Source organism: Pseudarthrobacter sp. MDT1-22, from assembly GCF_054511035.1.
Genome location: NZ_JBTNDK010000017.1, coordinates 1 through 100,692, shown reverse-complemented (window position 1 = coordinate 100,692; position 100,692 = coordinate 1). Strand labels below are relative to the sequence as shown.

Genomic DNA, 100,692 nt, shown 5'->3' with positions numbered 1-100,692 from the left:
AAACGCTACGTCTGCCGCGAAATTCATCCCATCCTCATCAAGATCCAACAAGGCCACGAAACCCTCCAAAACGCCGCTTGACAACCATAGGAGCATCGAAATCCCCTGGATCTCGGGCTCAACCGCCGGTGCGGCCTCCTCAACGGGGGGTGCCGCCGTCGTAATTTCTTCAGTCATCGTCAATCCTTCTTGAGGGTGACCACCGGCAGGTACGCCGTGCGGGTGGTGCCGTCGATCTGTTCGTAGTCCAGGCCATGCCAGGCGTCGCGGTCAAAGGCCGCGCCTTCCTGGAGGGCGTGCGAGAGGAGTGCGCGGATGGAGTTGATGTGCTGTTCCTCCGGCGGGAGCTGTCCCCAGGCCTCGGCCAGGGTGGACGCGCCGGCCACGGCGGCCCGGATGGCCTCGGGACGGGCCTTGCCTGTCCTCGGCGAGCGCACGCGGTCGGAGTCGCTGAAGGCGATGGGGTCGGCCAGCTTGGGCGGGACGGCGAACTCGTCCGGGTCGTAGAGCTTGACCATGGCCAGCGATTCGAACCCGGCGTTGAACAGCTCCGGACCGCGGACCAGGCCAGGCCGTTCGCGTTCATACGGCAGGGTCCTGATGGCCTGCTCGGCTTCGCGCAGGACCTTCCGGAGGCGGACGGACTGGCGGAAGTCGTCGCTCTGGACGTAGGTGTTCAGGCTTTCGCTGAGCTTGCCGTAGATCCGCTGGATCTGGCTGTGCTGGTGGCGGAGCTCGGCCACCAGGTTCTTGAGCGTCTCGCGGTCCTCCGGGGAAAGGTCGTCGGCGAACTGCCGGCTGAGGACCTCACCGATGGCCGACCGGAACCGGAGCTGCTGCTGCGGGTCTTCCAGGAATGCGGTGAAGGAGCGGAAGGTCCTGCCTTCGGGGCTCTGCCGCAGCCGCTTGTCCGCGTCGAGCACCTGCGCCATGGTGGCGCCTTTGCTCAGCGACTCCTCGATGATCTGGTTGCGCAGCTCGCCCACCAGTTCCTCGATGCGGTCGCGCATCTTTTTGTAGTCGGCGGGCAGGCTGGCGGCGAGGTCCAGGATGTTCCCGGCGGCTTCCACCGCTTCGTCGTCGTCCAGCAGGCCGTCAAAGTCGCCGGAGCTGATGTCCTGGATCAGCTGCTGCCGTTCCCCGATCTCGTCCTCAAGGGATTCCAGCCGGGCACTCTGGTCCGGATTGGTCTCATTGGCCAGCTTCTCCACGTCGCCGAGGAGGGTACCCAGCCGCGAACCGTTCAGTGTGGAACGCTCGCTGGAAAGGCTGTCCAGGAAGGCAAGCACGCGGGCGGCCGGCTCGGTCACCTCGTAAACGATCTGCCCCGACTGGTTGCGGCGGGTCAGGAAATGCTTGCGTGTCCACTCGTCCGCATAGTTCCTGCCGGACGACGTGCCGATGGCGGCACCACCCGGCCCGGGCTCCTGGCGCCGGAGCTGTTCAAGGAAGGAGTCGACGTCGGCGTGGAACTCCTCGAGCGGAAGCTGCGGACGCGTGCGGGTAAAGGATGCCTGCAGCACCGCGATCACCCAGGGCGCCGAGCGCGTCAGGGCCCAGGCGGGTCCCTTTGTGAGGAGTTCGAGGTCCCGGAGCCGGGCACTGATCGCGTCAGCGGATGACCTGGCGGAGCGGGGCACGCACTCTCCTTCAGCTGCTGGGGGATGGTTGGGCAGCGCGGATCGCGAAAGCTGCCAACTACAAGGTTAACGCAGGCCCCGCGACCGAATAATCGTTGTACCTTGCTGGCCGCGGGAGCACACTGTTTAGATCACCTGAGAGGAGTTTGTCATGCGTGAAAAAGCTGCACTGATCACCGGCCTGGCGGCTGCGGCTGTCATTCTGGGTGGCGCGACAGTGGCGGTCGCCGCGAGCACCGGGACCAGCGGAGATCAGCCCTTGAGCAAGATCGGGGTCAACGTCGACCGGTCAGTGCCGGTGTCCACCGTCCCGGGGCCTGAGCGGGACGACGATTCCAATCTGGCACCACTTAACACTGCGGACCATGACCAGGCCGCGAACGCCGCATTGGCCAGGGTGGGCCAGGGCAGTGTCATCGAGGTGGAACGGGAAAATGACGGGAACGTCGCGTACGAGGTTGAAGTCAGGCTGGACAACGGTTCCCAGGTTGAGGTGGGGCTCGGCGCCGACTTCGCGGTCCTGAACCAGGCCGCCCCGGAGTTCGACGACGACTGAAGGCAAGCGCGGACAGTGACTTCCGCGACCGCTCCGTGACCTACGTCCCGGTAGCATTGCGATCCCGCATCAACCCGCCGTGACGGCGGGGCAGGTCTGGCTGGGACGCCTCAGCACCCCCTACGCTCATGCTACTGATCTCAACCGAAGCAACGGCGCAGCAGGGGGAACAATGCAGTTCGACTTAAGTGCAGTGGAGACGGCCACCATGGTGTTCATCGGAACCCTGGTGTTTGGCCTGGTCCTGGTGGCCTTCGTCCTGACAGCGGGCTTCCTGGCCCTGGTCATGGTTGGGGTAGGCAAGTTCGCCTGGTTCCTCGCCTCCACGACGCTGCTGACGGTGGTCCACGGGATCAACAGCGGCTGGGACAGGCTGGTCCACCACGCCTCCACCGGATCCCCGGGGGACTTCCAGGGCCAGCCATCCCCTAGCACTGGAAGCTACCCGCGGGTAATGTTGAGAGACAGCTGAAGGGTTCTCCAACCCGGCGGATCCATGGCTTGAACCGGCCATCCCGGTCAGAGGAGATACCCCATGAGCTTCGCCACTGACAGTCCCGCCACGAACCCACCTGCCACCGAAGTTCCTGCCACGGATGCCCCGGACGCCGAAGTCCCCGTCGCCGCGGCCAATATTGGGCCCGAAGCCACCGCGGCGGACGCCCGGGCACTTGCTGAAGCCTCCCGCGAACTCGACTGGGACCGGCCCAGCTTCGCCAAGGGACTCTACCTGGGGAATTTCGACCTCAGCCTCATCCACCCCTGGCCGAAAGCGAACGCCGATGACGTGGTACGCGGTGAGGCCTTCATGGAGCGCCTCACCGCGTACGCCCGCACCATGTCCGGGCGCGTGATCGAACGCGAGGCCCGGATCCCGGACGAGTACCTCCAGGGCCTGGCGGGCCTGGGCGTCTTTGGCATGAAAATCCCGCAGGAGTACGGCGGGCTCGGCCTGTCCCTGGTCTACTACGGCCGGGCCCTGGCGCTGCTCGGCAGTGTCCACCCGAGCATTGGCGCCCTGATCTCCGCGCACCAGTCCATCGGCGTCCCCGAGCCCGTGAAGGTCTTTGGCACGCCGGACCAGAAACGCGAGTACCTGCCGCGCTGCGCCGCCGGCGCCATCACGGCTTTCCTCCTGACGGAACCGGACGTGGGCAGCGATCCCGCCCGGATGGGCAGCACCGCCGTTCCCACGGACGACGGCGGGAGTTACGTCCTGGACGGCGTGAAACTCTGGACCACCAACGGTGTGATCGCCGAGCTGGTGGTGGTGATGGCCGTGGTGCCGGCCCACACCGATAAGGACGGCACCGAACATAAGGGCGGCATCAGCGCCTTTGTGGTGGAAATGGACTCCCCCGGCATCACCGTGGAGAACCGCAACACGTTTATGGGGCTGCGTGGGATCGAAAACGGTGTCACCCGCTTCCACCAGGTGCGGGTGCCTGCGGCAAACAGGCTGGGCCGCGAGGGCCAGGGCCTGAAGATCGCCCTCACCACTCTGAACACGGGCCGGCTTTCCCTGCCGGCGTTGTGCGTCGCGTCCGGCCGCTGGAGCCTGAAGATCGCCCGGGAATGGTCCAACGCCCGCACCCAGTGGGGTCAGCCGGTGGGCAAGCACGAGGCCGTGGGCAAGAAGATCGCCTTTATCGCCGCATCGGCCTTCGCCCTGGACGCCGTCTTCGAACTGTCCGCGGAACTCGCCGACGCCGGGCAGAAGGACGTGCGGATCGAGGCTGCCCTGGCCAAGCTGTGGTCCTCCGAGATCAGCTACCGGATCGCCGACGAACTGGTCCAGATCCGCGGCGGCCGTGGCTTCGAGACGGCGGAGTCCTTGGAAGCCCGCGGAGAACGCGCGGTTCCGGCCGAGCAGCAGCTGCGCGACCTCCGGATCAACCGGATCTTCGAGGGCTCCTCGGAGATCATGAAACTCCTCATCGCCCGGGAAGCCGTGGACGCCCACCTGGCCGCCGCGGGCGACCTTGCGTCCGTGGACGCGAGCCTCCAGGACAAAGCGAGGGCCGCCGTCGGGGCTTCAGGTTTTTATGCCCGCTGGCTGCCCAAACTGGTGGCCGGCGCCGGAATGGACCCCCGGTCCTACAGCGACTTCGGCAGGCTGGCCAAGCAACTGCGCTTTGTGGAACGGTCCTCGCGCCGGCTGGCCCGCCAGACGTTCTACGGCATGGGGCGCTGGCAGGCGAAGCTGGAGTACAAGCAGGCGTTCCTGGGCCGGGTGGTGGATATCGGCGCCGAGCTGTTCGCCATGGCCGCCTGCTGTTCCCGGGCAGAGATGATCCTTCGCACCACGCCCGAACGTGCCGCCAGTGCCTACGAACTTGCAGAGGCATATTGCGAGCAGGCCCGCGTCCGCATTGACGAGTACTTTGACCAGCTGTGGCGGAACACGGACGACGTCGACCACATCCTTTCGCGCAAGGTCCTGGCCGGGGATTACACCTGGCTTGAGGCGGGCGTACTGGATCCGTCGGAGGGCACCGGCCCGTGGATCGCCGATGCCACGCCGGGGGCGTCCACCAAGGAGAACCTGCACCGGAAGTACCGCTAGCAACTCATAAGCATCCTTGTTATCGCTGGTCACCAGTGGTTGAGTTGACCCATGAGCAACCAAACGGACCCAGAGGACAGGCTTCCGCCGACGACGCGGAACGCGAATCTACGGAATGAAACTGCTCGTGATCAATCCTTCGCCAGTGGCGAGCCCACGCGAGCCTTCGAACAGACGCCAGAGTCCTATGCCGAGCCGGGATATGCCCGGGCAGCCCCAGCGCCGATGGCCGACGCTTCGGTGCTGGATCCACGCCTGACGGATCCGCGCCTGACCGACCAGCAGACGGCCGTAGCCAGGGAGAAGGAGCAGTTCGGCGGCATCAAAGTGGGCTCGGCCTTTTTCGGCTGGCTCGCTGCCACCGGCATGGCCGTCCTGCTCACAGCCTTTGTGGCCGCAGCCGGAACCGCGGTAGGCCTGGCGAACAACACCGACGTGAACGAGGCCGTCAACCAGGTGACGACCAACGGCGCCGTCGGGCTGGTGGGCATCATTGTCCTGCTGGTGGTCCTGTTCGTCTCCTACTACTCCGGCGGCTACGTTGCCGGCCGGATGGCCCGGTTCAACGGCGCCCGGCAGGGTTTTATGGTGTGGATCTGGGCGCTTATTGCCGCGGTGGTGATTGCTCTGCTGGGCATCATCGCCGGCCAGCAGTTCAACGTCCTGGCCAACCTGAACAGCTTCCCCCGGATCCCCATCAACGAAGGCGAACTGACGCTCACCAGCATCATTGCCGCCGTTGTGGTGGCCCTGGTCGCGCTGGTGGGTGCCGTGCTCGGCGGCCTGGCGGGCATGCACTTCCACCGCAAGGTGGACCGGGCAGGCTTCACGCCGGACGAAACGTACAACGGGGGCTAGGCGAGCATCACGGCGTCGACGTAGTACCAGCGGCGGTTCTCGCGGACAAAACGGCTGGTTTCGTGGTGGACTCCGCGTTCGCCGTCGTGCCGGAAGTGGGCCTTGAACTCCACGGTCCCCTCAGTATCCAGCGGGCCGCCGCGGCTCGTGGACAGGATGTCCAAGCGGCGCCACTCCATGGCAGGATCCAGCTCCAGATCCGAAGGTGCGGTGTCCGGATACCAGGTTTTCCGGAGATATTCGGCGTTCCGCAGGACAAACGCACTGTAGCGGGAGCGCATCAGCTGCTCCGCCGTGGCGGCTTCGGCCCCGCCATTATGGAACCGTCCGCAGCAGTCCGCGTAGGCCTCGCCGGACAGGCAAACGCACGGGCCGGCGTTGATCGGATTCTCGGGCATGGTGCTCCTGTCGCGGTTGTCCGGACCGCTTTCCGGCGGCATCGTGGGTCCCTTCCGACTATAGGCCGCAGCCGGTGTTGTCATATCCGGTAACAGCTTCGAAACAACCTCGGACGAACCCCGCCCGGGAGCGGCAGGACCGAAAAATAGTCCGTAAGGTGGAGGAGGGCTGTTGCCCGTGGTGATGAGTGCCGGGACGGACTCCGCCGCCGGCAGAGAGGAGAGATGACGTGGGAGATTCAACGACGATCGCTCTCAACCTGACTTTTTTCGGCACGCTCGGCCTGGCGCTCCTGATGTTCCTGGGCCTGTTCCTGCTGGTGGTCATCACCTTGCTGCTTGCCGGCGCCGGGCGGCTGTTTGTGCTGACCGTAATGGCCCTCTTTGGGCGGCTCCCCAAACACGAAACCCTCCCCCTGGTCCGCCTGACCGGGGAGTCCGTGCCGCCGTCGGGCGCCCTCGACGGAACGCACGACGACGGCGCTGCCGCCCCGTCTGCCGGCCAGCCGGCCCGCGCCGGGGTGCTGCGGGCAGCATTGGTGGCACGGGCCGGCGCCCTACGGACGACAACCGGCGCAGCCCTGTCCACGATGTTTGCCCACAGCGCGGCCGCCGTGGCCGCAGTGAGCGCGCCGCGCAGCTGGCGCAAAGCCCTTCAAGACGCCCGCACCTTCCTGAAACCCTCCGAACTCCGGCCCCGCTTCCACCATGCAGTGGAGCATCACCCGCTGCTCACCGCGGCCCGCAAGGAACCCCCGGTGCTCGCCGAGGACTGGGCTGCCGCGGTGGCCGAAGCGGATGCCCGGGCCATGGCGCGCGCCCGGGCGGCCGCCCCCGAAATCAAGATCTCGGTCCGCGATCTTCCCGGTCCCTCCGTTCCCGCGGCGAAGGTGGAAGCGGTGGCTCCGTTGGTGGAGTCAGCGCTGCACCAGGACAACCCTGCGCGGGACAACTCCAACCGCGACCCCAGCCGTGAGAGCGCCGGCCTTGGAGCCGCCCGCTCCTTCACGAAGCCGCCCACCCCCGCGCCCCTGTCCCTGCTGGACACCGGATCGCTGGTGTCGTTGTCCGGCCACGCGAACGTCCTCAAGGCCAAGCTGCCTGCCGACCGGAGCTGAGGACCGTGCGGTTCCCGGGCCGTCACAAACCGTCGCTGCCCCGGCCCGCGTTACCCCGTGCTACGAAAAGCGAAGCACTGTGGCATCTTCCTGCGGGCTGGCCCCGAATTTGTGTAGCGTCGTGACGATCCACAGCAATCCGCGTGGGAAATCGATTGTGAGGAGCCGGGGATGAGCCTCAGCGAACTTCGTGGGTTCGGGCAGTCCGGCACGCCCATCAGCCCGCTCACACTGGGCACCATGAACTTTGGCGAAGGGTCGGGCGGCGCAGCCGGCGGCCTCCAGGCAGGCGGCGCCCCCACCGGCGCGGATGAAAGCATCCGCATCATCCAGACCGGATCGATCTGTACCAGGCGCACCGGCCGGACTACAACACCGACGTGCTCGAGACCATCACCGCCCTGAACGACCTCATCCGGCAGGGAAAGATCCTCTACTACGGCACCTCGGTGTTCACCCCGGCGCAACTCGTGGAGGCCCAGTGGCTGGCCACCACCAACCACCTGATCCCGCCCGTAGCCAACCAGGTCCCCTATTCGATGCTGGTCCGCGGCAACGAACGCGATGTCCTGCCCATTGCGCAGCAGTACGGCCTGGGTGTACTCGCCTACGGTCCGCTGGCCGGGGGCTGGTTGTCCGGCGAGTTCGTCCTCGATGCCGGCAAACCGCCAACCCGAGTCCATTCACTTCCGGGACGCTCCGACATTTCCGGGCCGTCCAGCGAGCGGAAGCTGCTGGCTGCGGACGCGCTGGCCCGGCTGGCCGACAAGCTGGAAATCTCGCTCGTGGAACTGTCCATCGGGTTCGCGCTGAACCACCCGCCGTCAGCAGTGTGATCATCGGCCCGCGCACCGAGGACCATCTCAAGGCCTATCTCAAGGCCGCGGACACCCTCCTGGGGGAGTCCGTGCTGGACGCGATCGACGAACTGGTGCCGCCTGGGACCAACTTCGTGGAGCGCGACGCCGGGGCGATAGTGCCGTCCCTGGAGTACGCGGAACTCCGCCGCCGCTGATCGCGGGGGCGGCCGCAACGCCGTCGTGCGTTTGCGGAAAGCCCTTTCCCTCAATAACTATCTCCGCTAGCGTGGAAACCATGGAATTCAGATACCTCGGAAACAGCGGCCTCAAAGTCTCGGAAATCACGTTCGGCAACTGGCTGACGCACGGCTCACAGGTGGAGAACGACGTCGCCACCCAGTGCGTGCGGGCCGCGCTCGACGCCGGCATCAGCACCTTTGACACGGCGGACGTCTACGCCAACACAGCAGCGGAAACAGTCCTCGGCGAGGCACTGAAGGGCGAACGCCGGGAGTCCCTGGAGATCTTCACCAAGGTCTTCGGCCCCACCGGCCCCAAGGGCAAAAACGATCTGGGCCTGTCCCGCAAGCACATCATGGAGTCGATCAACGGCTCGCTCAGCCGGCTCCAGACGGACTACGTGGACCTCTACCAGGCCCACCGGTACGACTTCGAAACGCCGTTGGAAGAGACCATGCAGGCGTTCGCGGACATTGTCCGCCAAGGCAAGGCGCTGTACATCGGCGTCAGCGAGTGGACCGCGGAGCAGCTCCGCGAGGGCCATGCCCTGTCCAGGCAACTGGGTTTCCAGCTGATCTCCAACCAGCCGCAGTACTCCATGCTGTGGCGCGTCATCGAGGCCGAGGTTGTGCCGGCGTCGGAGGAGCTGGGCGTGTCCCAGATCGTCTGGTCCCCCATGGCGCAGGGTGTGCTGAGCGGAAAGTACCTGCCCGGCCAGCCTGCGCCCGAAGGCAGCCGCGCCACGGATGACAAGGGCGGCGCCAGGATGATCCAGCGCTGGATGCGTGACGACGTCCTCGCCGGTGTCCAGGACCTCAAGCCGATCGCCGCGGAAGCCGGGCTCACCATGCCCCAACTCGCGGTTGCCTGGGTGCTGCAGAACCCGAACGTTGCCTCCGCCATCGTCGGGGCGTCGCGCCCTGAGCAGCTCGCAGACACCGTGGCCGCTGCGGGTGTGACGCTGGAGCCTGAGGTCCTGAAGAAGATCGACGACGCCATCGGCTCACTCGCGGAACGCGATCCGGCGCAGACCAAGTCCCCCGCCACCCGGGAAGCCTAGGAGCAGCCCTCGAAGTCCGTGAGCACCTTGACCTTGTCCGCCGAGGCCGAGCTGGGGTCGAACGTGTAGCCGATCCATTCTCGGGCCAGCCTGCTGGCCAGTTCCACTCCCACAACGCGCTGCCCCATGGCGAGGACCTGGCAGTCATTGGACAGTACGGACCGCTCCACGGACAACGAATCATGGGCCGTCGTGGCGCGGATTCCGTCCACCTTGTTGGCGGCAATCGCCACACCGATTCCTGTCCCGCAGAACAGAATGGCACGGTCGGCACGCCCGTCGCGGATCAGCTCTCCCGCCGCAATACCAACGTACGGGTAGGGCCTGACGAAGTCCGCCGGGGCGTCGCTCCGGTTGACCCCGATGTCGATGATTTCGCTGATCCTCGGGTCGTCCTGCAGGTCGGCCAGGATGCGGTTTTTGTAGTCGACGCCGGCCTCATCGGCGCCCAAGACCAGACGCAGTCCCGGGGTTGCTGGAGTGGGGGTTGCTGGAGTGGGGGTTGCTGGGTCCATGGTCATGAAAGTGCCCTTGCGGTCTGGTTGGATGTGATACGTGATTGACTGGAGCCGGGCTGGCCCGAACCTGCCAGGAAGGGCCCCATGACCGTGAAAATCATGGCGAGGGACGTGGCTCCGGGGTCCGGCGTGCCCAGGCTCTTCTCCGCCAGTGGCCGCGCCCGTCCCTTCAGTGGGCGGAGTGCGGCCGTGGCCTCGGCCGCCGCCACAGCGTCAAGGGCCGCGGAGGCCCAGGCCTGACGCGGTTCTGCACCCTCCTGCACCAGCCGGGTGAAGGCTTCCGTGAACGGCAGGAGCGCATCCACCATTGTCTTGTCGCCCGGTCCGGCCTTCCCCAGGTCAGTGATTCTGGCAGCGAAGGCGCTCATTCCGGCCGCCAGTTCCTCGGCGCCAGGGACCCTGTGGTCCCCCAAGGATTCGCCCAACGCCCGCAGCCCCGCACCCCATAGAACTCCGGAGGTGCCGCCGGCCTTGTCTGCCCAGGCGTCACCGGCGGCGACCAGGACCGAGCCCGCCCCGGCACCTCGGGTACCGGCCGCGGCGCCTGCTGTGGCGGCGGCGTCGATCCCGCGGACCATTCCGCGGCCGTGGTCACCGTCGCCGGCCACGGCATCGAGGTCCCCCAGCCGCGACTCGGCCGCATGCAGCGATTGGCGGGCGGCTTCGAGCGCCGCAACGCACTGGACGGCGTAGGTGCGGGAGTCGGCGTCGGCCTCGAATGGCGCATCGGCCGTCCCGGCGTCGGACGTTTCCTCGCCGGAGGCGTCCCCTGACTGAACGGCGGTAGTTCCTCGGCGGTACGCAGGGGTTTCCGCGGGCGCCGTCCAGAGCGGTTCCAGCTCCGCATCCAGCCAGGTGATGGTGAGGGAGACGCCGGACATGTCGAGGCTGGTGACGAGCTCGCCCACCTCGGGCTTCACCCGCGTGTAGCCGGCGTCCCGCAGGAGCGGGGCCACGGTCAGCCAGAGGACAAAGAGCTCCTCGTGCTTGGTGGACCCCAGCCCATTGAGGATCACCGCGAGCCGGTCGCCGGCGCCGGGCGGGGTTTCGGCCAGCAGCCGGGCCACAAATTCCTGGCCGAGTTCACTTGGCGGACGGCAAATCGGTGTCGAACAGGCCGGGTTCGCCGTGGATTCCCAGGCCGAGGCCCATCTGCTTGTCCGGGAGCGTAAACAGCGGGGCGTCGGCGCCGGGAAACGTGCAGCCGTGGAAAGCGCTGCCGATGGTCCTCGTCAGGCTGTTGGCCTTCCGGCCCAGGCGGACGACGTCGGCCAGGTCAGCGCCCGCCTCAGCTGCAGCGCCCATGATCTTGAAGACCGTGAAGTCACCGGCGATGCCGCGGCGTTTGTCGGATTCCGACGGCGGTGCGCTGGCGATGTCGTCGGTGACCAGGACGTTCTCGACCTGGATCCCTTCGGCGGCGAGGCGTTCGCTGGCCATGCCGAAGTTCATCACGTCCCCGGAGTAGTTGCCGTAGGTGAAGATGACGCCGGCGCCCGAATCCGCGGACTTGGCCACGGCGTAGGCCTGCTGCGCCGAAGGCGACGTGAAGATGTTGCCCACCACGGCGCCGTCGGCCAGTCCGGTGCCGATCAGCCCGGCGAACGCCGGGTAGTGTCCGGAACCGCCGCCGGCGAGGACCGCCACTTTGGGCTTGGCGGGGCGGTGGCGCCGCACGGCGCCGCCGGGGACCTGACGCACCAGCCCGGAATGGATGTCGCAGAATCCGGCCAGGGCCTCTTCTGCGAATTCGGAGGGATTGTTGAAAATCTTGGTCATGGTGGGCTCTCTGACGTGGACTTAGTCTTCTGGGTGGAGCGCTGTTAGTGGATGTGGCTTCCGCCGTTGATGTCGATGGTGGTTCCGGTGAGGTACGCGGATTCCTCGGAGGACAGGAACGTGATGACGGCCGCGATCTCTTCGGTCGTGGCGTTCCGCCCCAGGGGGATGCCGGCGTTGATGGCGGCTTCCTGCTCGTCGGTGCTGCCCACCCGGATGTTGGTATCCACGGCGCCGGGCGTGATGGCGTTCACGGTGACGCCGGTGGCGCCAATTTCGCGGGCCAGCGCCTTGGTCAGGCCCAGGATCGCGGCCTTCGCGGCGGAGTAGGGGACCTTGCCGAACACGCCGCCGCCGCGCTGGGCGGAGACCGAGGACATGTTGACGATCCTGCCCCAGCCGTTCTCGATCATGTCCGGCAGGAACGCCTTGGTCACCAGGTAGGTGCCGGTGGCGTTGACGTCCATCACCTTGTGCCAGAGCTCCAGCGTGGTCTCCAGGAACGGGACCGGGGAGGTGATGCCGGCGATGTTGGCGAGGGCTCCGACCGGGGGCAGGATGCCGGCAATGATCTCCGCCTTGACCGCCGCGTAGGCGGTGTTGACGGAGCTTTCGTTGGCGACGTCGATCTCGTGGCCGAAGGCAGGCACGTTGAACTCATTGCCGATGTCTGCGGCGACTTTTGCGGACTTCTCGCCGTCCAGGTCCAGGATAACCACCGCCCAGCCCTGGCTGGCGTAGCGGCGGGCGGTGGTGATGCCGATGCCGCGGTCCGAGGTTGCCCCGGTGAGGACGGCGGTGCGCTGGATGGTGGTGGTCATGATGCTCCTTGGATGGTGTGTTGTGTCAGATGAGGTCGGTGATGTAGCTGGCAGCCTTGGCGGCGGCCGCGGGGCGTTCGTCGTGCGTGACGTCGCTGGTTTCGAGCTCGAGGGAGAAGTGGCCGGTGTAGCCACTCGCCGCGAGGCCGCTGAGCCCGGCGGCGAAGTCTGCCTGGCCGTTGCCGATGCTGAGGTTGATGTTGCCGGGCACGGCATCGCGGAGGTGGACGTGGGAGATCCGGCCCTCGTGGCGGGAGAGGTACTCCAGCGGATCTTCGCCGGCGGCGACAATATGGCTGAAGTCCATAACAATTCCGACGCCGGTATCCGCCAGCCGCCCGGCCAGCAGTTCCGCGCGTTCCAGGTTCCAGCAGAACCTCAGGAAGTGCAGGGATTCGGTCCAGAGCTCGACACCGAACTCCGCCGCCCGCTGTCCGGCATGGACCAGGTGGGCGGCAATTTGGTCCAGGTCCTCGTCGACGCTCCGAACCGGTTCGTGGCTCAGCGCCCCGCACGGAAGGACCAGCGCCTTCGCCCCGGTGTTGGCGGCGAGCGTGAGCAGCGCCTCGAGGTGCCGTTCGCGGGAAACCTGCTGGCCGTCGTCGAGCACTGCGTTGAGATCGCCGATATCTCCGTTGACGGAACGGACGCGCAGGCCGGAGGCTGCAACTTCCGCCGTCACCGCAGTAACGGCAGCTGCATCCAGGTCGTACGGCACGTGGTCGCATACTCCCGGGAGGGCGCCGAGATCGATTTCGTCGAAGCCCAGGCCGCTGATAGTCCGCAGAGCGGCCGGCAGGTCTTGGTGCCTGAAGCTGATGGAAGAGCAGCCGAGTCGGGAATTGAACATCGTCGTTGATCCTCTGAACGAGTGGGTGGTGATGTGAATCACTGTAGATGATTTCATTGTTGACAGTCAACCTCAAACATTGACTGTTGACATTGATGCATGATGTGGGTCACACTGGCATATCATTTGTTAACAGTCGACAGCGACGGTGCGGAAGCGTTCCTCGCTCTTCGAAAGGGATTCAGCAATGAGCAATGAGGCTCTCAAAATGCGCGGCCACGTGCATGGCACAAAGGACGCAAAGCGCGTCGCAATCGGGTCCGGCGTTGGCGCCGTTATCGAGACGTATGACTTCATCGGCTTCGGCACCGCGGCTGCACTGTACTTCGGCACGGCGTTCTTCCCCACCGGCGATCCGGTGACGGGCACGCTGGCAGCCTTCGCCACCCTCGGCGTCGGCTTCGCCGCCCGCCCCATCGGCGGCATCATCGGCGGGCACCTCGGCGACAAGGTGGGCCGCAAGCCGGTTCTGGTGGCCTCCCTGATCCTGATGGGTGTGGCCACGTTCATCATCGGCCTCCTGCCCACCTACGGCCAGGTGGGCTTACTCGCTCCCGCGCTGCTGGTCTTCGTCCGCATCGTCCAGGGCCTTGCTTTCGGTGCCGAATGGGGCGGCGCCATCCTGATGAGCTACGAGCACGCGCCCTGGAAGTCCAAGGGCAAGTACACCGGCATCGTGCAGGCTGGCTTCCCCGTTGGCCTCCTGCTCGCCAACCTCGTGTTCCTGGTCAGCGTGAACCTCGGCGGCGAACTCGCCTGGCGTGTTCCATTCCTGGCCAGCATCGTCCTGGTTGTGGTGGGCCTGATCATCCGCGCCAAGGTCCCCGAATCTCCGGTCTTTGACGAGGTCAAGGACAGTGGCGCGATCGTGAAGTCCCCGATCATCGAGGTCATCAAGACTGACTGGCGCAGCATCGTCAAGGGCATTGGCCTCCGCATCGCCGAGACCGCCGGCTACGCCGTCTCCATCACCTACATGATTTCCTACCTCCACACCCAGCAGCTCGCTGACAAGACCGAAACTCTCGTCGCCCTCTGCATCGCTTCCTTCATCGGCATCTTCGCCACCATGGCCTGGGCACGGCTTACGGACAGGATCGGCCGCCGGCCACTCTACATCTGGTCCACAGCCTTCGCACTGTTGTTCGGCGTCCCGATGTTCCTCCTGGTCAACACCGGAATGTTCATCGCCATCATCGCCACCGTCGCCATCTCCTACGCCGTTTGCCAGAACTCCCTCGCCGGCGCCCAGGGCGCCTGGTTCCCCGAGCTCTTCCAGGCCAAGACCCGCGCCTCCGGCGCCTCACTGGCCTACCAGATCTCCGCCATGGTCTCTGGATTCACCCCCTTCGTCACCACACTCCTGTTCGTTTCCCTGGGCTGGATGGGCCCCGCCCTCCTCTTCAGCTTCTACGCGGCCATCGGCCTGTGGGCCGCCTTGGTCACCCGGGAGACCTGGGGCAAGCGCGAGCGGCAGCTCGCGGATGAGGCCACCAAAAGCACGCCCCAGTCGGTGAGCGTCTGATGACCGTGACTCACGAACTGCACTCACACGAACTCCCCCAGAAGGAACGCATGATCCAGGAAACGGCTGCGGAACGCCTCGAGCGCGTCGGCGCCGCGGCGTACCGGATCCGGCATCACGCTTTGAACATGGGCGAGGTGCAGGGCCAAGGCTACGTGGGCCAGGCCCTCGGCGCGGCAGACATGCTGGCCACCGTGTACTCCGACCAGCTCCGTTTCCGCGCCGAGGACCCCGAATGGGAGGCCCGGGACCGGTTCCTGCTCTCCACCGGGCACTATGCAATCGGACACTACGCGGCCCTCGCCGAAGCCGGCACCATCCCCGTGACCGAACTCGAAACGTACGGCTCGGACGATTCCCGCCTGCCGATGTCCGGGATGTCCACCTACACCCCCGGCATGGAAATCTCCGGCGGATCCCTGGGCCACGGCCTCCCCATCGCCGTCGGCATGGCCCTGGGCCTGCGCTACCAAGGCTCTTCGGCCAGGATCTATAACTTCCTCTCCGACGGCGAACTCGACGAAGGCTCCACCTGGGAAGCGGCCATGGGCGCCCACCACCACCAGCTCGGCAACCTCACCGCCATGGTGGACATCAACGCCCTCCAGGCCGACGGCAAAACCGACAACGTCCTCCGCACCGAACCCGTCACCGAGAAGTGGGAAGCATTCGGCTGGTACACCCAGCGCATCGACGGCAACAACATCGCCGCGCTGCTCGCAGCGTTCGACAACGCAGCCGCCCAGGCCGCCGCCGTCGGACGTCCCTCCGTGATCCTTTGCGACACGAAGGTGGGCCGCGGCGTCCCGCTGCTGGAGGAGCGCGAAAAGGCGCACTTCATGCGCATCGAAGAACACGAATGGAAGACGTGCCGCGAACAGCTGACCGCCGGCTACGAAGGAAAGGACGCCCTATGAGCGCCGCAGCTGTTTCCACGGGACCCGCACCGAAATTGAAGACGTCGGCAATGATCGCGTCCTTCGCCGACCCCGGCCAGAAAACTGCCTCCGCACCGTTCGGGCATGCGCTCGTCAAAGCCGCGCAGGAGAACGACAAGATTGTCGGCCTCACGGCGGACCTCGGCAAATACACCGACATGCACATCTTCGCCCAGGCGTACCCCGAACGGTTCTTCCAGATGGGCATGGCCGAACAGCTCCTCTTCGGCGCCGCCGCAGGCATGGCCGAAACCGGGCTCATCCCGTTCGCCTCCACCTACTCCGTGTTCGCCGCACGCCGCGCCTACGACTTCCTCTGCCTCGACAGCGCCGAACCCAACCTGAATGTCAACATCGTCGGCGGGCTCCCGGGCCTTACCACCGGCTACGGACCCAGCCATCAGGCCACCGAGGACATGGCCATCTTCCGCGGCATGCCCAACCTAACCATCGTGGACCCCTGCGACTCGATCGACATCGAACAGGCCGTCCCCCAACTCGCCACCAGCGACGGACCCACCTACCTGCGCCTGCTCCGCGGCAACGTGCCCACGGTCCTGGACGAATACGACTACACCTTCGAGCTCGGCAAAGCCAAGGTTTTGCGCGGCGGCAACGACGTTGTCTTCATCTCCTCCGGGCTGATGACCATGCGCGCCCTGCAGGCAGCGAAAGCCCTCGCGGCACACAACGTGGACGTCGCCGTCGTCCACACACCCACCATCAAACCGTTCGACGCCGCCACCGTCCTGGCCGAAATCAACACCGACCGCCTCGCCGTGACGCTGGAAAACCACAGCGTGATCGGAGGCCTCTTCGAAACGGTTGCGTCCGCCATCGTCACCGCCGGACTTGGCAAACGCGTGGTGCCGGTGGCGCTGCCGGACCAGTTCCTCGACGCCGGCGCGCTCCCGACGCTCCACGACCGCTACGGACTCACGGTCCAGAAGATCGTGGCAAAAGTGCTCGCCGAGCTGAAGTAGAAGCGTTTCGCCGGAAGCGCGGGGCCGCACCAGCTGGCGCCGCGCTTCTGGCGTACCATCGACAGTTAACACATCGACTGTAAACAGTTGACGACTGACATTGAGGAAGTACCATGATGGCCGGAGCAACGCTGCTGGGACTGCAAAAGAAGAGCCTTCGCGAGCAGGCCCTCTCGGCACTGCGCGCCGCCATCACCAGCGGCGAGCTGGAACCGGGGCGGCATCTGGTGGAAACCGAGCTGTCGGAAATGCTCCAGATCAGCCGCGGCACGTTGCGGGAAGCGCTGCGCCAACTCGAACAGGAAGGCCTCCTCTCCCCCGGGCCCCGGGGCCGGCTTTCCGTCCGGCACCTGGATGAGAAGGAAATCCGCGACATCTACTCCGTCCGGGCAGCACTTGAATCCCTGGCGGCCCGCACCCTGTGCGAACTCCCGGACCGGGAGCACGTCATCACCTCGCTGCGGGCCGCCATCGAAGCCATGGCCGCCGCAGAGAAGGCCAGCCTGCAGGAACGCATCGAATCGGATCTGGAATTCCATCGGACCCTGTGCCGCCTGACCGGCAACGAAACCCTGCTGCATTCCTGGGAGTCGCTGGAAGGGTCCATCCGCATGTCCATCATGTTCGCGGGCCGGGACAAGGGTGTGAAGAACATGAGCGTGGACCGGCACTACGACATCGTCACCGCCATCGAGACCGGAGACGCCTCGCTGGCCCGGAACACAATCCGCGAGCACATGGACACCGCTGCCGCGAACCTTGTGGCGTAGGGCAGCGGACTTAGAACAGCCCGGGCAGCCTGCCGCTCGCGGCTGTGTATTTTCCGGGAGGGACCGTAGGAGACCGACGCCGTATACTCGGTGCCAGCCATGACCATCCTTCCGTCCTCCCCCGCCAGCGTCCGCATTGATGCGTGGCTGTGGGCGATCCGCGCCTACAAGACACGCTCTGCCGCCACCGCGTCGTGCCGGGCCGGGCACGTGCGGCTGAACGGAAGCCCGGCCAAAGCCTCGGCCACTCTGGTCACGGGCGACACCGTCACCGTGCGGATGTCCGGCTTCGAACGCACCCTCGAAGTCCGCCGCCTGATCGCCAAACGCGTCGGCGCAGAGGTGGCTTCGCACTGCTTCACCGACCACACGCCGCCAAGGCCGGTGGCGCCGGCACTGGGCCTCCCGCAGCGCGACCGTGGCGCGGGACGTCCCACCAAGAAGGACCGCCGCGAGATGGAACGGCTCAAGGGCCCCGCAACCTAGGCCCTCGAGGCCGGCAGCGTCGGTACGTGGAGACTGCTGCGAAACCCTTCATCAATGTTCCCGTCGGGTCAGAGTCCTGCTCCGCGACTGAGCTATCAGAATTGAAACTGTGAACAACATCGTCCTGACCTCCGTCCGACAGCCCGGCGAGGACACAGTCTCGGACCTTTACATCGTTGACGGCGTGGTGACCCGGATCAGTGCCGGCGCCGGGATCCCGGGCGACGCCCGCGTGGTCAGCCTGGACGGGCGCTACGTCATTCCGGGGCTCTGGGACGAGCACGTCCACATGACCCAGTGGGCGCTGCATTCAAGCAGGCTGGACCTGTCCGCCGCCGCATCCGCGCGAGAGGCGGCGGCCGACGTCGGACTTTCTGTTCGCGACGCCGATCCTTCGGTCACCACGGTGGGGGTGGGCTTCCGCGACGCCCTGTGGGCGGACGTCCCCACCCTGGAAATGCTCGACGCCGCCACCGGCAGCCAGGCCACCGCCCTGATCAGCCACGACCTGCATTCTGTCTGGCTGAACAGCGCTGCCGCCCGGCGGTTTGGGGTGGAGGTTGACGCCGGCGGCCTGCTGCGGGAGGAACCTGCTTTTGCGCTGACCCGTGAGCTGGGCCAACTTCCGGACTCAGTGGTGGACGGCTGGGTCCGCGATGCCGCAGAAGCAGCATCCGCCCGGGGCATTGTGGGCGTCGTTGATTTTGAAATGACCTGGAACCGTGACGTCTGGCTGCGCCGCTTTGCCGGTGGATTCAACAGCCTGAGGGTGGACGCCGGTGTCTACCCGGAGGACCTGGAGCGGGCCCGCCACGACGGCATGCGCACGGGCCTGGAGCTCGACGGCGGCAAGGGGCTCCTGCGCGCCGGCCCGCTGAAGGTGCTCGTTGACGGTTCGCTGAACACCCGGACGGCGTTTTGTGTGGATCCCTACCCCGACGGCGGCTACGGGCTGCTGACTGTCAACGTTGATGACTTGTTGTCCCTGCTTAGCCGGGCGCGGGAGTACGGCTTTGTCCCGGCGGTCCATGCGATCGGGGATGGCGCCAACCAGGTGGCGCTGGATGCCTTCGAGCGAGCAGGGATCGGCGGCCGGATTGAACACGCGCAGTTTGTCCGGACGGAGGATTTGGCCCGCTTTGGGCGTCTGGGGGTTACGGCAAGCGTGCAGCCGGTGCATGCACTGGATGACCGCGACGCCGCGGAGGCCAACTGGGGCGGCCGCACGCAGCGGGCGTTTCCGCTGAGGTCGCTGCTCAACGCCGGAGCCACGTTGGCGCTGGGTTCGGACGCGCCGGTTGCGCCGCTGGATCCTTGGGCTGCGATGTCCGCGGCCAGCACCCGGTCCCGGCAGGACACCCGCGGGCCGTGGCATCCCCAGGAATGCATCAGCCGACGGCAGGCACTTGCCGCTTCAGCTAGGGGCCGGAGCCGGCTCCGGGCCGGGGACCCGGCGGACCTGGTGGTGCTCGACGCCGATCCGCTGGCCTCGCCGGACCCGGAATTCGCCGCCATGCCGGTTGCGGCAACGCTGGTGGCCGGCCGCTTCACGTACGACGGCGGCCTGGCTTAGTTCCGCACCTTGGCCTGCACGAGATTCGCGAACGGCAGCCGGCCATGCTCCGCAATAAAGGCTGCGTGATACGCGGCCTCGGCTTGGTTTACTTCTTCGGCGGGCACCTCTTTCCACGCCATGATGAGTTCATCCGTGTGGATCAGCTGCCAGATGAGGCGGCCGTCCCAATGCCCCGGCGGCCTGCCCCGCCCAAAATCCAGGAACTCCTTGATCTGATTCCGAAGGCCGCGGTTGCCCTTGCTTCCCGGCCCGGCTTTGCCAAGGTAGAGAATGTCGGCGCCGTCCACCCATTCCGCCCATATGGCGTCCGCCGGCAGAGTGGGATTCTTTTTCTTGAAGGTCCCGGCGGTGCTGATCTTCAGGAAGTGCGGCTCGAACTCATTCGGCCGAAGAACGGCGAACACCCCGGTGCCCTGCGGAACCCTGATGATCTCAAGGCTGTCGAAGCTCCGGAAGCCGGCAAAGCCGTCGGACTTGAGCGTTTTCCTGTTCATCATCATGACGTTACCCGGCCAGGCGCCGGTCCGGAGCAAACTTGCACTGCGCACCCATACGCCCAAAAGCGTAGAGTGGGTTAAGACGCCTGTTTCTGGACGCCGTGCTGCTGAGGGAGAGATCGTGACGATTGACTGGGACGAAAAAAAGGCCCTGCTACAGGAACCAAACATCGCGGCGGTAACGCAGCTCTGCGATGAACTGATGGAAAAGAAGCCAGGGTCCGTCGTCCCCTACATCGACCCCGTGCACGACGAGGACGAATGCCGGATCGTCAGCCTCCACGTCAGTCCGGGCAAGGGCACCGAATCCGGCTTCGTCTCCCATTTCAACGACGACGAAGCCGCCCGCCGCGCCACCCAGATTTACGAACTTGCCGAGCTTGATCCGCGCTATGTGATGCCGTGGAACGCGTACCCGTGGGTGCGGGATCCGGAGCTTCCGTCGGCGCTGAACGTCCAGGAGAAGACTGACGGCCTGCGGCCCTTTCGGCAGTTCCTGAAGATCAACCGCCGTGTCTCCGCAGTCATCGCCCACGGCACGGACGCTTCCACGTTCCTCACCCTCTTCGAGAAGACCTACCATTCTTCCCTGAAGAACAGCGGCATCAAGATCTACAAGGCCAGCGCGCTCGGCGGGCGGGCCTTTGCTGTTTCCGAAGCAAAACAGGAGGATCTCCTCGCCAAAAGCGTGGACGTCTACAAGGACGCCATGCAGCGGGCAGGCATCCAGCACCTCTAACCAACGCACGACGGCGGCAGTCACCGCGGGTGCCTCAGCCTTCCAGCAGCCTCCGCCGGTGTTTCAGCTCCTTCACCCACGCCCTGGTGACCATGCCCGGGAACGGCGAGCCGCCGTCGTCGTTCTTCTCCGGACCTCCGAGCCCGGCGAACGCGGTACCTGCCTCCAGGTCGGCGATCAGCGGACCTGACGCCTTCAGGGCGAGCTCCATCACCTGGGCTGCCGTGCGGTCACTCAGTCCCAGGTCCTTGGCCCAGCCAAGAAAGTGCCGGCGCGAGATCCCGCTCCGCTTCCCGTTCAGCGTCAGCGCAAGGGTCTTGTCCCCGTAGACCACGGTGGAGGGAATGTCGTAGACAGGGGCGATGGTCCACTCGCCATGCGGCTGCTGGACCATGGAAACGTTCTTGGCGTGCAGGTCGCCGTTGCCGCTCAGCCAGGCAAACGCCCCCTGGACCGCCAGGTTCCTGAGGGCCGGGAGCGGCGCCGAGCAATAGTCTGCCAATGCGTGGCAGACCTGGCCATAAGCCACGTTGTACTTGTCTGCCGGGTAGAGCTTCAGCACCTGGGCGCCGTCCTCCACCGACAGCCGCTGGACGTCGTCGGCTCCGCCGCCGGGGATGGGCACCCTGTCGAAACGTTCAACCAGAAGCCCGGGCCGGCCCGCGATGTCCCGGATCAGCTGGACCCGGCTCAGCGGAATCCGCAATTTGGCCGCGTACCGGAACATCACCAGCTCGTTTTCCACCACATGCGGGAACTCGGGCGCGTTGAGTTTGAGGATGAAGCGTTTGCCCGCGCTGGCCACGGGCAGTGAGATCATCCCGGCAGAGAGTTTGTCCTGCACGCCCGCCAGCGCAACCGGGTCGATCAGGTCCGGATCGCCCAGGAGGTGGTCGAAGTCCACCGGCAGCTTGGGGTCCAGCTGGACAGCATGCTCGTCGGGATCCAGCGGCTCTCCGTGCCCCACGATCTGGACGTCGCCCACCGAGTTGCCGCCGGCCGCGATGAGCAGCGACAGGTCATCGTCCGCGCTGGTCTTGATGGACCGCCGCAGGGCGTTGAGCCGGCGGCCCTCCGGCAGCAGCCCGGTGAAATAGGGCGGTGCAGCCCCCGCCGAGGACAGCACCGGTTCGGCGGTGAGCGGCAGGGAACTGGCGACGGCGGGTCCCCCGGACGCGAGGTACGCCGGCAGATAGCTGAACCGGGTGCCGCCGTCGTGCCGTTCGAGCCGGGCAGCCAGCACCCCGGCCTTGTAGATGTCGGCGACGCGGTGCTTCATGGGTTTGTTTCTTGGGCCTTGCCGTGGCCGGCAAGGGCGCGGGCGGCGCGGCTGGCCCGGGCGGCTAGCCGGAGCTCCAGGCCCAGGGTTTCCAGCACGGCGGTGAGTGAGTCCAGCTGGATGCTGGGCTTGCCCTGCTCAACGAAGCGGACAAAGCGCTCGGAGACCCCGGCCATGTCGGCGAGATCCTGCTGCGTGAGGCCTAAAGCTGCCCGGCGCGTCCGGACTTCACCTGCGAGCCGGTCCCCGAATGCATTCGCCATGGGCATCTCCAATAGGTACGATCGTGCCGTTCTAGCTGTGTTCTGATTCTAGACCGGCAACTCGCTCCAGCATAGAGAAAAATCGGAACGAACGTACCGTGCCTATAATCACGAGGGAACCTTCCCCTGCTCCGACGACGTGGACTTTACGGTGTCGGCGGAAGTGCCTGGTTTAGCGCCGTCGGATCCACCGCTGGCGCTTCCCCCGCCAGCCGCGGGGCCGGCGGAACCCATCGGTCGAGGGTCGCCTCCAGGGCGGCGGGGTCGACGGGTTTGGTGAGGTAGTCGTCCATGCCGGCAGCGAGGCACCGCTCACGGTCTTCGTCCAGGGCGCCTGCCGTCATAGCAATGATGGGCAGATGCCCCGTCACCTCCCCCTTGCGGATGGTCCTGGTGGCCTCAATACCGTCCATCACCGGCATGTGGCAGTCCATGAGCACGGCCGCGTAGGAGACGGCTGCAATGGCCGAGACGGCTTCCGCCCCGTCGGGCACAACGTCAACCAGGTAGCCCAGTCTTTTCACCATCTCCCGGGCAACGAGCTGGTTCACCTCGTTGTCCTCCACTACCAGTACGCGTCCCCGGGAAGGGATGCTCTGCTTCTCCGGCACACCACGGGCCGAAAGCCGTTCGGCCACCTGCGTTCCTCCCCTCAGCCGCAGAAGACGGTCGTAGAGTTCAGAACTGCGCACCGGTTTCATCAACCATTCACGGACACCCGCAGCTGCCAGCTCAGCCGGATCCATCTGCGGCGTTGACGTCAGCATAATCAGGGAGGTAGGAGCCAGAACTCCGTCGGCGCTGATGGCCCGCGCCAGCTCCAGCCCGGCCATCTCCGGCATGCACATATCCAGTACGACGACGTCGAAGGGCCGTCCGGCGAAGGCCGCATCCCGGCACCGGTCCAGGGCAGCGCGCGCATCGCCGACGGTGTCCGGGTCCATGTTCCACGTCCTGAGCTGGGACTCCAGCACCAGCCTGTTGGTCGCGTTGTCATCCACAACCAGGACCCTGACTCCGGTCAGCCGCCGCGAGATCGCCAGCCCCAAACCGCTCCCGCCGTACCGGCGCGTGGTGGAGGAATCGGCCTGGGAAAAGGACTCGAACAGGCGCAGATGATCTTCTGGCTCAACTCCGATCCCGGTGTCACGGACTTCAAACCGCACCGCAGGCCCACGGGGATGAAGGTCAACGGGCTGCACGCGAACGGACACTTCCCCGGTCGGCGTGAACTTTACGGCGTTGGAGGCAAGATTGAGCAGGACCTGCCGGATGCGTCCGACGTCTCCGGACAGCCGCGCCGGCACCTCCGGGCGGCAGTAGGCGATGAGTTCCAGTCCTTTGGCGCGGGCGGACTCGCTCACCAGGCCCGCCACCTCCTCCACCAGAAGCCGCGGATCAAAGGCTGCGATGTCCAGATCGACCTTCCCGGCCTCCAGCTTGGACAGATCCAAGATGTCGTTGATCAGGGCCAGCAGCACCTCGCCCGCGCCCCTCACCCCTTCGGCATACCGGCGCTGCGTCTCATCCAGCGGGGTCTCCAGCAACAAAGCGGTCAGGCCGATGACGCCGTTCATCGGTGTCCGGATCTCATGGCTCATCGTCGCCAGGAATTCGGACTTCAACCGGCTCGATTCAAGCGCCGCCTCCCGCGCAGCCAGGAGCTCTGCCGCTGCGAGCCGTTGTCCGGTGACGTCGCGGACAATCTGCGCCATCCCGCGCACGCCCCCGCCTTCGGCCCGGATGGGTGAAATAGTCACGGAAACGGGGACCGTCGTCCCGTCTTTGCGCACGCGCTCCGCCTCGAAACTCCGCGCTACACCGCGCTCCCGGACATCAGCGAGCAACGCCTCCTCGCTCAGGCGGAGATGATCCGGAATCAGGAACTGGACGTCCCGGCCTGCCACCTCGTCCGCACCATACCCGTACAGCCGTTCGGCGCCCTGATTCCAGCTGGTGATCACACCCTCCGGGGTGATGCCGATGATCGCGTCGACAGAGGAACTAACGATCGCGCCGAGACCCTCCAGCTCTGCGATGGCGTCACGGGCCCGGTCCTGTGCACGCCGGCGGGCCGTGATATCACGGAAGCTCCAGACCCGGCCGACAATGTCATCCCCCACCCGTTGGGGCCGGGAGTAGCGCTCAAACGTCCGGCCATCACGGAATTCCAGCACATCCAGGCTCTCCGCTCCCGGATCGGCATACAGCTCTTGGACCTTGCGCATGAAGCTGCCCGGATCGGAGAGCTGGTCCAGGACGAAACCGATCAGTTTGCCGTCGTCATGGGAATCCAGCAGATCCGCCGGGATGCCCCACAACGCGGCGAACCGTTCATTGGAACCGGCAATCCTCCCGTCGGCAGTCACCACCAGGATGCCGTCGGCGGTGGATTCCAGGGTGGCGCCGAGCAGCGAAAGGGCATCCCGCAGCTCGCTGTCGGTGCGGCGGCGTTCGCTCACGTCCCGGACGGAGGCGACGATGTCCGCGCCCGGACCGTCCCCGAGAGCGGCGGCGCTGATTTCGATGGGGAACTCGGTCCCGTCGCGGTGCACGCCGAACAGGCCCAGGCCGGTCCCCATCCGGAGTATCCGCTGCCCGGAGGCGAAATCATCACTGGTGCCGGCAAACTGGCCTTCGAACTGCTGGGGCAGGAGCATCCCGTAATGCCTGTCCAGCAACTCGTCCCGCCGGTAACCAAAGAGCTGTTCCGTCTGGTTATTGACGAAGACAATAGAACCGTCCGCACCGACCCTTAGCAGTGCATCCGGCGCCGCCTAGACCAGCTCCTGGTAGAAATCCGCATGATCGTTTCCCTTGACTGCCTGTTCCATTTCAGCCCCCAACAAACGTCGACGGCCTTCGCCGCCGCGCACCCGGTCGGCCGGACGGGCCTCCCCACACACAGCTTATCCGCCAGCCCCGGATGCGCCCTAGAGGCTGGACAGCGACGTCGCTCCCGCGGCCCCTGATCCTGGAGTCAGCCTGCGCCGTGAAACCCCGTCCCGTGCCCGATTGACAGCCCGTGTGACCCGTGCCATATTTTAAGCATGAACCTGTCAGACAGCCGGATAGCAGGACAGCCTGCGGAATCCCCCGGCGAGCAGTCCCTCCGAGCCCAGCCCTTGGCCCGGCTCAGCGCTGCCGAAGCGGTGTTCAACGCCATCCGCGCCGACATCGAGTCCGGCAGGGCGGCCGTGGGCGGCAAGCTCAGCTCCGAAGCCACCCTCGCCCAGCAGTACGGGGTCAGCCGCTCCGTCATCCGCGAGGCCCTCCGTTCCTGCACCGCCCTGGGCCTCACCGTCACCAAAACCGGCAAGGGCACCTTCGTGGTGGCCGACAAGGTGGCCAATGACCTAACGCTGGGCCAATACTCCGCCCGGGACCTCACCGAAGCCCGGCCGCACATCGAGGTACCCGCCGCCGGACTCGCCGCCCAGCGCCGCACCGACGAACAGCTGGAAACGCTCCGGCACATCGTGGACGCCATGACCGCGGAAACAGACCCCGAATCCTGGGTTTCCCTGGACTCCAGCTTCCACGCCGCCATCGCCCGCGCCAGCCGCAACAGGGTGTTCGCCAGCGTGGTCGGGGACATCCGGGGCGCCCTGGCGCACCAGTCCGAAACGCTCAACATGGTGGCGGACCGCCAGCACGCCTCGGACGTGGAACACCAGCGGATCCTCGCCGCCATCGAGGCCGGCTCCGCGGACGAAGCCAGCGCCGCCATGGCCGCGCACCTGCACGCCGTGGGCGTCGCGCTCGATTCCATCCTCAACCAGTAACCGCCACCCAAGGACCCCATGCCAGCCCCTGCCATTCCCGCTGCCCTGCCGGCTCCCTTCGACGCAATGGACGGCCAGTTATCCAGCGGTCTCCCGCAGCACGCCGCCCTGGCCGTGGCCACCCGCGACCGCCTGGTGGAGAGCATCCACTACGGCTCGGTCATCGCCACCGCGCCGGACGGCTCCACCCTGGCAGCGGCCGGCGATCCGCTGGCCCCCTTCTACCCGCGCTCCTCGCTCAAGCCGCTGCAGGCCGTGGCCCAGGTCCGTGCCGGCCTGGACCTCCCGGCCGGCCTCCTGGCGCTGACCGCGGCCAGCCACTCCGGCGCCGCCAGGCACCGCGACGGGGCCCTGCGCATCCTTGAACTCCACGGCCTGGCCCCCAGCGACCTGGAGAACAGCACCGACCTCCCGTACGGCGCCACCGAGCGCGAGGAATGGCTGCGTTCCGGCGGGCACGCCACCCGGCTCACGCAGAACTGCTCCGGCAAGCACGCCGCCATGGCCGCCACCTGCGTCATCAACGGCTGGCCGGTCAAGGGCTACCTGGACCCGTCCCATCCGCTGCAGCAGCTGATCGCCAGCACCGTCACCGAGCTGACCGGCGAGGCGCCGCTGGCCCTCAGCACGGACGGCTGCGGCACCCCGCTCTTCGCCCTGACCCTCCGGGGCATGGCCCGCGCATTCGGGCGCATCGCCGCCGCCAGCAACAGCGCCGCCGGCAACACCGCCAACAGCACCTCCGACGGCGGCGGGCACGCGCCACTGACCGCGGAAGCCGCCGTCGGCCTGGCCATGCAGCAGCACCCCGACATGGTGGCCGGTGAGCGCCGGGACGTCACCGAACTGATGCGCCTGTCCCCCGGCATAGTGGCGAAGGACGGCTTTGAAGGCGTGCAGCTGGTGGGCCTGCCGGACGGCCGCGCCATCGCGGTAAAGATCTCCGACGGCGGCGACCGCGCCAGGATGCCCGTCACCGTCCGCATGCTGGAGGCGCTCGGCGTGGACACCGCGCCGCTCGCAGGGATCGGCACCGCGCCCGTCCTGGGCGGCGGCCATCGGGTCGGCCTGCTGCAGGCCACCGATTTCCTGTCCACGCCCGTCAACGAAGCCCTGTGAGGACCCCCATGACCACTGCCAACAAGGCCACCACGTCAGCCGCCGGCACCAACGCGGCCGGCACCTCGGCCGCAACCCGCTCCGAGCATGACCTGCTGGGCGACCGTGACCTCCCCGCCGCAGCCTACTGGGGTGTCCACACGCTCCGCGCCGTGGAAAACTTCCCCATCACCGGGCAGCCGCTGTCCTCCAACATGCACCTGGTCCGGGGACTGGCCGCCGTGAAGCTTGCCGCCGCCCGCACCAACCGCGAACTGGGACTGCTGGACGCCGAACGCGGCCAGGCGATCGAGCAGGCGTGCACCGACGTGATGAACGGCCAGCTCAGCGACCAGTTTGTGGTGGACGTGATCCAGGGCGGCGCCGGGACGTCGTCGAACATGAACGCGAACGAGGTCATCGCCAACCGCGCCCTCGAAATCCTCGGCCACCCCAAAGGCGAATACGCCCGCCTGCACCCCAACGACCACGTCAACCTCAGCCAGTCCACCAACGACGTCTACCCCACCGCCGTGAAACTGGGCACCATCTTCGCCGGCCGGGAACTGCTGGACGCACTGGCCGAACTCGAAGAGGCCTTCGCCGCCAAAGCACTGGAATTCCGCACCGTGGTGAAGATGGGCCGCACCCAGCTGCAGGACGCCGTCCCCATGACGCTGGGCCAGGAGTTCGGCACCTACGCCATCACCATCGGCGAGGACCGGCTGCGCCTGGCCGAGGCGGAGCTGCTCATCCACGAAATCAACCTCGGCGCCACCGCCATCGGCACTGGCCTGAACGCCCCCGCCGGCTATGCCGAGGCAGCCTGCCGGCACCTGGCCGAGGTCACCGGCCTCCCCCTGGTCACCGCCGTCGACCTCATCGAAGCCACCCAGGACGTGGGCGCCTTCGTGCACCTCTCCGGCGTGCTCAAGCGCGTGGCCGTGAAACTCTCCAAGATCTGCAACGACCTCCGCCTGCTCTCCTCCGGCCCGCGCGCCGGCTTCGGCGAGATCAATTTGCCGGCCGTCCAGTCCGGCTCCTCCATCATGCCCGGCAAGATCAACCCGGTAATCCCCGAAGTGGTCAGCCAGGTGGCCTACGAGGTCATCGGCAACGACGTCACCATCACCATGGCCGCCGAAGCCGGGCAGCTCCAACTCAACGCCTTCGAACCCATCATCGTCCACAGCCTCCACAAGAGCATCTCCCACCTGGAAGCCGCCTGCCGCACGCTCACGGCACGCTGCGTCCGGGACATCACCGCCAACACCGAACACCTCCGCATCACCGTGGAACAGTCAATCGGCCTGGTCACAGCCCTCAACCCCCACCTCGGCTACACCACCGCCACCGCCATCGCCCAGGAGGCTCTCGCCACCGGCAAGGGTGTGGCCGAACTCGTGCTCGAGCATGGCCTGCTCACCGCCGCCCAGCTCCAGGAACTCCTCAGTCCTGAGCGCCTGGCGAATCTCAGCAAATAGTCCCTACCCGCCCGCCCAACCACCCCCAAAGGACACCGCATGACAACTCCCCAACAGGACACTGCCCAAAAGCAGGTCGTCACGGACCACACGGTGCCGCCCCAGGCGCACGCCTCTGAATCGGCGCTGCATGCCGAGGATAAGGGCTACCACAAGAACCTCAAGCCGCGGCAGATCCAGATGATCGCCATCGGCGGCGCGATCGGCACCGGCCTGTTCCTCGGCGCCGGCGGCCGCCTCAACGCCGCCGGCCCGTCACTGGTCATCGCCTACGCCGTCTGCGGCTTCTTCGCGTTCCTTATCCTGCGGGCGCTGGGCGAACTGGTCCTGCACCGCCCGTCGTCGGGCTCGTTCGTCTCCTACGCCCGCGAATTCTTCGGCGAGAAAGCCGCGTTCGTCTCCGGCTGGTTCTACTGGATCAACTGGGCCACCACCACCATCGTGGACATCACCGCCGCCGCACTCTACATGAACTTCTTCGGCAACTACATCCCCTGGATGGCCGAAGTACCGCAGTGGGCCTGGGCCCTCATCGCCCTGGTAGTGGTGCTCTGCCTGAACCTCGTCTCCGTAAAGGTGTTCGGCGAGATGGAATTCTGGTTCGCCCTGATCAAGGTCGCCGCACTGGTGGTCTTCCTCGTGGTGGGCTCCTACTTCGTCATCTTCGGCACCCCCGTGGACGGCCAGCCCGTGGGCCTCAGCCTCCTCTCGGACAACGGCGGTATCTTCCCCAACGGCCTGCTCCCCATGATCATCCTGATGCAAGGCGTCCTGTTCGCCTACGCCTCCATTGAACTCGTGGGCACCGCCGCCGGCGAGACCGAAAACCCGGAAAAGATCATGCCCAAGGCCATCAACTCCGTAGTCTTCCGGATCGCGGTCTTCTACGTCGGCTCCGTCATCCTCCTCGCCCTCCTGCTGCCCTATACGTCCTACGAAAAGGGCGTCAGCCCGTTCGTGACATTCTTCGGCTCCATCGGCATCCAGGGCGTGGACGTCATCATGAACCTGGTGGTCCTCACCGCCGCGCTCTCCTCCCTCAACGCCGGCCTATACTCCACCGGCCGCATACTCCGCTCCATGTCCGTGAACGGTTCCGCCCCGAAGTTCGCGGGCCGCATGAACAAGGCCGGCGTCCCCTACGGCGGCATCGCCATCACCGCCGGAGTGTCCCTCCTCGGCGTCCCGCTGAACTACCTCGTCCCCGCGCAGGCCTTCGAAATCGTGCTGAACGTCGCGTCCGTGGGCATCGTCATGACCTGGGCAACCATTGTGCTCTGCCAGATCCAGCTCCAACGCTGGGCGAACAAAGGCTGGCTCAAACGCCCCTCCTTCCGGATGTTCGGCGCCCCGTACACCGGCTACCTCTCACTGCTCTTCCTCGTCAGCGTCCTGGTGATGGTCTTCATCGACTCACCCCTCACCATGCTCGTCACCGCCATCGCCTCCGCACTCATGGTCGTCGGCTGGTACGCCTGCCGCCAACGAATCCGTGAAATCGCCGAAACCCGCGAAGGCTTCACAGGCACCGCCCCCGTCATCGCCAACCCGCCCGCGGAGTCCTTCAAGAAGTAACGCCCTGCCGGCCAGCTGGCCGTGACGTCCGACGGCGGCACCTGGGTTCTGTTTCCACGGAACCCGGGTGCCGCCGCCGTCGTCACTTCCGCAGTCCTCTTGACGCCTGACAGGCGCAGGTCTAACGTCGGCCGCATCCTGCTGTTTCAACGTCGAACCCAGTTAAGGAGCATCAGTATCATGCCGGAATTCATGGACGTTCATCGCAACATGGTCGGAATCACCCAGGAAGCTTTGCAAGCAGCCCACGACGCCGATCTCGCCATTCAAAGCGACGAGAGCGTTGACTTCAAATCTGCCTGGGCAGATCCCGAGTCAGGTTTGGTTTACTGCCTGTCCGAGGCCCCCTCAGAGGAAGCTGTACGGCGTATCCACGAGCGCGCGGGCCACCCCGCCGACGAGGTCCACCCCGTTCCGATCAAGGTCTGATCAGGCAGCAGAGTCCGACGGCGGCACCTGGGTTCTGTGGACACGGAACCCAGGTGCCGCCGTCGTACTTTTTGTAATGCAACGCTCCCGCAACCCTTCGCCGAGGGCTGATCGCCTATGCTCAGCAGAGCGCCTCACAGCGCCTTTTGCAGTTCGACGACGAAGCTCAATGACCCGTTCAATGACGAACCACCCGGGAGACACGGCATGACCAACTGGCGCATCAGGGATTTCCATTCAGCAGACCTGGACGGGATCCTGCACCTCTGGGAGTCGCTCAAGGCCACTGATGTGGAGCCCGTCTATGCCCTCTCCGAGGTGCTGGCATCCTGCGAGAAAGACCACGCGGTGGTGGCGGTGCAGGGCGATCAGGTGGTGGGCGCCGCCGTCGGACGCGCCGCGCATGACCAGGGCTGGATCGTCTTCCTGGCCACTCTCCCTGAATATCGCGGGCGCGGGATCGGCACGTCACTGCTCGCCGCCGTCGAAAACCGCATGGCCCCGCATGGGCTCAACAAGCTCTCCGCGCTGATGCCGGAAGCGGAGACCCGGGTGGAGGCGTTCCTCAGCCGCGGCTTCGCGCTCAAGAAGAACCTGCGTTATTTCGAGCGGACCATCCCCGTCCAGCGTCAGGAGCTCGGCGCGTTGGGCCAGTTGGGCGGCCGGATCCTAGCCCGGGACTTGTGGGAGAACGTGGCCGGCATGCGCAAGGAAAAGGAACTCCTGGAGCGCCGGCTGGTCCTGCCCCTCGCGGAGGCCGACCTCGCCGATGAATACGGTGTGGTGCCGCCGCGTGCCGTGGTGCTGTTCGGTCCTCCCGGCACCGGCAAGACCACGTTTGCGAAGGCCATCGCGTCCCGGCTCGAGTGGCCGTTCGTGGAGGTTTTCCCGTCCCGTCTGGCCTCAGATCCCAAGGGCCTCGCCGGCGCCCTGCGCGAAACATTCCTCGAGATCGCGGAGCTGGAGCACTGCGTGGTGTTCATCGACGAGGTGGAAGAGATCGCCTCCCAGCGCTCGGGTGAACCGCCGTCGCCCCTGCAGGGCGTCACCAACGAGCTCCTGAAGATCATCCCGGCGTTCCGCGAACAGCCCGGCCGCCTGCTGGTTTGCGCCACGAACTTCATCCGCGCGCTGGACACCGCCTTCCTGCGCCACGGCCGGTTCGACTACGTCATCCCCATCGGCCTCCCGGACCGCCAGGCCCGCGAAGCCATGTGGCAGCGCTTCATCCCGGCCGCCGTGGTGGACGATGTGGATGTGGAGCTCCTGGTGGAACGGACCGAGGGCTTCTCCCCAGCGGACATTGAGTACGCCGCCCGCAGCGCCTCCCAGCGCGCGCTGGAAAAGGCAGTGTACGACGACGGCGGCGCGGCTTCCGCGGGCAGCGTTTCAGTCCGCGAGGCGGTCCGGAAGGGGCCTTGCACCGAGGACTACCTCGACGCGATCGGCGATACCCGGACCACCGTGAGCCAGGAGGTCCACGAGCAGTTCCTCGAGGACATCGACGCACTGGGGCGGGTCTAGACCCAATGCCATTTACTTTGTGATTTTGGGTGTTTTTTTGAGTGGCCAGTTGGACATGATGTCAGCGGAGTTTTCCACATAGGGACTCACCCGCGCGGTCTTTGTCAGACCCTGCTGGGATGCTTTGAGTATGGGTAGCAGAGCAGCTGTGGCGACGGCGGAGGCCCTTGCGGTGTCTTTCGCAGGGCTGGCTGTTGTGATCAGTGAAGCTGCCGAAGCCTCCGGTCCCTGGGAGGCTGATCCGTTGCGCCGGGTGGTGGGTGGTTTCCTGGACGGGCTGGCCGAGATCTCGCGGTTGGACGCGAAAAGTGCCGCCCTGAAGGCCTGGCTGGCTGCCGGTTACGGCGCCGCTGCCGAGGCCCTGGCGGGTCCGGCCGAGTCGCCGCAGGACCACACAGGTCAGGAGATGGCTGTCGTCGCTGAGGTCGCTTGCGCCCTGACGGTGAGTGAACGCAGTGCCGGTGCCCTGCTCGCCGAATCCCACGTACTGACCACGGCCTTGCCGCTGACGTTCGCGGCATTGCAGGCCGGGACGATTTCGTGGCAGCACGCCCGGATCATGGTCGCCGAAACCACCAACCTTGACCTCACCGGGGCGCAGGCGTTGGAGGCACATTTCCTGGACCCCTTCGTCGTGAATCCGGCACGTGGCCGCGCCGGTGAGCTCATCCCCGGCCGGTTCCGGCACAAAGCCCGGACCTGGCGGGAGCGGCACCACCCGGTCAGCATCGAAAAGCGCCATACCAGGTGTGCCGCGGACCGACGGGTGGAGTATGCCCCGGACCGGGACGGTATGGCCTGGCTCTCCGCCTACCTGCCCGCGGATCAGGCCGCGGGGATCTGGGACCGTACCACCACCGCCGCCCGCGCCCTCCAAGGCCCCCATGAGGACCGGACCCTCACTCAGCTCCGCGCCGACACCGTTGCCACCTGGCTCCTCGGCGTAAACGCGGACTGCATCAGCGGCGGATCAAGCGGCATCACCGGCGGAACCGATCTCAGCTCTGGCCGGGAATCCGTCGGCGTGGGTGGCGGTATTCCCTCACCGCGGGCGCAGGTGCTGATCACGGTCCCGGTCATGGCGCTGCTCGGCCAGACCGACGAACCCGCCATGCTCGACGGATACGGGCCGATCCCGCCATCCATGGCCCGCCACCTGATCGCCGACGGTGCCGAATCCTTCCACCGCGTCCTGATCGATCCCCGCGACGGCGCACCGCTCGAGATCGGCCGGAACAGCTACCGGCTCACCAAAGCCCAACGCCAATGGCTACGACTACGCGACGGAAAATGCCCCTTCCCAGGCTGCAGCAACCACTCCCTCGACACCGAAGCGGACCACCTCCTCGCCTGGGCCCACGGCGGCACCACCGGCATCCCAAATCTCGGCCAACCCTGCCACAAACACCACAGACTCCGCCACACCACAGCCTGGAAACCCACCACCGCCACAAAGAACGAACCACCCGGCTGGACCTCACCCACCGGACGCCACTACCAAAGCGAACACCCCGACTGGGAACCACCGACCTGGCCACCTGAGATCCTTGAAGTGCTGGGCCACCAAGAACCTGACTCTCCACTATCTGACGACACCCCGCCCGAAGGTCTGCTCCCTGCAGATCGCTCGCCTGCGTGGGCCCAGCTGGGGTCAGCCCTCCAGGAACCGGAACCCTCTCCGGTATGGAGCCGGCCACGGCCCTGGCGGTAATCTTTGACCGGTGTCCGCAAACCCCCTCCGGCATGCCATGGCCCGCATGGGCGGCCGGGATCCGCATGAGAAGCACCGGGCCGCCACCCCGCTGGAACTCTTTTTCGACCTGACCTTTGTCATCGCCTTCGGGGTGGCCGGCAGCCGGTTCGCCACCAGATTGCGGAGGCCCACTTCGGCGCCGGGCTGCTCGGATTCTCCTTCGCGATGTTCGCCGTGATCTGGGCATGGATCAATTTCACGTGGTTCGCCAGCGCCTACGACACCGACGACTGGGTATTCCGGCTGGTCACCATGGTCCAGCTTCTCGGGGTGCTGATCCTGGCCATGGGCATTGAGACGATGTTCCACTCGCTCGTGGAGGGCGATCATGTGGACAACGCCGTGATGGTGGGCGGCTACGTGATCATGCGCCTGGCCTTGGTCTTCCAGTGGCTGCGCGCGGCACGGCAAGATCCGGCACGCCGGCGGACCTGCCAGCGGTACGCCACGTATCTTGGCGTGGTGCAGCTCGGCTGGATCGCGGTGCTCATCATTGAGGCGGACATCCTGACCACGTTCCTCGTGGCTGCGCCCCTGTTCATCCTGGAAATGGCCACACCCTACGCCGCGGAGCGCAGCATGCGGACCCCGTGGCACGCGCACCACATAGCCGAGCGCTACGGGCTACTCGCCATCATCGCCCTTGGCGAATGACTGATCGGGGCGATCGAAACCCTACGCGCCATTGTGGCCCACCATGGCTGGAGCGTCGACCCGGCGATGGTGGGATTCGGCGGAACGGCCCTCGCGTTCAGCATGTGGTGGATCTACTTCATCCTGCCCGCCGGCCCGGCCCTACATCTCCAGCGCCACCGGTCATTCTTCTTCGGCTACGCGCACATGCCCATCTTCGCTGCCATCGCCGCAACTGGCGCCGGGTTGCACGTGGCGGCCTACTATGTCGACCATGAGGCCCACATCAGCGCCGCCGTGGCCGTGGCCAGCATCGCGGTCCCCGTGGCGCTGTTCAAAGTCTCCCTGACCTGGCTCTTCAGCGTCATGATCTGCGTGGACCGGACCGTCATTGCCGTGGCGGCCGGCGTCGTGGCCGCGCTGGCGGGCAGCGTGGGACTTGCCACCGCCGGGGTTTCGGTGCCGATCTGCCTGCTGGTGGTTGTGCTGGCGCTGGGCGTGTCGATTGTCATTGATGAGAAGCGTGGAACCGAACGAATGAACGCCGCCCTGGAGCAGATGAAAGCAGGAGCCTAAGAGGCTCCGTCCGGCCGGCTGTCCGCCGCTTCCGGGGCCTGGACAGGCTCAGCGACGGGAGCGTCTTCGTAGGAGAGGTTCTCGTAGTCCGTGTCGTCTTCGTCGTCGAGCCTGTCGTCCAACTCCTTCAGCAGCCAGGGATTAACCCGTGCAAGGATCTTGCGGACTTCCTCGACGTCGACGGCGGCATACAGCACCGGACGGGCATCCCGGTACTTGGTGACCGGCGCTTTCTCCGGCCACTTCGCGGCCAGAGCCCTGACGCGTTCGGGCAGGGAATTGTGGGCATTGTCCGCGATCTTTACGAGGGCCGCGTCGTGGTCCTCGGCAATGAAATGCATCCCGGCCTGATAGTCATCGGGATTGTCGTGCAGCCTGTTGGTGACGCGTTCAATGATGTCCGCTGCCCGCTCGGAAACGCCCATATCCAGCAGTGCCTGCCGCGTGATGGGAGTGTCCTCGGCAATGTCATGAAGGTAACCGGCAATCCGGATATCGTCGTCGAAATCTGCCAGGGCATCACCTACCGCAATCACATGGTCACGGTAGGGCCGCTTGAGCTTGTCCTTCTGCCGATTGTGGGCCACCTCGGCCAGGACCTTCGCGGTCTCGACAGTGAATCGCGGTTGAGGGATTTGTGCTTCAGTGAATTCGGGTGCCGACATAGCTCCAGCCTACGCGTAGGGCAGCAAGTGGCCTCACGTCGGCGGGGCCGCAAGCCTCCGTTCGCGCGCTGCCTAGGGGCCGGTCCAGACCCACGGTTCCCGCGGGAGGTCCGCCGGGCGGAACTCCGGGAGTGCGTTTTCCAGCGTCCCGGCCGGCAGCCCCAGGGACTGCAGGATGAGGTTCCGCACGTCAGCGGCGGAAACGCCGGTACGGGCGAGATCGGCCAGCGTCACGGCGCCGTCGCGCTTGGCCAGCCGGGCGCCGTCGGAATTCACCACCATCGGCACATGCGTATATTCCGGGACAGGAATATTCAACAGCCACGCAAGATATGCCTGCCTGGGCGTGGACGGCAGCAGGTCATCGCCCCGCACAACCTGGTCGATGCCCTGCGCGGCGTCGTCCACCACGACGGCCAGGTTGTAGGCGGTCACGCCGTCGTTGCGGCGGAGGACAAAATCGTCCACCACGCCGATGAAATCACCGTGCAGCACATCCCGCACTGTGTACTCCGCTACCTCGGCGCGGAGCCGAATGGCAGCTGGCCGGGTGGAGCGTTTGAACTCCAGCTCGGCAGGATCGAGGTCCCGGCACGTGCCCGGATAGGCGCCCTGCGGCGCGTGCGGCGCGGACGGCGCCTCCTGGATTTCGCGGCGCGTGCAGAAGCATTCGTAGGTAAGGCCTGCGGCAGCCAGCCGCCCGATAGCTTCGGCGTAGACGGCGCCGCGGTCCGTCTGGCGCACGACGGCGCCGTCCCACGTCAGGCCCACGGCCTCCAGATCGCGGAGCTGCTCCGCCTCCGCGCCGGCCCGCGCCCGGTCAAGGTCCTCGACGCGCAGCAGGAAGTCGCGGCCGGAGGACCGGGCGAACAGCCAGGCAAGCATCGCGGTGCGGAGGTTTCCTACATGCAGTTCACCGGAAGGGCTGGGGGCAAAGCGGCCGGCAGGGGTCATGGACCAACCCTAGTCCGGGGCAGCACAAGAGCCCCTCAGCTACCGATGACTTCGGGGATCCGACGTCGGTGGCTCAGGGGCTCTTGCCGTGTGTGCAGAATGACCGTGGTGTGAACAAGTGTCAATCAGCGGCGTCCTCCTTGCGGGAGGCGGTGTCCAGTTGCCGGGTGGTGTGCCGGGTTCCTGTAGCCTGCGGGATTCGGCGGTAGCCTCAGCCCTTGTTGCCACAATTTGAGCAGACGCCATACAGTTGGCACAACTAGCAAGCATTTCGTTGGTCAGTCTGACCAATAGGGACCACAAGCTCCGACAGGAACTGATCAGATTGCAGCAATTGGACGCCACGGACAAGCGCATCATCAATGCCCTGGACGAGGACCCGCGCGCCCCCATCATGGTGCTGGCCCAGCGGCTGGGCCTGGCGCGCGGGACCGTCCAGTCGCGCCTGGAGCGGATGACGGCGTCGGGCGCTCTCCGTCCCAACAGCAGCCGGGTGCTCCCCTCCGCCCTGGGCAGGGGTGTGGCCGCGGCCGTCAGCGCCGAACTGGACCAGAGCCACCTCAACGAAGCCATCGCGGCCCTGCGAGAAATCCCCGAGGTCCTCGAATGCCATGCCCCTGCCGGCGACACCGACCTGCTGATCCGCGTGGTGGCCACCAGCCCGGACGACCTCTACCGCGTGTCCGAGGAGATCCGGCTCTGCCCCGGCATTGTCCGGACGTCCACCAGCATGTTCCTGCGGGAAGTCATCCCGTACCGGACCACCGGACTGTTGCAGGACTGAGCTCCGTCTCTCCGGGCCCGCACTCGACCCCGCACGGGGAGCTCTCCCCATCGCACTCGAAGCTGCTGAAGTCCGCAACGGCCGGGCTGGAGTCGGCCTCCAAGCCGGTGCTCGCCAACGCCGACGAGCAGGAGAAGGCCAGCGACGGGGCCGGCTCAGGCGGTGGCTCCGGGAGTAGTGGTAGCGGTTCCGGGAACGGCGTTGCACAGGACCTGACGGACCGGCCGAACGGCATGACCCCCGAAGAACGCCAGGAGTACCTCGGCAGCGAGGAATTCAGGCACTGGGCGCTTGAAAACCCCGAGGCTGCAAAGGCCGCCATGGATGCTGCCGCCGATTCTGGGCTGATCGACAAAAGCTCCGAGGAAGACGCGGATTTCCTCAGCGACTACTGGAACAACCAGGCAATGCTGGACATAGGCATCGACCCTGCCAGCTGGGACACCTCCAAAGGCACCGAACACAACTGGGAGACCATCAAGAAGGTCTACGACTTCTACGGCCAGGCGTACCTCTCCAACCCGGACCTGCAGTGGGCCGGCACGGCCAACATCAACACCAGGGACGCGGGAAAGATCAAGCTCACCATCGTTGCTCCGAGCGGCGAGATCAGTGGGGAAACGGACCGCATCCGATTGAACACCACGAACAAGCGGCCGGACTTCAGCGAGGTCACCTACTTCCTCACCGCTGGCTCTCCTGACGAGTATTTTGAGCTCATCCGGGACGGTGTGGCGCGGTACGGGATCGACGCCGACTCCGCCGAACGCTGGATCGCCGGTGCCCAGCGGGACCCGGAACGAAAGACCGATTTCTCCATCACCTCCGGCACCTCCACGGGCCTGGACGTGAACTACGACCTCCGGTACGACGGCGGCAAGGACACCCAGGTGATCATCGTCCACGTCCGCCCCACGGACTGAGGCAACGCAGGACGGACGCATCTCAAGGGCGCAAGCGCTACAGCGGCGGGCCCGCATTGGACTTGATGTTCTTCATCACCAGCGTGGACGTCAGCCGCTCAACCCCGGGCAGTGACGTGAGTTCGGCGTCGTAGAAGCGCTGGTAGCCGGGCAGGTCCTCGGCGATGACCTTCAACAGGTAGTCCGGGGAGCCGAACAGCCGCTGTGCCTCCACGATGTTGGGATTGTCCGCCACCCGGTTCTCGAAGATCTCCATGGTGGAGCGGTCCACCTGGCGCAAAGTCACAAAGACAATGGCCTCGAAACCCAGCCCGACGGCGGCCGGATCGATGTCCGCCTTGTAGCCGCGGATCACGCCCGATGCCTCCAGATCCCGGAGCCTCCGGTGGCATGGCGCCACCGTGAGCCCGACCTTCGCGGCCAGCGCCGTGGCGGTCATCCGGCCATCTTCTTTGAGGTGGCGCAAAATGTTTCTGTCAATGTGGTCAATCACGCAAATATCTTACCAATTCGGACTCAACCTGGGCGAAAAGGGTAAGCACTTGTGGCCCGAAACTTCATAAGGTTTGTCCTATACCCATCGGACAGGAGCCCGCCATGAATCCCCAGTTGTTTTTCGCCTTTGTGCTGGTGGCTGTCGCCCTCGCCTGCACCCCCGGCGTGGACTGGGCGTACTCCATCACGGCCGGTCTGCGGCAGCGCAGCTTCGTCCCGGCCGTGGCCGGACTCTGCGGCGGCTACCTGCTGCACACACTGCTGATGGTGGCAGGCCTCGCGGCCCTGCTGTCCGGCCTGCCCGGCGTCCTGGGCTGGCTGACCGTGGCCGGCGCGGGCTACCTGCTGTGGCTGGGCATCAGCACCCTCCGCTCCTGGCGCGGGGCCTCCTTCAGTGCGGCAGACGCCGTCGGGAAGCCCGCCAACCAGCTCCGCACATTCCTTCAGGGCATGGGAACCAGCGGCATCAACCCCAAGGGGCTGCTGTTCTATGTGGCGCTGGTGCCGCAGTTCGTCAGCCCGGAGGCTTCCCTCCCGGTCCCCGTCCAGTCCGGCCTGCTGGGCCTGACGTTTGTCCTGCTGGCCGGGGCCGTCTACACCTGCGTGGCGCTGCTGGCCCGCAAACTCCTGCAGTCACGGCCCGGCGCCGCACGGACAGTCACCCTGGCCAGCGGCATCATCATGGTTGCCCTCGGCGTGGCGCTCCTCTCCGAGCAGCTGGTTCCGCTGGTTGCAAGGCTCACGCAGCAAGCCTAGGCTTTGCGCTCCATAAACCATTCCGTGAACTCCGACGCCCGACCGTCCGGTTCGAGGCGGATGACCCACAGGTTGTCGTAGCTGGGATTATCGCCGAGGTAGTCCGTGAAACCCTGCACAAAGGCCAGCCCGCCGTCGGTCCCCAGCCCGCTGTCCGCCCCCAACAGCGTCCACTCAAAGGTCCAGTTCCCGGGGCCGTCCGCCGCCTCCAGCCAGCGGTCCACGATCTGCTCGCGGCCCCGCCAGGCGTCGGCATCATGCGGCCGGGTGGCGTAGACGGCTTCCTCGGTGAACAGCGCCCTGATGTCCTCCGGGTCGTTGGAGGTCCACGCCGCGATGTACTTTTCCATCCAGGACCGCACTGCGTCGCTCATTCCTCCGTTGTACTCCGGGACGGACTGGTCCACAAGGCAAGTCCACAAGGCAACGCCACCAGGCAAGTCCCTAAGGCCGCCATCACCCGGAGCCTATTTCCCGTCCAGGTTTTCCCACTCCTGCTCCCACAGCCGGCGCTCGTCGATGTCCTTGCGGATGACTTCGAACGTTTCCAGCTCCGCCGGCCGGCCGCGGAGCCAGTCCCGCGGGTTGAGGGATTTGCGGCCGTTGTCGAGCACCAGCAGGGCACGGTCGGTGAGGGCGTCGTTGCGGAGCACCACGTCCGTTTTCCGACGGCGGAGCACCTCCTTCAGGGCCTCGTGCGCCTTTGCGTGGGCGCCGAGCCGCCGGAGCGCGCGCCCGCGGAGCAGCAGCAGGGCCGCCGAGAGGTCGTCGGAGTTCAGCAGCCCCTCGGTCCAGATCACCACTTCCTTGTCGCGTCCCAGCGCGAACGCCAGTGCGCAGCGGGCCAAGGCTGAAGGCAACGACGGCGGCAGCCCGGCCACCGTCTGCAGCGCGGCTTCCAGCTGGCCCGTCTCCCGCAGGGAGTGCGACAGGGCCAGGAAGACCGATTCCTGGCTGAACAGCACGGGGACTTCGATGCGCTCGGCAACCTCCACCCGGGTGACCACGCGCGTGAGATAGGTGGCCGCATACTGGTTGGCGTCGTCGTCGTTCCTGATGGACAGGCCGCGCTGGAGGAGTTCGGACGCGCGCAGGTAGCCGCCGTGCTGGTAGGCCAGGAGCCCGGCCATGACGGAGCAGAGCCCCGCCCAGCCCGGATATGCGCGCCCCACGGCGATGAGCCGCTCCGGTTCCCTGCTGGTGAAGATGGCATCGTGGACTGCTTTGGGCGCCTTGCCCGGCATCCGCTTGAGCCTGGGGATCTCGCCGTCCACGGCAATCAGCGCGGCATCCCGGCCACCCAGCACACCATGGATCAGCCCGCCCACACTGCCGGCGAGTTCCCGGACGGGGGTCTGCAGGCGGGCGTTCCCGAACGGCGTCAGGTCACGGGTGTCCCGGTAGATCGGTCCTCTGGTATCCCCCGCGGTCATCTCTCCATGCTACGTGGCGGACCTGCTTGCACGCCCTACGTGGCCGCCGCGACCCAGAGCCCGATCACCCAGGTGCTGGCCGCCAGGCACGCGAGCCCGAACTCGGCCAGCATGCCCAGCCCGGTGGCCTTCAGGGCGGCCCAGCTGGTGGTGGTTGCGGTGCCGAAGTTCCGGGTGCGGAGGAACTCGCTGAGCAGCAGTCCCACGGCGAAACCCACAAAAAGCCCTACCACCGGGATGACGAACATGCCGGCCACACCCGCTGCCAGGCCGATCACCACACTGCGGTTGGGAATGCTGTGCTCCCTGAGCTTCCGTCCGGTCAGCACGGCGCTGGCAGCCATACCGGCCAGCACAAACACCATTCCCACCGCGAAGACCACCCAGCCCGTGGCCCCGGCACCGCCCCAGATGGCCCACGCCAGCAGGCTGAGCCCGATCAGGAAGCTGCCGGGCAGGATGGGGATGATGGTGCCCGCCACCCCCACCAGGATCGCCAGGCCGCACAGGATGCTCACCACGGTTTCGGAGTTCATGAGCCCCAGTTTAGGGCGGCGCAGCGGTGAGCCCGGCAGCTTAACGCCCGACGGCGGCGCGTCCCCTGCGCGGGGAGGCACCGCCGTCGGGCGTTGTGTCAGCGTGTGGCTGCGGAGGTTTACTCGGCTTCCACGGCGGCGGCGACTGCAGCCGTCACTGCCGGGGCAACGCGCGGGTCCAGCGGGCTGGGCACGATGTAGTCCACCGAAAGGTCAGCTTCCGCGAGTTCGGCAATGGCGCGGGCCGCGGCGAGTTTCATGGCGGGCGTGATCCGGCGGGCGCCGGCGTCCAGCGCGCCGCGGAAGATTCCGGGGAAGGCCAGGACGTTGTTGATCTGGTTGGGGAAGTCGCTGCGGCCGGTGGCCACCACGGCGGCGTACTTGGCGGCCACCTCGGGCAGGACTTCGGGGTCCGGGTTGGAAAGGGCAAACACGATGGAGTCGGCGTTCATCAGCTTCAGGTGTGCCTCGTCCAGCTTCGAGGAGGAAACCCCGATGAACACGTCAGCACCAAGCAGCGCTTCGCCTGGGCCGCCCGTGACGCTGCGGGGGTTGCTGCGCTGCGCCATCTGGGACTTCTTGCTCTGCGGGTCGGCGGCAATGTCGGCCCGCTCGCGGTTGATGACACCCTTGGAGTCGAGCAGGACAACATCCGTGATGCCGGCGGCGAGCAGGATTTCGGCGACGGCGATGCCTGCAGCTCCGGCGCCGGAAACCACCACGCGGAGTTCTGCGAGTTCGCGGCCGGTGACCTTGGCGGCGTTCGTCAGGGCGGCGAGGGCCACCACGGCGGTGCCGTGCTGGTCATCATGCATGACCGGGCAGTCCAGCGCCTCGATCAGCTTCTCTTCCAGCTCGAAGCAACGGGGGGCCGAGATGTCCTCAAGGTTGACGGCGCCGAAGCTGGGGCGGAGGCGGACCAGGGTTTCCACGATCTCGTCAACGTCCGTGGTGTTCAGGACCAGGGGAATGGAATCCAGCTCGCCGAAGGTCTTGAACAGGGCGGACTTGCCCTCCATCACGGGCAGTGAGGCGGCGGCGCCGATGTTGCCCAGACCCAGCACTGCGGTACCGTCGCTGACCACAACCACCAGGCGCTGCGCCCAGGTGAGGGTCTTGGCGAGTTCCGGGTTGTTGTGGATGGCGCGGCTGACCTCGGCCACACCGGGGGTGTAGGCGATGGACAGGTCGCGCTTGTTGGACAGCGGGACCGTGCTTGTCACCGAGAGCTTCCCGCCCTGGTGGGCGTCGAAGATCTCGGCTTCGGTCAGGGCAGTGGCTGCTGAATTGTCGGTCGGTGCGATTACGTCAATGGACACGTCGTTGTCTCCTGGGGCTAGCCGTGGGCGCACGGCGCAGAAAGGCTCAAGCACAGGGAGGCTCAAGGTGGAATTCGTTGCTTCTTGGGCCCAGAGGTGGCGGGCCCGGGGTGAAGCCCTTGCAGATGCGGGTTGCCAGCCACTCCGGTCCTGCCATAATAAACAGCGCCCACGCGCCAGAAAGTGCATTCGACGCTCCGAGACCGTGCCAAATCGTTTAATCAGGCCGATTTGTGAGCCACATCACGGCATAAAGACGTATTTATTGGCTTACTGGTCTAGACCAGTTACGCCGATCGGTGGGCCTCACGGGCCCCGGCAGCCACCGGAGCAAGCAAGGTGCAGGCCTTTTTGAGGTCCTCTTCGGCCTCAAAGAGCGAAAGCCGGCGGTTGCGGACGGACTGGACCAGACCAGTGACGATCAGCAGGAGCACGCGGGCCGCTACGGCGTCGTCGGAGGCGGTGGCTACAGCCGATTCGCTCAGGGCATCGATTTCATGCAGGAGTGCCGTGGTGTCCTTGTCCTTGAGGTACACGCAGCGGCTCAGGCACTGCTCGACGGCGGGCTGCATCACCCGCATATGGAAGATCTCCATCACCACGCCGGTGAGGGCGCGGCCACCGAAGCTGGCCGCCGACGTGCGGGCCCTGCCCTGAAGCTCGTCCAGCTGCTGGCGGTAGAGGGACAGCATCATGTGGTTGGCCGTGGGGAAATAGCGGTAGACGGTGCCCAACGGCACGCCGGACTTTTCCGAAATTTCCGCGAGGTCCACGGACTCCAGCCCTTTGCGGGCAAACCCTGCGGCAGACTCAAGGACGCGCGTGTAGCGGAGCCGCTGACGCGGCGTGGAGGGCCGGGCGGCCATGGACGGATGGGCTGAAAGGGTCTCGGGCATCAGGATTCCGGGGTTGTGTTCTTATGGTGCAGCGGCAGGGAGAGTCCCCATCCCGTGTGCCTGCAGTCCGCCTCAACTATACGCGGCACAGGCAAAAGCCGGAATCAGTCCACGCCCTTGATCTTGACCACGAACACAGCGCCCAGCAGGCCGATGACGGCGGCCGTGGTGAACAACGTGACGTACCCTCCCAGGAACTGCAGGGATAGGAAGGCGATCAGCGGGGCGAACACCTGCGGCAGCGAGTTGGCCACGTTGATGACCCCCATGTCCTTGCCCCGGTCGGCAGCCTTCGGGAGCACTTGCGTGAGCAGCGCGAAGTCCACCGCCAGGTAGGCGCCGAATCCGATGCCGAGCACCGCCGCCCCCGCCAAGGCCCCCGGCCACACCGGGAAGAACGCCATGATCAGTCCGGCGATGGCGATCGTGGCGGACGAGCCGATCACAAACGGCTTGCGTTTGCCCACCCGGTCACTCCACGGTCCGGCGAGCACCGCGGTGATCATGACCATCACCGCATAAATTCCCGTGAGGATCAGGACGCCCAGCGCCGGGTCCTCATGCTTGATGACGTCCCGCAGGAAAAAGAGCAGGTAAACGATGGTGAGCTGGTTGCCCACGTTGACCAGGAAGCGGGTGAGCCAGGCCCAGCCAAAGTCAGGGTGGCGGGCCGGGCTGATCCAGAAACCGCGCAGGAATCCGGTCCAGGTGAACGGCGGCCGGGCCTCCCGCGGGAGCGGGGGATCATTCCGGTGGAAGAGATACGGCAGCACGGAGAACAGCAGGGCGGCCGCACACATCGTGTACCCCACCATGAAGTTTCCCGAGACCACCGCGCCGAAAACTGCGCCGAGCAGGATTCCCAGGGTCTGGCCCATGGCTGCCAGCCCGCCTACTCCGCCGCGCTGCAGGACCGGCACGCGGTCCGGGACGGCCGCGGTGATGGCCGCGTAGGCAGCGTTGGCACCGAGCTGGACCAGGCACCAGAAGAGGACCATCAGGGCCACCGCCGTGGCTCCGGACATCGCCAGCAACGCAGCCGTAGCCAGGACGGCGCCGGCCAGGACCCACTGGGCACGCCGGCCGAAGCCTGAGACGGTCCGGTCGGACAGGGCCCCAAACAGCGGGTTGGCCACCAGCGAGACGGCGGCGCCACAGCCCGTCACCAGGGACAGGATGGCTTCCTTGTTGAGGGCGTCAATGCTGATGGCCTGCTGGCCGATGAACACATTGATGGGGCCGAAGAAGGCGGCGTTGATGCCGACGTTGACCAGCACCAGCCCGGTCACCCAGCGCGCGGTGACCTTCTGCGTCGGCTCGGCGAGCGCCGCCGTCGGGCTTTCCGATCCCGCCCCGGGAACCGACGCTGCGCTGGGATCCGGTGCTGCGGGTGTGTTGGACAGGCTCATGCTGCTTCCCCCTGGAACGGTTGGTGATTCTGAAAATCAGACTATCGTGGGCTGCATCGCCCCGCTTGCCTTACGGCGCTTGCCTGGTGTGGCGATGGACAGCGCGCAGCCCCCACGACACTGAACACCTGGAGATCCAATGACCGCATCTGCTGGCAACACCAACAGCCCCGTCAACACCGCCGATCTGTACGATGAGCGCGGCGAGGACCTGGCGTCCGTTTCACTCCAGTTCCAGTCCCTCGGCGGCCGTTCACACTTCAGCGGCCCGGTGCGGACCATCCGCTGCTTCCAGGACAACGCCCTGGTCAAGTCCACCCTGGCCACCCCCGGCAATGGCGCCGTGCTGGTGGTGGACGGCGGCGGTTCGCTGGGCACGGCCCTGATGGGGGACATGATCGCCGAGAGCGCCGTGGCGAACGGCTGGGCCGGCGTCGTAATTAACGGCGCCATCCGCGACCGCGAGGCGATCGCCCAACTGGATCTGGGCGTCAAGGCGCTGGGCAGCAACCCGCGCAAGAGCGCCAAGGCCGGCGCCGGTGAGGTTGACGTGGATGTAGTGCTCGACGGCGTGACCTTCCGTCCCGGCGTCACCGTCTGGTGCGATCCGGACGGCATCCTCGTGGAGCGCTGATTTGGGTCCTCCAGTTCGGGCGGGGGCCCGGGCGGGAGCGGCGGTTCCGGAAGAAATCTCCGGCAGCGGGAATGAAACGCGAACTAACATAGTTACTGAAAGCAACTATCGAGCGTCATCCCTTTTTCTTTCCTGGAGAAGCCATGTCCAAAACAACCGCTGTGCGTGCCGCCGGCGAAACCCTGACACAGCGTCAGATCGTCACCGTGATGGTGGGGCTCATGCTGGGGATGTTCCTGGCATCCCTGGACCAGACCATCGTGTCCACCTCCATCTACACCATCGCCAACGACCTGGACGGGCTGTCCCTCCAGGCGTGGGCCACCACCGCCTACCTCATCACGTCCACGGTCAGCACGCCGCTGTACGGCAAGCTGAGCGATATTTTCGGCCGCCGTCCGCTGTACCTGATCGCCATCGTCATCTTCCTGGTCGGCTCGCTCTACGCCGGCTCAGTGCACTCCATGACCGAGCTGGCCATCGCCCGCGGCGTCCAGGGCCTGGGCGCCGGCGGCCTGCTGGCCCTCGCGCTGACCATCATCGGTGACATCGTGTCCCTCAAGGACCGGGCCAAGTACCAGGGCTACTTTATGTCGGTGTTCGGCATCTCCTCCGTGCTCGGCCCCGTGGTGGGCGGCGCGTTCGCAGGGTCGGCCAACATCCTGGGCTTTGACGGCTGGCGCTGGGTGTTCTTCATCAACCTGCCCATCGGTCTGGCGGCCCTGGCCGTGGTGTTTATGTTCCTGCACCTGCCGGCCAAGCACGTGAAGCAGAAGATCGACTACTTCGGCGCAGCCGCCATCACTCTCGCCATCGTCCCGCTGCTCCTGGTGGCGGAACAGGGCCGCAGCTGGGGCTTTGCGTCGCTGAACTCCTTCCTTTGCTACGGCCTGGGCGCGGTTGGCATCCTCTGGTTCCTGCTGGCCGAAAAACGCGCCGGGGACTACGCCCTGATCCCGCTTCGGCTCTTCCGGAACGCCACTTTTGGCCTGTCCTCGCTGCTGAACTTCATCATCGGCATCGGCATGTTCGGCGCCATCGCCATGCTGCCCATGTACCTGCAGCTGGTCAAGGGGCTCACGCCCACCGAAGCCGGCCTGATGATGATCACCTTCACCCTCGGCATCCTGACCGGTTCCATCACCGCGGGCCGCACCATTTCGGCGTCGGGCACGTACCGGATCTTCCCCATTGTGGGTACTGGCATTCTCACCGTCGCCGCGCTGGTTATGGGACTGTCCCTGGGCGTGGAAACGGGCCTCTGGGTTCCCGGCGTGATCGCCGTGTTCTTCGGCATGGGCCTCGGTTTCTGCATGCAGCCGCTTACGCTGGCCATGCAGGTCTCCGTGCCCCCGAAGGACATGGGTGTAGGCACCTCCTCCGCGGCGTTCTTCCGGTCCATGGGCGGCGCGGTGGGCACGGCCGTGTTCATCTCCATGCTGTTCAGCCTGGCCGCGAGCCGGATCGCCGACACGATGAAGTCAGCCATGTCCAGTGCCGACTACCAGGCCGTGCTGCGCGACCCGGCCGTGGCCGCGGACCCCGCCAACGCCAAGCTGTACGAGTTCTTCCAGAACGGGGCATCGAACGAATCGCTCAATGACACCAGCTGGCTCCATACGGCCAACAGCGTGCTGACCCGCCCCATCACGGAGGGCTTCGCCTACGCGATCGACACCGTGATGCTCACCGCCGCCGTGCTCACCGGGATCGCGTTCCTGATCAGCTTCGCCCTGCCGAACAAGAAGCTGACGGATCCGAAGGTCGCCCCGCGGGGAGACACAGCTGCGGTGGCGGCCCACTAGCTCCCCCGGGTTCCGCGCGGTGAGCGGAGTCCTGTCACGGCAGGCAGTCTTTTGGGCTGCTGCCGATGTCGTTCCGCGGAATCCCGGGCTTTTCCGTGCCGACCGGCCCAAAAGCGTGCCCTGCGTGACGCGCGGGCGCACCGGACCCCTTACGGAGGTGGAAGACGACGACGGCGGCACACCCCGCCGTCGTCGGCTTTCTGTTTCGGAGGGTACAAGTCGCAAGTGGAACGGCGGGCGGTGACGTGCCACACTGTTTAGCGCGTGTGCGCCGGCCATAAGCCGGTCCCGCAGCCGACGACGTCCGCACCGCGTCCACCCCACCCCCAAATCTCAGGGAGCAGCATGCCCACCGCCAAGGAGCAGACCACCGCCAAGATCCCGCAGCGGGTGATCTGGCTGGCACTCGCAGGCGCGGTGGGTGGATTCCTGTTCGGCTTCGACTCCTCCGTGGTGAACGGTGCAGTGGACGCCATCAAGGACGAGTTCGCGCTCTCCGAGGCCGTCACCGGCTTTGCCGTGGCCATCGCCCTGCTGGGCTGCGCGGCAGGCGCCTTCCTCGCCGGCAAAGTCGCCGACCGGTACGGCCGCATCCCCGCTATGAAGCTCGGCGCGCTGCTGTTCCTGGTCAGCGCCATCGGAACCGGCTTCGCGTTCGGCGTCTGGGACCTGATCTTCTGGCGCCTGGTGGGCGGCCTGGGCATCGGCCTGGCCTCGGTGATCGCACCCGCGTATATTTCCGAGATTTCCCCGCGGCAGGTCCGTGGCCGGCTGGCGTCGCTGCAGCAGCTGGCCATCACCACCGGTATCTTCGCCGCACTCCTGTCCGACGCGCTCTTCGCCACCACCGCCGGCGGCGCGGACCAGGCCTTCTGGCTGGGCCTGGAAGCCTGGCGCTGGATGTTCCTCGCCGCGGCGGTTCCTGCCGTGGTCTACGGCTGGATCGCCTACACCCTCCCGGAATCCCCGCGGTTCCTGGTGTTCCAGGGCAAAGAAGACGAAGCCCGCAAGGTGTTCGACTCCATCGCCCCGTCCGAGGACACGGACCGGCACATCCGCGAGATCCAGGACGCCATCGAAGAGGACAAGCTGTCCGGCCAGAAAGGCTCGCTCCGCGGCAAGACCTTCGGCCTGCAGGCAGTGGTCTGGGTGGGCATCGTCCTTTCCGTCCTGCAGCAGTTCGTTGGCATCAACGTGATCTTCTACTACTCCACCACGCTGTGGAAGGCCGTCGGTTTCCAGGAGAAGGACTCGCTCACCATCTCGGTGGCAACCTCCATCACCAACATCCTGGTGACACTCGTGGCCATCGCCCTGGTGGACCGGATCGGCCGCCGCCCCATTCTCCTGGCCGGGTCCATCGGCATGGCGGTCTCACTGGGCACCATGGCCTTGGCGTTCTCGGCCGCGGTCGGTTCAGGCTCCGAGATCTCCCTGCCGGGTGCCTGGGGTCCGGTGGCCCTCATGGCAGCCAACATCTTTGTGGTCAGCTTCGGCGCCTCCTGGGGCCCGCTGGTCTGGGTCCTCCTTGGTGAGATCTTCCCGTCCCGGATCCGTGCCCGCGCCCTGGGCCTGGCCGCCGCCGCGCAATGGGTGGCCAACTTTGCCATCACGCTCAGCTTCCCGGTGATGGCCGCCGCTTCCCTGCCGCTGACCTACGCCATGTACGCGCTGTTCGCGGCGGCGTCGTTCTTCTTTGTGATGTTCAAGGTGCCGGAAACCAACGGCATGTCCCTGGAGCAGGCCGAAACGCTGTTTGTGCCCAAGGGTTCCAAGAAGGCCTAACGCCGGGTCAGAGAGTAAGCTTCATGCCCTCATGGCTGGCGTCAAAGCCGAGCCGCTGGTAGAACCGGTGGGCGGCCGTCCGCGACTTGTGCGTGGTCAGCTGCAGCAGCGTGCAGCCGCGGCGCCTGGATTCCTCGATCGCCCACCCCACCATCAGGTTTCCCAGGCCCTGGCCCCGAAGGCTGCCCGCCACGCGGACCGCCTCAAGCTGCGAGCGCCACGAGCCCTGCCGCGAGATGCCGGGCAGGAAGCTCAACTGGAAGGTGGCCACGACGCGGCCGTCAGCTGCCCCAGCCGGCACGTGCTCGCCCACCACCAGCAAATGGCACGCGTCGGCGTCGATCGCTTCGAAGGCCCGCTCGTAAGGCGCCATGTCGTGGCCCAGTTCTCGGCTGGCGCCGAGGGAATCGTCGGCCAGCAGTGCCACGATGGCGGGCAGGTCCGCGGACACGGCGTGCCGGAGGCGGAAGGTCCCGCCGTCGACGTCGGCGGTCAGCAAGGCGGTCAGGGCGCCGGGGTTCGTGGTCATCTCCCCAGCATTCCACAAGGCTTGCGAACCTCTCCCCCCGAGACCCTCTCTCACTTTCGGTGCCTTAAACGCCAACGCTCTCTCATCCAGGTGAGAGAGCGTTGGCCAAAAACCCGCAGGATCTGCGAGAGGGTTCCGGAAAAACCCGCAGGAAGTGAGAGAGGGTCAGGCCGGGGCCTTCACCCCTTCCGCCTGGCGTTCCTCCACGAGCGTGGACACCGCCGCGAACAGGGGGTGCTCCGGTGCCAGCCCCGTGATCCTGGCTGTGGCGTCGGCAGGCGATGAGGAAGCCAGGATTTGCGCGAGTTCGGTGGCCTCGGCGTCGGCGGGGTCGGTGAATCGCAGGGCCGCGGCGATGGCACCCAGAAGCGCCTCGGGCACGATCCCGCGTTCTGCGAGTTCAGCCGCGGGGCCGATGAACCGTTCGTGCCGGCTGAGCTTGCGCATGGGGGCACGCCCCACCCGGTTCACGGTGTCCGGCAGGTGCGGGTTGGAGAAACGGACCAGGATCTTCTGGACGTAGGCTTCCTGCTCGTCGTTGTTGAAGCCGTGCTTGGCCACAAGGAGTTGCTTGGTTTCCTCCAGGACGGCCCGCACATCTTCCGCAACGTCCTGGTCGGCCATGGCCTCGGAGATCTTTTCCAGCCCGGCCTCAAAGCCGAAGTACGCAGCGGAGGCGTGCCCCGTATTCACGGTGAAGAGCTTCCGCTCGATGTAGGGCGAGAGCTCGTCCACAAACGTTGCGCCCGGGATGACAGGCGCAGCATCGCCAAACGCTGTCCGGTCGATGACCCATTCGTAGAACGTCTCAACGGTCACGTCCAGGCCCTGCCCCGGCGCCTGGTTGGGCACGATCCGGTCCACCGCGGTGTTCGCGAATACCGCCGCGTCGTCCAGGGAGCCGGCGGCGTCGTCCCAGAGGGCGGCGACTTCGGCCCGCAGGATGTCCGTGGCGTTGATGGCGTTCTCACAGGCCATGACCTGCAGCGGCGCCAGCCCGGCAGCCCGCGCCGCGATGCCCTTCGTGATGGCGGGCGCCACAAACTTCAGGATGTGCGGCCCCACGGCGGTGGTGACAATGTCCGCCGTCGCGATTTCCCGCACCAGCGCCGCTTCCTGCGTGCCGGAGTTCAGCGCGCGGAAGTTGTCCACCGTCCGGACGGTGGGGTTCTCCCCCACCTCGTGGACGTTGTAGCTGACTGCTGCCGCGAGCTGGTCGATGAGTGCGTCCGCGACATCCGCGAACACCACCTCATAACCGGCCTGGTGCAGCAGCAGCCCCACAAAGCCGCGGCCGATATTCCCGGCTCCGAAATGTACGGCCTTCACTATGCGTTCACCTTTCCGAACAGCTCCAGGACTTCCTCAACGGACGTGGCCGCTTCCAGCTGGGCCACCTGGGCCTTGTTGGTGAAGACCTTCGCGATGGAGGACAGGATGTGGAGGTGTTCGTTGTTGATGCCGGCCACGCCCACCACGAACTTGACCTGCTTGCCGTTCCAGTCGATGCCGTCCGGGTAGCGGATCACGGACACCGCGGACTTCAGGATGTGGTCCTTGGCGGCGTTGGTGCCGTGCGGGATGGCCAGGAAGCTGCCCATGTAGGTGGACACGGATTCCTCGCGCTCGTGCATGGCCGCAAGGTAGCCCTCGTCCACGGCGCCCCGGGCCAGGAGCAGCTGGCCTGCTTCGTCGATGGCCGCGTCACGGGTGGTGGCTGTGCCGTTAAGGATGACGCTGTCGGCCACGAGGATGTCGGAAGGCACGACGGCGGCCGGTGCTGCACCGCTGTCGGGTGCCGCGTCCACCGGGGCACCGGCGACGTGGGCGCCGTGGCCGGCGGCAGCACCGGCGTCGGGCGTTGCGCCTTCGGTGTTGTGCTCCTTGACCAGCTCCACAATCTCGTCGTACCGCGGGCTGTTCATGAAGTTATCCACCGAGAAGTGCGCGGCGCTGGACGTGACGGGCTTGGCGCGTTCGGTCAGGTCCTGGTGCGTGATCACCACGTCGTAGGTGTCACTGAGGTTGGCGATCGCCGCATTGGTGACCTTGACGTCCGGGAACCCGGCAGCCTTGATCTTGTTCCGCAGCACCGAGGCGCCCATGGCACTGGAGCCCATACCGGCGTCGCACGCGAACACGATGTTCTTGATGGGGCCGGCCAGGACAGCCGTGGCCACCCCAGCACCGGCGCCGGTCAGCACCGAGGAGACGGAGCTCTTTTTGCCCTTCATCGCTTCCATCTTGGACGTGGCGTCGCTGAGGACCACCTCGTCGCTGTGCTTGGTGGTCTTCAGGATCACCGAGGCCACCAGGAAGGAGACCGTCATGGCGAGCACCACCGCGAGGATCACCCCGACGTAGCTGTCACGGGAGGTCTGGGCGAGCACGGCGATGATCGAACCAGGCGCCGCCGGCGCAACGAGGCCGGAGCCGGTGATGGCCAGGGTGGCGATACCGGTCATGCCGCCGGCGATCGCGGCCAGGATCAGCAGCGGGCGCATCAGGACGTACGGGAAGTAGATTTCGTGGATGCCGCCGAAGAAGTGGATGATCGCTGCGCCGGAGGCCGAACCCTTGGCCAAGCCCTTCCCGAAGAACATGTACGCCAGCAGGATGCCCATGCCGGGGCCGGGGTTGGCCTCGAGCAGGAACAGGATGGACTTGCCCTGCTCCAGCGACTGCTGGATGCCCAGCGGGGTCAGCACGCCATGGTTGATGGCGTTGTTCAGGAACAGCACCTTGGCGGGCTCGATGAAAATGCTGGTGAGCGGCAGCAGGCCGTTGTTGACCAGGAACTGCACGACGTTGCCGGCGGCCGTGCTGAAGGCCTGGACCAGCGGCGAGATGCCGTAGAAGCCCAGCATCGCCAGCAGCGCGCCCCAGATACCGGCAGAGAAGTTGTTGACCAGCATCTCGAAGCCGGGGCGGATCTTGCCCTCCCACAGGAGGTCGATCTTCTTCATGGTCCAGCCGCCGAGCGGGCCCATGATCATGGCGCCGATGAACATCGGGATGCCGGCGCCAACAATGACGCCCATGGTGCCGATGGCTCCCACCACGCCGCCTCGGACGTCGTAGACCATCCGGCCGCCGGTGTAGGCGATCAGCAGCGGCAGCAGGTAGGTGATCATGGGGCCAACGAGGCCCACATTGGGCACTCCCTCGGCGCTGGTGCCGAAGCCGCCGAGGGCAGGGACCGGGATCCAGCCCTTCTCAATGAAGAGGGCCGTGATGAGGCCCCACGCAATGAACGCGCCGATGTTGGGCATGATCATGCCGGACAGGAACGTCCCGAACTTCTGGACGTGAACCCGCAGGCTGGTGCGGGGTTTCGCAACTGTCTCTGTTGCCATGTGCTTTCCTAACCGTCATTCCTGCTGCAGCGCAGGATGGGTCCGATACTTACGACGACGTGCTGGTGGAGATTCGGTGAAGCCATTCGAGGAACAGTTTGAGTTCCGAGCTTGAAAGCTGGTCTGAGTGCGAAGCCTGAAGTGCGGCATTCAGGGCAATCGCTGCCACCACTACCGAGGACTTGCCGGAGTCTTCCGGCGCGGCCCCTTCGGCCTGTGCCGCAGACACCGCAAAAATCATGGCGTCCCGGGTCATGGTGGACAGTTCAAGGTTCCGTTCGGCGGCGGGTTCCGCAATCAGCATCAGGGTCACACCCACGTTGGCTGCCAGGATGGACCTGGCTGCTTCGCGCGGCTGGACGTTCAGCTGGCCCGCCGCCGCTGCCTTGTTCAGCATCTCCTCCATGAGCGCCTCGGCATCGGCAACGATGGCGGGGCGGCTTTCCGGGCGGATATTGCCGAACATCACCAGGTACAGTTCCGGCTGCTTGAGCCCGAACTGGACGTGGTTATCCCACATCCGCCGGATGTCTTCCAGCGGATTTCCGGACGGGGCGAAGTCCCTCTCGCCCGCAACATACTCTTCAAAACCTGCGGCGACGACGGCGTCGAAGAGACCTTCCTTGTCACCGAAGTGGTGGTACAGCGTGGGCGCCGTGACCCCTGCCAGCTGCGTGATCTGACGGGTGGAGACGGATGCTCCAGCGGACTTTGCCAGCAATTCGGCCGCTGCACGCAACAGACGCATTTTGGGGGGAAGCTGGCCATCCAAACTCATAGCCGCTACCCTATCACCTATAGCATTGCTATATGAACTGAATCACATACAATTTTTTCAGGCACGTTTCCGCCCTCGCACATAGTGGTCGCGGCGGCCCCGGCATGGCGCCGGGATAAACCTAGGCGGGCCTGGCTACCGGCAGAGAATGAGGACCTTCAGTGCAGACCTTCCCAGGAGTTGGCGTCAGCCCCGGCCGCATCATCGGAACCGTCCGGCAGATGCCCAAACCGATCAGCGAACCCCCTGCAGGCGAGCAGCTGGCCGGCGGTACGTCCGCCGAAGAAGCCACGGCGGGGCTCAAGGCAGCAGCGACCGCCGTCCATGACGAGCTGAAAGCCCGCGCGGAAACGGCCAGCGGCGACGGCAAGGCGGTGCTGGAGGCCACGGCGCTGATGGCCAAGGACACCATGCTCCTGAAGAACGCCGCCAAGCTGATCGCCCGCGGCACCTCGGCGCAGCGAGCCATCTGGGAAGCCGGCGCCTCGGTCTCCGAAATGCTGCACAACCTGGGCGGCTACATGGCCGAACGCGCCACTGACGTCCTTGACGTCCGCGCCCGGATCGTGGCCGAACTCCGGGGCGTACCCGCCCCGGGCATCCCCTCCGCCAGCACGCCGTTCATCCTCGTGGCAGAGGACCTGGCACCGGCCGACACGGCCACGCTGGACCCTGAAAAGGTGCTGGCCCTGGTCACAGCTGGCGGCGGACCGCAGTCCCACACCGCTATCATTGCCCGCTCCCTTGGCCTCCCCGCCGTCGTCGCGGCCGCAGGCGTGGACGAACTGGCCGACGGCACCGAAGTGTTCGTCGACGGCGCCGCAGGCTCCATCACCGTGGACCCGGATGACGCCCAGCGCGCCGCCGCCGAGGCCTGGGCAACCAACGCATCCCTCCTGGCCGTGTTTGAAGGGAACGGCGCGACGGCGGATGGCCACCTGGTGCCGCTCCTCGCCAACGTGGGCGGCGGCAAGGATGCCGTGGCCGCCGCCGGCCTCAACGCGCAGGGCGTCGGGCTGTTCCGCACGGAATTCTGCTTCCTGGAGCGCGACACCGAACCCTCCGTGGAAGAGCAGGCAGCCGCGTACAAGAGCGTGTTTGACGCCTTTCCGGGCAAAAAAGTGGTCCTGCGCACGCTCGATGCCGGTGCCGACAAGCCGCTGCCGTTCCTCACCGACGCCACCGAGCCCAACCCGGCCCTCGGCGTCCGCGGCTACCGTACCGACTTCACCACACCGGGCGTGCTGGAGCGCCAGCTGCAGGCGATCGCCCTCGCGGAGAAGGACTCGGAGGCTGACGTCTGGGTCATGGCCCCGATGATTTCCACCGCGGAGGAAGCCGCCCATTTTGCCTCGATGTGCACCGCCGCCGGGATCACCAACCCGGGCGTCATGGTGGAGGTGCCGTCCGCAGCACTGACCGCCGAATCCATCCTGCGCGAGGTGGGTTTCGCGAGCCTGGGCACCAACGACCTCACGCAGTACGCCATGGCGGCCGACCGCCAGCTGGGCCCGCTGGCCAACCTCAACACCCCGTGGCAGCCTGCCGTGCTGCGCCTCGTGGGATTGACCGTGGAAGGCTCCCGCGCGGAAGGCCACAACAAGCCCGTGGGCGTCTGCGGTGAGGCGGCCGCTGACCCGGCCCTCGCCGTCGTACTTACTGGGCTGGGCGTCACCACGCTGTCCATGACCGCGCGGTCCTTGGCCGCCGTGGCCGCGGTGCTGAAGACCGTTACGCTGGCCGAGGCGCAGCAGCTGGCCAAGCTGGCGCTGTCCGCGCCCAGCGCCACCGAAGCCAAGGCCTGGGTACGGGAAAAACTGCCAGTCCTCGAAGAACTCGGCCTCTGACCGGCCGGTTCGTACCAACCGCCCGCCGCTAGCTACAAAGAAGCACCCACCAGGAGGAACAATGCCCGAACGCATCGCCACCATCGCCAGCCGCTCCGGCCTGCACGCGCGCCCCGCCGCGCTGTTTGCGGAAGCCGCCGGAGACGTGGGAGTTGAGGTCACCATTGCCATGCAGGGCGACCCGGAGGACGACGCGCTGGACGCTTCGAGCATCCTGTCGCTGATGACCCTGGGCGCCGCCAAAGGCGATGTTGTGGTGCTCCGGGCTGAAGGTGACGGCGCCGACGCGGCACTGGATTCGCTGGTCAAGCTCCTGGAAACGGACCTCGACGCCGAATAGGAGCCCAGCTGGTGATCGCGGCGGCCGCTGGTCCCGGGGCGGTGTGCTGGAAAACGTGGCCATGGCCGGAGATTTCCGTCATGCTGCCCTGGGGGGCCTGGGAAGCCAGCCGACGGCACCAGTCGGGCCCGGCCACCGGGTCCCTGCTGCCCCGCAACACCAGCAGCGGCTGGCTGATTCCGCGGATCCTGGCCTCAAGGGGATACTGCATCATCACCGGCAGCTCGGTGAGGTACCAGCGTGGGCCGGCCCGGAAATAGTCCGCGAAGACGATGGCATTCGCCGACGGGCTCTCGCTGAACATGGCGTCGCGGGTCAACGCCAGCGCCTGCCGCGCAACCGACCTGCGGCGGGGGTCCACCACGGGACCCATCAGCACCACGGCGTCCACGAGCTCCGGCTCCTGCAGGGCGAGTTCAACGGCATGCTGGGTTCCCATGGAATGCCCGATCACCACGCAGGACGTCACGCCGGCGGCGGCAAGCGCTGCCCGCACGAAAGCCACATACTCACCCACCGGCACCTGGCGCCGGGGCTTGGGCGCGTCGCCAAACCCTGGGAGGTCAAAGGAGTAGACGTCGGCTGCGAGGGCCAGCTCCCGGTGCAGCCGAGCGAAGTAGCGGTGGGAAACGCCGATGCCGTGGAGCAGGACATACGTCGGTCGCTGCACATCGCCTGCTGGCGCCACGGAGCGGTACAGCCTGCCCGCTAGCCCGCCGGATTCAATGTCCTCGCCATCACTGAGCTTCATCCCGCGAGCTTACCGCCGCCGCCCGGAGGTACAGGGTTAGGCTTCTGGCATGGCACTGATAGCTCCACGCGTCACGGCTGGCCTGCCCGCCGACGACGCCCTGAACCTCGCACGTTCTCTCCGGGACAGCAACGACATCACGGTGTTCGTGGACGGCACGGTCCACCGGCTGACGCCCCAGGCGAGGGACGCCGTCGTGGACCTGCTCGCTCGGCTGGGCCGCGGCGAAGCGGTGACCGTCAGCAGCGTGGAGGAAGTGCTCACCACCTCCCAGGCGGCCGAACTCGCCGGGATTTCCCACACGTACCTGCGCAACATGACCGATCGCGGCGAGATCCCCGTGGAATACCGCGGCACGCACCGCCGGATCAGGCTGGCCGCCATCATGGCCTGGCTGGACCGGCAGAAGAAGCTTGACGGGCCAGAGCAGGCAGAGCAGCCAGAGCAGGCCTAGCCCCGTCGTAAGCTGGCGCAGGGTGGGCGGGTCCCGGGTGTTGAGTCCCGGGTGTTGGATCCCGGCACGCGAGCTAGATCCGCGGGCGGGCCGCCCAGCGCCGCATTTTCAGTGCCGCATGAAGTTCGAGCCGGGGCATCCCCTTCAGCGGGTCCACGCCCAGGAGCTGCCGGATGCGGCCCAGCCGGTTGTAGATGCTGCTGCGGTGCAGGTGGAGTTTGGTGGCCACGTCCTGGACCGATCCGTCGTTATCGTAGATGAGCTCCAGTACGGGGAGCAGCTCATCGTTGCGGTCGTGGTCCTCCAGCATCCGCACATATACGGACCCGGAGTCAGCCCAGGCGCCGGCTCCCCCGCCCGCCGACGCCAGCAGCTGGTAAACACCGGTGGCGCGGCAGTCCACCAGTTCGCCCAGCTGGGGGTCCACAGCCGCCGCCTGAGCCGCCTGCTTGGACTGCCGGTATGCCTCGGCAAGCTCGCGCGGCTTGGCAAAACCCTCACTGATGCCCAGGATGATGCGGTGCACGGGCCGGCCCGAACGTTTGGCCAGCTCCAGCTGGTAGTGGACCAGCACCTGGGCATGGTTTGCCCGGCCCACCGACTCACGGAACAGCACCACCGAATGGGTTTCCGTGCCGGCGCTGAACAGCGCCACGTCCACCCCCACCGTGGCCTGCAGGGCGGCTGAGCGGTGGATCAGCGTGGAAGCAATGGGATCCGGGCCGCCGGCCCAGCCATCGGCGTCGAGCACGGTGACCATCTGCCACGGCCCCTTGCCCTGGATTTCCTTCCGGCCCGCCACGGCGGCCACCGCGTTGGCCTCGCCGGAACAGGCGGCCAGGAACTCGCGTTCGCGGCCCCGCCGGAATTCGGACTCGGCGGTGTTGGAGTCCAGCAGCAGGCCGGAAAGCAGCTCGATCTCCGGGGTCACGTCCGGCAACTGGGAGAGGATCGCCGTCGGACTTTCCTCTGCCGAGTCCTGCTGCACCCAGAGGTAGCCGACGCGGAAACCGCGCACCATCAACGGAACACACACCCGGCCCAGCATCCCCAGGTCCTGGTTGGCGGGAATCGCTACCGGGCGGACCGCCGTGGCGATGCCATGGGAAAGCTGCCAGGCGCTGACATCGGCCGGGACCCGCTTGCTCAACAAAAAGTTCACCCGGACCCGGTCCGCGTGGGACTGGTTGGAGCTGTAAGCCAGCAGCAGGCCGTCCAGGTCCTCCAGCGACAGTCCCCGGCCAAGCTTCTGCGCCACCTGCTCCACGAGTTGTTCCACGTCCTGCTGCATGGGGTAACCCTACTGCTCCGGCGGGCATCCGGGCGAACGAACAGCAGGCGACACCTGACGCCCTCACGCTGAACATTTGTCGACCCACGAGAGCAAAAATTCCCGGAATGACGCTGAGTATGCGTGCCCCGGACCCCGCTTTCCTGTCAGCTGGGTCACAGCCGGATTTATTCTGGAATCACAACCTTCCCCGCAATTTCGGGCCTACGCGGCCTGAGAGTATGGAGCCACAAATGATCATCGGTGTCCCCAAAGAGATCAAGAACAACGAATTCCGCGTCGCCATCACCGCTGCTGGCGTTCACGAGTTCCGCACCCACGGCCACACGGTCCTGGTGGAACGCGGCGCAGGCTTGGGTTCAGGGATCACGGACGAGGAATACGCGATCGCCGGCGCCGAAATCGTTGCCGAGGCCGATGACGTCTGGGCCCGCGCCGACATGGTCATGAAGGTCAAGGAACCCATCAAGGCCGAGTACCACCGCTTCCGCAAGGGCCTGATCCTCTTCACCTACCTCCACCTCGCCGCCGAACCGGAACTCACGCAGGCGCTCATCAACTCCGGCGTCACCGCCATCGCGTACGAGACCGTGCAGGAAGGCCGGACGCTGCCGCTGCTGGCCCCCATGTCCGAGGTTGCCGGCCGACTGTCCGTGCAAGTCGGCGCCACCTCCCTGATGGCACCCGCCGGCGGCAAGGGCGTGTTGCTCGGCGGCGTACCGGGCGTCCGCCCGGCCAAGGTGGTTGTCCTGGGTGCCGGTGTTGCCGGCACCAATGCCGCCGCGATGGCCCTGGGCCTGGGCGCCGACGTCACCATCCTGGACATCAACATCAACCGCCTCCGCGAGCTCGACGCCCAGTACCAGGGCCGACTCAAGACAGTTGCCTCCAACTCCTACGAGATCGAGAAGTCCGTCGTCGACGCCGACCTCGTCATCGGCTCCGTCCTGATCCCCGGCGCCAAGGCCCCCAAGCTGGTCAGCAACGAACTCGTGTCCCGCATGAAGCCCGGCTCCGTGCTCGTGGACATCGCGGTGGACCAGGGTGGCTGCTTCGAGGACACGCACCCCACCACACACCAGGAACCGACGTACAAGGTCCACAACACGATCTTCTACTGCGTTGCCAACATGCCGGGCGCCGTCCCGAACACTTCCACCTACGCGCTGACCAACGTCACCCTGCGCTACGCCGTGGCCCTGGCCAACCTGGGCGTCAAGGCCGCCTTCGACCGCGACCCGGCCCTCGCCGCCGGCCTCAACATCGCCGCCGGCCACGTGGCACACCACTCCGTCTCCGAGGCGCACAACCTGCCCCTCGTGGCGGACTGGCACGAGCTGGTTTCCGCGTAACTCTCCCCATGGTGCGAGAACGACCGCGGGAATCGCTGCGCACTTATCGTCGGAATGGCAGCCATCCAGTAAGCGTGCGTCAAAGCGACGAAGGAGCAGCACGCGTTGGATGACTGCCATTCCGGCGGACTTCGACAGGGTCAGCCGCCGACCGCGCGGAGAGCGTTCACCTGGCCGTGGCCGTTGAAGCCGTTGTAGCCGGCACCCCCCTGGCACACCTGGGGTGCGCCGTTGTCCGTTGCAGGGAACGGGGCGTACACACTCATGTCAGCGGGGCAGTCCATCTTGTCGGCGGTGGTGTTGATCCGCGATGCCACGGTGCCCGGTTTGCTGACTCCGGTGCTGACCACCAGCGCCGCGACACCGGCAACGTGAGGTCCGGCCATCGATGTGCCTTGCAGGTAGCAGTAGCGGGCGGCTCCGTCCGTCACAGTCAACACTTTGGGGCAGGATGCCGCGGCAGCGGACGGCCACGCGGACAGCACGCGGCCGTTAGTGGCGGCCGCCGTCTGCTGCAGGATCGAGTCTCCACCAGGCGCGATCACGCTGACGGCGCCCACACCGTAGCTGGAGTAGAACGACTTGATCAGCTTGTTGCCGTTGGCGCTCACGCCGATCACGCCCGGAACTTCCACCGGAACCACGGCGCAGGCGTTGGTGATGTCGCGCGTGACCGCGGTGGTGTTATCCGGGCTGGTGACATCCTGGGTGGGATGAGCCAGGTCGTCTGACTGATTGCCTGCCGAGGCCACAACTGTGGTGCCGTTTTGCTGGGCAAACTTGATGGCCCGGCGCTCGGCTTCCCAGATGGCCCGCTGGGTGGGGTCATTCTTGCAGTTGAAGAGCCAGGGATCGGCAAAGTAGCTGTTGTTGGTGACCTGGATACCGTTCGATCCTGCCCACATGAAGGCGCAGACCACGGCTTCGGGGTAGAAGAATCCGTCGTCGTCGCCGGCCTTGATCCCGGCAATCTTCACGTTCGGCGCAACGCCCACCATGCCGATGCCGTTGTTCGCGGCTGCGATGGTTCCCGCCGTGTGGGTGCCGTGGCCGTTGTTGTCCATCCACGCCGCCGGGTCCGTGTTGGGGACGCCGCCAACGCAGGAAACGCTCCTGGAGAAATCAACGTTCGGGGCAAGGTCGGGGTGCGTGTGGTCCAGTCCGGTGTCGATGTCGCCCACCACCACCGAGGCGCTGCCGCCATTGATCGCCCGGGCGGCCGGGGCCTGGATCTGGTCCATATCCCACTGGAGTGCGGCCAGGTTGTCATCGCCGGGTGCCGGGGCGCCGGGTGCTATGGCCGCCACAGCCGCACCGGAGTTGTCGTCTTCGACAGCCACGGCGAAGCCTGCTGTGGAAGCGGCCCCCTGAATGGAAGAATCTGCTGCGCGCAGGGCCGCATCAAAGCCGCCGCGGTCCGACTTTACAATGGCCACACCGATCTGCGGATAAGCCTGCACCACCGTGCCGCCGGCGCCCTGCACTGCCGCAAGCGAAGCGCGGGAAACGCCGTTGGCTTTGTACAGGACGATGTAGGTTTGGCTTCCGGCTTGGGCATTTGCCTGCATTACGGTTTGGACAGACTGCCCATTGGCCGACAACGCCGCAGGAGCCGCGGCGGTCGAAAGGCCAATGGCGAGGGCTAGTGCCCCGATTGGCGCCACAAGCTTGGTGAACCTTTGCATGGTGTTGCTCCAATTCTGCCGGCGGGCACCACACGATCGCAGGTGCCGCTGGCAAGAGTCAATCGATCACGACCCTGACGGCTGTTTGCCTCGGATCCTTCCGGGCTACACCTGCCCAACAATTCGGTATCACCCGCAACAGAGACCTTAGTGACTCACCTCACGCAATTTCAACAGCCGGCGGTTCCGTAAGCCCGGGCTGATTCGATAATCTTCAGCACCTCGACGGCGTCTGCCGGGTCTACCGGGAGGGGCAGGTTGGAGGAGGTGCCGCCGTCGTCGATCTTGGCTGCCAGGAGCCGGTAGAACTCGGGGTAGGCACCTCGTTCCGTGGGCAGCGGATCGAGGTGGCCGTCGCGGCCCAGGGCTCCTGCCCATTCCGGTGCCTCAACGCCGTATTCAGTGTCCAGCGGGCTGCCGCCGGCAACGATGTACGGTTCCTGCGGGTCGATCCCGTGCTTGGTGAACGCGCCAGTGGATCCGAGAATGCGGAAGCGCGGGCCCTGCTGGGCGCAAAGCATGTTCATGCTCAGGTGGCTGGTCACCCCCGACTCGTGGTTGAGCACCAGGAAAACGTCATCGTCCACCTTCTCGTGCGGACGCCGCGCCTGCAGTTCCGCGTGGGCCACGGCGGCTGGACCGAACAGCAAAAGCGCCTGGTCGATAAGGTGGGCGCCCAGGTCGAACAGCACGCCGCCGCCGTCCGCCGCCGTGGCGCTGGCTTTCCACGCCTTGGAGATGTCCGGGGACCAGCGCTCGAAGCTGGACTCAAAGCGGGTCACGGCACCCAAGGCTTCGCCGGCCAGCAATTTCCGGACCGTGAGGAAATCGCCGTCCCAGCGCCGGTTCTGGAAGACCGTGAGCACCCGGCCCAGCCGCTGCGCGAGGGCGATCAGCTCCTGCCCCTCGGCACTGCTGACGGCGAACGGCTTGTCGACGACGACGTCGAGCCCGGCCTCCAGGGCGGCCTTCGCCAGCGGGAAGTGAGTGGCCGGCGGGGTCCCCAGCACCACAAGGTCAAGGTCACCGGCGAGCGCAAGGACCGCATCGCCGTCGGGCACTGTTTTGGCGCCGGGACACCGCTGCGTCGCGGCAGCCTGCCGGCCGGCGTCGGACGTGGCGACGACGTCCAGCGAGTAGCGGGGATCCGCCGCGATGAGCGGCGCGTGGAAAACGCTCCCTGAGAGTCCATAGCCGACGACGGCGGTGCGGATAGTGCGTTCAGCTTCAGTCCCGGTCATAAGGGCTAGGCTACCCCGCCAGCACTTGTGAGAGAGCGATCCGGAAAAACCTGCGAAAGGTGAGAGAGCGTCCGGGGGGCGGGAACGACGAAGGCCGGCACTTCCCGGTTCACGGGCTGTGCCGGCCTTCGCCGTATAGCGCTGATTCAGTCAGGAAATGTTACTTCTTGATCCAGCCCAGGGTGGACCAGTCCGGAACCTGGGAGAGGCTCTGGAACAAGGACGGACCGTAGTTGGCCAGGCCGGTGCGGACGAAGGAGATCTGCGGGCCGTTCATCACAACACCCATGGAGAAGTACTTGGCCATGTGCTCCTTTTCAACTTCCATGGCTGCCTTGTTGCGCTCGGCGTTGTCCTCGATGGACGCGAGATCGGCGATCTTCTTGTCCAGTTCGGCGTCGCCCAGGCCGTTTTCGTTGACCTTGGAGTCGTAGTACTGCTTGACGGCATCGGTGGCATCCGGGCCAACGGTGTAGCCGGAGACGCTCATGTCGAAGTCGCGGCCGCCGATGACCTTGCCGAAGTCGGCGGAGGCGCGCTGGTCAATACCAACATCCATGCCGCCGGCCTGGAGCTGCTTCTGCAGGGTCTGGGTGAAGGCGAGGGTGGTGGGGTCGTCACCGAAGTTGCTGATCTTGAAGGCGGCGGGCTTGCCGTCCTTCTCCATGATTCCGGTGGCGTTGGGCGCGTAGCCGGCGTCGGTCAGGACCTTCTTGGCAACGTCCGCGCCGGTTTCCTTCACAGGGTAGTTGTCCTGGTAGTAGTCCGAGAACGGCAGAACCATCATGGAACCGGAGCTGGGCTCTTCCCAGTTCAGGCCATTGAAGCGGACCTTGCGGAGGGCTTCGCGGTCAACAGCGGCGAAGATGGCCTCGCGGACGGCGACGTCGGTGATCTTCTGGGCGTTGATGTTCATGCCACCGGCGAAGAGGCGCTGGCCACGGCGGACCTCGGAGTCCTTGGTGCCCTCAAGCTGCTTGTACAGGGCGATGGTGTTGGCGGACATGGCATCGATCTCGCCATTCTTGAAAGCAGCGATCTGTGCGCTGGTTTCCAGCTGGCGGAAGACGACGCTTTCCAGAACCGGCTTAGTGCCCCACCACTTGTCGTTGGGAACCATGGTGACGGTCTTGGCTGCGGCGTCGTACTGGTCCACCTTGAAGGGGCCAGCCATCCATTCCGGATGCATTTCGCCCACGAAGCCTTCGTTGAAGATCGCAGGCGTGTTCACGGCCGGGTGGATCAGGCCGAAGAAGAGCGAATCCACGGGGTAAACCGGCTGGGTGGTCTTGACGATGATTTCTTTGTCGCTGCTGCCAGCCTCGACGGACTCAACGAATTCATAGGCCCCCGAGCTCACAATGTCGTAGCCGGCATCTGGGCTCTTCAGGATGTTCCAGGTGTTCTGGAAGGCCTTGATGTCGATCGGCGTGCCGTCGTTGTACGTGGCCTTGTCGTTGACCTTGATGGTGACGGTCTGCTTGCCGTCCACAACCTTGCTCTCCACCGACTCGCAGAAGTCCTTGTTCGGCGTTGCCTTGCCGACGAAGTCGACCTTCCAGCAACCGCCGATGCCGCCACTGTTCACGGCCACCGGGTTGATCGGGGCCATCATCGCGGAGTTGTCGGAGCTGTTGCCGTTGTTGGAGAACCCGTTGAAATCCGGCCCGATGCTGCCCAGCGGCAGGGTGACCTTGCCGCCGGGCTCAAGATCAGCGGCCGGCTTCTCGTTGATGCTGATGAGCTTGGCCAGGTCACTGCCCGTTCCCTGCCCCTTGGCGGTTTCCGGTCCGGTGGGTGTTCCGCCACCGCCGCAGGCCGTCAGCGTCAGGGCTGCGGCAATGGCCGCTGCGCCGCCGATCTTGGTCAGATTCCTCATGGTTTTCCCTTCATAGGTGCGGGTGGTGCTTGTGATGGGTCGAAAAAATCAGGGTGCATGGGGTTCCGCCGTTTCGTGGACCACCAGCATGTGCTCGTCCAGTTCACCATCCGGGAAGAAGCAGGCGAACTGCTGATCCGGTGTGGGCACCGGGCCGGCCTCCAGAATCTCCACGGCAGCGGAAGGCTGCACGGCCTCGAGCGGGGGCTCCAGGGTCAGGCAATGCTCCTGTTTCGCAGCGGGAAGCGCCGCGAAGACGGGGCAGCGGGTGGCGAAGTTGCAGCCTTTCGGGGCATCCAACGGAGACGGCAGGTCCCCTTGTAGGATGATCCGCTCCCGAGTGCGTTCGAACTGCGGGTCCGGGACAGGGATCGCGGACAGCAGGGCGCGCGTGTACGGGTGGCGGGGGTTGTCGAAAACCCGGTCCACCTCCCCGATCTCCACGATCTTCCCCAGGTACATCACGGCCACCCGGTTGGAGATGTGGCGGACCACGGACAGATCGTGGGCCACCATGAGGTAGCTGAGCCCCAGCTCCGCGCGGAGCTTGTCCAGGAGGTTGATGACGCCGGCCTGGACCGAGACATCCAGCGCGGACACGGGCTCGTCCAGGACCACCAGCTTGGGATTCACGGCCAGTGCCCGGGCGATGCCCACGCGCTGCCGCTGGCCGCCGGAGAACTGGTTGGGGAACCGGTTGACGTGGTCCGGCTGCAGGCCCACCAGATTCATCAGTTCCATGATGCGTTTCTTGATGGCCCGCTTATCCATGCCGGCGTTCTGGAGCGGCTCGGCCAGGACCTCGTAGACGGTGAAGCGGGGGTCCAGGGCGCCGGTGGGATCCTGGAAAACCATCTGCATTTCCCGGCGCATGGCGCTTTTGGTCTTGGCGTCGGCGGCCTGCTTGTTGCTGATGCCGCCGATGATCACCTCGCCGTCCTGGTCCTTGTGGAACTCCATGATTTCCAGCAGGGTGGTGGTTTTGCCCGAACCGGACTCGCCCACGATGGAGAAGCACTCGCCTTCGCGGATGTCGAAGCTCAGGCCGTCCACGGCCTTCACGGTGCCGATGCGCCGCTTGAGCAGAGCACCCTTGGTCAGCGGAAAGTGTTTGCGGACATCCTTGAGTTCCAGCACGGTTGAGCGGTCCCCGCGGGGGATGAGGTCAAAGCGCGAGACCGGGACCGGCGGGGCGGAAAAGATCTCGTGGACATCCACGTCCCCGCCGAGGGAAGCGGATTTGATGCAGGCCGCCTGGTGGTAACCAGTTCCCGGAACCGGGCTCAAAGCGGGCTCGCCGTCCAGGCAGGCGTCGGTCACCAGCGGGCACCGCGGTGCGAAGGAGCAGCCGGTGGGGGTGTGCAGGAGGTTCGGCGGGATGCCGTCGATGGGGACCAGCGACGATTTCTCCGCGACGTCCACGCGTGGCACCGCCCCGAGCAGGCCCATCGTGTAGGGCATCCGGGGATCGTAGTAGATGTCATCCACGCTGCCGGTTTCCACCGGCTTACCGGCGTACATCACCATGATGTCGTCGGCGATGCCCGCCACCACGCCCAGATCGTGCGTGATCATCACGACGGCGGCGCCCGTTTCCTCCTGCGCCGTATGCAGCACCTCAAGCACCTGGGCCTGGATGGTGACGTCCAGGGCCGTCGTCGGCTCATCCGCGATCAGCACGCGCGGGTTGTTGGCGATGGCGATGGCGATCATCACGCGCTGGCGCATGCCGCCGGAGAACTCGTGCGGAAAAGCCCTGAGCCTGTTCCTGGGGCTGGGAATGCCCACCATTGCCAGGAGTTCGACGGCGCGGGTTTCCTTCGCCGCCTTGCTCATGCCGGGGTTGTGGATGGTGAGGGCCTCGGTGATCTGGGTCCCCACGGTGTACACCGGCGTGAGGGAGGACAGCGGGTCCTGGAACACCATGGCTATGTCGTTGCCGCGGTACGCGCACTTGGCCTTGTCGCTGAGGCCCAGCAGTTCCCTGCCCTTGAGCCTGACCGAGCCGGAGATCTCGGCCGTGGCGGGCAGCAGGCCCATGATGGCCAGCGATGTTACCGATTTGCCGGACCCGGACTCCCCCACGATTCCCAGCGTTTTGCCGGGCATGAGGTCGAAGTTGACGCCCCGGACGGCATGCACAGCCCCGTTTTCGGAGTTGAAGCTGACGTTCAGGTCCCGGACGGACAGGACAGCGTCCGACGGCGAGTGGAGACCGGCGATGTGGAGCCGCTCGGCCGCTGTGGGGGCCGGGTCCGCCGGCTCAAGGAAGGTGCTCATTTGCTCATCTTCTCTGTGCTGTTCTTTTTGGCCCGGCCAACCGAACTGGAGCTCGGGTCGAAGGCGTCACGCAGGCCATCGTTCATCATGGCCAGGGATCCCGTGAGCAGGAACATCACGGTGAGCGGGACCCAGAACATCCACGGGAAGGTCTGGACCTGGGACGTGGCGCCGCCAATCAGCACGCCGAGGCTCACATCCGGCACCTTGATGCCGATGCCGATGAAGGAGAACGCCACTTCGGCGAGAATGGCCCCGGTGACGCCGCGGGTGATGTCCAGGACCAGCAGCGACCCGATGTTGGGGACCAGGTGCCGCCACACGATGCGCCGGGGCGGCACGCCCATGTACTGGGCCGCCTTGACGAAGTCCCGCTGCATCAGCGACATGGACATCGAGCGGATAAGCCGCGCGGTCCCCATCCAGCTGAATACCAGGAGCACGATGATCAGCAGGAGCCAGCTGGGGAGGTTCTTCTTCAGGCCGTCCCCTCCGCCGCTGGTGGCCACTGCCACCACCAGCAGGGCGGGCATCATGATGAGGGCCTCCAGAACGAAGAGCATCACCTTGTCCACTTTGCCGCCGAAATAGGCCATGGTGCAGCCATAGACCGCGGCAACCAGGACGGATACGAGGCCCACAATCAGGCCGATCATGATGGAGATCCTGGTGCCTTCGACAGTCATGGCGTAGAGGTCGATGCCGGCCTGCGACGTGCCCAGGAAGTGGTCGCCGGAAGGCGGCATGCCGATATTGAAGGGGTCGATGGTCTCCTTGTCCCAAGGACTGAAGAACCCGCCGACAAAGGAGAAGATGGTCAGGCCCAGGAAAACCGCCAGCCCGGCGACGGCAGTTTTGTTCCGCATAAAGCGGCGGAAAATGATGGTGGATTTGGCGATCACCACATCGGCATTTTCGAGATGCGCATCCTGCGCCACTGCTGCCGGATCAACGGCATTGAGGTTGGTCATGGCTACTGCACCCTCACTCTCGGGTCAACAAGCGTGGTGGCGAAGTCGGCGAGGATGGCGCCCAGGGCGAAGATGACCGAGCCGTAGGCGAGGGTGGCCGTGGCCGCATTCACATCCTGCAGCGAGATGGCGTCAATGCTCCAGGACCCCACTCCTGGCCAGGCGAAGATCTTCTCGGCGAAGAAGCCACCGGCGAAGATGGCCGGGATAGTGAAGGCGATGCTTTGGGCCACCGGGATGAAGGAAACCCGGAGGGCGTGCCGGGTGATGGCCTGGTTCCGCGTCAGCCCCTTGGCGCGTGCCGTCCGGACGAAGTCCGCATTGACGTTGTCCAGCAGGTACTGGCGCTGCGCGATCTGGTACGAACCCCAGCCGACCAGCGTGATGGCGATCGTCGGAACCGCATAGTGGGCCACCATGTCCACAAACTGCGCCCACCCAGGCTGCATGCCCGGCGTGGAGATGCCCGTCACGAAGAAGATGCGCTCCCCGACGGTTTCGTTGATGTTGATGGCACCGAGCTGCACCAGGAAGTAGGCAATGGGCGCAGGCACGATGTACGCGAGGTAGCTGTAGGAGGTGATCACCCGGTCCTGGAACTTGTACTGCCGGGCCGCCGAGTAGACCCCGAGGGCGACGCCGATGACCAGCGTCAGGACGATGGATGCGAGGAAGAGCCGGGTGGAGATCCAGACGCGGTCCCCGAATTCAGCGTTGATAAAGGCGCCGTTGGGGCTGCGGCCCCAGTCCCAGCGGGTCATGATCCCGGTGAGCCACTCAACGTAGCGCTCCCACGGGCTGAGGTCCGGGTCCAGGCCTTTCAGGCGCATGGAGTTGGCGACCTGCTCGGGTGTGGGCCGGGGAATCCGCTCCTGCTCGAGGAGGGCTGGCTTGAGGGAGCTGACCGCCAGGAAATAGCCGGCTGACGTGGTCAGGAAAATCATAAAGACGTAGGTGATGCCGCGCTTGGCGAGGTACCTGATCATGTGGCAGCTACTTCAGGATCTTTGCCACCAGGACCGCGGACGAACACTCCAAGGGATGCCCCTGGGCCGGCAACGGAGTTCCTGCCTTCACTACATCCACGTTCCAGATCCTTCCGATTTCCCGGCCAGCAACGGGTCTCGCCGCCACCGGGTCCCCACCAGCGTGTGGCCGGCCTCCCGCGACCAGCGCAGAGCAAGTCCGGGTGGACTATGTTGCGGGTCACATTCCAGAGGAAACTACCACAGAGTAGCGTGCGAAATGCGGGCACCTGAGCGGAATCCGCGCGCTCCGTATCAGATTGTTATGAATAATTCAGTGGAATTGATGTGACTGGACGAGCCACTGGATCCAGGCGTACTCTACCGCCCGCGGACCACCCGCGTAACAAGTTCCCGCCAGGAGTCCGTCAGCCGCTCGGGCGCCAGGCCGTGGACGCGGACGGCGTGCAGGAGCCGGTCCGGATCCAGTGTTGCGGCCAGGGACATGGCCATCAGCAGCGGATCCGCATCCATGCCAGCCTCCCGGAGGAGGAGCTCGATGTGGCGCTGCCACAGCTTAACTGCCGGGACCTCGTACCGGCTGCGGGCCGAAGCCTCGGCCGCCCTCGCCAGGTCCCCATGCTCCATCACATACGCGATCCGCTCAGCACCGAAGGCGATCAGCCGCTCCAGGCCCGGCGCGCCCGGCCCCAAGGGCGGCGGGCCGAACATAAAGCGGGCCTGGAAGGCGGCCTCGGAATCGCTCAGCAGCGTCATCATCAGCCCGGCGCGGCTGCCGAATCGGCGGAAGACGGTGCCCTTGCCCACGCCGGCCCGCTCGGCCAGCCTGTCCATGGTCAGGGCGTCCGGGCCACATTCGGCAATCAGCTCCCGCGCCGCGCCCAACAGCCGCTCACGGTTCCGGGCAGCATCACTGCGCTCAGCGGGCGGGCCGGAGAGCGAACCGGGCAGCAGCGGGATAAAGCTCACAGTCCATATCCTAGACCGGGAATAATAATCGGACTACGGTCCGTTTAGACCATGAAGGCACCAAGCCTCCACCTTCCACCGGCCAGCGGCCCAGCCGCGGCCCCACTACAGGAGTCCGTATGTCGAAGAGCACCGTCCTCACCCTTGTTGGCAGCCTCCGCGCCGAATCCACCAACCAGAAGCTCGCCGAAGCCATCCAGCTGAACGCCCCCGACCAGGTTGACGTGGTCATCCACGAAAGCCTGGGCAACATCCCGTTCTACAACGAGGACATCGACGTCGAGGGCCAGGTTCCCGCTGCTGCCGCCGCCCTCCGCGCAGCAGCCAACGACGCCGACACTATTCTCCTGGTGACCCCGGAGCACAACGGCACCGTGCCAGCATCGCTGAAGAACGCCATCGACTGGCTGTCCCGCCCCTTCGGTGCCGGCGCCCTCTCCGGCAAGCCCACCGCCGTCGTCGGTACCGCATTTGGCCAGTTCGGTGGCGTGTGGGCACAGGACGAAGCCCGCAAGGCGGTGGGCATTGCCGGCGCCCAGGTGCTCGAGGACGTCAAGCTCGCCGTCCCGGGCTCCATGGTCCGCTTTGCCGAGCTGCACCCGAAGGACGATGCCGAGGTAGTGGAGCAGATCAAGGGCGTCTTCGACGCACTCGCCGCCGCCCAGCCGGCAGCGTAAGGCAGCCGCACGCAGCAGCGCCAAGCACCCAAATGCCCCGGGCACCGCAAGGTGGCCGGGGCATTTGTTATCGCACCGTGAGCGGAGTGGCGCTCACGCCCGCACGTGTGACCAAGTCTTGTTCCAACCGGTACCTCGCGGGCATTTTCAGGGCTGAGGGACCGCCGTAACGTTTAATGCACGGAATGCATTCGGGGATGGAACGCGGTGCGGACATGGCAGGCAGGCGGAGCGCCGGAAAGCTGATGGCGACGGCGGCAGCACTTACGCTTCCGCTGTGGCTGGGATGCTGCGCCCCCACCTCCAACCCGTCTGCCGGGAGCACCGTCGCGCCCGGCGCAACCACCATTGAACACTCGGACCGCGTCCAGCCGCCCTTGGTTCCGATTCCCCAGCCGCAGGCACCCCCGCCGGTCACCGCCGTACCCGCCGAAACCACCGGCTCGTCCGCCGCTTCGCCCTCCGAGCCCTCGGGCCACGCGTCCGGCGGGGCGCCCCGCACACTGGAACAGGGCCCGGGCAGCGCTCCGGCGTCCGGAACTGCCGCGCCCGGAGCCGCCGCGGCACCCGGTACAACTACTGCCTTGGGAGCAAGCCCCTCGCCGGCCCCCGAGTCCTCGGCCCCGCCCCCGGCCCAGCCGGCCCCTGGCCAGTCCGGCGGATCCCAGACGGTGACCGCCTACTACGTGCTGCTCGACGACGGCGGGGCGGGAGGTGTGCGCTTTGGCTGCAACGACAGCCTGGCCGGCGTCCGCCGCACCGTGGCTGGCTCCACGGAACCGTTGGCCAATGCCATGCGCGCCCTGCTGGACAACACCGCAGAACCCGCCCCCGGCCTGTACAACTCCCTGTCCGGCTCAACCCTCACGTTCCTGTCCGGCACCTTCGACGGCACGGCCGTAACGGTCTACCTGTCCGGCTCGATCAGTCCGGCGGGGGTGTGCGACATCCCGCGCATCGAGGCCCAACTCACGCAGACCGCCGTCGCCTCGGTGGGCGCCATCCGCGCCGAGGTCTACGTCAACGGCGTGAGGCTCGCCGAGGCACTACGCCTCCAGTAGCGCAGCTGATCAACAGATGTTGCCTTATCGGCAACTGCCGGCTGTATCCTGAAGATGTGAGCCACGAAACACTTGATGCCGGCGCAGTGCAGTTACCGGCCGAAGCCATTGATGCCATCGAGCGCGCGGCCACGTCCGCCCACCGCGCCACCCATCCCCATGAGGCGCTGTTTTCGGAGCGCGCAGCCAACATTAAGCAGTCAGCAGTGCGGGACGTTTTCGACATTTCGATGCGCCCCGGACTGGTGTCCCTTGCCGGGGGCAGTCCGTACCTGCAATCCCTTCCGCTTGAGCGGCTGGCCGCCACGGCGGCAAGCATCATCGCCAACGAAGGGCTCACGGCCCTACAGTACGGCGGCGGGCAGGGCACGGAAGAACTGCGCACCCAGATCTGCGAGGTGATGGCGGCAGAAGGAATCCTGGACGCGGTCCCGGAGAATGTGGTGATCACCGCAGGCTCCCAGTCGGCCCAGGATGTGGCCACCAAGGTCTTCTGCAACCCGGGCGACGTGGTGCTGGTCGAGAACCCCACCTACGTGGGTGCCCTCAATACGTTTGAGGCGTACCAGGTGGAGGTGGCCACCGTGGAAATGGACGACGACGGCCTGGTGCCTGAGCTGTTGGAGGCCCGGATCGCCGCCCTCCAGACAGCCGGAAAGAACATTAAGTTCCTCTACACCATCCCCAACTTCAACAACCCCTCAGGAATCACCCTGGCCGGGGAACGCCGCCAGCGGGTTGTTGATATATGCCGGAACGCGAATATTCTCGTGCTGGAAGACAACCCGTATGGGCTCCTCCGGTACAACGGGACACATCTGGCACCGCTCCGCGCGGCCAACCCCGCCGATGTCATCTACATGGGATCGTTCTCCAAGATCTTCGCCCCTGGTCTCCGCATCGGCTGGGCATTGGTCCCGGAGCACCTCCAGCGGCGCTACTACCTGGCATCCGAATCTGTCACGCTGTGCCCTCCGACGCTGAACCAGATGCTGGTGTCCGCCTACCTCAGCGACTATGACTGGAAGGGCCAGATCGAGACCTACCGCGGACTCTACGCCGAACGATGCACGGCGATGCTGGCCGCCCTGGACGAACACATGCCAGCCGGCACCAGCTGGACCAGCCCGGAAGGCGGCTTCTTCGTCTGGGTCACGCTGCCGGCAGGCGTGGATACCTATCCCCTGCTGCAGAAGGCGATCGACGCCGGCGTGGTCTTTATCCCCGGGGCTGCCTTCACACCGTCCGATTCGCCGTCCAATAAGCTGCGGCTGGCGTTCAGCGCGGTGCCGCCCGACGCCATCAAGGAAGGTGTCCGCCGCTTGGCCCCGGTACTGCGCGAAGCCCTGGGAGCGCTGTAACGTTGGCCGGACTGAGTGTGGCCAAGAGTGAAACTGAAAGAGGAGTCCAAAGCATGAGCGGAATTATTGTTGTTGGCGTTGACGGCAGCGGCACCGCCAAGAAGGCCGCCGAATCGGCCCGGGATCTCGCCGCCGCCGTGGGCGCCTCGCTGCACGTCGTCTCAGCCTTCGACAGCGACCGCACTGAGGTCTTCGGCTCTGGCAGCGACCAGTGGATCGTTTCCGACGCCGACGGTGCCGAGCATGTTGCCAAGACAGTGGCCGAGGCCCTGGCCGGTTCCATCAAGGTGACCTACTCGGCAGCCCGCGGCAAGCCTGCCGAAGCGCTCATCAAGGAAGCCGAGCGCCTGGGCGCCAAGATGATCGTGGTGGGCAACCGGCGGATGCGCGGCATTGGCCGGGTCCTGGGAAGCGTGGCCAACAGCGTGGCTCACAACGCCACCTGCGACGTCTATATCGCCAACACCTACGACGCCGACTAACTGCCAACGGGGCCCTTGCTTACTCTTCAGCGCCGCCAACTTGTAGGCCACGACATTCTCCTGGGCCGCCACGGCAACCACATCTGCTCCATGCGGGTGGACCGCGGCAACGGCCGCGTCATTGCGCTGCTGGATGACGGCTCCGTGGACAGCGCCCCCAACCTCATCGCGCCGGGGCTGCTCCTGCCGGAGACCCTGGAGAGCGTGCTGCGCGGCGACTGGAAATTCTTCGCTGCCCTCTCAGGCATTGCCCTGGTTCTGGGCGGCCTGATGTTCGCCACATTGCCTGCCTTGGCTGACGCCATGGCGGGTAATCTCGAGATGGTCGAGATGATGACGGCCTACTCCGCCTACGGCTACTGACGCCAGGCTTCCGCTAGAGGAGCCACCCGCGCAAAAGCCACCACAGGCCGGCCATCACCAGACCGCCGAACAGCGACCCGGCCACCACCTGTGCCAGGGTGTGCGCGCGGAGCACCACCCGGGACCAGCCGACGGCGGGAACAAGCAGGAGTAACGGCAGCCAGGCCGGACCAAGCATCAGAACGGAAATAACTGCCGCCGACGACACCGCCGCCGCGTGGCCGCTGATCTTCCAGAAGGGGCTCACGGCGGCCAGCACAACGATGCCGCCGACGATGGCCACCACCATGACCATCACGCTTCGCGGCGCACCGGCGGCCTGCAGCACCACCAGGCCGGCGGCCACGGACGCCAGTGCCATGAGCAGTACGGGTGCCCGCTGTTTGCGGTTGCTGACATGGTGGTCCGTGACCTTGCCCAGCCTTACGAGCCCCAGGAGCACAACGAGCGGCAGTACGCACACAAACAGCGCAGCCAAGGCTCCATAGCCGATGGTGCCTGGGAATCCGGCCTCGACTACAGGGCTGACCAGCAGCTGAAGCGTCACTACCACCGGTGGTTGGAATACCTCTGTCAGCCATCTGGCGGCCCGGTTCCTGGACTGAATGGCGGTTTGGTTCACGGTGTTGATGTTCTTAGTCCCGGCGACCTAGTCCAGCAGGAGCGCTGGCTCCTCAAGGATCGCGGCGACGTCGGCCATAAAGCGGGCGGACAGGTCCCCGTCCACCACCCGGTGGTCAAAGGAGCCGCCGAGGGTGGTGATCCAGCGCGGGATGACCTCTCCGTCCAGGACCCAGGGCTTCTGCTTGATGGTTCCGAAGGCAACAATGGCCACTTCACCCGGGTTGATGATCGGCGTTCCGGTATCAATGCCAAGCGCACCGATGTTGGTGATGGTGAGCGTTCCGCCCTGCATTTCGGCTGGCTGTGTCTTGCCCGCCCGGGCCGTGGTGGCCAAGTTGTTCAGCGCCAGCGCCAGGTCCTTGAGCGACAGGTCCTGCGCATCCTTGATGTTCGGCACCATCAGCCCGCGCGGGGTGGCTGCAGCGATGCCGAGGTTCATGTAGTGCTTGACCTGGATCTCGGCGGCGTCGGTCCCGTCCACGTTGTCCACCCAGGTGGCGTTGACGCTGGGGTTCCGGGCGGCGGCCCAAATGACGGCCTTGGCCAGGATCAGCAGCGGGGAGACCTTGATTCCCTCAAAGTCGCGTGAAGCCTTCAGCCGCTTGACGAATTCCATGGTGCGGCTGGCATCAACATCAACAAAGATGCTCACGTGCGGCGCGGAGAAAGCCGACTCCACCATCGCCTTGGCCGTCGCCTTGCGGACGCCCTTGACCGGAATCCGTTCAATCCGCTGGTCCTGGGGCTTGCCTGCCTTGCCCCAGAAGCCCTCGGCCTGGTCCAGCTCTGCATCGCGCTGGGACTGGTAGCTGACCAGGTCCTCGCGCGTGACTTCGCCGCGGGAGCCGGTGGCCACCACATCGGCGAGATCGATCCCCAGATCCCGGGCGATCTTGCGGACGGGCGGCTTGGCCAGGACGCGATTCACGAGCCCTGTGATCGTTCCGCCGAGAGTGGGCCGGTTATCGACGGCTTCGGTGATTGCCTGGGTCTCGACAGGTCTGACCGCCAGGTTTTCGGTGACTGAGCTTGTCGAAATCGCCGGGACCGGGGCTGACCCGGCCGGGGCGGCGGGTGCCGCCTTCCGGGGACGGCGCTTGACGGCGTCGGCCTTGGGGCCCGATCCCACCAGCGGACCGCCGGCCAGGGCACTGCCTGAAGTGCCGCCGTCGTCCGCGGGAAGCTTGCCATAGAGGGGCTGGACGGGAGTTTCAGGGGCCGGGACATCGGCCGGCGTCGGGTCACCGGAGACGGCGTCAGAGACGCTGATGATGGCGGTTCCGACGTCGATGGTCACGCCCTCGGGGACCAACAGTTCGGTGACGGTGCCGGCGAAAGGGGACGGCAGCTCAACGAGCGACTTGGCGGTCTCGATCTCGCAAAGGACGTCGTTGATGGCAACTGTGTCCCCCGGCTTGACCTTCCAGGCGACGATTTCCGCCTCGGTAAGGCCTTCGCCAACGTCGGGCAGGTTGAACTTGTTCAGAGTCATGATGTCCTCTTTCGCGGCAAGCGTGAGCGGGAAGCGTGAGCGGGAAAGGTGCCTGCGCCTAGTAGGCCAGGGCGCGGTCCAGCGCCTCGAGGATCCGGTCGATGTCGGGGAGGTAGTCTTCCTCGACCTTGGCCACCGGGTACGGCATGTGGAAGCCGCCCACACGGATCACGGGAGCCTCCAGTGAGAGGAATGCACGTTCGCTGATCCGGGCAGCAATCTCGCCGCCGATGCCGCCGAAGGTCGGTGCCTCATGCGCCACCACGAGCCGGCCTGTCTTCTTGGCGGACGCCGTGACGGTGTCGAAGTCGATCGGCGAAATGGAGCGCAGGTCGATGACCTCGATGCTGTGGCCATCCTCGGCAGCGGCGTCGGCAGCGGCGAGGGCGACCGGCACGAGCGGTCCGTAGGCCACCACGGTGGCGTCCGTGCCCTCGCGGAGCACGTGTGCCTTGAAGGGGTCGGCCGACGCGCCGGGGTTCTGGGTGTCGACCTCGCCCTTGAGCCAGTAGCGACGCTTCGGTTCGAAGACGATCACGGGGTCCTGGCACTCCACGGCCTGCCGGGTCATCCAGTACGCGTCGTGGGCGTTGGACGGTGTGATGATGCGCAGGCCTGCGGTGTGGGCGAACAGCGCCTCCGGTGATTCCGAATGGTGCTCAATGGAGCCGATACCGCCGCCGTAAGGGATCCGCACAACGACGGGAACGGTGAGGTTGCCGTTGCTGCGGGCGTGCATCTTGGCCAGCTGGGTGGTGATCTGGTTGAAACCGGGGAACACAAACCCGTCGAACTGGATCTCGCAGACGGGCAGGTAGCCGCGCAGGGCCAGGCCGATGGCCGTGCCGATGATGCCGGACTCCGCGAGTGGCGTGTCCACCACGCGGTCCGCGCCGAACTCCGCGAGGAGGCCGTCGGTGACGCGGTAGACGCCGCCCAGGGCCCCGATGTCCTCGCCCATAAGCAGGGTCCGCGGGTTGTTGTCCAGAGTTGCGCGCAGGCCCTCGTTAATGGCCTTGGCTATGGTCATGGTGGTCATCAGCGGGCCACTCCTGTCGCTGCATCATCCGGGTCCGGGCTGCCAGGTTCAGCGCTGTTGTGCTCCGGCGTTTCGGCGAAACCTGCACTGTATTCCTCAAACCAGGCCAATTCCTCGGCCACCAGGGGGTGGGCCTCGACATAGGTGTTGGCGAAGGCGGTCCGGATGTCCGGGGTCTCGAGGTCGTAGGTGGTCTTGCGGACGTAGGCGGCGAGTTCGTCGCCGTCGGCCTTGACCTGGTCAAAGAACGCGTCATCGGCCAGCCCTTGGGCACGGAGGTACTTTTCCAGACGGTCAAGCGGATCCTTGGCCCGCCACAGGGTTTCCTCGGCGGATTTCCGGTACTTCGTGGGGTCATCAGCCGTGGTGTGCGCACCGACGCGGTAGGTGAACGCCTCGATCAGCACCGGCCCCTTGCCCTCGCGGGCATGTTCGAGCGCCCACTCGGTCACTGCGTGGACGGCGATCGCATCGTTGCCGTCCACCCGGATTCCCGGGAATCCGTAACCCTTGGCGCGGTTGGATAGCGGAATGCGGGTCTGCACCGAGCTGGGAACGGAGATGGCCCAGTGGTTGTTCTGGCAGAAGAACACCACCGGCGCGTTGTAGGAGGCGGCGAACACCATGGATTCGTGGACATCGCCCTCGGAACTGGCCCCGTCACCGAAGTAGACCATCACCGCGGCCTTGGGCTCGGCCGGCCGGTCCTGCGCCCCATCCGCGGCGACTGCGGCGGCCGCCTTCTGGTCCCGCTGGATCCCCATTGCGTAGCCGACGGCATGCGGCGTCTGCGCGGCGAGGACCAGGGTGTAAAGATGGAAGTTGGTGTCCTTCGGGTTCCAGCCGCCGTTCGAAACCCCGCGGAACTGGCGCAGAAGCTCCGCGAGGTCGACATTGCGTGTCAGCGCCACGCCATGCTCGCGGTAGGTGGGGAAGATGTAGTCCTGCGGCTGGCTGGCCCGCCCGGAGCCGATCTGCGCGGCCTCCTGGCCGGTCAGCGGGACCCACAGCGCCAGCTGGCCCTGGCGCTGGAGTGCGGTTGCCTCCACATCGAAGCGGCGGATCTTGGCCATGTCAGCGTAGAAGCCACGCAGCTTTTCACCGTCCAGCCGATCCGCATACGCGGAGAAGACCGGATCCGTCCCCAAGGTCCCGTCAGGCGCCAGCAGCTGCACCATAGGCTCGGCCGGACTGCCCAGTTGGGCCTCGGCCTCAGCCTCGAGTTGGTCGTCTGCCGCTGTCTCATCGAACTCGGTGGAGGGCAGATGTGTGGCGCCCATACCGTCTCCTTGCTTGCCGCATGCGGATGCATTGCAATGTCGCTGGGATATATGCCGCTAGAGGAATGCATTCCCGTGTTGGCATATATATTGGCTTACTGGTCCTTACTTTATCTTCAGTAGGTGCCGCTCCTGATGCATGTTAAGCGCTAGGAACGTCGTGGCGCCTTTGTATAGTTTGCACAGAGATCGAGGAACCGGCTGTTGGCCTCTGCCTCCCCGATGCTGACCCGCACGCCTTCGCCGCCGAAGGCTCGCACCGAAAGCGCCTGGGTGCCCGCCAGTTCGGCAAATTCCAAGCTGTTTTCGCCCAGGTTCAACCAGACGAAGTTGCCCTCCGCCTCGGGTACGAACCAGCCGAGTTCACGCAGTCCGGAGGCTACGCGGGCTCGTTCGTCCACGATGCTTTGTACCCTTTCTACAACCAGGGGGTAGTTCTGCAGCGACACAATGGCTGCATTTTCAGCGATCTGTGACACGGCGAAGGGCGTGGCCGCCACGCGCAAGTACTGGGTCAGCGCGGGGTTCGAGACGCTGTAGCCCACGCGCAGGCCCGCCAGTCCGTGTGCCTTGGAGAACGTCCGGAGCACCACAACGTTCGGGTATTTGCGGTACATCGCGATGCCGTCCACGGCATCGCTGGCGCGGACGAACTCCTGGTACGCCTCATCAATCACCACCACGACGTCGGACGGGACCGCCTGGATGAACCGCTCCGTTTCGGCAGTGGTCAGGATGGGGCCGGTGGGGTTGTTCGGGGTGCAGAGCAGGATGACTTTGGTGCGGACCGTTACGGCTGCAGCCATGACATCCAGGTCGTGGCGTCCCTCGGCCGTCAGCGGAATGCGGACGCTCTCCGCACCCACAAGGCCCACGCTGATGGGATACGCCTCGAAGGACCGCCACGCATAGATCACCTCGTCCGCTTTGCCGTCGTCGTTCTGGCCGGCGAACGTGGACAGCAGCTGGTTGAGGGCGCCGAGGCTTCCGGCGCCGGTGACCACGTCCTCGGCCGGCACTGCCAGGAATTCGGCGAGCGCCGCACGAAGCTTGCTGCTGAGGGGATCGGGGTAGCGGTTGAAGTCCGTCTGGTTGGAAATTGCCTCCAGCACTGCCGGAAGAGGGGGCAGGGGGTTCTCGTTCGAGGATAGCTTGTAGCTGGCCAGCCCATCCACGGCGACGGGAGGCTTTCCTGCAGCGTACCGGGGTAGCCGGCTAACCACGGGGCGCGGCCGGATTTCGCCAGGCAGGATCTCTGATGAAGTCATGCAAACTAGCCTACTTCGCCTGACCGGCACGGGCCGGGTGGGCGCCCAGTCGGGGCTCAGGGCAGTGTGACAGCATGGGCCTATGCGCTCTTTTATTGTTCGAGTCCTTATCAACGGGCTGGCCCTCTGGATTGCCAGCTGGATACTGCCGGGCCTGGATATCTCAACTTCCGCCGCTACCGAGGCGGTGGCCACCACGGGCGTCACACAGGGCACGGAGACCATCGGCGTCGTTCTCGCGTACCTGTTTATCGGGCTGATCTTCGGCGTGGTGAACGCGTTTGTCCGCCCCCTGGTCAGCTTCCTGTCCTTGCCCATCACCATCCTCACGCTTGGACTGTTCACTATCGTCATCAACGCCGCCATGCTGTACCTGACGTCCTGGCTCAGCAGTTACACGCCGGTGAACTTCACCATCGATTCGTTCTTCTGGACGGCCGTCCTCGCGGCCATCATCATCACCCTCATTTCGCTGGTTGCCGGGCGGCTGACAGGCGCCGGTAGGCGCTGACCGGCGAGCCTGATCTGCTCGGCCGGATTGCCTGGCAGCATCATTTAGCGCTGTGTCGGCTGCGGCGCCGGCACCGGACTATCACGTCGCACCGGCTGGGGTGAAGACGGTTGCGCTGAGGGTTGCGGCGGCTGAGGTGGCGCCTGCGCCATGGGCGTTGGCACCGCCCCAGGGGCCAGCGCGGTCTCGGGAGGCTTCGAACGGGACAGCGCGAAGCGGGTGGCCGTTGCCGTGCCGCCTGCCCCCAGGACGCCGCCAAGAACCGCGGTTGACGCCATCAGACAGGGATCGTCGCTTGCTGCGACGAGCCGCGCGGCTCCCTGGTAGTTGTTGAGATTGTGGCCCGGCCCGATACCGAATTCGCCGCCTTCGGGCGTGGTTACTGGGCTGTTGAGGGTCACCGTAACCCGGTTTCGGGCGTCCGGGTTCGGTGTGCCGTCACTGCCGGGCACCCAATCCTGCCGGTGCTCCAGGTGAAGGGCAGTGACGTCGGCGTCCGGAACAATGCCACCCACGGGAGACCCTGCGGTGAGGACAAATTTCATGTCGTACTCGTTAAGGAATAGATCGTTGGCCGCCAGGTTCATTGCATGGATTCCACCTTGGCTGTAACCCACGGCCACTACGGGTGCCCCCTTTTCCGCGCCGGCTGCCTGCAGGGCCCGTAGCACCGCCGCGTTGATTTCTGCGGAGTTGTGGCCCAGCCCTTCAACGATGCCGGCTTCGTCGAAGGGATTAACGCCGCCCATTTCACCTCCGGCCTGCGTTCCGGGAATGACCACCATGTAGGCCTTCTGTTCCCCGTTATCCACTTCGACGACTTCGATGTAGCCTTCACCGCGTTCATCGATGATCCGTGCCCGTTCCAACAACGCAGCCGGAGAACCGTCGAATTCAATGGGCAGCGTCTCCTTCTTTTCCAACGTGACCGAACGCGGCTGAAGGATTCGGTTTGAACGCCCGGACACACCGGCGAGCAAAGGTACCGCCGCCGCAATATGCCTGCCCGCCGCCATGTCTGCCGCAAGCGCTACCCAAAAGCGCTCCGGGGAGACTGCCAGCAAGGCAGCAATCGCAAGAGGTCCCACGGCGAGTTCCGTGACTTCCCTGTTGGGAACCGGACCCATGCCGAGGTCTACCGCCTGCCGGCCAAGGGTTTCGGAGCTCGTCAGGCCGCCCCCAAGTCCGCGCGAGAATCCCGCCCACGCTTCCGCCGTTTCGTAGTCTCTTTTGCAGTCCCGCACCTGGCTGCTGATTCCCTGCAGCTCCGTCCGAACCGCCTGGACGCTCCATTGGGCCTCCCCGACGTCCATCAGGGCCGCCGTTCCGGTGGGACGCGCTTCATCCTGGTACGGGCACAGGTCTTCCCAGATGCGGCGAACCTCCACTTCCACGGCAGCCAGCTCCCCCGCAGCAGCCTCGAGCTTGTCCGCGCCGCCTACGAGCTCCTCCAACTGAAAACTGATGCCACCAACGCCGCCCCTGATTTCCATGCCTCCGTCCACGGCAGGCCCTGTCAGCTGGATAGGACCGCCGCTGCCGGATGGCGTCACCTCGGCCATCAGTACCGCCCCGCCGGGTTGCCGGCGGACATTCCCACCGCCTGCGCATGGCGTCTCACCGAAGCCAACGCGTCCTCAAGCCGTACCCTGGCCGTTCCAAGAGCCACCTCCTGCAACGCCACCGAGTTCCTGTACGCCCTCCCGGCAGGTGACTGCCAGTCCAAAAGCTGGATCTCGCGAAAGCCGCCGAGGACCTTTTCCACCCTCCCCAAGCAAAGGTCAACCCGGGCCGCCAACTGCTGAACCTCATAACCTCGGGACATGCATGCCGCCATGTCGGCTGCCGTCGCGTCACTGCCCATGCCCGTTCCCCCTCCCGGATACCCGCCCGAACTTCTCGTCAGTCAAGGCCAACTCCTGAACCCCGACGCTACGGAACGCCGCCCCCACGACGGAAGCACCGCCGTCGGCTATGTGGACAAGTCACGCCGCTGTTCACATGCGACGGACCGCTTAAGCGGCAGTGAGGAGTTCATGAAAGAATCAGCACATGCCTGAAACTGCCGCCACAGCTGATACCCGCACGCCCTCCGGACGCCTGGCCCTCGCCGCGTCACCGGACCAGATCGCCCTGGGTCCGCTGGACGGCCGTTACCAGTCCGCCGTTGCGCCCCTCGTTGACTACCTGTCCGAGGCAGCCCTGAACCGTGACCGCGTGGCCGTGGAAGTCGAGTGGCTCATCCACCTGACCAGCAACAATGTCCTTCCCGGCGCAGGCCGGCTCACCGCGGAACAGCAGGAAAAGCTCCGCGCGATCGTCACCGAATTCAACTCCGCCTCGGTGTCCGAGCTCGCCGAAATCGAAGCCGTAACCGTCCATGACGTGAAGGCTGTGGAGTACTACATCGGCCGCCGGCTGCCCGCCATCGGCATCGAGAACCTGACCGCCATGGTCCACTTCGGCTGCACGTCCGAGGACATCAACAACCTCTCCTACGCCCTGGGCGTCAAGGGTGCTGTGGAGGACGTGTGGCTGCCCGCCGCACGCGCCCTCGTTGCCCAGATCAGCAAGATGGCCGAGGACAACCGCGCAGTCCCCATGCTGTCCCGCACGCACGGCCAGCCGGCCACGCCCACCACCCTGGGCAAGGAACTGGCCGTCATCGCGCACCGCCTGACCCGCCAGCTGGACCGGATCGCGGGGACCGAATACCTGGGCAAAATCAACGGCGCCACCGGCACCTATGCAGCCCACGTGGCCTCTGTCCCCGGCGCTGACTGGCAGCAGGTGGCCAAGTCCTTCGTCGAGGGCCTGGGCCTGACCTGGAACCCGCTGACCACCCAGATCGAAAGCCACGACTGGCAGGCCGAGCTCTACGCCGACGTCGCGCGGTTCAACCGGATCCTGCACAACGTCTGCACGGACATGTGGAGCTACATCTCCATCGGCTACTTCGCCCAGGTCCCCGTGGCCGGCGCCACCGGATCCTCCACCATGCCGCACAAGGTCAACCCCATCCGGTTCGAGAACGCCGAAGCGAACCTGGAAATTTCCTCCGGCCTCCTGGACGTGCTGGGCTCCACGCTGGTGACCTCCCGCTGGCAGCGCGACCTCACCGACTCCTCCAGCCAGCGCAACATCGGTGTGGCGTTCGGCCACTCCCTCCTGGCGATCTCCAACGTGGCCAAGGGCCTTGACCGCCTCGATGTTGCCGAAGACGTGCTCGCCGGGGACCTGGACACCAACTGGGAAGTTCTGGGCGAGGCCATCCAGATGGTCATGCGTGCCGAAGCGATCGCCGGCGTCGAAGGCATGGAAAACCCGTACGAGCGCCTCAAGGACCTCACCCGCGGACAGCGTGTGGACGCCGCCCGGATGCAGGAATTTGTCCAGAGCCTGGGCCTCTCCCCCGACGCCGAGTCCCGGCTGCTCGCCCTCACGCCCGGCAAGTACACGGGCATCGCTGACCAGCTGGTGGACCACCTCAAGTAAGCACGCCCGCGGGCACAAGAAGTACGACGGCGGCGCCGGGTCCTTGGAGGGCCCGGCGCCTTTCGGTGGTTGAGCTTGCCGAAACCGGTTGCGGTGGGCGCGCCCGACGTCGGCCCGGCAGGCAGACGCCGGATCTCGCCGCCGGATGCGAAACTGGAGTCATGAAGCTGCTCCTCATCCGCCACGGACAGACCCCCGGCAACGTACTCGGCCAGCTGGACACCGCCCACCCGGGGCCGGGGCTGACCGAGCTGGGAGAACGCCAGGCCGAGGCCATGGCACGGTCCCTGGCCAACGAGCAGATAGGCGCAGTGTACGCATCAACACTTCTGCGGACCCAGATCACGGCCGCCCCGCTGTCCCGGCTCCACGGGCTTGAGCTTGAAGTCCTGGATGGGCTGCACGAGATCGAAGCCGGGGCGCTGGAGAAACTGACCGATCACGAGTCGCACATGCGCTACATGGGGACCGTGTTCGCATGGGCAGCCGGTGACCTGGAGCGCCGGATGCCGGCGGGCCCGGACGGCCACGAATTCTTTGAGCGGTTCGATACCGCGATCAACCGGATTGCCGAGCGCGCGGCCAGCAATGGTGGCTCCGCCGTCGCGGCCGTGGTGAGTCACGGCGCGGCCATCCGCACCTGGACCGGGCTCCGCGCCGCCGGCGCCGACCATGAGTTCGCGGCCCGCCACGTCCTGTCCAACACGGGCATCGTGGCCCTGGAAGGGGACCCCGGCGCCGGTTGGAAGCTGATCCACTGGGACGGGAGCCCGGTGGGCGGCCTCGCTCTCGCGGATCCGACCGCCGAGGACCCTACGGGCGGCGCCGCGTAGCCGCTGGGAAACACTGGACGCCATGTGGCGGGGCGTCCATGATGAAGTCAGGCATGAGGCTTCCCCAGGGGACCACGGCCAGTGGTGCCAGCCCTTGCCGTGGAGGCGCAGTGGAATGTCACGCGAAACCGCACCGGCTGCCCAGGGAGGGGCTGCCGGTCCGTTCGAGGCCAACGATTCATTCTTCGCGGACTACTACGAGCACGTCGCGGCGGAGGACCTCCTGGACTACAGTCCGGAGACCCTGGGCCGGCGGGCTCGGTACCACGCGGAATTAGCGGGCATCCGCGCTCCCGGACAGTCCGTCGTCGGGGTCCTGAATGAAACCGATGCGAGCATCAAGATGGTGGTCGCCAATGACATGCCCCATCTGGTTCACTCGGTGACAGCCGAGCTGACCAGGGAGAGTCCGTCGATCCGGCTGCTGGTGCATCCCACGTTCCGGGTGTGGCGGGACCCTGAAACGCATGCGTTGCTGGACGTCGCGCATGGGCCATCGCGGGCCGGACTGACAGCGGCGAACGCCGGCCACGCGGAAATCCCGGACGTCCGCCCGGACGAGTTGGACGGCATCCAGGACGGGACCACAGAGACTTGGGTGGCCGTGGAAATCGGCAGGCTGCCTGGGGACTCGGGCGCCGAGGAAGTCATCGCGAACCTCCACGGGGTGCTGGCCGATGTTCAGGCAGTCGCCGAAGACCTCCCAACCATCCATGCCCAGGTGACAGCCGCCGTCGGCTCCGTTGACGGATTCCCCAGCGCCACGGTCCCGGCCCCGGATCAGCTCCGGGAACTGCTGCTCTGGCTGGACAACGGCAACTTCGTGTTCCTCGGGTACAGCGAATATGAGCGCACGACGGCGGGCGGCCGGGATGCCCTGCGCGTGCGGGCGGGCGCGGGGCTGGGGCTGCTCCGGGAGGACCGTCCGGAAGGCGGGACTGGTCCCGCCTCCGGCGCACCTCACACAGAGGAGTCCGGGGAGGCAAGCCCCCACAGCCCGCGGGCACTCACGCTCGCCACCTCGGATCTGCGTTCCTCGGTCCCCCGGCCCGCCTACCTGGACGAGATCCGTCTTCGGATCTTCGACGATGGCGGAGCCGCGGCCGGAGAGCGGCGCTTTGTGGGCCTGCTCGCCCCGGGCGCCACAGGCCAGTCCGTACGCCGCATTCCGGTGGTCCGGGACAAGGTCCTGGCCGTGCAGGAACACCTTGGTTTCAAGACTGCCTCGCACCAGGGCAAGGAACTGCTGGCGGTGCTGGAGTCGTTTCCACTCGACGAGCTGTTCCATATGGAACAGCACGATCTGGCCCAGCTGGCCACGGAGATCCTGCGCCTGCAGCAGCGCCGCCAAACGCGGCTTTTCCTGCGGCCGGACAGCATCGGACGCTTCATGTCCGCCCTGGTTTTCCTTCCCCGGCGCCGCTACAACACGGCGGTCCGGCTCAGGATCGAGCAGGAACTCAGGCACGCCTTCAAATCCCCGTCCATCGAGTTCGAGGTCCGGCTGGGCGACTCCCCCATGGCCCGGGTGTTCTTCCGGATCCTGCTGGGCCCCGGGACGCCAGCGCCCGACGTCGACCCCCTGGAGCTGGAGCGGCGTGTAGTGGCGGCAAGCCGCTCGTGGACGGAGGGCCTGGACGAGTCCCTCCGTGACCAATTCACCGCAGAGGAGGCGGCGCGGCTCTCGACACTGTGGCAAGGCTCGTTTCCGCCCGGCTACCGTGCGGACCACGACGCCGAGGACGCGGTCCGCGACATCGCCGCCTTCGAGGAATTCGACCTTGACGGGACGGGCGGGCGGGCGCTGGACGACCCTCTGTTGACTGTCTATGTCCGGCCGGAAGCCACGCGGCCGCCGGCAGAGGACGCGCGGATGCGCCTCTACCTGACCAGCGCCCAGGACCTCTTCCTCTACGACCTCGGGCTGAAGTACCCGCCCGGCATCGATCCCCTGGAAACCAGCATGCTGCTGGCGGATTCGTTCTGCGCGGCCATGCGAGGAGACATCGAGTCGGACGGCTTCGACGCCCTGGTGATCAGGGAGTGGGTCAGCTGGCGCCAGGCCGTGGTCCTCCGCAGCTACGCCAAATACCTGCAGCAGCTGGGCACCCTGAATTCCTATGGCTTCATGGCGGACACCCTGCTGTCCAACACCCGGGCCACGCACGCACTGCTCGCGCTGTTCCACGCCAAATTCGTTCCCGGCATTGACTGGACCCGGCGCCTCCGCGAAACGGCCGCCGCCAGGAAGGAACTGATGGCCGCGATCGAGGAAATCCCCAGCCTCGACGCCGACCGGCTGCTCCGCACGTTCATGAACCTGATCGAGGCCACACTCAGAACCAACTACTTCCTGGACCGGCCCCATGTGAGCTTCAAGCTCAGCCCGGGCGCCATCCCCAACGCACCGTTTCCGAGGCCCAAGTTCGAGATCTGGGTGTACTCGCCGCGCGTGGAAGGGGTTCACCTGCGGTTCGGCATGCTGGCCCGCGGGGGCCTGCGCTGGTCGAACCGCAGCGAGGACTTCCGCACCGAAGTCCTGGGGCTGGTCAAGGCCCAGAACGTCAAGAACTCGGTCATTGTGCCCACCGGGGCCAAGGGCGGCTTCTACGCCAAACGGCTTCCGGATCCTGCGATGGACCGGGCCGCATGGATGGCCGAGGGGCAGGAGAGCTACCGGATCTTCATCAGGGGAATGCTCGATCTCACGGACAACCTGCTTGGTTCCGGAAACGGCGGCTCGGTGGTAGCCCCCAAGAATGTGGTCCGGCACGACGGCGACGATTACTACCTGGTGGTGGCCGCAGACAAGGGGACGGCTGCTTTTTCGGACACCGCCAACGAGGTGGCCCACGCGTACGGCTTCTGGCTCGACGACGCCTTCGCCTCCGGCGGGTCCGTAGGCTACGACCACAAGGAAATGGGCATCACGGCCCGCGGCGTGTGGGCGTCGGTGAAGCAGCACTTCAGCGAGCTGGGCCTGGACACGCAGCAGGAGAATTTCACGGTCGCGGGCATTGGCGACATGAGCGGCGACGTCTTCGGCAACGGGATGCTGCTCTCCCGCCATATCGTGCTAGTGGCGGCCTTCGACCACCGGCACATCTTCCTGGACCCAAACCCCGATCCGGACACCTCCTATGCAGAACGCCGGCGACTTTTCGGGCTGCCCCGGTCCTCCTGGGCCGACTATGACGCCCGGGCCATCAGCGCGGGCGGCGGCGTCTACGCCCGGTCCGCAAAGACCGTCCCAATCAGCGATCCGGTCCGGATCGCGCTGGGCCTCGAAAGTGGCCGGAGCAGCATGGCGCCGCAGGAACTCCTCCAGGCCATCCTTCGCGCCCCGGTGGATCTGATGTACAACGGCGGCATCGGCACGTACATCAAGGCCTCCAGCGAAACCCAGGCCGAGGTGGGAGACAAGGCCAACGACGCCATCCGCATCAATGGACACGAACTGCGGGCCCGGGTCATCGCCGAAGGCGGAAACCTTGGCGTCACCCAGCGGGGCCGGATCGAAGCCGCGCTGCACGGAGTCCTCCTGAACACCGACGCGATCGACAACTCGGCCGGCGTCGACTGTTCCGACCACGAGGTCAACATCAAGATCTTCGTCGATGCGATGATCGCGGCAGGACTGATGCGGCGGGAGGAGCGGACCGGGTTCCTGCATTCGCTCACCGATGAGGTGGCCAGGCTCGTCCTGAAGGACAACACCGAGCAAAACGCGCTCCTCGTGGCCGAGCGGCAGCTCGTGCTGAACTGGAGCCCCGGGTTCGAGCGGACTATGGACTGGCTGGAAACCACGGCCGACCTGGACCGGAACCTCGAAGGGTTGCCGAGCACGGCGGCCCTGCATGCCCGCCTGGAGCACGGGGAAGGACTGACCTCCCCCGAACTGTCCGTGCTGGCCGCCTACGCCAAGATCGAACTGGCCCGGGAACTGAATGTCAGCGACCTCGCCGACGCCCCCTGGTTCCACCAGGCCCTGCGCAGCTATTTCCCCCGCCAGATCGTGGAACGCTTCGGCGCCGAACTGGACAGGCATCCGCTGCGCCGTGAGATCGTGGGAACCGTCATGGCCAACGACATCGTCAGTATCGGCGGAATTACTTTCGCGTTCCGCGCCATCGAGGAAACCACGGCCAGCGCCGCCGCCGTTGCCAGGGCCTTCGTGGTCCTGCGGGAGGCTTACGATCTGGATTCGATAGTCGCGGCCCTGGCCGCACTCCCCCCGGAATTCCCCAGCAAGGAAAGCGCCGGGGTGGCCCTGCACATGCGCAGGCTTTTGGACCGCGCCACCCGCTGGTATGTGACCCATGACCACAGGGACCAGCCGATCTCCGAAGCCCTGGCCCGGATCAAGCCGACGCTCGACTTCCTGCGAACCAAGACCTCGCACTACTTGCGCGGGGCCGATCTTGACCTTGTGGAGGACCGCCTGGCGCACTGGGACAGCGTCGGTCTGCCCGCGGAGCTCGGCAAGCGGGCGTCTGATTTGCTGGAAAGCTTCGGTCTCCTGGACATCTCGCTCATCTCGGAACAAGTCCGGGAGCCCGTCACCGCGATCATCGACGTCCACTACGCAATCTTCGAGCGCATTGGCGTGGTCAGGTTGTTGCTTCGCATAACGGACCTCCCCAGGGCGAACCGCTGGGAAGCCCTTGCCCGGGCGGCGCTGCGCGACGATGCCTATTCGGCCGCCGCCGACATGACCACGTCCGTCATGAAGTCCACTCCGCCACAAGCTCCAGGAGTCGATGCCATGGAACGGATCGTGGCCTGGGAGCGCGGGTACCAGGAGCAGCTGGCCCGGATCAAGGACACGTTTGCTGAAGTGACCAAACCAGGGGACGTGGACATCGCCTCGATCTCCGTCGCCCTGAAGCTGCTGCGAACCCTGGTCCGCCGGTAGCCCGTAGTTCTCCGGACGCTTACGCCAAGGAAACACCACGGTAACCGCGGCTTCGTAGGCTTGATGTGCATAACCCCTCCAGCGAAAGAGGCTCGCGATGCAGACCAACCCACGGCTCAACATCAGGCAGGTCACCTGGGCCAACCCTGTGGGTGCCGATCTGCGCAGGGCCCAGCAGGCGGAACTGGACGCCCGCTTCGGTACCCCTGACCACGAACCGGGGACCCCGCCGTCGGGCGCTGACTGTGCCGTGTTCCTGGTGGCGTACGACAAAGGCTCGGGACAGCCCGTGGGCTGCGGCGGACTCAGGCTGCTGGACAGCGCCACGGCCGAAATCAAGCGGCTCTACGTGCTTCCATATACGCGCGGCTCTGGCGTGGCCAGCTCCATCCTGGCTGCCCTCGAAGCGGAGGCGCACAAGCAGGGCATCACGCGCATCAAGGCCGAAGCAGGCTCAGCGCAGCCGGACGGCCGGAACTTCTACGAGAACTCCGGCTTCGATTCCGTCCCCAACTTTGGCGCTTACGTGGGCGTGGAGCACTCGTACTGCTACGCCAAGTCGATTGACTCGCACAGCGCCGCCCACACCGCCATGGCCTGAGCCAAATCCGGGCGGCGGTCCGTTACACAACAACTGCCAGCACGTAACCTGCGCCGCGGCACGCTAACCTCGCCATATGGAATCCACTGACATCACCTTCCGCACCCGCAAATGGATCCGGCCGGAGGACCTGAACGCCAACGGAACCCTCTTCGGCGGAAGCCTGCTGAAATGGATCGATGAGGAAGCCGCGATCTACGCCATCCTCCAGCTTGGCAACGGCCGTGCGGTCACGAAGTACATCTCGGAGATCAACTTCGTGAGCTCCGCGGTGCAGGGAGACCTGGTGGAAATGGGCCTGACGGCGACGCGCTTCGGACGGACGTCATTGACTATGCGCGCCGAAGTCCGCAACATGATCACGCGCCAAAGCATCCTCACCATCGAAGAGATCGTCTTTGTGAACCTCAGCCCGGCCGGCAAGCCCGAGCCTCACGGCTACACCGAAATCACCTATGAGCGGGACCGGATTCCCACGCATCACCTGACGGAAACCCTCATTCAGGACTGACGACGGCGGGACGGGCCCCGCGCGGGCGGGGCGGGGCGGGTGAGACCCGAGCGGGCGTGCCGGCAGCCGGGATGCCGGCCGTTTGCGATGGATCCCTGGGACGTACGGCATAGGATCGATAGCCGGACCCATTGAAAGGACCCTCTTGGCCAAGCTCTACTTCCGCTACGGCGCCATGAACTCAGGAAAGTCCACCGGGCTCCTGCAGGCCGCTTTCAACTACGAAGAGCGGGGCCAGCGTGTCCTTCTCGCCAAGCCCGACGTGGACACCAAAGGCGATACCGACATTGTGTCCCGGCTGGGCATGACCCGGTCCGTGGACTTCCTGATCTCCGCCACCACGCCCGTCCGTGAGCTCTTCGCCGCCCATGCGGCCGGCGACGACCCCGATGCCCTGCTGGAGCACGTGGATCAGAAGCCGGTGGCCTGCCTGCTGGTGGACGAGGCCCAGTTCCTCACCCCGGACCAGGTGGATGACCTGTTCCGCATCGCCGTCCTGGACAACGTGCCGGTGCTGGCCTACGGCATCAGGACTGACTTCCTGACCCGCGCCTTCCCGGGATCGCGCCGGCTTATGGAGGTCGCCCACACGCTGGAAGAGCTCAAGACCATTTGCCGGTGTGGGCGCAAGGCCATCTTCAACACCCGGCGCGTCGGCAACGAAGTGGTGTTCGACGGCGACCAGGTGGCCATCGACGGCCAGGACGTCTGGTACGAGTCCCTCTGCGGCTCCTGCTATCTCGAGGAGTCCGGCGGCCGCTTGGGCTCGTGAGTTTGCCCCCGCAGCCTGTTCCCACAATCGGAACGGCGGGGCAACGCCGCCGAAACACCCCGCTGTGATCCTTGAGGCATGAAGCCCACTGCAAGGAACCCTGCCGCGGCTGATTTGAGCTGTGAAGTCTGCGGCCTGATGCCGGAACCCACCAAGACCCGCCTGACCTTGGCCAACGTGGCCGTTATGCTCCCGATCGAACTGCTGGTCCACGCCCTCGTGGTGGGAACGCACCTGCCGTATCTTGCCAAGGTGCTGGTCCTCACGCTCACGGCCACCGTGCTGGTGATCTGGGTGGCGGAGCCCTCCGCCGCCCGGATGCTCCGCGGCTGGCTGCACGCGCCGGCGCTCCGGCACCACAGGAAGCTGGGCAGCGCACCGGCGCTGTGGCGGGCACGCACGGTGCTCCAGGACCACCCGGGTTCGCTGCAGAAAATCACCCGGGCGCTGGCCCGCCTGGACACCAACATCCTCAGCATCCACGTCCACCCCGTTGCAGGCGGTGTGCTGGACGAGTTTGTGCTCTCGACGCCGGGGAACCTCAGTGAACGGCACCTGCTGGAGGCACTGCACGACGGCGGCGGCTCAAGTTCGCGGGTCTGGCCCACCACCGCGCTGGCCATGGCGGACGGCCAGACGAAGGCGCTGAGCCTGGCGGCACGAATCGCCGACGCCCCGGACGAGCTTCCGCTGGCAGTCGCCGAGCTGCTTCGTGCCCGCATCCTCACCCCCGCAGAGGCCACCCTGGAAGCGGACGCCGACGGCACCCGCCTGAAGATCCCCACCGCCTGGCACGGCCCCATCACCTTCGCCCGTCCCGGGGAACCCTTCACACCCGCCGAGTCAGCCCGCGCGCACCGGCTCGCCGAGCTCGCCGAAATCCTGGCCCACCGTCCGGCGCCCTCACCCTGCATGTAGGTTCCCCGCCAATGTAGGTAGCGCTATCTGTCGTTATGGGGCCTCAAAACGACAGTTAGCGCTACCTAGTTGGGCCGGTTACATCCGGATGGTGAGCGCGCCGGGCTCAATGGTCATCAGGACGTGCTTGCCGTCGCCTTCGTGGTCGCCGTCGAGCTGATAGTCATCGTTGTGCTCGAGGGTGACCTCTACGGATTTACCCTGGTAGTACTCCACGGACGTGTCCTTGCCGCGGCCCTTGCCGATCATGCCGGCCACCACGGAGAACCACCCGAATTTCCCCCTCGGTGCCAGCACGGCCACGTCCAGCAAGCCGTCATCCATCTTGGCGTCCGGGAAGATCTCCAGTCCGCCCTGGACCTTGCCGCAGTTGCCCACCATCACGCTGCGGACCCCGCGGTGCACCACCGTCTTGCCGTCGAGGACGATGGTGGCCTTCACTGGTTTGCCCGGGAGGTTCCGGATCCCGGCGTCCACGTAGGCCAGCCAGCCCACCTTGTCCTTGAGGTCCTCGTTGGTGTCGGCCATGATGGTGGCGTCGTAGCCCACTCCGGCCATGACCAGGAAGACCTGCTCCTTGTCCGGATCATTGCGGGCGGCCCGGACCACGTCGATCTTCCGCTCCGTGCCCGCCAGGGCCCCGGCCATGGCGCCGTCAAAGTCGGTGACGTCCATGCCCAGGTTCCGGGCCAGGAGGTTTCCGGTGCCGAACGGAAGCAACCCCATGGGCACGTCCCCGCCGGAAAGGACCTCGGCCACACACCGCACGGTGCCGTCGCCGCCGGCGGCAATAACGACGTCGGCCCCTTGCTTGAGTGCCTCCTTCGCCTGGCCGACGCCGGGGTCCTCCTTGGTGGTCTCCAGCCAGATGGGATCTCCCCAGCCGTTCTTCGAGCAATGCTTGGCTGCCAGGGCACGGACGTCGATGTCCACCGGCTTGGCAGGATTGATGATGATGGCCGGGCGCTTGAGGGAAGTGGAGCTGTTGGCTGTCATGGTGTCCTTCGCTGACATGGGAATTGGGCCTTGCGGACAAGCGTACTTCGCTACAGCGCCTTCACCGCGCCCAGCACCTTGGCCAGGGAATCCTTGGCGTCGCCAAAGAGCAGCGAGGTCTGCGGTTCGTACAGGAGCTCGTTCTCAATTCCCGCGAATCCGGGCCGCATGGAGCGTTTCAGGAAGATCACCTGCCGGGCGTCGGCCACCTCCAGGATGGGCATACCGTAGATCGGCGAGCCGGAGGACGTCTTCGCCGCCGGGTTCACCACGTCGTTGGCGCCCACGACCAAAGCGACGTCGGCCATGCGGAACTCGGAGTTGATCTCGCCCATCTCCTTGAGCGATTCGTACGGCACGTTCGCCTCGGCCAGGAGCACGTTCATGTGCCCCGGCATGCGGCCCGCCACGGGATGGATGGCGAAGTCCACCTCGATGCCGCGGGCTTCGAGGGCCAGGGCCAGCTCGGCCGCGGTGTGCTGGCCCTGCGCCACCGCCAGGCCGTAGCCGGGGACAATGATCACGCGCTGCGCGTAGCCCAGGAGCACCGCCACGTCCTCCGCGCTGGAGGACCTGACGGGACGTTCGCTCACGGCGGTGGACCCCGCCGTCGAACCTCCCTTGAAGGCGCCAAACAGGATGCCTGCCACGCTGCGGCCCATCGCGGCCGCCATGGCCCGAGTGAGGATGGTACCGGAGGCGCCCACCAGCGTGCCGGCCACCACCAGCAGCACATTGCCGAGCACCACTCCGGACGCCGCCACGGCCAGGCCGGTGAACGCGTTCAGGAGCGAGATGACGATGGGCACGTCCGCGCCGCCCACCGGCAGCACCAGCAGCGCACCGGCGGCCAAGCCCAGCACCATCAGCAGCACCGCGAGCGCCAGGGAACCGGTCAGGACGACGGCCACGGCGGTGCCCACGGCGGCGAGCAGCACCGCTGCCATCACCACGGGAAGGCCCGGAAAAACGATGGGACGGGTGGTCATGAGCTCCTGGAGTTTGGCGAAGGTGACCCCGGAGCCCGCGAAGGACACGGCCCCCACCAGCAGGGTGAACGCGATGGCGACGCGGACCCAGGGGTCGGCCGTGTGGCTGAGTTCCAGCAGCGCCACCAGGGCTGCGGCGCCGCCGCCCACGCCGTTGAACAGTGCCACAAGCTGCGGCATCTGTGTCATCTGCACGCGCCGGGCGACCGGAGCGGCCACGGCGGACCCCACCGCGATGGCACCGATGATCCAGGGGATGTTGTCCAGCCGGGCGGAAAGGAAGACCGTGACGACGGCGAGCAGCGCACCGAAGGCACCGATCAGGTTGCCGCGCCGGGCAGTCCGGGGCGAGCTGAGGCCGCGAAGGGCAAGAATGAAGAACACCGCGGCGGCGAGGTAAAGGAGCGAGGTCCAGACCGGATCGAGGAGGGTCACTTTGCTTCCTCCCTGCCGGTTGCTTCCTTGAGCGGGGCTTCCTGGCGGACCACGTCTTTCCGGGCACGGAACATGTGCAGCATCCGGTCCGTCACCACAAAGCCGCCCACCAGGTTGGCGGTGGCCAGCACCACGGCGAGCAGCGCCACCGCCAGGATCCACGGGTCCGCCGCCTGGCCGGCCACGATAATGGCGCCAACAAGGATGATGCCGTGGATGGCGTTGGCGCCGGACATCAGAGGCGTGTGCAGGGTGCTGGAGACCTTGGAAACCACTTCGAAGCCCACAAACACCGCCAGCACGGTGACCGTCAGCAGGCTCATGCCGTCCATCAGATTCCCCCCTCGTTCTGGACCCTGTCGATCTGGAGCCCCTCGATCCGGATCCCGTCGTTCCGGACCCGATCGTCCTGGACCCGGGGCGCATGGTCGGGCAGGGCGGGGACAAGAGCCGCCAGTGCCTCTGCCGTGGGCAGGTGCCGCACCGCGCCGTCGTGCGTGAGGCACGCGCCGGCGATCACGTCGTCCTCGAAATCGGGGGCAACGGTGCCGTCCCGGACCATCAGGGCGAGCAGGTTGGCCACGTTCTTGGCATACAGGCGGGACGCGTCCTGCGCCATCGCGGACGGTGCGTCCTTCAGCCCCACCAGCGTGACGTGGCCCTGCCCGTCGGCGGTCGGAACCAGGATGTCCTCGCCGGGAACAGCGCCCTCGACGTTACCGCCGGACTCCGCAGCGAGGTCGACGACGACGGAGCCGGGGCGCATGCCCTGCACCATTTGGCGGCTCACGAGGAGCGGTGCGCGCCTGCCCGGGACGGCCGCCGTCGTAATCAGGACATCCGCCACGGCGACGTGCGGGGCGAGGAGTTTTCGCTGGAGGGCGCCGCGGTCGGCACTGAGTTCGCGGGCGTAGCCACCCGATGCCTCCGCCGTTTCCAGGTCCAGCTTGATGAACGTGCCGCCCATCGACGCAACCTCGTCAGCGGAGGCGGGCCGGATGTCGTTGGCGGAGACCCGGGCCCCCAGCCGTTTCGCGGTGCCGATGGCCTGCAGCCCGGCAACCCCGGCTCCGAGCACCAGCACGCGGGCCGGCGGGACGGTGCCGGCGGCGGTCATGTACAGCGGAAAGAAGCGCGGGAGCCGGATCGCGGCTTCGAGCACGCAGCGGTAGCCAGCCACCAGGGCCTGGGAGCTGAGTGCGTCCATGGACTGGGCGCGCGAGATGCGGGGCACCAGTTCCAGGGCGAAGGCGGTGACGCCGGCCTCCACGAGCGCCTGCACGGTGGCGAGTTCGGACGACGGCGAGGCCAGGCCAACGGTGACGGCGCCCCTCTTCAGGGCTGCCGCCGTCGGGGGTTCCAGCGGGCGGACGTGGACCAGGACGTTCAGTTCGCCGGGATCCAGGTCCTGGACGATGCGGGCGCCGGCGTCGGCGTAATCGTGGTCTGAGTAGCCGGCGGCGGCCCCTGCTCCTGCCTCGATCAGGACGTCCAGGCCAAGTCCCGCCAGCTGCTTGACCGTTTCCGGCGTGGCGGCCACACGCCGCTCACCCTCATGACGTTCCCGCGGTATGCCCAGTTTCAAACCGCCAACTCCCTTACGGACGAGTGCGGCAGTACCTCTGGCGTTGGCTCCCAGCCGTGGTCCGGCTGTTTCAGGGCGGGGCTTCGAGTAGCGGCACTGCTGCACGTGGTTGGCTAGAGTCTATGGCGCTTTGATGGGATGCGGTGGCTATGTTGCTGCGGGTCAACCGGTTGGCTGTCTTTTGGGGCGTGTCTGCGGCTGCCCCGGGCATCGGTCCGAAGCTTGAAACGCCAGCGAGTGTTTGAATATCCACACATCCGACGATGTTGGTATATTCAAACAATGCGCAATGTTGTAATATTCATACACTTGACAGTGTTGCCATAATCAATCATGAGGAGTGGCATGCCCGCCTTCGAAGCCCGCAGCCCCAAGGAATTCGGCGCCGCAGTAAAGCACGTGCGCACTGGACGCGGATTGACGCAGGAACAGCTGGCGGAGGAACTCGGTATCCCCCGCCTGTATCTTGCGAGCCTTGAGTCCGGTACCCCGACCCTATGGGCCACACGCATGTTCCGGACTCTTCGTCGCCTTGGAATCAGGGTGACCATCAGCTACGACGTTCCCGCAGGATCCACTGGTGCCTGACCACTTGGACGTCTATCTCTACGATGATCACATTGGCACGGTAACGCCCACGCGGCGGGACCGGCGGCAGGTGACATTCACGGTGAACCCTTCATTCGCCGGGGCGCCGGGGCTTCTCAGCGAGGGTTTCTCACTCGTCCCGGGGACAACTGTCGACACCCGGCAGGTCTCCAATTTTCTCGGCGGTTACGCCCCCGAAGGAAACCACCGCATCCAGCTTGCACGTAAAGCCCGCATTGATGAGAGTGACCTGTTCGCATTCCTCAAGAAATACGGGCTAACCATGGCCGGGGCCCTCTCCTTCCGAACCGATTCGCCCGGCGACCATGCCCCCGGCGCTTACCGGCCTCTCAACACGCGAGAAGTGATCCGTAAACTCGAAACAGCCCAGCGGGACTTTGACCTGGGAAATGAGCCAGACAGCGGCCGCTCGATGCTCCCGGGGTTCCAACCAAAAGTTCTCCTGGCGAAATTCGCTGATGAGTGGGCCTACCCGGAGAATCGGGCGCATTCGACTCACATTCTTAAGCCGCCGCCACCACACCGCCCTGCAACAATCTTCGATGAATACTACTCCCACGAACTGTCACGACACATGGGTCTGACCAGCTTCCAGAGTGAGCTGGTCACCTACAACCGAGTCACGTTCCTTGCCATCCAGCGATACGACCGCATCGTGGAGGGAGAAGCCGTCCGTCCCATCCATCAGGAGGACGCTGCACAGGCTCTCGGCCTCGACTGGACTGACTCCGCCGTCAAGTTTCAGAATCCCGAGCAGCCCACCTCGCCGCTAAGGCCCACGGCCCGGAAGATCGCGGAACTCTTTGGATCCTTCGGCGACGGGACAGATCTGGAGATTTGGTTGCAACACCTGGTCTACAACGTGATCATCGGCAATCATGACGCGCACGCGAAAAACGCCTCCATAGTTCATGATCCGAAGGGGGATTCACGGATCGCCGACCTCTACGACGCCGTCCCCATTCTGCACATTAACGACGATCCGTCGCGGATCGGTTCACGGAAGATTGGCGACGAGCTGTCGTTGGCGATCGGCGATGAGTTCAACCACCACCGGATCACCCTTGATCATTTCTACGCCGAAGCCGCCAGCTGGGGTGGAATAGGAAAACGACGCACCGAGTCGGTCATTCGCGACACGCTTGCCCGCCTGGCTGTTGCCCTGAACGAAACGCCGGTCATTTCCGGCGGCAGCCCCGCTCTCCGGGACAGGATCGGCTATAACCTCGACCGGATTGAATCCGGAAAGTCGATCGGAAAGCCAAAAAGGCCGATCGCCGCCTGGTCGAAACGCGCCTGACCTTACGGAGGCTACCGCCGGGCGGTCAGGTCCGCCGAGACGAGCTTCGCGGTAGCCACGATTCCCCGGGTCACTGCGGCCAGATACGCTTCCGGGTCCGGCTGGGCTGCTACCGACTGGGCCTGGAGGGACACGTTAACCGCGGCCACCACTTTGGTTGGCCCGTCGTACACGGGAGCGGCAACGGACATCAGCCCGATTTCAAGCTCCTGGTCCAGCAGGCACCAGCCCTGGGCGCGGACGGTTTCCAGCACCACCAGCAGCTCGGGGACAGTGCCCAGCCCGCGCGGCGTCAGCGGTTTAATCTCCGCCGCTTCCAGGTAGTCCTTCAGTCCGGCGGGCGGCAGGGCCGCGAGCAGCACCCTGCCCATGGACGTGGCATAGGCCGGGAACCGCGTGCCGACGGTGATGCCCACGTTCATGATGCGGCGTGTGGTCACCCGGGCGACGTAGGCGATGTCCGTGCCGTCCAGCACCGCCGCAGATGTGGATTCGCCCAGCTTGAGGGACAGTTCCTCCAAGTGGGGCTGGGCCAGCTGCGGCAGGGACAGCCCGCTGAGGTAGGCGTAGCCGAGCTGCAGCACCTTGGCCGTGAGCGCAAACGTTTTGCCGTCGGTCCGTACGTAGTCCAGCTCAACGAGGGTGTGCAGGAAGCGCCGGGCCGTGGCTCTGGTCAGGTCCGTCCGGGCAGCCACCTCGGTGAGGGTCATGACCGGGTGGTCGGTATCAAAGGCGCGGATCACGGCCAGCCCGCGCGCCAGCGACTGCACGTACTGGTCACTCGCCTGCGGGGCGGCCCGTGAGTCTGCGGGTGCATTGGTCATGGTTACCAATCCTATTCGGCGCTTGAGTGCCAGTTCGCGCCCCGTGGGTTAGAGCGCGACGGCGGCGGCTGACTTGAGCGGCACGGGCACCAGTTCCTGGAGTTCCTCGAAGGTGCAGCCGAACGTCTCGCGGACTGTGACGCCGTCGGGCCCGGTGAGGAAGACGGCCTTGTCCGTGTACACGCGGGTCACGCAGCCCACGCCGGTGAGCGGGTACGTGCACGCGTCCACGATCTTCGACGCGCCGTCGCGGGTCAGGAGCGTCATCATCACAAAGACGTCCTTGGCACCCGTGGCGAGGTCCATCGCGCCGCCCACAGCCGGGATGGCGTCCGGGGCGCCGGTGTGCCAGTTGGCGAGGTCGCCCGTGGCCGAGACCTGGAATGCGCCAAGCACGCAGATATCCAGGTGGCCGCCGCGCATGATCGCGAATGAATCCGCGTGGTGGAAGTAGGATGCCCCGGGCAGCTCGGTGACAGGGATCTTGCCGGCGTTGATGAGGTCGCCGTCGATGTCGTCACCCACGGCTTCCGGGCCCATGCCCAGCATGCCGTTCTCCGTGTGGAGCGTGATGTTCTGCTCCGGCTTGAGGTAGTTGGAGACCAGGGTGGGCTGGCCGATGCCCAGGTTCACGAAGGAACCCGGCGCGATGTCGCGGGCCACCAGTTCCGCGAGCTGATCGCGGCCAAGCGGCTTGTCGGACGTCTGAATGCTGGCCTGGCTGTTGGTCTGTGCGCTCATGTTCAGGCCACCTTCACGATGCTGTTGACGTAGATTCCGGGGGTCACAACGTTTTCGGGATCGAGCCCCCCGGTGGGGACGATCTCGGACACCTGGACCACCGTGTGCTTCGCGGCGGCGGCCATGATGGGACCGAAGTTCCGCGCGGTCTTGCGGTACACGAGGTTCCCCACGCCGTCGGCCTTCAGTGCCTTGATCAGCGCGACGTCGGCGAGGATGGGCGTTTCGAAAACCTGGCCGCGGCCGTCAATAATGCGGGTTTCCTTGCCCTCGGCCAGCATGGTGCCGTAGCCGGTGGGCGTGAAGAACCCGCCGATACCGGCACCGGCGGCGCGGATCCGCTCGGCCAGATTGCCTTGCGGCACCAGTTCCAGCTCGATCTCGCCAGCGTGGAACTTGGCGTCGAAGTGCCACGAATCGGACTGCCGCGGGAAGGAGCAGATCATCTTCTTCACCCTGCCTTCCTTGATCAGCAGTGCGAGGCCCTGATCGCCCTGGCCGGCGTTGTTGTTCACCACGGTCAGGTCCTTGGCGCCGCAGTCCATCAGCGCGTCGATCAGTTCGAACGGCTGGCCGGCGTTGCCGAACCCGCCGATCATCACAGTGGAGCCGTCCTTGATGCCGGCAACGGCGTCGGCCACGGTATCTACAAAAGTCAGCATCTCTTAGCCCTTCACTGGTTTTGCCGGCGGGGCGGCGGTGACGTTTTCGAGGACGACGGCGAGGCCCTGGCCCACGCCGATGCAGATGGCGGCGACGCCCCACCGCTCACCGGAGGCCTGCAGGGACC

At 66.1% G+C, this 100,692-nt stretch carries 92 protein-coding genes and 3 pseudogenes; 49 read left to right on the top strand and 46 right to left on the bottom strand.

Annotated features, from left to right (window positions below):
- Nucleotides 1–179: 179 nt before the first annotated feature.
- Nucleotides 180–1,640 carry a DUF3375 family protein gene (locus ACX80M_RS14275; RefSeq protein WP_252599584.1) on the bottom strand — a complete coding sequence of 487 codons (1,461 nt, stop codon included), beginning with the start codon at nt 1,638–1,640 and terminating at the stop codon, nt 180–182.
- A gap of 151 nt (nt 1,641–1,791) precedes the next feature.
- Between ACX80M_RS14275 and ACX80M_RS14270 the strand changes: the two genes are divergently transcribed.
- From ACX80M_RS14270 to ACX80M_RS14255, 4 genes are all read left to right on the top strand, one after another.
- Nucleotides 1,792–2,196, top strand: a complete 405-nt coding sequence (locus ACX80M_RS14270) for a PepSY domain-containing protein (RefSeq protein ID WP_252599585.1) — start codon at nt 1,792–1,794, stop codon at nt 2,194–2,196.
- 172 nt (nt 2,197–2,368) lie between these two features.
- Nucleotides 2,369–2,668 carry a hypothetical protein gene (locus ACX80M_RS14265; RefSeq protein ID WP_252599586.1) on the top strand — a complete coding sequence of 100 codons (300 nt, stop codon included), beginning with the start codon at nt 2,369–2,371 and terminating at the stop codon, nt 2,666–2,668.
- Nucleotides 2,669–2,731: 63 nt separating this feature from the next.
- Nucleotides 2,732–4,762: an acyl-CoA dehydrogenase family protein gene (locus ACX80M_RS14260; protein ID WP_252599587.1), complete on the top strand. Its 2,031-nt coding sequence runs from the start codon at nt 2,732–2,734 to the stop codon at nt 4,760–4,762.
- Between the two features lie 51 nt (nt 4,763–4,813).
- The gene (locus ACX80M_RS14255) at nt 4,814–5,620 is read left to right on the top strand and encodes a M48 family metalloprotease (RefSeq protein ID WP_252611148.1); all 807 of its coding nucleotides are present in this window, start codon (nt 4,814–4,816) and stop codon (nt 5,618–5,620) included.
- Here the strand turns inward: ACX80M_RS14255 and ACX80M_RS14250 are convergent.
- Nucleotides 5,617–6,018 (bottom strand): YchJ family protein, encoded by a 402-nt coding sequence (locus ACX80M_RS14250; protein ID WP_252599589.1) that lies wholly within the window; start codon nt 6,016–6,018, stop codon nt 5,617–5,619. The two genes, ACX80M_RS14255 and ACX80M_RS14250, sit on opposite strands and share 4 nt — an antisense overlap.
- Before the next feature lie 230 nt (nt 6,019–6,248).
- Between ACX80M_RS14250 and ACX80M_RS14245 the strand changes: the two genes are divergently transcribed.
- The 5 genes from ACX80M_RS14245 (at nt 6,249) to ACX80M_RS14225 (ending at nt 9,236) form a co-directional block, all read left to right on the top strand.
- Nucleotides 6,249–7,136, top strand: coding sequence for a hypothetical protein (locus tag ACX80M_RS14245; RefSeq protein WP_459309879.1), 888 nt, complete (start codon nt 6,249–6,251; stop codon nt 7,134–7,136).
- Between the two features lie 171 nt (nt 7,137–7,307).
- On the top strand, nt 7,308–7,541 hold the full coding sequence (locus ACX80M_RS14240) for a hypothetical protein (protein ID WP_459309878.1): 234 nt from the start codon (nt 7,308–7,310) through the stop codon (nt 7,539–7,541).
- Entirely contained in the window at nt 7,517–7,972 is a 456-nt protein-coding gene (locus ACX80M_RS14235; RefSeq protein ID WP_459309877.1) for an aldo/keto reductase, read from the top strand. The genes ACX80M_RS14240 and ACX80M_RS14235 overlap by 25 nt, the downstream gene beginning before the upstream one ends.
- Nucleotides 7,969–8,151: a hypothetical protein gene (locus ACX80M_RS14230; protein ID WP_459309876.1), complete on the top strand. Its 183-nt coding sequence runs from the start codon at nt 7,969–7,971 to the stop codon at nt 8,149–8,151. The genes ACX80M_RS14235 and ACX80M_RS14230 overlap by 4 nt, the downstream gene beginning before the upstream one ends.
- 80 nt (nt 8,152–8,231) lie before the next feature.
- On the top strand, nt 8,232–9,236 hold the full coding sequence (locus ACX80M_RS14225) for an aldo/keto reductase family protein (RefSeq protein WP_252599592.1): 1,005 nt from the start codon (nt 8,232–8,234) through the stop codon (nt 9,234–9,236).
- On the opposite strand, the gene ACX80M_RS14220 is transcribed toward ACX80M_RS14225, so the two are convergent.
- The 4 genes and pseudogenes from ACX80M_RS14220 to ACX80M_RS14205 form a co-directional block, all read right to left on the bottom strand.
- Nucleotides 9,233–9,757: an RpiB/LacA/LacB family sugar-phosphate isomerase gene (locus ACX80M_RS14220; protein WP_459309875.1), complete on the bottom strand. Its 525-nt coding sequence runs from the start codon at nt 9,755–9,757 to the stop codon at nt 9,233–9,235. The two genes, ACX80M_RS14225 and ACX80M_RS14220, sit on opposite strands and share 4 nt — an antisense overlap.
- Nucleotides 9,754–11,533 (bottom strand): annotated as a pseudogene (locus tag ACX80M_RS14215) (dihydroxyacetone kinase family protein). The gene ACX80M_RS14220 and the pseudogene ACX80M_RS14215 overlap by 4 nt, the downstream one beginning before the upstream one ends.
- Nucleotides 11,534–11,577: 44 nt before the next feature.
- A complete protein-coding gene (locus tag ACX80M_RS14210; protein ID WP_252611143.1) occupies nt 11,578–12,354 on the bottom strand; it encodes an SDR family NAD(P)-dependent oxidoreductase in 777 nt (258 codons plus the stop codon).
- Nucleotides 12,355–12,379: 25 nt separating this feature from the next.
- Complete coding sequence (locus ACX80M_RS14205) at nt 12,380–13,204, bottom strand: sugar phosphate isomerase/epimerase family protein (RefSeq protein ID WP_252611141.1); 825 nt, start codon at nt 13,202–13,204, stop codon at nt 12,380–12,382.
- 187 nt (nt 13,205–13,391) lie between these two features.
- Between ACX80M_RS14205 and ACX80M_RS14200 the strand changes: the two genes are divergently transcribed.
- The 6 genes from ACX80M_RS14200 (at nt 13,392) to ACX80M_RS14175 (ending at nt 19,479) form a co-directional block, all read left to right on the top strand.
- Nucleotides 13,392–14,729 carry an MFS transporter gene (locus ACX80M_RS14200; protein ID WP_252611139.1) on the top strand — a complete coding sequence of 446 codons (1,338 nt, stop codon included), beginning with the start codon at nt 13,392–13,394 and terminating at the stop codon, nt 14,727–14,729.
- Between the two features lie 50 nt (nt 14,730–14,779).
- Nucleotides 14,780–15,646: a transketolase gene (locus ACX80M_RS14195; protein WP_252611163.1), complete on the top strand. Its 867-nt coding sequence runs from the start codon at nt 14,780–14,782 to the stop codon at nt 15,644–15,646.
- Complete coding sequence (locus tag ACX80M_RS14190; RefSeq protein ID WP_459309874.1) at nt 15,643–16,650, top strand: transketolase family protein; 1,008 nt, start codon at nt 15,643–15,645, stop codon at nt 16,648–16,650. Before ACX80M_RS14195 ends, ACX80M_RS14190 begins: the two co-directional genes overlap by 4 nt.
- Before the next feature lie 116 nt (nt 16,651–16,766).
- The gene (locus tag ACX80M_RS14185) at nt 16,767–17,420 is read left to right on the top strand and encodes a GntR family transcriptional regulator (RefSeq protein WP_252599698.1); all 654 of its coding nucleotides are present in this window, start codon (nt 16,767–16,769) and stop codon (nt 17,418–17,420) included.
- 99 nt (nt 17,421–17,519) lie between these two features.
- The gene (locus ACX80M_RS14180) at nt 17,520–17,906 is read left to right on the top strand and encodes an RNA-binding S4 domain-containing protein (RefSeq protein ID WP_056342031.1); all 387 of its coding nucleotides are present in this window, start codon (nt 17,520–17,522) and stop codon (nt 17,904–17,906) included.
- A gap of 109 nt (nt 17,907–18,015) precedes the next feature.
- Nucleotides 18,016–19,479, top strand: a complete 1,464-nt coding sequence (locus ACX80M_RS14175; RefSeq protein ID WP_252614929.1) for an amidohydrolase — start codon at nt 18,016–18,018, stop codon at nt 19,477–19,479.
- On the opposite strand, the gene ACX80M_RS14170 is transcribed toward ACX80M_RS14175, so the two are convergent.
- A complete protein-coding gene (locus ACX80M_RS14170; protein WP_252599599.1) occupies nt 19,476–19,982 on the bottom strand; it encodes a hypothetical protein in 507 nt (168 codons plus the stop codon). The genes ACX80M_RS14175 and ACX80M_RS14170 overlap by 4 nt on opposite strands.
- A gap of 118 nt (nt 19,983–20,100) precedes the next feature.
- On the opposite strand from ACX80M_RS14170, the gene ACX80M_RS14165 reads away from it, so the two are divergent.
- Nucleotides 20,101–20,718: a uracil-DNA glycosylase family protein gene (locus ACX80M_RS14165; protein ID WP_056342023.1), complete on the top strand. Its 618-nt coding sequence runs from the start codon at nt 20,101–20,103 to the stop codon at nt 20,716–20,718.
- 34 nt (nt 20,719–20,752) lie between these two features.
- On the opposite strand, the gene ACX80M_RS14160 is transcribed toward ACX80M_RS14165, so the two are convergent.
- The 4 genes and pseudogenes from ACX80M_RS14160 to ACX80M_RS14145 all read right to left on the bottom strand — a co-directional run.
- Nucleotides 20,753–21,997: a type II toxin-antitoxin system HipA family toxin gene (locus tag ACX80M_RS14160; protein WP_459309873.1), complete on the bottom strand. Its 1,245-nt coding sequence runs from the start codon at nt 21,995–21,997 to the stop codon at nt 20,753–20,755.
- Nucleotides 21,994–22,260 (bottom strand): helix-turn-helix transcriptional regulator, encoded by a 267-nt coding sequence (locus ACX80M_RS14155; protein WP_252599601.1) that lies wholly within the window; start codon nt 22,258–22,260, stop codon nt 21,994–21,996. The genes ACX80M_RS14160 and ACX80M_RS14155 overlap by 4 nt, the downstream gene beginning before the upstream one ends.
- 146 nt (nt 22,261–22,406) lie before the next feature.
- Complete coding sequence (locus tag ACX80M_RS14150) at nt 22,407–24,722, bottom strand: response regulator (protein ID WP_459309880.1); 2,316 nt, start codon at nt 24,720–24,722, stop codon at nt 22,407–22,409.
- Nucleotides 24,702–25,025, bottom strand: a pseudogene (locus ACX80M_RS14145) (PAS domain S-box protein); the annotation flags it as partial. The pseudogene ACX80M_RS14145 and the gene ACX80M_RS14150, both read right to left, overlap by 21 nt.
- 285 nt (nt 25,026–25,310) lie before the next feature.
- On the opposite strand from ACX80M_RS14145, the gene ACX80M_RS14140 reads away from it, so the two are divergent.
- The 8 genes and pseudogenes from ACX80M_RS14140 to ACX80M_RS14105 all read left to right on the top strand — a co-directional run bounded on the left by ACX80M_RS14140 (nt 25,311) and on the right by ACX80M_RS14105 (nt 35,117).
- Nucleotides 25,311–26,045 (top strand): FadR/GntR family transcriptional regulator, encoded by a 735-nt coding sequence (locus ACX80M_RS14140; protein ID WP_252599602.1) that lies wholly within the window; start codon nt 25,311–25,313, stop codon nt 26,043–26,045.
- Nucleotides 26,046–26,063: 18 nt separating this feature from the next.
- Nucleotides 26,064–27,164, top strand: coding sequence for an asparaginase (locus tag ACX80M_RS14135; RefSeq protein WP_459309872.1), 1,101 nt, complete (start codon nt 26,064–26,066; stop codon nt 27,162–27,164).
- An 8-nt stretch (nt 27,165–27,172) separates the two neighbouring features.
- On the top strand, nt 27,173–28,627 hold the full coding sequence (locus tag ACX80M_RS14130; RefSeq protein WP_252611120.1) for an aspartate ammonia-lyase: 1,455 nt from the start codon (nt 27,173–27,175) through the stop codon (nt 28,625–28,627).
- Nucleotides 28,628–28,666: 39 nt separating this feature from the next.
- Nucleotides 28,667–30,202, top strand: coding sequence for an amino acid permease (locus tag ACX80M_RS14125; protein WP_459309871.1), 1,536 nt, complete (start codon nt 28,667–28,669; stop codon nt 30,200–30,202).
- A gap of 180 nt (nt 30,203–30,382) precedes the next feature.
- Complete coding sequence (locus ACX80M_RS14120; RefSeq protein ID WP_252564463.1) at nt 30,383–30,631, top strand: SCO4226 family nickel-binding protein; 249 nt, start codon at nt 30,383–30,385, stop codon at nt 30,629–30,631.
- A 207-nt stretch (nt 30,632–30,838) separates the two neighbouring features.
- Nucleotides 30,839–32,155 (top strand): ATP-binding protein, encoded by a 1,317-nt coding sequence (locus ACX80M_RS14115; RefSeq protein WP_252599605.1) that lies wholly within the window; start codon nt 30,839–30,841, stop codon nt 32,153–32,155.
- A 130-nt stretch (nt 32,156–32,285) separates the two neighbouring features.
- Nucleotides 32,286–33,866 (top strand): HNH endonuclease signature motif containing protein, encoded by a 1,581-nt coding sequence (locus tag ACX80M_RS14110; protein WP_459309870.1) that lies wholly within the window; start codon nt 32,286–32,288, stop codon nt 33,864–33,866.
- A 10-nt stretch (nt 33,867–33,876) separates the two neighbouring features.
- Nucleotides 33,877–35,117, top strand: a pseudogene (locus tag ACX80M_RS14105) (low temperature requirement protein A).
- Here ACX80M_RS14105 and ACX80M_RS14100 read toward each other — a convergent pair.
- Entirely contained in the window at nt 35,114–35,782 is a 669-nt protein-coding gene (locus tag ACX80M_RS14100) for a phosphohydrolase (protein ID WP_252599607.1), read from the bottom strand. The pseudogene ACX80M_RS14105 and the gene ACX80M_RS14100 sit on opposite strands and share 4 nt — an antisense overlap.
- A 72-nt stretch (nt 35,783–35,854) precedes the next feature.
- Nucleotides 35,855–36,736 (bottom strand): tRNA glutamyl-Q(34) synthetase GluQRS, encoded by an 882-nt coding sequence (gluQRS, locus tag ACX80M_RS14095; RefSeq protein WP_252611113.1) that lies wholly within the window; start codon nt 36,734–36,736, stop codon nt 35,855–35,857.
- Nucleotides 36,737–37,061: 325 nt separating this feature from the next.
- On the opposite strand from gluQRS, the gene ACX80M_RS14090 reads away from it, so the two are divergent.
- Together ACX80M_RS14090 and ACX80M_RS14085 are read left to right on the top strand one after the other, a co-directional pair.
- The gene (locus ACX80M_RS14090; protein WP_252611111.1) at nt 37,062–37,520 is read left to right on the top strand and encodes an Lrp/AsnC family transcriptional regulator; all 459 of its coding nucleotides are present in this window, start codon (nt 37,062–37,064) and stop codon (nt 37,518–37,520) included.
- Nucleotides 37,521–37,627: 107 nt separating this feature from the next.
- Nucleotides 37,628–38,443, top strand: coding sequence for a hypothetical protein (locus ACX80M_RS14085; protein ID WP_459309869.1), 816 nt, complete (start codon nt 37,628–37,630; stop codon nt 38,441–38,443).
- 37 nt (nt 38,444–38,480) lie between these two features.
- Here ACX80M_RS14085 and ACX80M_RS14080 read toward each other — a convergent pair whose 3' ends face one another.
- Entirely contained in the window at nt 38,481–38,936 is a 456-nt protein-coding gene (locus ACX80M_RS14080) for an Lrp/AsnC family transcriptional regulator (protein WP_141138772.1), read from the bottom strand.
- A gap of 104 nt (nt 38,937–39,040) precedes the next feature.
- Here ACX80M_RS14080 and ACX80M_RS14075 point away from each other — a divergent pair, with 104 nt between their 5' ends.
- Nucleotides 39,041–39,694 (top strand): LysE family translocator, encoded by a 654-nt coding sequence (locus ACX80M_RS14075; protein ID WP_252611108.1) that lies wholly within the window; start codon nt 39,041–39,043, stop codon nt 39,692–39,694.
- Here ACX80M_RS14075 and ACX80M_RS14070 read toward each other — a convergent pair.
- The 6 genes from ACX80M_RS14070 to ACX80M_RS14045 all read right to left on the bottom strand — a co-directional run bounded on the left by ACX80M_RS14070 (nt 39,691) and on the right by ACX80M_RS14045 (nt 45,287).
- Nucleotides 39,691–40,068, bottom strand: coding sequence for a YybH family protein (locus ACX80M_RS14070; protein ID WP_252611106.1), 378 nt, complete (start codon nt 40,066–40,068; stop codon nt 39,691–39,693). The two genes, ACX80M_RS14075 and ACX80M_RS14070, sit on opposite strands and share 4 nt — an antisense overlap.
- 93 nt (nt 40,069–40,161) lie before the next feature.
- Nucleotides 40,162–41,127 carry a hypothetical protein gene (locus tag ACX80M_RS14065; protein WP_252599614.1) on the bottom strand — a complete coding sequence of 322 codons (966 nt, stop codon included), beginning with the start codon at nt 41,125–41,127 and terminating at the stop codon, nt 40,162–40,164.
- A gap of 35 nt (nt 41,128–41,162) precedes the next feature.
- A complete protein-coding gene (locus ACX80M_RS14060; RefSeq protein ID WP_252599615.1) occupies nt 41,163–41,663 on the bottom strand; it encodes a DUF456 domain-containing protein in 501 nt (166 codons plus the stop codon).
- A gap of 119 nt (nt 41,664–41,782) precedes the next feature.
- The gene (locus ACX80M_RS14055; RefSeq protein WP_252611104.1) at nt 41,783–42,982 is read right to left on the bottom strand and encodes an NAD(P)-dependent malic enzyme; all 1,200 of its coding nucleotides are present in this window, start codon (nt 42,980–42,982) and stop codon (nt 41,783–41,785) included.
- 287 nt (nt 42,983–43,269) lie between these two features.
- Nucleotides 43,270–43,878, bottom strand: a complete 609-nt coding sequence (locus ACX80M_RS14050; RefSeq protein WP_459309868.1) for a TetR/AcrR family transcriptional regulator — start codon at nt 43,876–43,878, stop codon at nt 43,270–43,272.
- Nucleotides 43,879–43,982: 104 nt separating this feature from the next.
- Nucleotides 43,983–45,287 carry an MFS transporter gene (locus ACX80M_RS14045; RefSeq protein ID WP_459309867.1) on the bottom strand — a complete coding sequence of 435 codons (1,305 nt, stop codon included), beginning with the start codon at nt 45,285–45,287 and terminating at the stop codon, nt 43,983–43,985.
- Nucleotides 45,288–45,426: 139 nt separating this feature from the next.
- On the opposite strand from ACX80M_RS14045, the gene rraA reads away from it, so the two are divergent.
- The 3 genes from rraA to ACX80M_RS14030 all read left to right on the top strand — a co-directional run bounded on the left by rraA (nt 45,427) and on the right by ACX80M_RS14030 (nt 49,511).
- Complete coding sequence (gene rraA, locus ACX80M_RS14040; protein ID WP_252599619.1) at nt 45,427–45,921, top strand: ribonuclease E activity regulator RraA; 495 nt, start codon at nt 45,427–45,429, stop codon at nt 45,919–45,921.
- Nucleotides 45,922–46,064: 143 nt separating this feature from the next.
- Nucleotides 46,065–47,726, top strand: a complete 1,662-nt coding sequence (locus tag ACX80M_RS14035) for an MDR family MFS transporter (protein ID WP_252611100.1) — start codon at nt 46,065–46,067, stop codon at nt 47,724–47,726.
- 345 nt (nt 47,727–48,071) lie between these two features.
- Nucleotides 48,072–49,511 carry a sugar porter family MFS transporter gene (locus tag ACX80M_RS14030; RefSeq protein WP_252614533.1) on the top strand — a complete coding sequence of 480 codons (1,440 nt, stop codon included), beginning with the start codon at nt 48,072–48,074 and terminating at the stop codon, nt 49,509–49,511.
- 7 nt (nt 49,512–49,518) lie between these two features.
- Here the strand turns inward: ACX80M_RS14030 and ACX80M_RS14025 are convergent, their stop codons facing one another.
- The 4 genes from ACX80M_RS14025 to ACX80M_RS14010 all read right to left on the bottom strand — a co-directional run bounded on the left by ACX80M_RS14025 (nt 49,519) and on the right by ACX80M_RS14010 (nt 54,174).
- Nucleotides 49,519–50,040: a GNAT family N-acetyltransferase gene (locus tag ACX80M_RS14025; protein ID WP_252599622.1), complete on the bottom strand. Its 522-nt coding sequence runs from the start codon at nt 50,038–50,040 to the stop codon at nt 49,519–49,521.
- A gap of 165 nt (nt 50,041–50,205) precedes the next feature.
- Nucleotides 50,206–51,369: a mannitol-1-phosphate 5-dehydrogenase gene (locus ACX80M_RS14020; RefSeq protein WP_252614532.1), complete on the bottom strand. Its 1,164-nt coding sequence runs from the start codon at nt 51,367–51,369 to the stop codon at nt 50,206–50,208.
- The gene (locus ACX80M_RS14015; protein WP_459309866.1) at nt 51,369–53,396 is read right to left on the bottom strand and encodes a PTS mannitol transporter subunit IICBA; all 2,028 of its coding nucleotides are present in this window, start codon (nt 53,394–53,396) and stop codon (nt 51,369–51,371) included. Before ACX80M_RS14015 ends, ACX80M_RS14020 begins: the two co-directional genes overlap by 1 nt.
- 49 nt (nt 53,397–53,445) lie before the next feature.
- On the bottom strand, nt 53,446–54,174 hold the full coding sequence (locus ACX80M_RS14010; protein ID WP_252599625.1) for a TetR/AcrR family transcriptional regulator: 729 nt from the start codon (nt 54,172–54,174) through the stop codon (nt 53,446–53,448).
- 161 nt (nt 54,175–54,335) lie between these two features.
- Here ACX80M_RS14010 and ptsP point away from each other — a divergent pair, with 161 nt between their 5' ends.
- Nucleotides 54,336–56,021 carry a phosphoenolpyruvate--protein phosphotransferase gene (gene ptsP / locus ACX80M_RS14005; RefSeq protein ID WP_252599626.1) on the top strand — a complete coding sequence of 562 codons (1,686 nt, stop codon included), beginning with the start codon at nt 54,336–54,338 and terminating at the stop codon, nt 56,019–56,021.
- A 61-nt stretch (nt 56,022–56,082) separates the two neighbouring features.
- Nucleotides 56,083–56,361, top strand: a complete 279-nt coding sequence (locus ACX80M_RS14000) for an HPr family phosphocarrier protein (RefSeq protein ID WP_056341927.1) — start codon at nt 56,083–56,085, stop codon at nt 56,359–56,361.
- Here the strand turns inward: ACX80M_RS14000 and ACX80M_RS13995 are convergent.
- Complete coding sequence (locus tag ACX80M_RS13995; RefSeq protein ID WP_252599627.1) at nt 56,327–57,112, bottom strand: alpha/beta fold hydrolase; 786 nt, start codon at nt 57,110–57,112, stop codon at nt 56,327–56,329. The two genes, ACX80M_RS14000 and ACX80M_RS13995, sit on opposite strands and share 35 nt — an antisense overlap.
- Before the next feature lie 49 nt (nt 57,113–57,161).
- Between ACX80M_RS13995 and ACX80M_RS13990 the strand changes: the two genes are divergently transcribed.
- Nucleotides 57,162–57,566 carry a helix-turn-helix domain-containing protein gene (locus ACX80M_RS13990; protein WP_252611090.1) on the top strand — a complete coding sequence of 135 codons (405 nt, stop codon included), beginning with the start codon at nt 57,162–57,164 and terminating at the stop codon, nt 57,564–57,566.
- A 73-nt stretch (nt 57,567–57,639) separates the two neighbouring features.
- On the opposite strand, the gene ACX80M_RS13985 is transcribed toward ACX80M_RS13990, so the two are convergent.
- Nucleotides 57,640–58,857 (bottom strand): PucR family transcriptional regulator, encoded by a 1,218-nt coding sequence (locus tag ACX80M_RS13985; RefSeq protein ID WP_252599629.1) that lies wholly within the window; start codon nt 58,855–58,857, stop codon nt 57,640–57,642.
- A 233-nt stretch (nt 58,858–59,090) separates the two neighbouring features.
- On the opposite strand from ACX80M_RS13985, the gene ald reads away from it, so the two are divergent.
- Nucleotides 59,091–60,209 carry an alanine dehydrogenase gene (ald, locus tag ACX80M_RS13980; protein ID WP_459309865.1) on the top strand — a complete coding sequence of 373 codons (1,119 nt, stop codon included), beginning with the start codon at nt 59,091–59,093 and terminating at the stop codon, nt 60,207–60,209.
- Nucleotides 60,210–60,349: 140 nt separating this feature from the next.
- Here ald and ACX80M_RS13975 read toward each other — a convergent pair whose 3' ends face one another.
- The 7 genes from ACX80M_RS13975 to ACX80M_RS13945 form a co-directional block, all read right to left on the bottom strand.
- Nucleotides 60,350–61,777 (bottom strand): S8 family peptidase, encoded by a 1,428-nt coding sequence (locus ACX80M_RS13975; RefSeq protein ID WP_459309864.1) that lies wholly within the window; start codon nt 61,775–61,777, stop codon nt 60,350–60,352.
- Between the two features lie 287 nt (nt 61,778–62,064).
- Complete coding sequence (locus ACX80M_RS13970; RefSeq protein WP_252611087.1) at nt 62,065–63,135, bottom strand: Gfo/Idh/MocA family protein; 1,071 nt, start codon at nt 63,133–63,135, stop codon at nt 62,065–62,067.
- Nucleotides 63,136–63,295: 160 nt separating this feature from the next.
- A complete protein-coding gene (locus ACX80M_RS13965; protein WP_459309863.1) occupies nt 63,296–65,014 on the bottom strand; it encodes an ABC transporter family substrate-binding protein in 1,719 nt (572 codons plus the stop codon).
- Between the two features lie 48 nt (nt 65,015–65,062).
- Nucleotides 65,063–67,294, bottom strand: a complete 2,232-nt coding sequence (locus ACX80M_RS13960) for an ABC transporter ATP-binding protein (protein WP_459309862.1) — start codon at nt 67,292–67,294, stop codon at nt 65,063–65,065.
- A complete protein-coding gene (locus ACX80M_RS13955; protein ID WP_252599635.1) occupies nt 67,291–68,265 on the bottom strand; it encodes an ABC transporter permease in 975 nt (324 codons plus the stop codon). The genes ACX80M_RS13960 and ACX80M_RS13955 overlap by 4 nt, the downstream gene beginning before the upstream one ends.
- Nucleotides 68,266–68,267: 2 nt before the next feature.
- Nucleotides 68,268–69,251, bottom strand: a complete 984-nt coding sequence (locus ACX80M_RS13950; protein ID WP_252599636.1) for an ABC transporter permease — start codon at nt 69,249–69,251, stop codon at nt 68,268–68,270.
- A gap of 360 nt (nt 69,252–69,611) precedes the next feature.
- The gene (locus tag ACX80M_RS13945; protein ID WP_252599637.1) at nt 69,612–70,220 is read right to left on the bottom strand and encodes a TetR/AcrR family transcriptional regulator; all 609 of its coding nucleotides are present in this window, start codon (nt 70,218–70,220) and stop codon (nt 69,612–69,614) included.
- A 119-nt stretch (nt 70,221–70,339) separates the two neighbouring features.
- Here ACX80M_RS13945 and ACX80M_RS13940 point away from each other — a divergent pair, with 119 nt between their 5' ends.
- The 5 genes from ACX80M_RS13940 to ACX80M_RS13920 all read left to right on the top strand — a co-directional run bounded on the left by ACX80M_RS13940 (nt 70,340) and on the right by ACX80M_RS13920 (nt 74,164).
- Entirely contained in the window at nt 70,340–70,897 is a 558-nt protein-coding gene (locus ACX80M_RS13940) for an NAD(P)H-dependent oxidoreductase (RefSeq protein WP_252564526.1), read from the top strand.
- A gap of 197 nt (nt 70,898–71,094) precedes the next feature.
- Nucleotides 71,095–71,958: a GerMN domain-containing protein gene (locus ACX80M_RS13935; protein WP_459309861.1), complete on the top strand. Its 864-nt coding sequence runs from the start codon at nt 71,095–71,097 to the stop codon at nt 71,956–71,958.
- A gap of 56 nt (nt 71,959–72,014) precedes the next feature.
- Nucleotides 72,015–73,319: an aminotransferase-like domain-containing protein gene (locus ACX80M_RS13930; protein WP_252611081.1), complete on the top strand. Its 1,305-nt coding sequence runs from the start codon at nt 72,015–72,017 to the stop codon at nt 73,317–73,319.
- Nucleotides 73,320–73,372: 53 nt separating this feature from the next.
- Complete coding sequence (locus ACX80M_RS13925) at nt 73,373–73,801, top strand: universal stress protein (protein ID WP_248763517.1); 429 nt, start codon at nt 73,373–73,375, stop codon at nt 73,799–73,801.
- Between the two features lie 15 nt (nt 73,802–73,816).
- The gene (locus ACX80M_RS13920) at nt 73,817–74,164 is read left to right on the top strand and encodes a hypothetical protein (protein WP_252599640.1); all 348 of its coding nucleotides are present in this window, start codon (nt 73,817–73,819) and stop codon (nt 74,162–74,164) included.
- Between the two features lie 13 nt (nt 74,165–74,177).
- On the opposite strand, the gene ACX80M_RS13915 is transcribed toward ACX80M_RS13920, so the two are convergent.
- From ACX80M_RS13915 to ACX80M_RS13895, 5 genes are all read right to left on the bottom strand, one after another.
- A complete protein-coding gene (locus tag ACX80M_RS13915) occupies nt 74,178–74,786 on the bottom strand; it encodes a phosphatidic acid phosphatase (protein WP_374210011.1) in 609 nt (202 codons plus the stop codon).
- Between the two features lie 27 nt (nt 74,787–74,813).
- Entirely contained in the window at nt 74,814–76,280 is a 1,467-nt protein-coding gene (locus ACX80M_RS13910) for a dihydrolipoamide acetyltransferase family protein (protein WP_459309860.1), read from the bottom strand.
- Nucleotides 76,281–76,338: 58 nt separating this feature from the next.
- Nucleotides 76,339–77,319: an alpha-ketoacid dehydrogenase subunit beta gene (locus ACX80M_RS13905; RefSeq protein ID WP_252599642.1), complete on the bottom strand. Its 981-nt coding sequence runs from the start codon at nt 77,317–77,319 to the stop codon at nt 76,339–76,341.
- Nucleotides 77,319–78,599 carry a thiamine pyrophosphate-dependent dehydrogenase E1 component subunit alpha gene (locus ACX80M_RS13900; protein ID WP_252599643.1) on the bottom strand — a complete coding sequence of 427 codons (1,281 nt, stop codon included), beginning with the start codon at nt 78,597–78,599 and terminating at the stop codon, nt 77,319–77,321. Before ACX80M_RS13900 ends, ACX80M_RS13905 begins: the two co-directional genes overlap by 1 nt.
- Before the next feature lie 149 nt (nt 78,600–78,748).
- The gene (locus ACX80M_RS13895; protein WP_252611512.1) at nt 78,749–79,867 is read right to left on the bottom strand and encodes a histidinol-phosphate transaminase; all 1,119 of its coding nucleotides are present in this window, start codon (nt 79,865–79,867) and stop codon (nt 78,749–78,751) included.
- An 82-nt stretch (nt 79,868–79,949) separates the two neighbouring features.
- Between ACX80M_RS13895 and ACX80M_RS13890 the strand changes: the two genes are divergently transcribed.
- Complete coding sequence (locus ACX80M_RS13890; protein WP_252599645.1) at nt 79,950–80,378, top strand: phage holin family protein; 429 nt, start codon at nt 79,950–79,952, stop codon at nt 80,376–80,378.
- 44 nt (nt 80,379–80,422) lie between these two features.
- Here ACX80M_RS13890 and ACX80M_RS13885 read toward each other — a convergent pair whose 3' ends face one another.
- Nucleotides 80,423–81,871 (bottom strand): hypothetical protein, encoded by a 1,449-nt coding sequence (locus ACX80M_RS13885; protein ID WP_459309859.1) that lies wholly within the window; start codon nt 81,869–81,871, stop codon nt 80,423–80,425.
- 559 nt (nt 81,872–82,430) lie between these two features.
- Here ACX80M_RS13885 and purB point away from each other — a divergent pair.
- From purB to ACX80M_RS13850, 7 genes are all read left to right on the top strand, one after another.
- Nucleotides 82,431–83,873, top strand: a complete 1,443-nt coding sequence (gene purB / locus ACX80M_RS13880) for an adenylosuccinate lyase (protein WP_058930721.1) — start codon at nt 82,431–82,433, stop codon at nt 83,871–83,873.
- 161 nt (nt 83,874–84,034) lie between these two features.
- The gene (locus ACX80M_RS13875; RefSeq protein WP_252611509.1) at nt 84,035–84,706 is read left to right on the top strand and encodes a histidine phosphatase family protein; all 672 of its coding nucleotides are present in this window, start codon (nt 84,035–84,037) and stop codon (nt 84,704–84,706) included.
- Between the two features lie 115 nt (nt 84,707–84,821).
- Complete coding sequence (locus tag ACX80M_RS13870) at nt 84,822–89,621, top strand: NAD-glutamate dehydrogenase (protein WP_459309858.1); 4,800 nt, start codon at nt 84,822–84,824, stop codon at nt 89,619–89,621.
- 97 nt (nt 89,622–89,718) lie between these two features.
- On the top strand, nt 89,719–90,222 hold the full coding sequence (locus ACX80M_RS13865) for a GNAT family N-acetyltransferase (protein ID WP_056341852.1): 504 nt from the start codon (nt 89,719–89,721) through the stop codon (nt 90,220–90,222).
- A gap of 76 nt (nt 90,223–90,298) precedes the next feature.
- Entirely contained in the window at nt 90,299–90,733 is a 435-nt protein-coding gene (locus tag ACX80M_RS13860; protein ID WP_082575848.1) for an acyl-CoA thioesterase, read from the top strand.
- 145 nt (nt 90,734–90,878) lie between these two features.
- Nucleotides 90,879–91,505 (top strand): thymidine kinase, encoded by a 627-nt coding sequence (locus tag ACX80M_RS13855; RefSeq protein WP_141138805.1) that lies wholly within the window; start codon nt 90,879–90,881, stop codon nt 91,503–91,505.
- A gap of 78 nt (nt 91,506–91,583) precedes the next feature.
- Nucleotides 91,584–92,423: an ACT domain-containing protein gene (locus ACX80M_RS13850; RefSeq protein ID WP_459309857.1), complete on the top strand. Its 840-nt coding sequence runs from the start codon at nt 91,584–91,586 to the stop codon at nt 92,421–92,423.
- A 78-nt stretch (nt 92,424–92,501) separates the two neighbouring features.
- Here the strand turns inward: ACX80M_RS13850 and ACX80M_RS13845 are convergent, their stop codons facing one another.
- From ACX80M_RS13845 to ACX80M_RS13830, 4 genes are read right to left on the bottom strand one after another with little or no spacing between them, the layout of a single operon-like run.
- Nucleotides 92,502–93,419: a diacylglycerol/lipid kinase family protein gene (locus tag ACX80M_RS13845; RefSeq protein WP_252599651.1), complete on the bottom strand. Its 918-nt coding sequence runs from the start codon at nt 93,417–93,419 to the stop codon at nt 92,502–92,504.
- A gap of 50 nt (nt 93,420–93,469) precedes the next feature.
- Complete coding sequence (locus tag ACX80M_RS13840) at nt 93,470–94,843, bottom strand: NAD(P)(+) transhydrogenase (Re/Si-specific) subunit beta (protein ID WP_252599652.1); 1,374 nt, start codon at nt 94,841–94,843, stop codon at nt 93,470–93,472.
- Nucleotides 94,840–95,175 (bottom strand): NAD(P) transhydrogenase subunit alpha part 2, encoded by a 336-nt coding sequence (locus tag ACX80M_RS13835; RefSeq protein ID WP_252599653.1) that lies wholly within the window; start codon nt 95,173–95,175, stop codon nt 94,840–94,842. The genes ACX80M_RS13840 and ACX80M_RS13835 overlap by 4 nt, the downstream gene beginning before the upstream one ends.
- A complete protein-coding gene (locus ACX80M_RS13830) occupies nt 95,175–96,428 on the bottom strand; it encodes a Re/Si-specific NAD(P)(+) transhydrogenase subunit alpha (protein WP_252611501.1) in 1,254 nt (417 codons plus the stop codon). The genes ACX80M_RS13835 and ACX80M_RS13830 overlap by 1 nt, the downstream gene beginning before the upstream one ends.
- Nucleotides 96,429–96,773: 345 nt before the next feature.
- Between ACX80M_RS13830 and ACX80M_RS13825 the strand changes: the two genes are divergently transcribed.
- Both ACX80M_RS13825 and ACX80M_RS13820 read left to right on the top strand, forming a co-directional pair.
- Nucleotides 96,774–97,016 (top strand): helix-turn-helix transcriptional regulator, encoded by a 243-nt coding sequence (locus tag ACX80M_RS13825; RefSeq protein ID WP_252614520.1) that lies wholly within the window; start codon nt 96,774–96,776, stop codon nt 97,014–97,016.
- Nucleotides 97,009–98,337 carry a type II toxin-antitoxin system HipA family toxin gene (locus ACX80M_RS13820; protein ID WP_459309856.1) on the top strand — a complete coding sequence of 443 codons (1,329 nt, stop codon included), beginning with the start codon at nt 97,009–97,011 and terminating at the stop codon, nt 98,335–98,337. The genes ACX80M_RS13825 and ACX80M_RS13820 overlap by 8 nt, the downstream gene beginning before the upstream one ends.
- Nucleotides 98,338–98,348: 11 nt before the next feature.
- Here ACX80M_RS13820 and ACX80M_RS13815 read toward each other — a convergent pair whose 3' ends face one another.
- From ACX80M_RS13815 to ACX80M_RS13805, 3 genes are read right to left on the bottom strand one after another with little or no spacing between them, the layout of a single operon-like run.
- Nucleotides 98,349–99,161: an IclR family transcriptional regulator domain-containing protein gene (locus tag ACX80M_RS13815; RefSeq protein WP_252611496.1), complete on the bottom strand. Its 813-nt coding sequence runs from the start codon at nt 99,159–99,161 to the stop codon at nt 98,349–98,351.
- Nucleotides 99,162–99,209: 48 nt separating this feature from the next.
- Nucleotides 99,210–99,902: a 3-oxoacid CoA-transferase subunit B gene (locus tag ACX80M_RS13810; protein WP_252599658.1), complete on the bottom strand. Its 693-nt coding sequence runs from the start codon at nt 99,900–99,902 to the stop codon at nt 99,210–99,212.
- 2 nt (nt 99,903–99,904) lie between these two features.
- Nucleotides 99,905–100,564 (bottom strand): 3-oxoacid CoA-transferase subunit A, encoded by a 660-nt coding sequence (locus tag ACX80M_RS13805; RefSeq protein WP_252611494.1) that lies wholly within the window; start codon nt 100,562–100,564, stop codon nt 99,905–99,907.
- Between the last annotated feature and the right edge of the window lie 128 nt (nt 100,565–100,692).

Excerpts from the sequence above, each read along its gene's own strand:
- ACX80M_RS14270 (WP_252599585.1), top strand. The coding sequence starts at position 1,792 with ATGCGTGAAAAAGCTGCACTGATCACCGGCCTGGCGGCTGCGGCTGTC.
- ACX80M_RS14265 (WP_252599586.1), top strand. The coding sequence starts at position 2,369 with ATGCAGTTCGACTTAAGTGCAGTGGAGACGGCCACCATGGTGTTCATC.
- ACX80M_RS14260 (WP_252599587.1), top strand. The coding sequence starts at position 2,732 with ATGAGCTTCGCCACTGACAGTCCCGCCACGAACCCACCTGCCACCGAA.
- ACX80M_RS14255 (WP_252611148.1), top strand. The coding sequence starts at position 4,814 with ATGAGCAACCAAACGGACCCAGAGGACAGGCTTCCGCCGACGACGCGG.
- ACX80M_RS14250 (WP_252599589.1), bottom strand. The coding sequence starts at position 6,018 with ATGCCCGAGAATCCGATCAACGCCGGCCCGTGCGTTTGCCTGTCCGGC.
- ACX80M_RS14240 (WP_459309878.1), top strand. The coding sequence starts at position 7,308 with ATGAGCCTCAGCGAACTTCGTGGGTTCGGGCAGTCCGGCACGCCCATC.
- ACX80M_RS14225 (WP_252599592.1), top strand. The coding sequence starts at position 8,232 with ATGGAATTCAGATACCTCGGAAACAGCGGCCTCAAAGTCTCGGAAATC.
- ACX80M_RS14220 (WP_459309875.1), bottom strand. The coding sequence starts at position 9,757 with ATGACCATGGACCCAGCAACCCCCACTCCAGCAACCCCCACTCCAGCA.
- ACX80M_RS14210 (WP_252611143.1), bottom strand. The coding sequence starts at position 12,354 with ATGACCACCACCATCCAGCGCACCGCCGTCCTCACCGGGGCAACCTCG.
- ACX80M_RS14205 (WP_252611141.1), bottom strand. The coding sequence starts at position 13,204 with ATGTTCAATTCCCGACTCGGCTGCTCTTCCATCAGCTTCAGGCACCAA.
- ACX80M_RS14200 (WP_252611139.1), top strand. The coding sequence starts at position 13,392 with ATGAGCAATGAGGCTCTCAAAATGCGCGGCCACGTGCATGGCACAAAG.
- ACX80M_RS14195 (WP_252611163.1), top strand. The coding sequence starts at position 14,780 with ATGATCCAGGAAACGGCTGCGGAACGCCTCGAGCGCGTCGGCGCCGCG.
- ACX80M_RS14190 (WP_459309874.1), top strand. The coding sequence starts at position 15,643 with ATGAGCGCCGCAGCTGTTTCCACGGGACCCGCACCGAAATTGAAGACG.
- ACX80M_RS14185 (WP_252599698.1), top strand. The coding sequence starts at position 16,767 with ATGGCCGGAGCAACGCTGCTGGGACTGCAAAAGAAGAGCCTTCGCGAG.
- ACX80M_RS14180 (WP_056342031.1), top strand. The coding sequence starts at position 17,520 with ATGACCATCCTTCCGTCCTCCCCCGCCAGCGTCCGCATTGATGCGTGG.
- ACX80M_RS14170 (WP_252599599.1), bottom strand. The coding sequence starts at position 19,982 with ATGATGATGAACAGGAAAACGCTCAAGTCCGACGGCTTTGCCGGCTTC.
- ACX80M_RS14160 (WP_459309873.1), bottom strand. The coding sequence starts at position 21,997 with ATGAAGCACCGCGTCGCCGACATCTACAAGGCCGGGGTGCTGGCTGCC.
- ACX80M_RS14155 (WP_252599601.1), bottom strand. The coding sequence starts at position 22,260 with ATGGCGAATGCATTCGGGGACCGGCTCGCAGGTGAAGTCCGGACGCGC.
- ACX80M_RS14140 (WP_252599602.1), top strand. The coding sequence starts at position 25,311 with ATGAACCTGTCAGACAGCCGGATAGCAGGACAGCCTGCGGAATCCCCC.
- ACX80M_RS14135 (WP_459309872.1), top strand. The coding sequence starts at position 26,064 with ATGCCAGCCCCTGCCATTCCCGCTGCCCTGCCGGCTCCCTTCGACGCA.
- ACX80M_RS14130 (WP_252611120.1), top strand. The coding sequence starts at position 27,173 with ATGACCACTGCCAACAAGGCCACCACGTCAGCCGCCGGCACCAACGCG.
- ACX80M_RS14125 (WP_459309871.1), top strand. The coding sequence starts at position 28,667 with ATGACAACTCCCCAACAGGACACTGCCCAAAAGCAGGTCGTCACGGAC.
- ACX80M_RS14120 (WP_252564463.1), top strand. The coding sequence starts at position 30,383 with ATGCCGGAATTCATGGACGTTCATCGCAACATGGTCGGAATCACCCAG.
- ACX80M_RS14115 (WP_252599605.1), top strand. The coding sequence starts at position 30,839 with ATGACCAACTGGCGCATCAGGGATTTCCATTCAGCAGACCTGGACGGG.
- ACX80M_RS14110 (WP_459309870.1), top strand. The coding sequence starts at position 32,286 with ATGGGTAGCAGAGCAGCTGTGGCGACGGCGGAGGCCCTTGCGGTGTCT.
- ACX80M_RS14100 (WP_252599607.1), bottom strand. The coding sequence starts at position 35,782 with ATGTCGGCACCCGAATTCACTGAAGCACAAATCCCTCAACCGCGATTC.
- gluQRS (WP_252611113.1), bottom strand. The coding sequence starts at position 36,736 with ATGACCCCTGCCGGCCGCTTTGCCCCCAGCCCTTCCGGTGAACTGCAT.
- ACX80M_RS14075 (WP_252611108.1), top strand. The coding sequence starts at position 39,041 with ATGAATCCCCAGTTGTTTTTCGCCTTTGTGCTGGTGGCTGTCGCCCTC.
- ACX80M_RS14070 (WP_252611106.1), bottom strand. The coding sequence starts at position 40,068 with ATGAGCGACGCAGTGCGGTCCTGGATGGAAAAGTACATCGCGGCGTGG.
- ACX80M_RS14065 (WP_252599614.1), bottom strand. The coding sequence starts at position 41,127 with ATGACCGCGGGGGATACCAGAGGACCGATCTACCGGGACACCCGTGAC.
- ACX80M_RS14060 (WP_252599615.1), bottom strand. The coding sequence starts at position 41,663 with ATGAACTCCGAAACCGTGGTGAGCATCCTGTGCGGCCTGGCGATCCTG.
- ACX80M_RS14050 (WP_459309868.1), bottom strand. The coding sequence starts at position 43,878 with ATGCCCGAGACCCTTTCAGCCCATCCGTCCATGGCCGCCCGGCCCTCC.
- ACX80M_RS14045 (WP_459309867.1), bottom strand. The coding sequence starts at position 45,287 with ATGAGCCTGTCCAACACACCCGCAGCACCGGATCCCAGCGCAGCGTCG.
- rraA (WP_252599619.1), top strand. The coding sequence starts at position 45,427 with ATGACCGCATCTGCTGGCAACACCAACAGCCCCGTCAACACCGCCGAT.
- ACX80M_RS14035 (WP_252611100.1), top strand. The coding sequence starts at position 46,065 with ATGTCCAAAACAACCGCTGTGCGTGCCGCCGGCGAAACCCTGACACAG.
- ACX80M_RS14030 (WP_252614533.1), top strand. The coding sequence starts at position 48,072 with ATGCCCACCGCCAAGGAGCAGACCACCGCCAAGATCCCGCAGCGGGTG.
- ACX80M_RS14025 (WP_252599622.1), bottom strand. The coding sequence starts at position 50,040 with ATGACCACGAACCCCGGCGCCCTGACCGCCTTGCTGACCGCCGACGTC.
- ACX80M_RS14015 (WP_459309866.1), bottom strand. The coding sequence starts at position 53,396 with ATGGCAACAGAGACAGTTGCGAAACCCCGCACCAGCCTGCGGGTTCAC.
- ACX80M_RS14010 (WP_252599625.1), bottom strand. The coding sequence starts at position 54,174 with ATGAGTTTGGATGGCCAGCTTCCCCCCAAAATGCGTCTGTTGCGTGCA.
- ACX80M_RS14000 (WP_056341927.1), top strand. The coding sequence starts at position 56,083 with ATGCCCGAACGCATCGCCACCATCGCCAGCCGCTCCGGCCTGCACGCG.
- ACX80M_RS13995 (WP_252599627.1), bottom strand. The coding sequence starts at position 57,112 with ATGAAGCTCAGTGATGGCGAGGACATTGAATCCGGCGGGCTAGCGGGC.
- ACX80M_RS13990 (WP_252611090.1), top strand. The coding sequence starts at position 57,162 with ATGGCACTGATAGCTCCACGCGTCACGGCTGGCCTGCCCGCCGACGAC.
- ACX80M_RS13985 (WP_252599629.1), bottom strand. The coding sequence starts at position 58,857 with ATGCAGCAGGACGTGGAACAACTCGTGGAGCAGGTGGCGCAGAAGCTT.
- ald (WP_459309865.1), top strand. The coding sequence starts at position 59,091 with ATGATCATCGGTGTCCCCAAAGAGATCAAGAACAACGAATTCCGCGTC.
- ACX80M_RS13975 (WP_459309864.1), bottom strand. The coding sequence starts at position 61,777 with ATGCAGGCAAATGCCCAAGCCGGAAGCCAAACCTACATCGTCCTGTAC.
- ACX80M_RS13970 (WP_252611087.1), bottom strand. The coding sequence starts at position 63,135 with ATGACCGGGACTGAAGCTGAACGCACTATCCGCACCGCCGTCGTCGGC.
- ACX80M_RS13965 (WP_459309863.1), bottom strand. The coding sequence starts at position 65,014 with ATGAGGAATCTGACCAAGATCGGCGGCGCAGCGGCCATTGCCGCAGCC.
- ACX80M_RS13960 (WP_459309862.1), bottom strand. The coding sequence starts at position 67,294 with ATGAGCACCTTCCTTGAGCCGGCGGACCCGGCCCCCACAGCGGCCGAG.
- ACX80M_RS13955 (WP_252599635.1), bottom strand. The coding sequence starts at position 68,265 with ATGACCAACCTCAATGCCGTTGATCCGGCAGCAGTGGCGCAGGATGCG.
- ACX80M_RS13950 (WP_252599636.1), bottom strand. The coding sequence starts at position 69,251 with ATGATCAGGTACCTCGCCAAGCGCGGCATCACCTACGTCTTTATGATT.
- ACX80M_RS13940 (WP_252564526.1), top strand. The coding sequence starts at position 70,340 with ATGTCGAAGAGCACCGTCCTCACCCTTGTTGGCAGCCTCCGCGCCGAA.
- ACX80M_RS13935 (WP_459309861.1), top strand. The coding sequence starts at position 71,095 with ATGGAACGCGGTGCGGACATGGCAGGCAGGCGGAGCGCCGGAAAGCTG.
- ACX80M_RS13925 (WP_248763517.1), top strand. The coding sequence starts at position 73,373 with ATGAGCGGAATTATTGTTGTTGGCGTTGACGGCAGCGGCACCGCCAAG.
- ACX80M_RS13910 (WP_459309860.1), bottom strand. The coding sequence starts at position 76,280 with ATGACTCTGAACAAGTTCAACCTGCCCGACGTTGGCGAAGGCCTTACC.
- ACX80M_RS13905 (WP_252599642.1), bottom strand. The coding sequence starts at position 77,319 with ATGACCACCATGACCATAGCCAAGGCCATTAACGAGGGCCTGCGCGCA.
- ACX80M_RS13900 (WP_252599643.1), bottom strand. The coding sequence starts at position 78,599 with ATGGGCGCCACACATCTGCCCTCCACCGAGTTCGATGAGACAGCGGCA.
- ACX80M_RS13895 (WP_252611512.1), bottom strand. The coding sequence starts at position 79,867 with ATGACTTCATCAGAGATCCTGCCTGGCGAAATCCGGCCGCGCCCCGTG.
- ACX80M_RS13890 (WP_252599645.1), top strand. The coding sequence starts at position 79,950 with ATGCGCTCTTTTATTGTTCGAGTCCTTATCAACGGGCTGGCCCTCTGG.
- ACX80M_RS13885 (WP_459309859.1), bottom strand. The coding sequence starts at position 81,871 with ATGGAAATCAGGGGCGGCGTTGGTGGCATCAGTTTTCAGTTGGAGGAG.
- purB (WP_058930721.1), top strand. The coding sequence starts at position 82,431 with ATGCCTGAAACTGCCGCCACAGCTGATACCCGCACGCCCTCCGGACGC.
- ACX80M_RS13875 (WP_252611509.1), top strand. The coding sequence starts at position 84,035 with ATGAAGCTGCTCCTCATCCGCCACGGACAGACCCCCGGCAACGTACTC.
- ACX80M_RS13870 (WP_459309858.1), top strand. The coding sequence starts at position 84,822 with ATGTCACGCGAAACCGCACCGGCTGCCCAGGGAGGGGCTGCCGGTCCG.
- ACX80M_RS13865 (WP_056341852.1), top strand. The coding sequence starts at position 89,719 with ATGCAGACCAACCCACGGCTCAACATCAGGCAGGTCACCTGGGCCAAC.
- ACX80M_RS13860 (WP_082575848.1), top strand. The coding sequence starts at position 90,299 with ATGGAATCCACTGACATCACCTTCCGCACCCGCAAATGGATCCGGCCG.
- ACX80M_RS13850 (WP_459309857.1), top strand. The coding sequence starts at position 91,584 with ATGAAGCCCACTGCAAGGAACCCTGCCGCGGCTGATTTGAGCTGTGAA.
- ACX80M_RS13845 (WP_252599651.1), bottom strand. The coding sequence starts at position 93,419 with ATGACAGCCAACAGCTCCACTTCCCTCAAGCGCCCGGCCATCATCATC.
- ACX80M_RS13835 (WP_252599653.1), bottom strand. The coding sequence starts at position 95,175 with ATGGACGGCATGAGCCTGCTGACGGTCACCGTGCTGGCGGTGTTTGTG.
- ACX80M_RS13825 (WP_252614520.1), top strand. The coding sequence starts at position 96,774 with ATGCCCGCCTTCGAAGCCCGCAGCCCCAAGGAATTCGGCGCCGCAGTA.
- ACX80M_RS13815 (WP_252611496.1), bottom strand. The coding sequence starts at position 99,161 with ATGACCAATGCACCCGCAGACTCACGGGCCGCCCCGCAGGCGAGTGAC.
- ACX80M_RS13810 (WP_252599658.1), bottom strand. The coding sequence starts at position 99,902 with ATGAGCGCACAGACCAACAGCCAGGCCAGCATTCAGACGTCCGACAAG.
- ACX80M_RS13805 (WP_252611494.1), bottom strand. The coding sequence starts at position 100,564 with ATGCTGACTTTTGTAGATACCGTGGCCGACGCCGTTGCCGGCATCAAG.